The sequence below is a fragment of the Kitasatospora sp. NPDC094016 genome (genome assembly GCF_040304045.1).
Classification (GTDB): domain Bacteria; phylum Actinomycetota; class Actinomycetes; order Streptomycetales; family Streptomycetaceae; genus Kitasatospora.
The window spans coordinates 1-115,343 of the sequence record NZ_JBEOUK010000010.1 but is presented as its reverse complement, the minus strand read 5'-3'; the positions used below and the strand labels follow the sequence as shown (position 1 = coordinate 115,343).

Annotated in this window: 70 protein-coding genes, 2 tRNA genes and 1 rRNA gene (1 of these 73 running past the window's edge); 35 read left to right on the top strand and 38 right to left on the bottom strand. The window is 74.4% G+C overall.

Annotated features, from left to right (window positions below; genetic code table 11):
* Positions 1-518, top strand: the 3' portion of a protein-coding gene (locus tag ABT015_RS12715; protein ID WP_350878872.1) for a flavin reductase family protein. It extends 121 nt beyond the left edge of the window; the window shows 518 of its 639 coding nt (coding positions 122-639); the start codon falls outside the window, past its left edge; it ends in the stop codon at positions 516-518.
* 20 nt (positions 519-538) lie between these two features.
* On the opposite strand, the gene ABT015_RS12710 is transcribed toward ABT015_RS12715, so the two are convergent.
* The 15 genes from ABT015_RS12710 to asnB all read right to left on the bottom strand — a co-directional run bounded on the left by ABT015_RS12710 (position 539) and on the right by asnB (position 42,592).
* The gene (locus ABT015_RS12710) at positions 539-949 is read right to left on the bottom strand and encodes a hypothetical protein (protein WP_350878871.1); all 411 of its coding nucleotides are present in this window, start codon (positions 947-949) and stop codon (positions 539-541) included.
* 441 nt (positions 950-1,390) lie between these two features.
* The gene (locus ABT015_RS12705) at positions 1,391-1,801 is read right to left on the bottom strand and encodes a hypothetical protein (protein WP_350878869.1); all 411 of its coding nucleotides are present in this window, start codon (positions 1,799-1,801) and stop codon (positions 1,391-1,393) included.
* 5 nt (positions 1,802-1,806) lie between these two features.
* Complete coding sequence (locus tag ABT015_RS12700) at positions 1,807-4,344, bottom strand: penicillin acylase family protein (RefSeq protein ID WP_350878868.1); 2,538 nt, start codon at positions 4,342-4,344, stop codon at positions 1,807-1,809.
* 108 nt (positions 4,345-4,452) lie between these two features.
* Positions 4,453-5,748, bottom strand: a complete 1,296-nt coding sequence (locus tag ABT015_RS12695; RefSeq protein WP_350878867.1) for an ATP-grasp domain-containing protein — start codon at positions 5,746-5,748, stop codon at positions 4,453-4,455.
* Position 5,749: 1 nt separating this feature from the next.
* The gene (locus tag ABT015_RS12690) at positions 5,750-6,952 is read right to left on the bottom strand and encodes an argininosuccinate synthase-related protein (protein ID WP_350878865.1); all 1,203 of its coding nucleotides are present in this window, start codon (positions 6,950-6,952) and stop codon (positions 5,750-5,752) included.
* On the bottom strand, positions 6,949-8,769 hold the full coding sequence (locus ABT015_RS12685; protein ID WP_350878864.1) for a non-ribosomal peptide synthetase: 1,821 nt from the start codon (positions 8,767-8,769) through the stop codon (positions 6,949-6,951). Before ABT015_RS12685 ends, ABT015_RS12690 begins: the two co-directional genes overlap by 4 nt.
* Positions 8,770-8,843: 74 nt before the next feature.
* Positions 8,844-11,987 carry a non-ribosomal peptide synthetase gene (locus ABT015_RS12680; RefSeq protein ID WP_350878862.1) on the bottom strand — a complete coding sequence of 1,048 codons (3,144 nt, stop codon included), beginning with the start codon at positions 11,985-11,987 and terminating at the stop codon, positions 8,844-8,846.
* On the bottom strand, positions 11,984-17,578 hold the full coding sequence (locus tag ABT015_RS12675) for an SDR family NAD(P)-dependent oxidoreductase (protein ID WP_350878861.1): 5,595 nt from the start codon (positions 17,576-17,578) through the stop codon (positions 11,984-11,986). The genes ABT015_RS12680 and ABT015_RS12675 overlap by 4 nt, the downstream gene beginning before the upstream one ends.
* 101 nt (positions 17,579-17,679) lie before the next feature.
* Positions 17,680-26,367 carry a non-ribosomal peptide synthetase gene (locus ABT015_RS12670; RefSeq protein ID WP_350878860.1) on the bottom strand — a complete coding sequence of 2,896 codons (8,688 nt, stop codon included), beginning with the start codon at positions 26,365-26,367 and terminating at the stop codon, positions 17,680-17,682.
* The gene (locus tag ABT015_RS12665; RefSeq protein ID WP_350878859.1) at positions 26,364-30,836 is read right to left on the bottom strand and encodes a type I polyketide synthase; all 4,473 of its coding nucleotides are present in this window, start codon (positions 30,834-30,836) and stop codon (positions 26,364-26,366) included. The genes ABT015_RS12670 and ABT015_RS12665 overlap by 4 nt, the downstream gene beginning before the upstream one ends.
* Before the next feature lie 121 nt (positions 30,837-30,957).
* Positions 30,958-31,695 (bottom strand): aspartyl/asparaginyl beta-hydroxylase domain-containing protein, encoded by a 738-nt coding sequence (locus ABT015_RS12660; protein WP_350878856.1) that lies wholly within the window; start codon positions 31,693-31,695, stop codon positions 30,958-30,960.
* Position 31,696: 1 nt separating this feature from the next.
* Positions 31,697-38,188, bottom strand: a complete 6,492-nt coding sequence (locus ABT015_RS12655) for a non-ribosomal peptide synthetase (protein WP_350878855.1) — start codon at positions 38,186-38,188, stop codon at positions 31,697-31,699.
* Positions 38,185-39,972, bottom strand: coding sequence for a non-ribosomal peptide synthetase (locus tag ABT015_RS12650; RefSeq protein WP_350878854.1), 1,788 nt, complete (start codon positions 39,970-39,972; stop codon positions 38,185-38,187). The genes ABT015_RS12655 and ABT015_RS12650 overlap by 4 nt, the downstream gene beginning before the upstream one ends.
* Positions 39,969-40,712, bottom strand: coding sequence for an aspartate/glutamate racemase family protein (locus tag ABT015_RS12645; RefSeq protein WP_350878853.1), 744 nt, complete (start codon positions 40,710-40,712; stop codon positions 39,969-39,971). The genes ABT015_RS12650 and ABT015_RS12645 overlap by 4 nt, the downstream gene beginning before the upstream one ends.
* Complete coding sequence (gene asnB / locus ABT015_RS12640) at positions 40,709-42,592, bottom strand: asparagine synthase (glutamine-hydrolyzing) (protein WP_350878851.1); 1,884 nt, start codon at positions 42,590-42,592, stop codon at positions 40,709-40,711. The genes ABT015_RS12645 and asnB overlap by 4 nt, the downstream gene beginning before the upstream one ends.
* Before the next feature lie 311 nt (positions 42,593-42,903).
* On the opposite strand from asnB, the gene ABT015_RS12635 reads away from it, so the two are divergent.
* Positions 42,904-43,737, top strand: coding sequence for a thioesterase II family protein (locus tag ABT015_RS12635; RefSeq protein ID WP_350878849.1), 834 nt, complete (start codon positions 42,904-42,906; stop codon positions 43,735-43,737).
* Between the two features lie 74 nt (positions 43,738-43,811).
* Here the strand turns inward: ABT015_RS12635 and ABT015_RS12630 are convergent, their stop codons facing one another.
* Both ABT015_RS12630 and ABT015_RS12625 read right to left on the bottom strand, forming a co-directional pair.
* The gene (locus ABT015_RS12630; RefSeq protein WP_350878848.1) at positions 43,812-51,104 is read right to left on the bottom strand and encodes a non-ribosomal peptide synthetase; all 7,293 of its coding nucleotides are present in this window, start codon (positions 51,102-51,104) and stop codon (positions 43,812-43,814) included.
* Positions 51,105-51,468: 364 nt separating this feature from the next.
* Positions 51,469-51,945 (bottom strand): GNAT family N-acetyltransferase, encoded by a 477-nt coding sequence (locus ABT015_RS12625; protein ID WP_350878847.1) that lies wholly within the window; start codon positions 51,943-51,945, stop codon positions 51,469-51,471.
* 460 nt (positions 51,946-52,405) lie between these two features.
* Between ABT015_RS12625 and ABT015_RS12620 the strand changes: the two genes are divergently transcribed.
* From ABT015_RS12620 to ABT015_RS12600, 5 genes are all read left to right on the top strand, one after another.
* Positions 52,406-53,317 carry an ATP-binding cassette domain-containing protein gene (locus ABT015_RS12620; RefSeq protein ID WP_350878846.1) on the top strand — a complete coding sequence of 304 codons (912 nt, stop codon included), beginning with the start codon at positions 52,406-52,408 and terminating at the stop codon, positions 53,315-53,317.
* 86 nt (positions 53,318-53,403) lie between these two features.
* Positions 53,404-54,228 carry an ABC transporter permease gene (locus ABT015_RS12615; protein WP_350878844.1) on the top strand — a complete coding sequence of 275 codons (825 nt, stop codon included), beginning with the start codon at positions 53,404-53,406 and terminating at the stop codon, positions 54,226-54,228.
* Positions 54,225-55,103, top strand: a complete 879-nt coding sequence (gene ddaH / locus ABT015_RS12610) for a dimethylargininase (protein ID WP_350879006.1) — start codon at positions 54,225-54,227, stop codon at positions 55,101-55,103. Before ABT015_RS12615 ends, ddaH begins: the two co-directional genes overlap by 4 nt.
* Positions 55,104-55,152: 49 nt before the next feature.
* A complete protein-coding gene (locus ABT015_RS12605) occupies positions 55,153-55,353 on the top strand; it encodes an MbtH family protein (protein ID WP_350878843.1) in 201 nt (66 codons plus the stop codon).
* A 204-nt stretch (positions 55,354-55,557) separates the two neighbouring features.
* Positions 55,558-56,268 carry a hypothetical protein gene (locus ABT015_RS12600; RefSeq protein ID WP_350878842.1) on the top strand — a complete coding sequence of 237 codons (711 nt, stop codon included), beginning with the start codon at positions 55,558-55,560 and terminating at the stop codon, positions 56,266-56,268.
* A gap of 85 nt (positions 56,269-56,353) precedes the next feature.
* On the opposite strand, the gene ABT015_RS12595 is transcribed toward ABT015_RS12600, so the two are convergent.
* Positions 56,354-57,319, bottom strand: a complete 966-nt coding sequence (locus ABT015_RS12595; protein ID WP_350878841.1) for an alpha/beta hydrolase family protein — start codon at positions 57,317-57,319, stop codon at positions 56,354-56,356.
* Between the two features lie 316 nt (positions 57,320-57,635).
* Between ABT015_RS12595 and ABT015_RS12590 the strand changes: the two genes are divergently transcribed.
* Positions 57,636-58,157 carry a TetR/AcrR family transcriptional regulator gene (locus ABT015_RS12590; protein ID WP_350879005.1) on the top strand — a complete coding sequence of 174 codons (522 nt, stop codon included), beginning with the start codon at positions 57,636-57,638 and terminating at the stop codon, positions 58,155-58,157.
* A 302-nt stretch (positions 58,158-58,459) separates the two neighbouring features.
* Here ABT015_RS12590 and ABT015_RS12585 read toward each other — a convergent pair whose 3' ends face one another.
* Positions 58,460-59,611 carry a serine hydrolase domain-containing protein gene (locus tag ABT015_RS12585; RefSeq protein ID WP_350878840.1) on the bottom strand — a complete coding sequence of 384 codons (1,152 nt, stop codon included), beginning with the start codon at positions 59,609-59,611 and terminating at the stop codon, positions 58,460-58,462.
* 197 nt (positions 59,612-59,808) lie between these two features.
* Between ABT015_RS12585 and ABT015_RS12580 the strand changes: the two genes are divergently transcribed.
* The 8 genes from ABT015_RS12580 to ABT015_RS12545 all read left to right on the top strand — a co-directional run bounded on the left by ABT015_RS12580 (position 59,809) and on the right by ABT015_RS12545 (position 69,039).
* On the top strand, positions 59,809-60,150 hold the full coding sequence (locus ABT015_RS12580) for a PadR family transcriptional regulator (RefSeq protein ID WP_402457301.1): 342 nt from the start codon (positions 59,809-59,811) through the stop codon (positions 60,148-60,150).
* Positions 60,147-61,049, top strand: a complete 903-nt coding sequence (locus tag ABT015_RS12575) for a hypothetical protein (protein WP_350878839.1) — start codon at positions 60,147-60,149, stop codon at positions 61,047-61,049. The genes ABT015_RS12580 and ABT015_RS12575 overlap by 4 nt, the downstream gene beginning before the upstream one ends.
* A gap of 220 nt (positions 61,050-61,269) precedes the next feature.
* On the top strand, positions 61,270-61,527 hold the full coding sequence (locus ABT015_RS37970) for a zinc-binding dehydrogenase (protein ID WP_502897293.1): 258 nt from the start codon (positions 61,270-61,272) through the stop codon (positions 61,525-61,527).
* 281 nt (positions 61,528-61,808) lie between these two features.
* Positions 61,809-62,750 (top strand): DUF4184 family protein, encoded by a 942-nt coding sequence (locus ABT015_RS12565; protein ID WP_350878838.1) that lies wholly within the window; start codon positions 61,809-61,811, stop codon positions 62,748-62,750.
* A 9-nt stretch (positions 62,751-62,759) separates the two neighbouring features.
* Entirely contained in the window at positions 62,760-65,870 is a 3,111-nt protein-coding gene (locus tag ABT015_RS12560; protein WP_350878837.1) for an AfsR/SARP family transcriptional regulator, read from the top strand.
* 395 nt (positions 65,871-66,265) lie between these two features.
* Positions 66,266-67,429 (top strand): alpha-hydroxy-acid oxidizing protein, encoded by a 1,164-nt coding sequence (locus tag ABT015_RS12555; RefSeq protein WP_350878836.1) that lies wholly within the window; start codon positions 66,266-66,268, stop codon positions 67,427-67,429.
* A 363-nt stretch (positions 67,430-67,792) separates the two neighbouring features.
* Positions 67,793-68,695 carry a 2OG-Fe dioxygenase family protein gene (locus tag ABT015_RS12550; RefSeq protein WP_350878834.1) on the top strand — a complete coding sequence of 301 codons (903 nt, stop codon included), beginning with the start codon at positions 67,793-67,795 and terminating at the stop codon, positions 68,693-68,695.
* On the top strand, positions 68,695-69,039 hold the full coding sequence (locus ABT015_RS12545) for a tRNA-binding protein (RefSeq protein ID WP_063352396.1): 345 nt from the start codon (positions 68,695-68,697) through the stop codon (positions 69,037-69,039). Before ABT015_RS12550 ends, ABT015_RS12545 begins: the two co-directional genes overlap by 1 nt.
* A 211-nt stretch (positions 69,040-69,250) precedes the next feature.
* Here the strand turns inward: ABT015_RS12545 and ABT015_RS12540 are convergent, their stop codons facing one another.
* The gene (locus ABT015_RS12540) at positions 69,251-70,429 is read right to left on the bottom strand and encodes an agmatine deiminase family protein (RefSeq protein ID WP_350878833.1); all 1,179 of its coding nucleotides are present in this window, start codon (positions 70,427-70,429) and stop codon (positions 69,251-69,253) included.
* A gap of 144 nt (positions 70,430-70,573) precedes the next feature.
* On the opposite strand from ABT015_RS12540, the gene ABT015_RS12535 reads away from it, so the two are divergent.
* Positions 70,574-71,218 (top strand): TetR/AcrR family transcriptional regulator, encoded by a 645-nt coding sequence (locus ABT015_RS12535; RefSeq protein WP_350878831.1) that lies wholly within the window; start codon positions 70,574-70,576, stop codon positions 71,216-71,218.
* Between the two features lie 129 nt (positions 71,219-71,347).
* Here ABT015_RS12535 and ABT015_RS12530 read toward each other — a convergent pair whose 3' ends face one another.
* The 6 genes from ABT015_RS12530 to ABT015_RS12505 all read right to left on the bottom strand — a co-directional run bounded on the left by ABT015_RS12530 (position 71,348) and on the right by ABT015_RS12505 (position 77,830).
* A complete protein-coding gene (locus tag ABT015_RS12530; protein ID WP_350878830.1) occupies positions 71,348-72,145 on the bottom strand; it encodes an ABC transporter ATP-binding protein in 798 nt (265 codons plus the stop codon).
* A 34-nt stretch (positions 72,146-72,179) separates the two neighbouring features.
* On the bottom strand, positions 72,180-73,169 hold the full coding sequence (locus ABT015_RS12525) for an ABC transporter ATP-binding protein (protein WP_350878829.1): 990 nt from the start codon (positions 73,167-73,169) through the stop codon (positions 72,180-72,182).
* Positions 73,166-74,020, bottom strand: a complete 855-nt coding sequence (locus ABT015_RS12520; protein ID WP_063352389.1) for an ABC transporter permease — start codon at positions 74,018-74,020, stop codon at positions 73,166-73,168. The genes ABT015_RS12525 and ABT015_RS12520 overlap by 4 nt, the downstream gene beginning before the upstream one ends.
* Positions 74,017-74,976, bottom strand: a complete 960-nt coding sequence (locus tag ABT015_RS12515) for an ABC transporter permease (RefSeq protein WP_350878827.1) — start codon at positions 74,974-74,976, stop codon at positions 74,017-74,019. The genes ABT015_RS12520 and ABT015_RS12515 overlap by 4 nt, the downstream gene beginning before the upstream one ends.
* Positions 74,977-75,049: 73 nt before the next feature.
* Positions 75,050-76,708: an ABC transporter substrate-binding protein gene (locus tag ABT015_RS12510; protein ID WP_350878826.1), complete on the bottom strand. Its 1,659-nt coding sequence runs from the start codon at positions 76,706-76,708 to the stop codon at positions 75,050-75,052.
* Positions 76,709-76,831: 123 nt separating this feature from the next.
* Complete coding sequence (locus ABT015_RS12505) at positions 76,832-77,830, bottom strand: agmatine deiminase family protein (protein WP_350878824.1); 999 nt, start codon at positions 77,828-77,830, stop codon at positions 76,832-76,834.
* A gap of 443 nt (positions 77,831-78,273) precedes the next feature.
* Here ABT015_RS12505 and ABT015_RS12500 point away from each other — a divergent pair, with 443 nt between their 5' ends.
* The gene (locus ABT015_RS12500) at positions 78,274-78,870 is read left to right on the top strand and encodes a TetR/AcrR family transcriptional regulator (protein ID WP_063352386.1); all 597 of its coding nucleotides are present in this window, start codon (positions 78,274-78,276) and stop codon (positions 78,868-78,870) included.
* A gap of 251 nt (positions 78,871-79,121) precedes the next feature.
* A complete protein-coding gene (locus tag ABT015_RS12495) occupies positions 79,122-79,856 on the top strand; it encodes a dienelactone hydrolase family protein (RefSeq protein WP_350878823.1) in 735 nt (244 codons plus the stop codon).
* Between the two features lie 212 nt (positions 79,857-80,068).
* Here ABT015_RS12495 and ABT015_RS12490 read toward each other — a convergent pair whose 3' ends face one another.
* Both ABT015_RS12490 and ABT015_RS12485 read right to left on the bottom strand, forming a co-directional pair.
* Complete coding sequence (locus tag ABT015_RS12490) at positions 80,069-81,229, bottom strand: agmatine deiminase family protein (protein WP_350878822.1); 1,161 nt, start codon at positions 81,227-81,229, stop codon at positions 80,069-80,071.
* A 131-nt stretch (positions 81,230-81,360) separates the two neighbouring features.
* Positions 81,361-81,585 carry a hypothetical protein gene (locus ABT015_RS12485; protein WP_350878821.1) on the bottom strand — a complete coding sequence of 75 codons (225 nt, stop codon included), beginning with the start codon at positions 81,583-81,585 and terminating at the stop codon, positions 81,361-81,363.
* Between the two features lie 306 nt (positions 81,586-81,891).
* Between ABT015_RS12485 and ABT015_RS12480 the strand changes: the two genes are divergently transcribed.
* Positions 81,892-82,815 (top strand): DUF4436 family protein, encoded by a 924-nt coding sequence (locus ABT015_RS12480; RefSeq protein ID WP_350878820.1) that lies wholly within the window; start codon positions 81,892-81,894, stop codon positions 82,813-82,815.
* Positions 82,816-83,034: 219 nt separating this feature from the next.
* Positions 83,035-83,667: a cyclase gene (locus ABT015_RS12475; RefSeq protein WP_350878819.1), complete on the top strand. Its 633-nt coding sequence runs from the start codon at positions 83,035-83,037 to the stop codon at positions 83,665-83,667.
* Positions 83,668-83,749: 82 nt separating this feature from the next.
* On the opposite strand, the gene ABT015_RS12470 is transcribed toward ABT015_RS12475, so the two are convergent.
* Positions 83,750-83,823: transfer RNA gene (locus tag ABT015_RS12470), tRNA-Met, on the bottom strand.
* A 114-nt stretch (positions 83,824-83,937) separates the two neighbouring features.
* Positions 83,938-86,286 carry an MMPL family transporter gene (locus ABT015_RS12465; protein WP_350878817.1) on the bottom strand — a complete coding sequence of 783 codons (2,349 nt, stop codon included), beginning with the start codon at positions 86,284-86,286 and terminating at the stop codon, positions 83,938-83,940.
* Positions 86,287-86,607: 321 nt separating this feature from the next.
* Between ABT015_RS12465 and ABT015_RS12460 the strand changes: the two genes are divergently transcribed.
* Positions 86,608-87,876, top strand: coding sequence for a sensor histidine kinase (locus ABT015_RS12460; protein WP_350878815.1), 1,269 nt, complete (start codon positions 86,608-86,610; stop codon positions 87,874-87,876).
* Entirely contained in the window at positions 87,873-88,574 is a 702-nt protein-coding gene (locus ABT015_RS12455) for a response regulator transcription factor (protein WP_350878814.1), read from the top strand. The genes ABT015_RS12460 and ABT015_RS12455 overlap by 4 nt, the downstream gene beginning before the upstream one ends.
* Before the next feature lie 147 nt (positions 88,575-88,721).
* Here the strand turns inward: ABT015_RS12455 and ABT015_RS12450 are convergent, their stop codons facing one another.
* Together ABT015_RS12450 and ABT015_RS12445 are read right to left on the bottom strand one after the other, a co-directional pair.
* The gene (locus tag ABT015_RS12450; RefSeq protein ID WP_502897292.1) at positions 88,722-89,888 is read right to left on the bottom strand and encodes a serine hydrolase domain-containing protein; all 1,167 of its coding nucleotides are present in this window, start codon (positions 89,886-89,888) and stop codon (positions 88,722-88,724) included.
* 134 nt (positions 89,889-90,022) lie between these two features.
* Positions 90,023-91,126, bottom strand: a complete 1,104-nt coding sequence (locus ABT015_RS12445; RefSeq protein ID WP_350879000.1) for a serine hydrolase domain-containing protein — start codon at positions 91,124-91,126, stop codon at positions 90,023-90,025.
* 326 nt (positions 91,127-91,452) lie between these two features.
* Here ABT015_RS12445 and ABT015_RS12440 point away from each other — a divergent pair, with 326 nt between their 5' ends.
* Positions 91,453-92,544 (top strand): polyprenyl synthetase family protein, encoded by a 1,092-nt coding sequence (locus ABT015_RS12440; protein ID WP_350878813.1) that lies wholly within the window; start codon positions 91,453-91,455, stop codon positions 92,542-92,544.
* Between the two features lie 79 nt (positions 92,545-92,623).
* On the opposite strand, the gene ABT015_RS12435 is transcribed toward ABT015_RS12440, so the two are convergent.
* Positions 92,624-93,607 carry an NADP-dependent oxidoreductase gene (locus ABT015_RS12435; protein ID WP_350878812.1) on the bottom strand — a complete coding sequence of 328 codons (984 nt, stop codon included), beginning with the start codon at positions 93,605-93,607 and terminating at the stop codon, positions 92,624-92,626.
* A 140-nt stretch (positions 93,608-93,747) separates the two neighbouring features.
* Between ABT015_RS12435 and ABT015_RS12430 the strand changes: the two genes are divergently transcribed.
* Positions 93,748-94,125, top strand: a complete 378-nt coding sequence (locus ABT015_RS12430; RefSeq protein ID WP_350878810.1) for a winged helix-turn-helix transcriptional regulator — start codon at positions 93,748-93,750, stop codon at positions 94,123-94,125.
* Between the two features lie 86 nt (positions 94,126-94,211).
* On the opposite strand, the gene ABT015_RS12425 is transcribed toward ABT015_RS12430, so the two are convergent.
* On the bottom strand, positions 94,212-94,355 hold the full coding sequence (locus ABT015_RS12425) for a hypothetical protein (protein WP_350878809.1): 144 nt from the start codon (positions 94,353-94,355) through the stop codon (positions 94,212-94,214).
* Between ABT015_RS12425 and ABT015_RS12420 the strand changes: the two genes are divergently transcribed.
* The 3 genes from ABT015_RS12420 to ABT015_RS12410 all read left to right on the top strand — a co-directional run bounded on the left by ABT015_RS12420 (position 94,344) and on the right by ABT015_RS12410 (position 103,783).
* On the top strand, positions 94,344-94,544 hold the full coding sequence (locus ABT015_RS12420) for a hypothetical protein (protein WP_350878807.1): 201 nt from the start codon (positions 94,344-94,346) through the stop codon (positions 94,542-94,544). The two genes, ABT015_RS12425 and ABT015_RS12420, sit on opposite strands and share 12 nt — an antisense overlap.
* 197 nt (positions 94,545-94,741) lie before the next feature.
* Positions 94,742-103,216: a type I polyketide synthase gene (locus ABT015_RS12415; protein ID WP_502897299.1), complete on the top strand. Its 8,475-nt coding sequence runs from the start codon at positions 94,742-94,744 to the stop codon at positions 103,214-103,216.
* A gap of 246 nt (positions 103,217-103,462) precedes the next feature.
* Positions 103,463-103,783: a hypothetical protein gene (locus tag ABT015_RS12410; RefSeq protein ID WP_350878804.1), complete on the top strand. Its 321-nt coding sequence runs from the start codon at positions 103,463-103,465 to the stop codon at positions 103,781-103,783.
* Positions 103,784-104,074: 291 nt separating this feature from the next.
* Here the strand turns inward: ABT015_RS12410 and ABT015_RS12405 are convergent, their stop codons facing one another.
* Entirely contained in the window at positions 104,075-104,950 is an 876-nt protein-coding gene (locus tag ABT015_RS12405) for an NmrA family NAD(P)-binding protein (RefSeq protein WP_350878803.1), read from the bottom strand.
* Between the two features lie 123 nt (positions 104,951-105,073).
* Here ABT015_RS12405 and ABT015_RS12400 point away from each other — a divergent pair, with 123 nt between their 5' ends.
* From ABT015_RS12400 to ABT015_RS12375, 6 genes are all read left to right on the top strand, one after another.
* Positions 105,074-105,967 carry a LysR family transcriptional regulator gene (locus ABT015_RS12400; protein ID WP_350878802.1) on the top strand — a complete coding sequence of 298 codons (894 nt, stop codon included), beginning with the start codon at positions 105,074-105,076 and terminating at the stop codon, positions 105,965-105,967.
* A 434-nt stretch (positions 105,968-106,401) separates the two neighbouring features.
* Positions 106,402-107,610, top strand: coding sequence for an RICIN domain-containing protein (locus tag ABT015_RS12395; protein ID WP_350878801.1), 1,209 nt, complete (start codon positions 106,402-106,404; stop codon positions 107,608-107,610).
* Positions 107,611-107,960: 350 nt separating this feature from the next.
* Positions 107,961-109,112, top strand: coding sequence for a methyltransferase domain-containing protein (locus ABT015_RS12390; RefSeq protein WP_350878800.1), 1,152 nt, complete (start codon positions 107,961-107,963; stop codon positions 109,110-109,112).
* 203 nt (positions 109,113-109,315) lie between these two features.
* A tRNA-Met gene (locus ABT015_RS12385) sits at positions 109,316-109,392 on the top strand.
* A 347-nt stretch (positions 109,393-109,739) separates the two neighbouring features.
* Positions 109,740-110,351, top strand: coding sequence for an SMI1/KNR4 family protein (locus tag ABT015_RS12380; protein WP_350878799.1), 612 nt, complete (start codon positions 109,740-109,742; stop codon positions 110,349-110,351).
* Between the two features lie 49 nt (positions 110,352-110,400).
* Positions 110,401-110,751, top strand: a complete 351-nt coding sequence (locus ABT015_RS12375; RefSeq protein WP_350878796.1) for a hypothetical protein — start codon at positions 110,401-110,403, stop codon at positions 110,749-110,751.
* A gap of 159 nt (positions 110,752-110,910) precedes the next feature.
* Here the strand turns inward: ABT015_RS12375 and ABT015_RS12370 are convergent, their stop codons facing one another.
* The 3 genes from ABT015_RS12370 to ABT015_RS12360 are packed head-to-tail and all read right to left on the bottom strand — an operon-like array spanning position 110,911 to position 114,544.
* Positions 110,911-113,040, bottom strand: coding sequence for a xanthine dehydrogenase family protein molybdopterin-binding subunit (locus tag ABT015_RS12370; RefSeq protein WP_350878795.1), 2,130 nt, complete (start codon positions 113,038-113,040; stop codon positions 110,911-110,913).
* Positions 113,037-114,035 (bottom strand): FAD binding domain-containing protein, encoded by a 999-nt coding sequence (locus ABT015_RS12365; protein ID WP_350878794.1) that lies wholly within the window; start codon positions 114,033-114,035, stop codon positions 113,037-113,039. Before ABT015_RS12365 ends, ABT015_RS12370 begins: the two co-directional genes overlap by 4 nt.
* Positions 114,032-114,544 carry a (2Fe-2S)-binding protein gene (locus ABT015_RS12360; RefSeq protein WP_350878793.1) on the bottom strand — a complete coding sequence of 171 codons (513 nt, stop codon included), beginning with the start codon at positions 114,542-114,544 and terminating at the stop codon, positions 114,032-114,034. Before ABT015_RS12360 ends, ABT015_RS12365 begins: the two co-directional genes overlap by 4 nt.
* Positions 114,545-115,258: 714 nt before the next feature.
* On the opposite strand from ABT015_RS12360, the gene ABT015_RS12355 reads away from it, so the two are divergent.
* A 16S ribosomal RNA gene (locus ABT015_RS12355) occupies positions 115,259-115,343 on the top strand; the annotation flags it as partial.

Genomic DNA, 115,343 nt, shown 5'->3' with positions numbered 1-115,343 from the left:
AGTCCTGCATGCTCGGTCTCGGCAACAACGGCCAGACCACCGCGAACCTGCTGCGGGAAGGCGAGTGCGTGCTCAACCTGCCCTCGTCGGCGATGGTCGATGCCGTCGACCGGATCGCGCTCACCACCGGGAAGCCGGTCGTGGCGGACTACAAGGTGAAGCAGGGCTACCGGTACGAGCCGGACAAGTTCTCGGTCGCGCAGCTGACCGAGCAGGCGTCGGACCTGGTCCGGCCCCCCAGGGTCGCGGAATGCCCGGTCCAGCTGGAGTGCAAGGTCGTCTCGGCCCACCCCTTCGGCGGTCCCGAGCCGCACGCCACCGCCTTCGAGGTCGAGGTCCTTCGCGCCCATGTCGAGGAGAGCCTCGTCATCCCCGGGACGCACTACGTGGACCCGCTCGGCTGGGACCCGCTGATCATGAAGTTCTGCGAGTTCTTCGGCGGGGGAGGAAACGTTCACCCGTCGAGGCTCGCCGAGGGCTGGAACATGCCGCACCAGCTCCAGTCGACGAGCGTCTGAGCTGCTCTTCTGTTCGTCCCCTACCAGAGGGTGGCCGGCCCCGCGAGGACCCAGCCGGCGTCGGTGGGCTTGACCCAGAAGCTCAACGACACCTCGATGATCTGCGCGCGGTAGGTGATCTCGACGTAGAAACCGGTGCCCTCGTGGCCCCAGTGGAAGTCGGCGAGATCGAGTTCGCGGAGCCAGGACAAGTCCTGTTCCCACGCGTCGGCAGCAGGACTGGCGCTCGCCTCGCTCTCGTCCTCGCCCTTGTCCTCGTCGGCGTTCGCCTCGACCGAGCCGGCCCATAGCGACTTGAGCACGTGCCGGACCGAGGTGTGATCGACGAGTTCCTCGGCCTCGGGGATCCGGCCGGCTCGAAGCAGACTGAAGTAGCGACGGACGACCGCTTCGACGTCCGCTTCGGCAGGGAGCTCCGTCCAGATCCTCACCGTGGGATCTTAGGGGAGCGCCTGCGGATCCCGCCCTCAGCACGGGAAGTCGGCCGGTCCGACTTCCTGTGCTGCGAAAGCCCCGTGCGCGGGCTGCGGTTCTCCGCGCAGCTTCAGCGCGCCGGCCCGATCCCCTCCGGGAGAGCGGCCCAGGCGGGGGTATGTGTGAGTCGGGACTCGGGGGCGGGGTGTGACCAAGGACGAAGGTGTGGGCTGTCGGCCCCCTGGTGGAGGGGGCCGACAGCCTGCGCCGGGTGGCTTGGTCCTACTGGCCGAGGACTCGGGTCGCGGCCGGGGAGGGCTTCGATGCGGCGCAGGTTGGAGCCGATGGAGGCTTCGCCGAGGATGGCGAGGACGAGATCAGAACTGAGATCGCGGAACGGCGATGGCCCGGGCCGCTGAGGGGGCCGGGCCATCGTTTGTGTTGGTTGGTTGGGGGGGTCAGGGGGTGGGGTGGAGGGTGGCGGTGGTGGTGCGGGCCAGCCAGACGCCCAGGAGGGCTTGGAGGAGGCTGATCAGGAGGGTTGCGGTGATCATCAGGGAGGCGAGGGGCGGGAGGCCGGCGAGGGCGGCGAGGGTGCGGGCGGTGCCGGCCACGGCTTCGCCGGTGGCGGTGCGCCAGAGGAGGGGGGCGGCCCAGCCGGCGAGGGCGGCTGTGGTGGCGGTGAGGACGGCGGTGCGGGCTCGTTGGCCGCGCAGGGCGGTGACTGCGCCGAGGGCGAGGCCGCAGAGGAAGGGGAGGTACCAGAGGGACCAGAGGGAGCCGAGGGCTATGACCACGGTGGCGAGGAGGGTGAGGAGGAGAGGGAGGAGTGTGGGCGGGGCGGGGGAGGGGTGTCGGGGTTGCGTCATGGTGGTCAGGCTCCCGGTCGCAGGGTCCACACCTTGGTGGAGGCGGGTTGGTCGGCGGCCATCAGCAGCGGCGGGTTTCGGCCCTCCCACCAGTACGGGATGAAGTTCCGGTACCAGGGTGAGGCCGGGTTCTCGCTCTGGCCGCCGGGGTAGACGGCCTGGGCGGTGGCGGTGTTCGGGCCCTTCCAGTCGACGACCATGCGCCAGCTCGGGCCGAAGGTGGAGTTCATGCCGCCGTCGGCCGCGTTGACGGTCCAGCGGTCGCCCTCGGCGGGTTTGGGGCCGTAGCCGAGGGCTTCGGCGCCGGTGAGGGAGGGGATCTGCCGGGTGTGGACGCGGTCCCAGGTCCAGGTGGCGGGGTCGTTGCCGAGGTCCTGGGACAGTTCGGAGACGGCCTGGGCGAAGGCGGTGCGCATGGCGTCCGTCGCGGTGCGGGTCGGGCCGCCGGGGGAGGTGAAGGCCGGGTTGGCCGGGTCGTGCAGGGTCCAGGCTTCGAGGTTCTCGTCGAGGCTGGGGAGTGCGCTGGAGACCTTGAGGTACAGGCGGTCGCGTTCGACCGGCACCTTGGCGTGGTCCCACCAGGGCTGGAAGGTGGTCTCCAGGTAGTCGTTCCAGAAGGTCCACCAGATCGGTCCGCCGGCGACGCCGGGTTTCATGGTGTGGTCCCAGCGGTTCAGGACGTCGAGGGCGGCCTGTTGGCGGGGGTCGAGCTTCTGGTCGGCCAGGGCGGTCTTCAGGTGGGGCAGGATGACGGTGGCGAGGTAGTCCGTGACGTCGTTCTGCAGGGTGGTGAAGTCCGCGCTGGTCATCGCCTGGTGGCTCTCCAGGTACTGGTAGATCCGGTTGGCCCGGTAGCCGTTGTCGAAGGCGTTGAGGGTGGTGCCGATGTAGTACGGGTAGTCGGCGGAGACGGGGCGCTGGTTTGCCGTCGCGACCACGTGGTTCGGCGGGTTGTAGACCTGCGGGGTGGCGTCGAAGGGGATGGCGCCGACCACGTCGTACTCGCCGGTGCCGGGCAGCGGGAACCAGGGGTTGCCGCCCTTGGTGAGGGGGAAGTACCCGGCGGCGACCACGCCGATGTTGCCGCCGCCGTCGGCGTAGGCGAAGTTGAGCGTGGGGGCGTGCCAGTCGGCGAGCGCGGTGCGGAACTCCTGGTAGTCGCGGGCCTTGTTGACGGAGAGCAGGACGGCCAGGTCGGGGGAGGGGATGTTGCCCATCCAGCTGACCGAGGTGGTCTGCCCGGCCCGGGTCAGGACCGGTCCGTGCACGGTGAGGTCCACGGCGAGGTGTTCGGTGTCGCCGCCCCGGACCGGGATGGTGTACTCCACCCGCTGCATCGGGTGCCACGCGTTGTTCCAGAAGTACTGGCCGGGGTGGTCGGGGCTGGTCTGCTCGCTGTAGAAGACCGTCGACTGGTTCTGCCCGTCCGTCAGGGACCAGGAGATGTCGGCGTTGCGGCCGATCAGCACGCCGGGCATGCCGGCCATGCTGGCGCCGGTGACGTCGGTCTCCGGCGAGGACAGCGCGATCTGGTACCAGTACGAGGGCAGGGTCATCGGCAGGTGCGGGTCGCCGGCGAGCATCGCGTTGCCGCCCGCCACGGCCGGGCCGTTCGCCGCCCAGGCGTTGCTGTCGGGGAAGGTGTGGACCTGGGTGGCCGGGAGTGCGCGGATGGTGTCCAGCAGGGCGTGGGCCGCGGTCGCCTCCCCGGCGGTGTCGGGCTTCCCGGTGGGGGCGACGGGCGCGGGGCGCGGCTGCGACCGGTTGGCGGCGGCGGGGGTGTCGGGCCCGGCGGTGTTGACGTTCGCGGGCAGCGGCGCGATGCCGAGGTCGCGGTAGGGCCCGACGTCGTACGGCCGCTGGTCGTTGGGCGCGTGGACCGGGAACCAGTCCATGGTGCGCTCCTCGCCGAGGGACTCCCGGAAGATCGCGTAGTCCAGTGGGGTGCTGGTGAAGTCCATGCTCTGGGTGAGGAGTTCCTGGATGACCAGGCTGTCGACCGGCGTCCAGTCGGCCGGGTAGACCCCGGTGAGGGAGAAGACGGCCGGCCACTGCCCGTTGTGGCGCAGCTCGGAGATCCAGGCGTTGACCCCCCGGCTGTAGCTGGTGAGGGCGCGGCCCGCCGGGCTGTCGGGCGCGGTGGCGGCCCAGGTGGCCTCGGCGGTGCGCAGGAGTCCCATCTGGAGTTCGAAGCGGTCGGACTCGACGCTGCCGGGCCCGTTGAGTTCGGCCAGGCGTCCGCGCCCGGCGCGCCGCTCCAGGTCGAGCTGGGCGAGCCGGAAGCGGGCGTGCAGGTAGCCCTGGGCCTGGAACAGGTCGGTGTCGGAGGCGGCCTTGACGGTGGGGACGCCGTTGTCGTCGAAGGCGACCGTCACCGGCGCGTTCAGGCCCGCCAGGGTGAGGGTCTCGGTGTGCGGGAGTTCGGCGCCGGCGGCGGAGTCCCACGCACCGGCCCCGGGGACGAGGGCGGTTCCGAGGGCGGGGACGGGCCCGATGCCCAGCGCGAGCAGCGCGAGGACGAGGCCGGAGACTACGGCTGCCACCGCCGCGTGGGTGGCTGTGCGTATGCGCCGCGGCAAGTTGACTCCAGGGGTGCGAGGTTGGGCGGGGCGAAGGGGACCGGGGGTGAGGCAGGGAGGCTCAGGGAGCCGTCAGGACCAGAAGTCGGCCATCGTGCGGTGGATGCCCTCGACGGTGGCCCGGAGCTCGGGGTGTCCGGGGGCCGAGCCGTAGACCGTGCCGATCAGCCACTCGGTGCCGGCCCGCCAGTCGGCCCGCCAGGACGGGTCGATCCGGGCGTCCACCAGGTCCACCCCGGGGAGGTGCTGGAGGCCGTCGAGCACCTCGGCGGGGCCGGGGGCGAGGCCGTCGGCGGGCGGGGAGAGGAAGTACTGGAACGCCACCTTCGGGCAGTCCGCGCCCAGGGCGAGCACCGGCTCCGGCGGGTCGAACGCGCCGAGTGCCAGCCGGAGGGCGAGGGCGAGCAGGTCCGTCCCGGCGGAGCGCTTGAGGACGTCCGAGACGTGCCCGCCCAGGCGGCCGTTGACCTCGATCAGCCGCGGCCCGTCGGGGGTGAACTTGATCTCGGTGTGGGTGACGCCCTCGCGGATGCCGAGCGCCCGCAGCGCGCGCTGCTCCAGGGCCACGACCTCGTCGGCCAGGCCGGCGGGGAGCAGGGCCGGGGTGAAGTAGCCGGTCTCCCGGAACGGGGGAGCCAGTGGCAGCTTGCCGGTGACGGCGACGGTGCGGATCTCGCCGTCGCGGATCGCGGACTCGACCGAGACGTAGTCGCCCCAGAACTCCCCCACCACGGTGGGGTCGCTCACCAGGTACTCCTCCAGCACGAACACCGCCGGACTTGCCGCGCCTTCGGTGAACTCGGCGTACCGGTCGGCCAGTTCGGCGGCGCTGCGGACCAGGCAGGTGTCCACGCTGCCGGCGCCCGAGCGGGGCTTGAGGACGGCGGGCAGGCCGGTGGCGGCGAGGGCCGGGCCGAGGTCGGCGGCGGAGTGGACCGTCCGGCAGGCGGTGGCCTGTACGCCCGCCGCCGCCAGGGCCTCGCGCTGGCGGAACTTGTCGACCAGGACCTCCACGGTGGCCCGGTCGTGGAACGGCACGCCGCACCGCGCGGCCACGGCGGCCGCCGTCCGGAGCAGGTGGTCGCTGAAGGTGATCACTCCGGCGGCGCCGAACTCGGCGGCCCGGTCGCACAGTTGCTCCTCGGTCAGGCCGGCCGTGTCCACCACGGTGGCCGACCTCGGCAGCTGGGCCAGGTCGGCGGCCACCTTCGGGTCGCCGAGGTCGCCGAAGAAGACCGCCGTGCACAGCCGCCGCCCGGCGGTCAGGATCCCGCGCGCGGTGGCCGAGCCGCGGCCGTAGACGACCAGCAGCACCGGGGGCGCCGGGGGCGCCGTAAGGACCGGGGGCGTCGGGTTCGAGCCGCCCATGTCAGCGCTCCTGCGGTTGGCTCGGGCCGAACGCCGCGCGCTCGGCGGCGACGGACCGGTGCTCCCAGGCCTCCCGGTCGCGCAGGTAGAGCGGCCGGTCGGCGACGACGGCCCGGGTCTCGGCCGAGCCCGCCGAGAGCCGCCACCGCACCGAGCCGGTGACGTGCGCCGAGCAGACCTCGATGAACGCCTGGCTGGCCCGGCGCAGTTCGCCGAACCAGCGGCCCTCCAGCGCCTCGCGGACCCACAGCTGCTCCTGGTTCAGCTTCTCCCGCAGCAGCTCGGCGGAGAGGGTGGCCGTCTCCAGGTGGCGGCGCGAGCGCAGCAGCAGCCAGGCGGCGGGCATCTCGCGGATCTCCAGCACCTTCGGCCCGTGGCCCAGGTGTTCGAGCCCGCTGTACCGGCCGAGGCCGTGCGCGCCGACCAGGTGGTTGAGGGTGTCGATCAGCTCGGTCAGCGGCAGCCGGCGGCCGTCCACCGCGACCGGGCGGCCGGCCTCGAACGCGACCTCGACGGCCTCCGGGGCCTCGGCGGGGCGCAGCGCGCTCCACTGGTAGAGCCGCTCGGGCACGGCGTGGTCCTCGGGGTCGTCGAGGATCCCGGACTCGAACTCCCGGCACCACAGGTTGGAGTCGCCGCTGACCAGCCGCTCGCTCAGCTGCTCCAGGCCCGCTTCCTTGAGCTCGCGCATCTTCTGGTCCCGGTCCACCGGGTCCAGGTCGTACGGGCTGCCGTAGCGCCCGGCGAAGCCGAGCAGTTCGAGGGCGCCGTTGAGCCGGCGCAGGGTGTTCTGGGAGCGGTTGGCGGTGTGCAGCACGGTGGTGGCGCCGAGTTCGCGGGCGGTGTCGACGGCGACCTTGGCGATCAGCGGGCGGCTGAGGGAGGAGCTGACCGGGTGGGTGTCGAGGTAGACGGCGTGCGCGGCGATGGCCGGGCGGACGTAGTCCTCGGCGAATTCCTGCCGGCCGTCGACCAGGTGCAGCCGGATGCCGAGCCGGTCGGCGATCCGCTGCTTGTGCTCGCTGCTCTCGTCCTCGCCGAGGTCGACGCTGACCGCGTGGACGTTGCGGGCGCCGGCCCGGGCCAGGCGGTGCAGCAGGTAGCTGCTGTCCAGTCCGCCGCTGAACAGGGTGACGACGGGGGCCGACGGATCGCGGGCGATCGCGTCGAGCTCGCCGAAGGAACGGACGACCTGGGGAGTCACCGCGATCCCTCCGTTCCCTGCTCGGCCAGGGCGGCGGTGAAGGCCGTCACCGTGGGCTCGTCGTACATCAGGTGCATCGGGACCTCGACGCCGAGCAGCGCCTCCAGCTTGCGGGTGGCGCGGACCACCTTGAAGGAGTCCCCGCCGATCTCGAAGAAATCGTCGTCCGGGCCGATGGCGGGCAGTCCGAGGACCTCGCACCAGACCGTGGTGACGGTGGCGGCCACGCCGTCGCCGGGCGGTGCTTGCGGTTCGTCGGTGACGGTGGGCAGGACGGCTCCGGCCCGTTCGGTCAGCAGGGCGCGGTCCAGCTTGCCGTTGGCGGTCAGCGGCATCGAGTCGACGGTGGCCAGCGACGCCGGGACCATGTACGAGGGCAGGGCGCCGCGCAGCGTCTCGCGCACGGCGGCGGTGACGCTCGCGGGCTCGGCGCCGGGTGCGAGCACCAGGAAGCCGACCAGCCGGGCGTCGCTGCCGCGGCCGTGGGCGACCACGGCCGCCTGCCGGACCTCGGGCACCCGCAGGGCGGCGGACTCGATCTCGCCCAGTTCGATCCGGTAGCCGCGGATCTTCACCTGGAGGTCGACCCGGCCCAGGAACTCCAGGCCGCCCACCGGGTGGGTGCGGACGAGGTCGCCCGAGCGGTAGAGCGGGCCGGGGCCGTCGCCGAGGTGGTCCGGGACGAAGCGCTCCGCGGTGAGCTCGGGCCGGTTGAGGTAGCCGAGGGCGAGGCCCTCGCCGCCGATGTAGAGCTCGCCGGGCTCGCCGTCCGGTACGGGCTTGCCGTCCTCGTCGAGGATCCACAGGGTGGTGTCCTCGATGGCCGGGCCGATGTAGACGGTGTCCAGGCCGGGGTCGCGCGGGGGCACCCAGGCGGTGCAGTAGATGGTGCACTCGCTCGGCCCGTAGAGGTTGGTCAGCGGCGCGGTGGACTGGGCGTGGAAGCGGCGGACCAGCTCGGGCGCGAGCGGCTCGCCGCCGGTGAGGACGCGCCGCAGGCCGTCGAAGCGCTCCTCGGGCCCGCGGGCCAGCAGGAACAGCTCCAGCAGCGAGACCACGCAGTAGAAGACGGTGATGTCGGCCGCGCGGATGGTCTCGGCGAGGTAGTCGGCGTCGCGCTGGCGGCCGGGGGCGGCGATGACGATGGTGGTGCCGGTGATCAGCGGCCAGTACACCTCGATCAGGAACATGTCGAAGCTGCACGCGGTGTGGTGCAGCATCCGGTCGTCCGGGCCGAGTCCGTGGCCGCGCTGGAGCGCCCGCAGGCGGGTGGTCACCGCGCGGTGCGGGATCAGCGAGGCCTTGGGCCTGCCGGTGGAGCCGGAGGTGTAGATGACGACCGCGGGCTGCTCGGCGAGGTCGGCCGCCGGCTCGAACGGGTCGGCCGGGCGGGCCGCCGCGCACTCGTCGACGGTGACGACCTCGGTGCCCGGCGACTCGGGGAAGCGGGAGCGCAGTTCGGGGGTGGTGATCAGCAGTCGGGGCGTGCAGTCGGCCAGCATGTCGAGGGTGCGGGCGACCGGGTCGTTGACGTCGAAGGCGACCTGGGCGGCGCCGGCCAGGACCACCCCGGCCACGGCGACCACGAAGTCGGCCGAGCGCTCCAGGTAGACCGCGACCCGCTCGCCCGGGCGCGCCCCCCGCTCGCGCAGCAGCGAGGCGACCCGCACGGTGCGGTCCCTGAGCTCGCCCGCGAGCAGGACCCGGTCGCCGTCGACCACGGCGGGGTGCGCCGGGTCGGCCTCCCAGCGGGAGAGGAGCAGGGTGTCGAGCCGTCGTTCGCCGTCGTCGAGAATCGTGGCCGTAGGGCTAGCCATGGAGGTTGTGTCCAATCGGTGTGGTCGGTGCAGGGGCGTCCCGGCGGCCGGGGCCGGCCGGGACGCCGGTTGGTTCACTGGTCGGCGTCGGAGCCCGGGGCGTCGGCGTCGGCGTCGGCCAGGGCGGGGCCGATGGCCGCGGTGAGGTCGCGGACCGTGGAGGAGTCGAAGAGCAGCTCGATGTCGAGCGAGCAGCCGAGTTCCGCCTCCAGCCGGGAGACCAGTCGCAGGGCGCGCAGCGAGTCGCCGCCCAGCTCGAAGAAGTCGTCGTCCGAGCCGACCTCCGGCAGTGCCAGGACCTCGCGGAACAGCCGGGCCACCAGCGCCTCGTGGTCCGCGGTGCCGCTCGGCCCGCCGGCCGGCGCGGCCTCGTCGGCGAACCCGGCCGGGGTGGGCAGGGCGAGCAGGTCGGTCTTGCCGGCCGGGGTGAGCGGCAGTTCGGCGAGGACGGTGACCGCCTCGGGGACCATGTACGAGGGCAGCGAGCGCCGCAGCCCGGCCTGGACGCCGGGGGCGTCGAGCGGGGCGCCCCGGTCGGTGGGCACCACCCAGGCGACCAGGCGGCCCTCCCGGACGGCGACCGCGGCGGCCGCGACCTCGGGCAGGGCCAGCAGGACCTGCTCGATCTCGCCGGGCTCGATCCGGTAGCCGCGCAGCTTGAGCTGGCGGTCCATCCGGCCGAGCAGTTCGATCCGCCCGTCGGGCAGGCGGCGGGCGTGGTCGCCGGTGCGGTACATCCGGCCGCCCGTGAACGGGTCGGTGACGAACCGCTCGGCCGTCAGCTCGGGCCGCTGCCAGTAGCCCTGGGCCACGCCGTCGCCGCCGATGCACAGCTCGCCGACGCAGCCGACCGGCAGCAGTTCGCCGTCCACGGTGTCCAGCACGTGCAGCACCGTGTTGGCGATCGGGCGGCCGACGGTGACCCGGGTGGTGTCGGCGGTGATCCGCTCGACGCTGGAGTACACGGTGGTCTCGGTCGGTCCGTACATGTTCCACACCGACTCGCCGCGCTCGGCCAGCGGCGCCGCCAGGTCCGCGGGGAAGGCCTCGCCGCAGCTGTAGAGCCGGGGCCGGCCGGCGCCCTGCCAGTCGGAGTCGAGCAGCGCCCGGTAGCGGGACGGGGTGGCCTGGAGCGCGGTGATGCCGTGCTCGACGCTGTAGCGGTCGAGTTCACGGCCGCTCAGCCCGAGCGCCTGGCCGCCCACGTGCACCGTCGCGCCGACGGCGAGCGGCACCAGCAGCTCGGCCAGCGAGGTGTCGAAGCTGAGCGTGGTGAGGGCGAGGAAGCGGGTGTCGCCGTCGAGGCCGGGGTGACGGCGGGCCAGGCTGTCCACCAGGTTCGCCAGCGCGCGGTGGCCGACGGCGACGCCCTTGGGGCGGCCGGTGGAGCCGGAGGTGAACATCAGGTAGGCGAGGCCGTCCGGGGCGGCGCCCGGCAGCTCGGCGGAGGCCTCCGGGAGCGTGAGGTCCAGGGAGGCCAGGTCGACGGCGGTGCCGTCCCAGCCGGCCAGCGCGGGCGCGCCGGCCGCGTCGGTGAGCACCACGGCCGGGGCCGCGTCCGCCAGGACGAGGCCGATCCGCTCCACCGGGTGGGCCGGGTCGAGCGGGACGAACGCGGCCCCGGCCCGGGCGACGGCCAGCATCGCGGTCACCAGGTCGGCGCTGCGGCCCAGGCAGACGCCGACCCGGTCGCCGGGGCGTACGCCGCGCGCGGCCAGCTGGCGGGCCAGGGCGTCGGCCCGCCGGTCGAGTTCGCGGTAGCTGTACCGGGTCTGCTGGTCGACCACCGCCGGGTGGTCCGGGCGGCTGCGGACCGCGTCGTCGATCAGCCCGGACAGCAGGGCCGACGGCTCGCCGCGGTCGATCTCGCTGCCGTTCCAGGTGTCGAGCTGGCGGGCGCGGGCCGCCTCGGGGACGGCGAGCAGCTCGCGGACCGGGCGGCCGGGCCGCGCGGCGATGCGGGTCAGCACCGCGACGACGTGGTCGAGCAGCGCGCCGGTCTCCTCCGGGGTGATCCGCCCGGCGTCCACCACCATCTGGAGCTGCATCTCGGCGGCGGCCCGCACGACCAGGGTGACCGGGTAGTTGGTCCGGGTCTCGTAGCGGACGTCGCCGACCGTGACCGCGCCGTGGGAGAGCACCGCCTCGGTGCGGTCCGGGTAGTTCTCGACGACCACGACGGTGTCGAACAGCGGCACGCCGGGCGCGGTCTCGGCCCAGCGCTGGATGTCGGTCAGCGGGGTGTGCTGGTGGTCCAGCAGCGGGTGGCGGGTCGCGGCGTGGCGGGCCAGCCACTCGTCGCCGGGCAGCTCCCGGTCGATCCGCACCCGGACCGGGACGGTGTTGATGAACATCCCGAGCATCTGGTCCGCCCGGTCCAGGTCGACGGGGCGGCCCGAGACGGTCACGCCGACCACCACGTCGTCGCGGCCGCTGTGGCGCGCGACCGTCCCCGCCCAGGCGGCCTCGACCAGGCTGCTGAGCGTGGTTGCCCTGCCGGCGGCCAGCCGCCGCAGCGCGGTGACGGTCCCGGCGGGCAGCTCGGCCCGCACCGTGCGGAAGTCGCCGGACGGCTTGGCGCCCGGGCGCACGCCCGGCAGGCTCAGCGTCGCCGGCTCGCGGTAGCCCGCCAGGTGGCCGGTCCAGAACGCGCGGTCGCGTTCGGTCTCCTGACGGCCCAGCCAGGCGATGTACTCGCGGAAGGCGGGCGGCGCGGGCGCCTCGGCGGCGTCACCGGACAGTCCGGCGGTGACCTCGGCCAGCAGCAGAGCGGCGGACCAGCCGTCCAGCAGCAGGTGGTGGTACGTCCACACCACCAGGTGCTCGTCGGGCAGGCGCAGCACCAGCAGCCGCATCAGCGGCGGCCGGGCCAGGTCGAAGCGCTCGCGGGCGCGCTGCTCCAGCTCCTCGGCGACGGCGCGCTCCCGGGCCGGCTCGTCCAGCCCGGACAGGTCGCGGAACTCGATCGGCAGGTCCGCCTTGGGCAGCACCACCTGGTGCGGGGTGCGGATCCGCTCGCGGACGAAGGCCGTGCGCAGCACCGGGTGCCGGGCGATGGCCCGCTGCCAGGCGGCTCCCAGCTCCGTCAGGTCCAGTTCGCCGCGCACCCGGAAGGTGGTCAGCTCGACGTACAGGCCGTGCTCGGGGGAGGTGGTGCTGTGGAAGAGCATCCCCTCCTGGGTCGGCGAGAGCGGGTAGATGTCCTCGATGTCGTTCACTTGGTGTCCTCTCCTGACCGGAACAGGGCGAATACCCGGGCCAGGTCGTCTTCGCTGAGGTCCGCGTCCGAGAACGCCTCGCCCGACCCCTTCGCGGGGGCCGGATCGGGCTCGGCGGGAGCGGTGGGCGGGGCGGGGGTGTCGGACGCCGGGGCGGCGGCGGGCGCGCGGTCCGCGCGCAGCCGGGCGGCGAGCTGTCCGACGGTGGGGTGGGCGAAGAGGTCGCCGGGGGAGACGGCCAGGCCCTGCCGCTGGAGTTCGGCGGTGATCTGGACGATCAGCAGGGAGTCGCCGCCGAGTTCGAAGATGCTGTCCTCGGGGCCGATCCGGGGGACGCCCAGCAGCCGGGACCAGACCGCGGCGATCTGCTCCTCCAGCCCCTCGGGGCCGGTCGCCGACGCGGCCTGCGGTGCGGACGGTGCGGCCTGCGACGCGGCCGGGACGGGCGCGGCCGGCCCGGTCGCGCGGGGGCTGACCAGCACGTGCGGGAGGTGACGGTTGGCCAGGATCCGGTCGAAGGCCAGCAGGCCCTGCCGGGTCGGGATGCCGCTCTCCGCGTCCGGGCCGGGAGCGTCCGGGCCGGGGGCGTCCGGGCCGGGGGTGGCCGGGGCCGGGCGCAGCACGAAGCCCTCGACGAGCACGGCCGCAGTGCCGTCCGGCCCGGCGACGACCACGTCGACGACCAGCGTGTCGCCCGCCCCGGCGTCACCGGAGCGGCGGTCCACCCGCACCACGGCCTCGGGGCCGAGCGGGCCGAGCACCACCAGACGGCGGTAGGCGACCGGCAGGTGGCTGCCGGTGCGGGCGGTGACGGCGCCGGTGGCGGTGTCCAGCAGCGCGGGGTGCAGCGGGTGCGCGGCCAGGTCGCCGTGGAACGCCTCGGGCAGGCGCAGCCGCAGCATCGCCCCGCCGCTCCCGTCCTCGCGGACCTCGGTGACGCTCTCCCAGCGCGGCCCGGTGCGCAGGCCGCTGGCGCCGCCGGGCCGCTCCCCGGCGGCGGAGGGCACCGCGACCTGCGGCACCGGGGCGCAGCGGGCCGCGAGGCCGTCGAGGTCCAGGCGCTCGGGGGCATCGCCCCCGTACGGCGCGATCCGGCCCTGGGCGTGCGGCCTGGACGGCACGGCGGTGGAGCGCACCTCCCACAGGTGCCCGCCGTCGGGCGCCGGACGCAGCCGCAGGGTGACCTCGGGCGGGGCGTCGGCGGGCATCCGCAGCGGGTGGGTGAAGACGGCGTCCAGCTCGACCGGCCCGTCCCCGACCGCCAAGTGGTGCCCGGCGACGGCGAGTTCGAGCAGCGCGGTGCCGGGCAGGACCGGGACGTCGCCGATCCGGTGCTCCTCGGCCGGCCAGGTACTCTGCCCGGTGCGGCGCAGCCGCAGCTCCACCGTCCCGTCCGGCTCCGCCCGGCGGGCGTCGAACAGGGCGTGGTCGAGCACCTCGCCGCCGTCGAGCCAGTCGCGCCGGCCGGACCGCAGCGCCATGCCGGTCTGCGACCAGCGGTCCCAGCCGATCGACACGGCGGCCCGGGAGCCGGCGGCGAAGCTGTCCAGGAAGGCGTTGGCGCCGGTGTAGTCGGCCTGGCCGACCGCGCCGGTGACCGCCAGCACCGAGGAGCAGAGCACCAGCACCGGCTGGTCCACGGCCGTCAGCCGCTCCAGCAGGACGGTGCCGAGCACCTTGGGGGCGAGCACCCGCGCCATCTCCCCGGCGCTGCGCAGGGCGGTGACACCGCCGCCGGGCACCCCGGCGGCGTGCACCACCCCGGCGATCGGGCCGTACGCGGCCCGGACCCGGTCGAGCGCGACGCCGAGCGCGGCCTCGTCGGTGACGTCCGCCTGGACGAGGCAGAGCCGGGCGCCGTGCGCCGTCAGCCCGGCGAGGGCCTCGGCCAGCTCCGGGGGGCAGCTCGCGGCGGGCGCCGCGGCCTCGGGGCGCAGGCTCCGCCAGCCGGCGCCGTCGGGGACGGCGCGGCGGGTGAGCAGGACGAGCGTCCGGTCGGCGTCCTCGGCGAGGTGGCCGGCCACGGCCAGACCGATCCCGCCCAGGCCGCCGGTGACCAGCCACACGCCGGACGGCGCGGCGGGCTGCGGCCCGGCCGGGTCGGTGAGGACGGGCCGCTCCGGGGCCGGCACCAGGTGCGCCCGGCCGCGGACGGCGGTCAGCGGCGCCGCGGCGTGCCCGGCGCGCAGCTGCGCCACCACGGTCTGCGCCGCCAGGGCCAGTTCCGCGGGCTCCCGGGTCGGGCAGTCCAGGTCGAGGGCGTGCACGGTGACGCCGGGCAGCTCCTGCGGCAGCACCCGCACCGCGCCCAGCCCGGCGGCGGCCTGCGGGGTGCGGGCGGGCTGCCCGGGCAGCCCGTGGGCGGCGTCGGTGACGAGCAGCATCCGCAGCGGCCGGCCGGGGAACGCCTCGCCCAGGGCCCGGGCGAGTTGGACCGGGACGGTGAGGGCGCGCAGCGCGCCGTCGGCCGCCTCGCCCGGGGTGGCCGAGTGCAGCGGCGGGGTGTCCAGGGCCCAGCAGGAGAGGACGGCGTCCGGCGCGGTGCCGCGCGCGGCCAGGGCGGCGGCGAGCGCGGGGAAGGCGGCGGGGTCGTCGGCGTCGAGCGTGAAGGGGGTGTCGAGCGTGAAGGGGGTGTCGAGCGTGAACGGGGTGTCGAGCGTGAACGGCGTGTCCTGCGCGGTGGACGCCCCGGCGCGGGCGCGGACCAGGCTGACCTGGGCGCCGGCGACGGTGAGCTCTCCGGCGACGGCCTCGGCGAGGCCGGACTCGTCGGCGAGCAGGAGCACCGACGGCGGGAGCGGTCCGGTGCCGGACGGCGGCAGCGCCTGCGTCCAGGAAACGACGTGCAGCCAGTCGTCCACGCCGCTCGCACCGTCGGAGACCCGCGCGGGCCCGGCGGGACCCTGGGCGGTGACGGCGGCGGTGGGCTCGGCGGCGGTGGGCTCGAACCAGTGCCGGGTGGGCTCGAACGGGTAGCCCGGCAGCGAGACGTGCCGGCGCCCGGCCCGCTCGCCGAGGGCGGACCAGTCGACCTCGGCGCCCCGCTCCCACAGCCGGGCCAGCGCGGTGAGCCGGGCCGGCGGCTGGTCCGTGGCGGGCGCGGCGCCGCCGAGGGTGGGCAGCGCGGGGCGCCCGGTGCCCAGGGTCCGCACGGCGAAGCCGCTCAGCCCCCGGCCGGGGCCGAGCTCCAGCAGCGGGCCGTCGCCCGGCAGCGCGGCGAGCGCGTCGGCGAAGCGGACGGTGTGCCGCAGCTGGCGTGCCCAGTACTCCGGCGACGCGGCCTCCTCGGCGGTGAGCTCATGCCCGGTCAGGCCGGAGACGAGCGGCACGGCGGGCGCCTGGACCGGGACGGTGGCGACCAGCCGGGCGAACTCCTCCAGCAGCGGTTCGGCGTCCCGGGAGTGGAAGGCGTGCCGCACGGCCAGCTGCCGGGCGGCCACGCCGCGCGCGGCCAGCCGCTCGGCGAGCCGCGCGACCGCCTCGGGGGCGCCGGCCACCACGCAGCGGTCGGGCGCGTTGACGGCGGCCGGCTCCGGCCCGGCCGGGTCGTCCAGCAGGGCGCGCAGCTCCGGCTCGGGCAGCGGGACGCTCAGCATCGCGCCGGGCGCCATGGTGCCCATCAGCCGGCCGCGTTCGGCCACCAGCCGGGCGGCGCCGGGCAGGTCGAAGACCCCGGCGGCGCAGGCGGCCGCGAACTCGCCGACGCTGTGCCCGGCGAGTGCGACCGGCCGGATGCCGAGCCCCGTCCACCACGCGGTGAGCGCGTACTCCACCGCGAACAGGGCCGGCTGGGCGATCTCGGTCCGGTCGAACAGGTCCGGGTGGGCCGGGTCGAGCAGCAGCTCGCGCAGCGGCGCCGCGGTCCACGGCCGCAGGGCGTCCAGGCAGCGGTCGAGCGCGGCGCGGAAGAGCGGCTCGGCGCGGTACGGCTCGGCCGCCATGCCGGGGTGGCCGGCCCCCTGCCCGGGGTAGAGGAAGGCGACCTTCTGACCGGTCCCGACGGCCTGGACGGCCTGGACGGTCTGGGCGGCGGGGGACGCCTCGCTCGAACGCCCGGTCAGGACGGCGCGCCGCCAGGGGTGGTGGCGCCGCCTGGTCTGGAGGGTGAACGCGGCGTCGCCCGCGTCGGGCGCACCGGGGCCGGCCAGCGCCGCGCCGATCCGCTCGGCGGCCCGGTCGAGCGCCCGCTCGCTCCTGGCGGACAGCGGCAGCAGCTCCCACCGCGCGGGCTCGGCGGCGGGCGCGGCGGGCTCGGCGGGCAGCGTCGGCGCGTCCTGGAGGATCAGGTGGGCGTTGGTGCCGCCGATTCCGAAGGAGCTGACGCCCGCGATCCGGGCGCCGTCGCGGCCGGTCCACGGTTCGGCCTCGGTCAGCACCCGGAACAGGCCGGGGGACAGTTCGGGACTGGGGTTCTCGAAGTGCACGGTCGGCAGCAGCGTGCGGTGCTGGAGCGCGAGCACCGTCTTGATCAGCCCGGCCATCCCGGCGCAGGTGTCCAGGTGGCCGACGTTCGACTTGACCGCGCCGAGCACCCGGCGGGAGTCCGGGGCGTCCGCGAACACCCGCCCCAGCGCGGCGAGTTCGATCCGGTCGCCGAGCGCGGTGCCGGTGCCGTGCGCCTCGATGCAGGAGACCTCGCCGGGCGTGACCCCGGCCACGGACTGGGCCGCCGAGACGACCCGGACCTGTCCGTCCAGGCTCGGCGCCGTAAAGCCGACCTTGCGGTTCCCGTCGTTGTTGACCGCCGAGCCGAGCAGCACGGCCCGCACGGTGTCGCCGTCGGCGACCGCGTCGGCCAGCCGCTTCAGCACCACCACGCCGACGCCGCTGCCGAAGACCGTGCCGGTCGCGTCGGCGTCGAAGGGGCGGCAGTGCCCGTCGGCGGAGAGGATGCCGCCCTCGGCGTGCAGGTAGCCGAGCCCCTGGCCGATCCCGGCGGAGACGGCGCCGGCCAGCGCCACGTCGCACTCGCCGCTGAGCAGCGCCTCGGCGGCCAGGTGGACCGCGAGCAGGGCGGAGGAGCAGGCGCTCTGCACGCTCAGGCTCGGGCCGGTCAGGCCCAGCCGGTAGGAGGTCTGGGTGGCGAGGTAGTCCTTGTCCCCGGCGGCCAGCCACTGGACGTCGGCCCGGTCGGCCAGGTGGGCCGCGTTGGGCAGCAGGTGGTGCGTCAGGTAGGAGTTGAAGCCGGCCGAGGCGTAGACGCCCACGCCGCCCTCGACGCCGTCGGTCAGCTGCCCGGCGTCCTCCAGCGCGGTGACCGCGCACTGCAGGAACAGCCGGTGCTGGGGGTCCATCAGCTCGGCGTCGCGGGGCAGGATGCCGAAGTACTCGGCGTCGAACTCCGCGAGGCCCTCCAGCACGCCGCCCGCCCCGACGAACCGGGGGTCGGCCAGCCGTTCGGCGGGGACGCCCAGGGCCGCCAGCTCCTCGGGGCTGCGGAAGGTGACGCTCTCGCGGCCCGCGACCAGGTTGGCCCAGAAGGCCCCGGCGTCGGGAGCTCCGGGGAACCGGCAGGCGAGGCCGGTCACGGCGATCGCGTCCGGCAGGTCCGGCGGTGCGGCGGCCGGGCCCCCGGGGGCGTGGGTGGTCATCGGGCTTTCTCCTCATGGGGTGGTGATGCGACGCGGCTCGCGGGGGTCCGGCGGCCGACGCCCGGCACGGGGTGCGGGGTGTCGGCCGCCGGCCGTCCAGGTCAGCCGGTCGGGCCGGCGGCGGAGCCGCCTCGGCGGGCGGCGCGGCGCCGTTCGTGGTGCTGCCGGCGGTCGCCGCCGGCGGGCTGCGCGGTGTCTGCTGCGGCGGTGTCCGGGGCGGGCTCGGGTGCCGGTGCGGCCGGTGCCGCCTGCGGCGCCGGGGCGGCGGCCGGGCGGTCCAGCAGCTCGGCCAGGTGTCGGATGGTCGGCCGGTCGAACATCTCGACCACCGAGAGCTCCTGCCCGAAGTCCTCGGCGATCCGCCGCTGGACCCGGACCAGGTGGATGGAGTTGGCGCCGGCCTCGAAGAAGTTGGTGTCGACGCCGACCTCCGCCCCGTCCATCACCTCCCGCCACAGCTCGGTGAGCCGCTCCATCGCGCCGGGCGCGCCCGGCCGGTGCGCCGCCGTTCGCGCCGCCGGTGCCGCCGTGAGGGCGGGGGCGACGGGGCCGGCGGAGACGACGGCGGGGGCGGGCACCGCGGCGCCGAGCCGGGCGAGCGCCGCCCGGTCGACCTTGCCGTTGGCGGACAGCGGCAGCGCCTCCACCGCCCGCACCTGCTGCGGAACCATGTAGCCGGGCAGCCGCTCGGCGAGCGCGTCGCGCAGCGCGGCCGTCCAGTCCGCGCCGGAGCCGGGCTCCTCGGCGGCCGCGTTCAGCGGCCGACCGCCGACGAGCGTGTGCAGCACGCGCTGGCCGTCCTCCAGCCGCAGCGCCTCGTGCAGCGGCTCCGGGAAGACGTCGCCGATCGGGCAGAGCGCCACCGCGCAGTCGGCGGCGCGGTGACGCAGCAGCTGCGCCATCGCCCCGGCCTCCAGCAGGCAGAAGCGGTCGGCGAGGTCGCCGTACACCGGGGCGATCGCGGCGGTCCGGGAGACCAGGAAGACGGCGAAGCCGGCCTGGTCGAGCAGCGGCCCGTTGGCCTCGCTGTAGAGCGCCCGGTCCAGGGCCCGGGCCGAGCCCGGTGCACCGTCGAGGGCGACCAGCGCCGGCCCGGCCGGGTCGACGTAGTAGGTGCCGGCCGGCAGGCCCGCCACCTTGCCGGGGGCGACGGCCAGGTAGGTCTGCACCGGGTACAGGCCGCCGGCCGAGCCGTAGGCGTACCGGGGCACGCCGTCCTCGTCCTGGCGGGCGAGCACGGTCAGCAGCGCGTGCAGGTCGGCCAGCCGCACGGGGGCGTCGGCGAAACCGGTGGCGGCGCCGCGCAGGGAGGCGGCCCGGCGCAGGTCCAGGGTGTCGGTCGGCAGGGCGAACGGCAGGACCTCACGGCCCGCCAGATCGGCGCGGCGGCCGGGCTGGCGCAGGCGCGCCTCCAGCCGGCGGACCCGCTCGGCGTCCAGGGCCGGAGCCGGCGCGGGAGCGGGAGCGGGGGCGGCGGGCTGCGGCCGGGCGGCCTCGCGGACCACGAAGGCCGCGAGCCGGGCGCCGAGCCCGTTGCCCTCGACCAGCGCCGCCGCCTCCCGGACGCCGTCCATCCGGACCAGCGCTGACTCGATCTCCCCCAGCTCGATGCGCATGCCGCGCACCTTGACCTGGCAGTCCTCCCGGCCGAGGAACTCCAGCTCGCCGTCGGGCAGCAGCCGGGCGAGGTCGCCGGTGCGGTACAGGCGCTCCCCGGTGACCGGGTGGGTCGGGAACGCCCGGGCGGTGAGCTCGGGGGCGTTGCGGTACCCGACGGCCAGGCCCACACCGGTGATGAACAGGGCGCCGGCGACGCCGACCGGGCGCGGCCGGAAGGCCTCGTCCAGGACGACCATGCCCTGGTTCCGCATCGGCCGCCCGTACGGGATGCTCGGGCGGCCCGGCTCGACCGCGCCGATCGGGTGCAGCACGGACCAGATCGACGCCTCGGTGGCGCCGCCCAGGCTGATCACCTCGGCCTTGGGCGACAGCGCGCGGACGTGGTCGGGCATGCCGACGGGGATCCAGTCGCCGCTGAGCATGACCAGGCGCAGGGACTCCAGGTCGGCGGCCGGGTTGCCGCCGGCGTACGCGAGCAGCATCTCCATCAGCGCGGGGACGGAGTTCCAGACGGTGACGCCGTGCTCGGCGACCAGCCGGGACCAGCGCGCGGGGTCGCGTTCCTCCCCGGGCCCGACCAGCACCAGCGCGGCGCCGGCGGCGAGGGTGCCGAACAGGTCGTAGACCGAGAGGTCGAAGCCGAGCGAGGAGAGGCCGAGGACGCGGTCGGCGGGGCCGACCCGGAACCGGTCGTTGACGTCCACCACGGTGTTGAGCGCGCCGCGGTGGTCGATCATCACGCCCTTGGGGTCACCGGTGGAGCCCGAGGTGTAGATGACGTACGCGAGGTCCGCCGGGGTGGTGGGCACCGGGGCCGGCTCGGTGTCGGCCGGGGCGGCCAGCGCCTGCTCGAAGCCCAGCAGGGTGACGCCGGCCGGCACCGCGTCGGCCGCGTCCCAGGACTCCCGGGCGAGCAGCGCGGTGGCGCCGGCGTGTTCGAGCGAGCGGGCGACGCGGGCGGCCGGCAGTCCGGCGTCCAGCGGCAGGTAGGCGCCGCCGGCCCGGATCACGCCGATCGCGGCCGCGACCTGCTCCCAGCCCCGGTCGGCGCGCACGCCGACCAGCTCGCCGGGGCCGACGCCGGCGCCGCGCAGCGCGTGGGCCACGGCGGCGGAGGCGCGCTCCAGCTCGCCGTAGGTCACGGTGCCGGTGGCGGAGACGACGGCGGTCCGCCCGGGGGCGGTGCGCGCCTGGGCGAGGAACGGCTCGTGCAGCAGCCCTTCGGGCCGCGGGCCGTCCGTGGCGTTGAGCGCGCGGTAGGCCTCGGCGTGGGCGGCGGGCAGGGCGGCCAGGTGCGGGTCCGTCCAGGCGTCGGGCCGCTCGGCGAGGGCGGTGAGCAGGCCGGTGTAGGCCTCGAACATCGCGTCGAGCAGGCCCTCGGGGAAGAGCTCCTCGACGGCGTCCCAGGTCAGCCGCAGCCGGCCCTCGTCCTCGGAGATCTGGTGGTCCAGCCAGACCTGGGGGGTCTGGGTGATGGTGTGGGCGACCTTGGCGCCGAGTTCCCGCAGGACCCGGCCGCCGCCGACCTCGCCGGCGCCGAGCTCGCTGGTGAAGACGACCGGCATGGCGGCGTCGGCCACCCCGCGCCGGCGGGCCAGGTCGCCGCCGACCCGCACGCCGCTGACCAGCTGGTGGTCCAGGTCCTCCCAGAGCCGGTCCTGGAGTCGGCGGGCCCGGTCGGCGAAGGAGCCGGCGGTTGCGCCGTCCACCTCGAAGAGGCTGAGCGCGGTGAAGTCGCCGACCATGGCGGCCAGGTCGGGGTGCTCGCCGACGCGGTTGAACAGGGTGAGGTTGAGGGTGAAGCGGTCGGCCGCCGCCCAGGTGCCGAGCACGGTGGCGTAGGCGGCCAGGGCGAGCGCCGAGGGCGTGACCCGGCCGGCGGCGGCCCGGGCCTTCAGCCGCTCCCACAGCTCGGCGGGCAGGTGCGCCTCGCGGCGGTGGAACCTGGTCTGCGTCAGCTCCTCGGGGCGCCGGGCCAGCGGCAGCGCGGGGGCGGGCGGCAGGGTCTCCAGGCGGCCGTGCCAGTAGTCGAGGTCGCGCTGCAGGGCGGGGCCCTCGCGGCGGGTCTGCTCGGCCAGCACGTAGTCGCGGAACGAGAGCTCCATCGGGCGCGGGTCGAGCGAGCCCTGGTAGATCGCCAGCAGCTCGCGCAGCAGGATCTGCACGCTGCCGCCGTCGGCGATCAGGGTGTCGATGCTCAGGTGCAGCCGGGCGTCGGTGCCCTCGGTCCGGCTGGCGTGCAGCTCGAACAGCGGCCAGGTGTCGGCGGGCAGCACCTGGTGCGACATCCGGGCCCGGGTCCCGGCGAGGGCGTCGGCCCGCTCGGGCTCCGGCAGCCCGCGCAGGTCCTCGACGGCCAGCTGGTACGCGGGCACCTCGGGCAGGATGCGCTGGGTGCCGTCCTCGGCGAAGACCAGGCGCAGCGCGTCGTGCCGCCGCACCAGGGCCTGCCAGGCGTCCTGGAGGCGCAGCGGGTCGACGTCGGCGACGTCCACCTCAAGGTAGAGGTGGCAGGCGACGTCGCCGCCGACGGCGCCGCTGCGGCCGATCCAGTACGCGCGCTGCACGTCCGTCAGCGGGAAGGGCTCGTGGCGGCGGGCCGGGTCGGGCAGCAGCTCGACCGGTTCGGCGGGCGCCGCGGTGGCCCCGCCGGCGCCCAGCGCGTCCACGGCCCGGGCGAGGGCGGCGACGGTCGGCGAGTCGAACAGGGTGCGCAGCGGCAGCTGGACGTCCAGGTCGCGGCGGATCCCGGCGACCATCCGGGCGGCCAGCAGGGAGTGGCCGCCGAGCTCGAAGAAGTCCTCCTCGGTGCCGACCTCGTCGAGCGTCAGGGCCTCGCGCCAGATCGCGGCGATCCGCTCCTCGGTCGGCGTGGCGGGCGCGGTGCGGTCGCGGCCGGCGGCGGGGACGGTCTCGGGGGCGGGCAGCGCCGCGCGGTCGACCTTGCCGTTGCTCGTGAGCGGCAGCGCGTCGAGCGGGATGAACCGGGACGGGATCAGGAAGCCCGGCAGCTGACCGGCCAGGGCGGCCCGCAGCTCGGCCGGGGCGGGCGGGGCGGCCGGGTCCTCGGGCACCAGGTAGGCGGCCAGCGCGGCCCGGGCGGTGCCCAGGCCGTAGGCGGTGACCACGCACTGGCGGATGCCGGGCAGCGCGGTGAGCGCGGCCTCCACCTCGCCGGTCTCGATCCGGAAGCCGCGGATCTTGACCTGGTGGTCGTTGCGCGAGAGGTACTGGAGGCGGCCGTCGGGCAGGGTGCGGACGAGGTCGCCGGTGCGGTACAGCCGGGCGGTCGACTCACGGCCTGCCGTCTCGGGGGCGGCCGACTCGGGGCCCGCTGACTCGGGGTCGGACATCTCGGGGTCGGACGTCTCGGGGTCGGCGACGAAGCGTTCGTCGGTGAGCCGGGGCAGCCCGAGGTAGCCGGCCGTCACCCCGGCGCCGCCGATCAGGAGTTCGCCCGGCACGCCGACGGGCACCCGGCGCCCGTACGGGTCGAGGACGCGCACGGTGGTGCCGGCGATCGGGCCGCCGATGGTGACCAGGCCCTCGGCCGGGTCGACCTCGGCGGTGGTGGACCAGACGGTCGTCTCGGTCGGCCCGTACATGTTGCGGATCGGGCCGCCGAGGTGTCCGGCCAGCCGGCGCACCAGCTCGGCGTCGAGGGCCTCGCCGCCGAGCAGCAGCTGCCGCAGGCCGCGCAGGGCCTGCGGGTCGGCCTCGTCGAGCAGGGTGCGGGCCCGCGAGGGGGTGCACTGCAGGTGGGTGACGCCGTGGGCGCGCACCAGCGCCGTCAGCTCGGTGTCGGCCGCGACCGCGAGGGCGGCCGGGGCGGGGGCCGGTGCGGCGGCCGCGGTGCGGCGCAGCTCGGCCAGCCGGGGCAGGGCGGCCAGCGCGACGTCGGTGTCGACGCCGAAGTCGACCAGGCAGCCGATCTCGTCCACGCCGGCCGCGGCCAGCCGGTGCACCAGCGGCAGGCACTCCTCGGCGGTGCCGATCAGCGAGCCGTGGCCCAGGTAGCGGGCGCAGGCGTGGTCGAGCAGGGCCTCCTGGTCCTCCGCGGTGAAGTCGCTGCTGCGCACGTCCATGCCGAGGCCACGGGCCAGGTTCTCGATCAGGCCGACCGAACTGCGCAGGTAGTCGCGGAACGGCTGCCAGGCGTGCGCCCGGACGTCGGCGGCGTCGGCGCCGACGTAGCTGTGCAGCATCAGGGTCACGTGCGGCTCGCCCGGGTGGCCGGCCTCGTGCCAGGCCTCCCGGTAGAGGGCGATCTTCTCGGCGAGTTCCTCGACGCTCTGGCCCAGCAGGTGGGTCAGCAGCCGGGCGCCGACCCGGCCGGCCGTGCGGCAGGTCTCGGGGTTGCCCGAGGAGGTGAGCCAGTACGGCAGCTCGGCCTGGACGGGTCGGGGCAGCACCTGGACGTCGACGGTGCGGCCGCCGGGCCCCTCGAAGGGGAGCCGCTCGCCGCGCCACAGCCGGCGCACCTGCTCGATCCCGCTGACGGTGAGCGCCTGGCGGTCCTGGTAGGCGTCCTTGGCGAGGACGAAGTCGTCGGCGTGCCAGCCCGAGGCGAAGGAGAGCCCGACCCGCCCGCCGGACAGGTTGTCGACGACCGACCACTCCTCGGCGACCCGGACGGGGTGGTGCAGCGGTAGCACCACGCTGCCGGCCCGGATCCCGATCCGCTCGGTGGCCTGGGCGATCGCGGCGGCCAGCACCGAGGGGGCCGGGAACGGCCCGCCGAAGGCGTGGAAGTGCCGCTCGGGCAGCCAGACGGCGGAGAAGCCGTTGGTGTCGGCGAAGCGGGCGCCGTCCAGCAGCAGCCGGTACTGGTCGGGGCCGGGCTCGGCGCCGGCGGTGTCGCTGGCGAAGTAGAAGAGGCTGAACCCGGGGACGGCCGGGGCGGCCGGGGCGTCCGACGAGGCCGGTGCGGTCGGTGCGGTCGGGGCGGGGGCCGCCGTGCCGGGGTCGGGGTTGACCACGACGCGGTGGCCCCGGCTGAGCGTCCAGAGCAGTTCCAGGACGGAGATGTCGAAGGAGACGCTGGTGACGGCCAGCCAGGTGGCGGGCTCCCCGTCGTCCGCCAGCACGCGGTCCATCGCCGCCAGGAAGGCGGTGAGGTTGCGGCGCAGCACGACGACGCCCTTGGGGCGGCCGGTCGAGCCGGAGGTGTGGATGACGTACGCGGGGGCGTCCGGGTCCACGGATACGGATACGGGTGCGGGTGCGGGTCCGGCGGATCCGGCGGACTCGGCCGGGGCGTCGAGGTCGAGCAGCGGCGCGCCGGCGGGCGCGGCGTCCCGGGTCGCGGCGTGCACCACGACCACGGCGGGCTCGGCGTCCTCGACCACGTGGCGCAGCCGGGCCGCCGGGTAGTCCGGGTCGAGCGGCAGGTAGGCGGCGCCGGCCCGGAGCACGGCGAGCATGGCGGCGGGCAGGTCGGTGCCGCGGCGCAGGCACAGACCGACCCGGTCGCCGGGGCGCACCCCGGCGGCCTGGAGTCGGGCGAGCAACTCGTCGACCCGGGCGTCCAGTCGGGCGAAGGTGAGGGCCAGGTCCGGGCGGCCGCCGGGCAGCACGGCCTCGGCGTCCGGGCGGGTGCGCACGGCCTCGGCGAAGGCCGTCACGACGTCCGGTGCGTCCTCGGGCAGCGCCGGGCCGTCGCCGGCCGAGGCCAGCAGGGCCTGCTCGACGGGGGTGAGCGCGAGCAGGTCGGAGAGCCGCAGGCCGGGGTCGGCGGCGCCGCGGGCCAGCACCCGCTGGAGGGCTTCGGTCAGCGTGCGCACGGTGTCGTCGTCGAACAGGTCGCCGCTGAACTCGCAGACGCCTGCCGTGAGTTCGCCGTCGCGGGCGAGTTCCAGGCTCAGGTCGGTGCGACACAGGCCGTTGTCCAGCTCGACCAGCTCGACCGTGACGCCGGGCAGGGCGATGTCGGGGGCGGGCACGTTGCGGTAGCCGAACTGCACCTGGTAGAGCGGGGCGTGGCTGAGGTCGCGGTCCGGGCGCAGCTCGCGGACCAGGCGCTCGAAGGGCACCTGGGTGTGGGCCAGCGCGCCGAGCGAGGTCTCCCGGACCCGGCCGAGCAGTTCGCCGAAGGTCGGGTCGCCGGAGAGGTCCGAGCGCAGCACCAGGCTGTTGACGAACATGCCGACGAGCCCGGCGAGTTCGGGCCGGTCGCGGCCCGCGGTGGGCACGCCGACCACGACGTCCTGCTGGCCGGAGTGGCGCATCAGGACGGCCTGCCAGGCAGCCAGCGTGACCATGAACGGGGTGGCCCGGGCCGCCCGGGCGGCGCCCTCCACGGCCTCGGTGGTGGCGGCGTCCAGGGTGAAGTGCACCCGGCCGCCCCGGTGGCTGGGCACGGCCGGCCGGGGCCGGTCGGTGGTCAGCTCCAGGACGTGCGGGGCGCCCTCCAGGCGCTCGCGCCAGTAGCCGAGCGGTTCGGCCAGCGCGGTGTCGGTGAGCTCGCGGCGCTGCCACTGCGCCCAGTCGGCGTACTGCACGGCGAGCGGCTCGGGGGCCGGGCCGCCCTCGCGGAAGGCCCGGTAGCGGGCGCAGAGCTCCTCCACCAGCACCGCGCGGGACCAGGCGTCGCCGACCAGGTGGTGGTTGACCACGACCAGCAGGGCGCGCTCGGGCGCGGAGCGGATCAGCAGGGCGCGCAGCAGCGGGCCGTGCTCCAGGTCGAACGGCAGGGCCGCCTCCCGCTCGGCCAGCGCGCGCTCCTCGGCCTCGCTCCAGCCGGCCTCGCCGCCGGCCGGCTCGACCACCCGCAGCACCGGTGCGGTGCGCTCCAGCACCCGCTGCACCGGGCCGTCCTGGCCGGCGGCGATGACGGTGCGCAGCGCCTCGTGCCGCTCCACCAGGCCGTCCAGCGCGGCCTCTAGCGCGGCGACGTCCAGCGGGCCGCTCAGGCGCAGGCCCACGTACTCGTTGAACACCCCGAGCCCGGGGGTGAGCTGCTCCAGGAACCAGAGCCGCTCCTGGCCGAAGGACAGCGGCGCCGGCAGCGCCGGGTCGCGCGGCGGCACGGCCGGGGCCGGGGCGGCGGGGCCGGCCGGGGTGGCCGGGGTGGTGCCTGCGCGGCCCCGGGCGCGCGCCTCGAAGGCGGCGCGCTGCTCGGGGGTGAGCCGGGCGAGGCGGTCCTCGCGGCGGCCTGCGGGGTTGGTCACTGGTTCTCCAGGTCGGCGAGGATGCGGTCTTCGATCTCGGTGGCGAGGTCGGCGACGCGGCCGCCCTCGAAGAAGACCCGGGCGGGGACGTCGACCTCGAACTCGGCCCGCAGCCGGGCCGCGATCTGGGCGGCCAGCAGCGAGTGGCCGCCGAGCTCCAGGAAGTCGTCGTCCACCCCGACCCGGTCGAGGCCGAGCAGTTCGGCGTAGATCTCGGCCAGGCGCTCCTCGGTCGGGGTGGCCGGGGCGGTGTACGGCGTGGCGAGCTCGGGGCGGGGCAGGGCCGCCGTCCGGGGCGCCTCGGCGGCCGGGGCGGCGGAGGTGCGCAGCGTGCCGTCCGCGATCGCGGCGCCGGCCCGGGCCACCACGGCCCGGCCGGGCGGGCCCTCCAGCAGGGCGGCGAAGGCGCGGGCGCCCTGCTCGGGGGTGAGCGCGCCGGCCAGCATGTCGGCCTGGAAGGCCCGTAGGGCCTCGGGGACCTCGGCCCGGCTGGCCATGCCGACGCCGGCCCACATGTCCCAGTCGACGGCCACCGCGTGGCGCTCGCCGCGCGCGGCCTCGGCCTCCGCGACGGCGGCGAGGTAGGCGTTGGCGGCCGCGTAGTCGGCCTGGCCGTAGGTCGGGATCAGGGTGGCGAGCGAGGAGCAGAGCACCAGCACCTCGGCCTCCCCGGGCCGCAGCGCGGCGAGCAGGTGGCGCAGGCCGGCGGTCTTGGGGGCGAGGACGGTGCGCATGCTGTCGTCGGAGCGCAGCTCGACGGAGCCGCCGCCGGGCACGCCGGCCGCGTGGACGACGCCGTCGATCCGGCCGAAGGCCGAACGGGCCTGTTCCAGCGCCCGGTCCAGCGATGCGGCGTCGGTGACGTCGGCCTGGACGGCCAGCACCTCGGCGCCGCTCTCGCGCACCGCGGCGAGCGCGGCCTCGTCGGCGGCGCCGCGGCCGAGCAGGACGAGCCGGGCGGCGCCGGCCCGGGCCAGGGCCGGGGCGAGGGTCAGGCCGATCCCGCCGAGGCCGCCGGTGAGCAGCCAGGTGCTGTCGGCCCGCACCCGGGCCGGGGCGGTCGGGACGGGGCGCTCGGCGGGCTCGACGGTGCGGGTGAGCAGGGCGCCCCCGCGCAGGGCGAGCAGCCGGGCCGGGCCGGTGAGCACGGCGCGCACCACCGCGTCGGCGGCGGCCTCGTCGAGCGCGGTGCCGACGGCGAGGTCGACCTGGGTGCAGCGCAGGTTGCGGTACTCCTCGCCGAGCACCTGGACCGGGCCGCTGAGCAGGGCGGCGGCGGGCCGGGGCTGCTCGCCGGGGGCGGCCGGGAAGGCCCCGGCGGTCACGACGCCGAGCCGGACCTCGTTCAGCACGCTCTCGGCGGACATCGCCCGGGCGAGGTGGACCAGGCCGAAGTAGCCGGCGGTCTCGTCCGGCGTCTCGTCCAGGCCCCAGGCGTACAGGACGGCGGTGGGCGTGCGGACCAGGCCGCGCAGGTCGGCCAGCAGCTTCGCGTACTGGGCCGGGTCGGCGGGGTCGAGCTCGTAGACGCCGCGGCGCACCCGGCGGTAGGCCGGGCCGGGCTGGACGGTGGTGACGATCTGGCCGCGCGCCGTCAGCAGCTCCACCAGGGGCTGGGCGGCGCCGGCCCGGTCCAGCAGGACCAGCCAGGTCTGGCGGCGGCCGGCCAGCGGGTCGTCCCCGGCGCTCTCGGCGAGCGGGCGCCAGGTGACGGTCCCGTGGACGGCGTCGAGGTCCGCGGCGGGCAGCGCGGTGGCGGGCGCCCGGCCGGGGACGGCGGGCTCGATCCAGTGCGGGAGCCGCTCGAACGGGTAGCCGGGCAGGTCGGCGGGGCGGGCGTCGGCGTCGACGGGCTCCCAGTCGACGGCGGCGCCGTGCGCCCACAGGCTGCCGAGCGCGAGGACGGCGCTGCCGGGCTCGTCCTCGGCGCCGCGGCGCCCGCGGGTGGGCAGCGGCGGCAGGGCGAGCCGCGGCCCGGCGGTGCCCTCGGCGGCCGCGCGGGCCAGGTCGGTCAGCACGCTGCCGGGGCCGGTCTCCACCAGCACCATCCGCTCGTCGAGCGCCGCCAGGCGGGTCAGCCCGTCGTGGAAGCGCACCGGGGCGAGCATCTGGCGCACCCAGTAGCCGGGGTCGGTGGCCTGCTCGGGGGTGATCCAGTCGCCGGTGAGGTTGGACAGGAACGGCACGGTGGGCTCGTGCAGCGTGACCTTGGCGAGCTCGGCCGCGAACTGCTCGGCGGCGGGCGCGCACAGGGCGCTGTGGAAGGCCCGCTCCACCGGCAGGCGCAGGGCGCGCAGGCCCCGCTCGCCCAGCTCGGCGGCGGCCCGCTCGACGGCCTCGGCGGTGCCGGACAGCACCGAGGCGCCCGGTCCGTTGACGGCGGCGAGGTCCAGGCCGTGCGCGGCGGCGAGGTCGGCCGCGGCCGCCTCGTCCAGCGGGACGGCCAGCATCGCGCCGGGCGCGGTCTGCTCCATCAGCCGGCCGCGGGCGGCGACCAGGGCGAGCGCCTCGGGCAGGTCGAGGACGCCGGAGAGCAGCGCCGCGGTGTACTCGCCGAGGCTGTGGCCCAGCAGCGCCGCCGGGCGCACGCCCCAGTGCCGCCACAGCGCGGCCGTGGCGTGGCCGACCGCCAGGACGGCGGGCTGGGTGACGGAGCTGCGGCGCAGCAGGTCGGCGTCGCCGCCGCGCAGCAGCTCGACCAGGTCGAGGCCCAGGTGCGGGCGCAGCAGGTCGGCGGCCTCGTCCAAGGCGGCCCGGAACACCGGGTGCGCCCGGTGCAGGCCCAGGGCCATGCCCGGGTACTGCGCGCCCTGGCCGGGCAGCAGGAAGGCGACGGGGGCGGCGCCCTGCCCGGCGCGGGCCCGGACCGACTCCCGGCGGCCGCCGCCGCGCAGCGCGGCCACGGCGGCGGCGGTGTCGTCGGCGACCACGACGCGGCGCTGGACCAGCTGGCGGCGGCCGGTGCGCAGGGTGCGGGCGACGTCGGCCAGCGGGCGGTCCGGGTGGGCGGCGAGGTCGTCGGCGAGCCGTTCGGCGGCGGCGTCCAGCGCGGCGGCGGTGCGGGCCGACAGCGGCAGGGCGACGGGGACGGCGCCCGGCGCGGCGGCCTCGCGCGGGGCCGGCTCGGGGGCCTGCTCCAGGATCACGTGCGCGTTGGTGCCGCCGATGCCGAAGGCGCTGACGGCGGCCCGGCGCGGGCCGTCGGCGACCGGCCAGTCGGTGAGGCCGGCCGGGACGAAGAACGGGCTGTCGGCGAGGCCGAGTCCGGGGTTGACGGCCTCGGCGTGCAGGCTCGCCGGGATGCGGCCGCCGCGCACCGTCAGGATGGCCTTGATCAGGCCGGTGACGCCGGCGGCGGTGTCCAGGTGGCCGAGGTTGGACTTGACCGAGCCCAGGCCGCACCAGCCGGTGGCGGACCTGTCGTCGGCGTCCTGCTCGGCGCGGAAGGCGGCGGTGAGCGCCTCGACCTCGATCGGGTCGCCGATCGGGGTGCCGGTGCCGTGCGCCTCGACGTAGCCGATGCTGTCCGGGGCGACGCCCGCGACGGACAGCGCCTCGCGGATCACGGCGGTCTGGCCGGCGACCCCGGGGGCGGTGTAACCCGCCTTGTTCGCACCGTCGTTGTTGACGGCTGAGCCGAGGATGACGGCGTGCACCCGGTCGCCGTCGGCGAGCGCGTCGGCGAGGCGCTTGAGCACCACGACGCCCGCGCCGTTGCCGAAGACCGTGCCGGCCGCCTCGGCGCCGAAGGGCCGGCAGTGCCCGTCCGGCGACTCGATGCCGCCGGGCACCGGCAGGTAGCCGGAGCGGTGCGGCACGGTGACGGTGACGCCGCCGGCGAGCGCGAGGTCGCACTCCTCGGACAGCAGGCTCTGCACCGCGAGGTGCACCGCGACCAGCGAGGTCGAGCAGGCAGTCTGCACGCTGACCGCCGGGCCGCGCAGGTTGAGCTTGTACGCGGCGCGGGGGGCCAGCTGGTCGGGCTGGTTGCCCTGGAAGAGCATCGGCACGCCGAGGGAGTCCCGCAGGTCGGTGCGCGGCAGCAGGTTGTGGATCAGGTAGGTGCTCAGCAGCGACCCGGCGTAGACCGCGATCGGCCCGCGCGCCCGGTCGGGGTCGCAGCCGGCGTCCTCCAGCGCCTCCCAGGCGCATTCGAGGAAGATCCGCTGCTGCGGGTCGATGACCGAGGCCTCCAGCGCGTTGTAGCCGAACAGCTGGGAGTCGAAGCCGGCGACGTCCGCCAGCACGCCCTTGGCGGCCACGTACCCGGGCTTGCCGGCCTCGCCGTCCGGCACCCCGGCGGCCCGCAGCTCCTCGGGGCCGAACCGGCTGATCGCCTCGGTGCCGGAGGCCAGCAGCTCCCACAGAGCGTCGACGGAATCGGCTCCGGGGAAGCGGCCCGCGAGGCCGACGACGGCGACCCGGCCGTCGGTCTCGGCCTCGTCGGGAATGACCGGCTGTGCGTTCAAGGTGTTCTCCGTGGGTGAGGTGGGCTCCGCGCGCGGCGGGGCGGGCAGGACCGGGTACGCGGCCGGGGCTCAGACCGCCATGGGGTTCAGAGCGCCATGGGGTTCAGGGCCGGCGGGCGGCTCAGACCGCCATGAGGTAGCGCTGGAAACGGGGCATCAGGAACTCCAGGGCCCGGACCTCGACGGGCGTCAGCTCCGGGTGCCAGACGTCCCAGAGCAGGACGGCGCGCTGCTGGGTGCCCTTGTTCCAGGCCTCGTGGATGAAGCTGTCGTCGAAGAGGATCACCTTGCCCTCCTCCCAGCCCCGCTCGTCGTCGCCGACCTTGATGGCGCAGCCGGGCGGCACGATCAGCGGCAGGTGCGCGGTCAGCAGCAGGTTCACGCCGCCGGTGTGCGGGGTGATGTGCACGCCGGGGTTGAGGATGGTGAACATGCCGTCGCGCGGCCCGTGCGGGCTCGCCGAGACGGCGGCGTGGGTCTCGGGGCAGCGCTCCAGGACCTCGTCGCGCCAGCTGCCGTTGCGGTACAGCTGGTAGGTGTCCCAGCCCTGCCAGCCGAGCTCCTTGGTGTACAGGTCCTCGTACGGGGCGAAGCGGGCCTGCTCGGCGCGCAGCTCCAGGAACTCGGCCTTGATCCGGTCGTACGCCGCCTCCATCCGGGCCACCCAGGGCAGTTCGGCGGTGTCGTGCCAGGGCAGGGCGCTGATCCCGGGGAAGAACAGCCGGGTCGGCTCCTGGTCGTCGTGCAGGTACTCCGGGGCCTGCTCGCCGGTGAGGATGCGCAGGCACTCCTCGACCCGCTCCAGCCCCTCGGTGCCGAGGATGCCGTGCAGCTCCGTCATCACGCCCTGAACGTCCATGTCAGTCCCTCCCTGTCGGTGCGGTCCGGGTCGTCGGCCCGGCCGGTGTGTGCTGGTCGGCGGCCGGGCCCTCGGCCCGGTCCCGGGCTTCGCGGCGGGCCCTGGCGCGGGCCCGGACGGCGCTCTGGCGGCGTTCGCCGCGCGGCTCGGCGCTCTCGGCGCCGGCCCGGCCGTCCGGGGCGGCGCCCTCGGTGAGGCCGGCCGCGAACTCGGCGATGGTGGGCCGCCCGAAGATGTCCACCAGCCGGACCGGCCGCTCCAGGCGGCGGGCCAGCTCCAGCTGGAGCCGGGCGGCCAGCAGCGAGTCGCCGCCGGCCTCGAAGAAGTTGGTGTGCCGGCCGACCGGTCCGCCGCCCAGCAGCCGGCGCCAGGCGTCGGCGACGAGCTGCTCGACCCCGGCCAGCGGGGCGGCGTCGGCGGGCCGGGCGGTGGCCCCGGGCAGCGGCAGCCGGGCCCGGTCGCGCTTGTTGGTGCGCGTTCGGGGCAGCGCGTCCAGCAGCATCACGGTGTCCGGTACGACCGCCGCCGGGAGCCGTTCGGCCAGGTGCGCGCGCAGTTCGGCGCCGGTGACCCCGGGCGCCGCGACCGCGTAGCCGACCAGCCGGCGGGCCCCGCCCTGGCCGTGCGCGGCGGCGGCCGCCTCGCGGACCCCCGGGTGCAGCTCCAGCAGCGCCTCGATCTCCTCCAGCTCGATCCGGTTGCCGCGGATCTTCAGCTGGCTGCCGATCCGGCCGACGAACGCCAGCTCGCCGTCCGGGAGGCGGCGGCCCAGGTCCCCGGTGCGGTACAGCCGGCCCCCGGCCTGCCAGGGGTCGGCGACGTACGCCCGGGCGCTCTCCTCGGGCCTGCGGTGGTACGAGCCGGCCAGGAAGTCGCTGCGGAGGTGGATCTCGCCGACCACCCCGACCGGGCAGGGCCGGCCCCGGCGGTCCAGGACCACCGCCTCGCGGCCCGGGATCGGGGTGCCGATCGGCACCCCGGCCGGGAACTCCTCGCCCGGCGCCAGCTCGCGGTGCGTCGCCAGCACGCACTCGGTGGGCCCGTAGAGGTTGTGCAGCCGCGGCCGGTCGGGGCGGTGCGCCCAGGCGGCGGCCAGCGCCACCGGGAGCACCTCGCCGGCCATCAGCACGTGGGCGAGGTCCGGCAGGTGCGAGCCGGTGGCGTCCAGCGCCTCGGTGACCAGCTGGAAGAAGGCCGGGACGGTCTGGATCTGGGTGATCCGCTCGGCCCGCAGCCACCCGGCCACCGCGAGCGGGTCGCGGCGCAGCCCCTGCGGCGGCAGGCAGAGCACCGCGCCCGAGCAGAGCGCGGCGAACACCTCGGTGTACGCGGCGTCGTAGGTGAACGGGGCCCACTGGGCGATCCGGCTGTCCGGGCGGATGCCGAAGTGCTCGCGCTGCCAGTGGGCGAACTGGGCGAGCGCCGCGTGCGGCAGGGCGATGCCCTTGGGCGTGCCGGTGGAGCCGGAGGTGTAGACGAGGCAGAGCGGGTCGCCGGGGCCGGCGGGGGAGGCGGCCGGGGCGGGGCCCGCGGGCTCGTCGGCGGCCGGCACCCGCGGGTCGACGGCCTCGACCGGGATGCCGGCGAAGTGCCCGTCGTCCGAACATAGTTCGGGGTGCAGGGCGAGCGTGCTCCCGGCGGCCAGCAGGCACACCGGTCCGGCGTCGGCCAGCAGTGCGGTCAGACGGGCGTCCGGGTCGGCCGGGTCGAGCACCGCGAAGGCGGCCCCGGTCTTGGCGACGCCGAGGATCGCGGCGCTCTGCACCGGGCCGGCGGGCAGCAGCACCGAGACGAACCGGCCGGGGGCCGCGCCGCGCTCCAGCAGCCGGGACGCGATCCGGTCGCTCCAGACGTCGAGCTGCCGGTAGCCGACCGTCACGTCCTCGGCCCGGATCGCGGGGGCGTCCGGACGGGCGGCGGCCCGGGCCCGGAACAGCTCGGACACCGGGACGGCGTGCTCGGCGCGCGCCTCGCCCGCGGGGCGGGCCGGGCGCGGGGCGGGCAGCGCGGGGTCGGTGAGCTCGACGGCGTCGAGGGGGGCCTGCGGCGAGGCCAGGGCGGCGCGCAGCAGGACGTGGAAGTGCCGGGCGAAGCGGTCCGCGAACTGCGGGCCGAAGCGGTCCGCGGCGTACTCCAGGGCGCCGCCGATCCGGTCGGCGCGCTCGTCCAGGGCCAGGGTCAGGTCGTACTTGGCCGCCCCGGTGGGGACCTGGCGCAGCACGCCGGCGGCCGCGCCCAGCCGGACGTCGGCCGGCGGCGCGTCCTGGAACACCAGCGAGGCCTGGACCAGGGTCGGCCGGCCCGGCTCGCGGGGCAGGCCGAGGCCGGCCACCAGCCGGTCGAAGGCGACCAGCGGACGGCCGAGGTCGCCCGCCAGCGCCCGCCCGGTGCGGGCGGCGAGCTCGGCGAAGGACGGCGCCCCGGCCAGGTCCACGCGCACCGGCAGGGTGTTGGCCAACGAGCCGACCAGCGACTCCAGTTCGGGCCGGTCGCGGTTGGCGACGGGCACGCCCACCAGCACGTCGTCGCTGCCCGCGTAGCGGCCCAGCAGCGCCGCGTACACGGCGAGCAGCAGGGTGAACGGCGTGGTGCGCAGCCGGGCGGCGCCCTCGCGCAGCGCGGCCGTCAGCTCCGGGGCGAGCGCCACCGGCAGCGTCGCGCCGGCTCCCGTCGGCCGCGTCCGGGTCGGTGCGTCGGCGGGCAGGTCGAGCACCCCGGGGTGCCCGTCGAGCCGCTTCACCCAGTACTCCAGGTGCTCCTGACGCAGCGTCAGGCCCGCCTCGTCGGCGCAGCCGGCCGCGTAGCCGGCGAAGTCCAGGTCGAGCGCGGGCGGCGGCTCGGCCAGTCCGAGGCGGGCGGCGTACAGCGCGGCCAGCTCGCGCACGGCCACGCCGATCGACCAGCCGTCGACGGCGAGGTGGTGCGCGGTGCACAGCAGCACCGAGCGCTCGGGGCCGGTGCGCACCAGGGTGAGCCGCAGCGGCGGCTCACCGGCCAGGTCGAAGGGGCGCACCGCCTCCGCCCGGGCCAGCTCGGGCATCTCTGCGGGCGCCGCGTCCAGAACGGCCAGGGCCGGTGCGGCGGGCGGCGCGAGGACCAGCACCGGGCCGTCCTCGCGCAGCTCGCAGCGGGCGGCGAGCACCGGGTGCCGGGCGGTCAGGTCGGCGAGCGCCCCGGTCAGGGCCGCCTCGTCCACCGGGCCGGTCAGGTCCAGCGCGGCCGGCAGGTGGTAGGCGGGCGAGTCGGGGGCCAGGCGGTGCAGCAGCCACAGCTGGCGCTGCTGGTCGGTCATCGGGACGGCGTCCGCGGGCGGCCCGGCCGTACGGGCGGCGGGCGCCGGGGCGGCGGGCCGCACCCGTGCCAGGGCGGCGGGGGTGGGGTCGGTGTAGAACTCGGCGAGCGAGGGCGCGGCGCCGAAGCGGGCCCGGACCCGGCCGAGCAGCCGGGTCGCGGCGATGGAGTTGCCCCCGGCGGCGAAGAAGTCGTCGGTGGTGCCGACCCGCTCGGACGGCAGGCCCAGGACCTCCGCCCAGAGCGCGACGGCGGCCCGCTCGGCCTCGGTGGCCGGTGCGCTGCGCCGGGCGGCGGTGAGCTCCCCGGCGCGCAGCAGCAGCGCCGGCCGGTCCACCTTGCCGCTGGTGTTGAGCGGCAGCGCGGGCAGCGGGGCGATCACCCCGGGGACGGCGGCGGCGGGCAGCCGCTCGCGCAGGTGGCGGCGCAGGCGGTCGGGCAGTTCGTCGTCCCCGGTGCGGGCGGTGACGAAGGCGACCAGCCGGGGCCCGGCGGGCTGCCCCCGGTCCACGACCACCGCCGCCTGGCGGACCTCGGGGTGGGCGGCGAGCAGGGACTCCACCTCGCCGACCTCGATGCGGTGGCCGAGGATCTTCACCTGCTGGTCGGCCCGGCCGAGCACGACGATCCGGCCGTCCGGCAGGTGGCGGGCCAGGTCGCCGGTGCGGTAGACGGTGCCGCCGGCCGGGTCGACCGGGTCGGCGACGAAGGCGGCGGCGGTCAGCTCCGGGCGGTTGCGGTACCCGGCGCTGACGCCGGCCCCGCCGATCACCAGCTCGCCGACGGCCCCGCGCGGCACCGGCCGCAGCCGCCGGTCCAGGACGTAGCAGACGGTGCCGGCCACCGGGCGCCCCACCGTGACGCCCTCGCCGGGCAGCACCCGTCCGACGGTGGACCAGATGGTCGTCTCGGTCGGCCCGTACAGGTTCCACAGCTCGGCGCAGCGCGCCAGCAGCCGATCCGCGAGGTCGGCGTCCAGGGCCTCGCCGCCGCACAGTGCCCGCAGCCCGGGCCGGCCCGCCCAGCCGCCGTCCAGCAGCCCGCGCCAGAGCGAGGGGGTGGCCTGCATGACGGTGGCGCCGCTGCGCTCCAGCAGCGCGCCCAGCGCCTCGGCGTCGCGGACGCTCTCGCGCGGGGCGACCACGACCCGGCCGCCGGCCAGCAGCGGGGCGAACAGCTCCAGGACGGAGATGTCGAAGGTGATCGAGGTGACGGCGAGCAGGGTGTCGTCGGCCCGCAGGCCCGGTTCGGCGCGGACCACGCTGTGCAGCAGGTTGGCGACGCAGCCGTGCGGCACCGCCACGCCCTTGGGCAGCCCGGTGGAGCCCGAGGTGTACATCAGGTAGGCGAGGTCCTCGGGGCCGGCGCCGGGCAGCGGCTGCCCGGTCCCGGCGTCCGGGCCCTCGTCGAGCAGCGCGGCCGGGTCGGCGGCGGGCAGCCCCCCGGCGGGGTCGCCGATCAGCAGGCGGGCGCCGCTGTCGGCGAGCACGTGCTCGGCCCGCGCGGCGGGCATGGCCTCGTCCAGCGGGACGAGGACGGCTCCGGCCCGCCAGATGCCGACGATCAGCGGCACCAGTTGCGCGCCGCGCTCGACGCGCAGGGCCACCCGGTCGCCGGGCGCCACGCCGTGCCGGGCCACCAGCCGGCGGGCGACCAGGTCGGCGGCCGCGTCGGCCGCGGCCCGGTCGAACGCGTGGCCGGGTGACTCGACGGCCGGTGCGGCGCCGTCCTGCCGGGCGAGTTCGCGCAGCGCCTCGGGGACGGTGGCCCAGGCGCGCTCGGCGTCGGGCGCCCGGTTGAAGTCGACCAGGACGCGCCGGCGCCGGTCTTCGGAGAGCACCGGAAGCTCGGCCAGCGGCCGGTCCGGGTCGGCCGCGGCGGCCTCCAGCAGGCACAGCAGCGAGTCCGCGAAGTCGGCGGCCGTCTCGGGGGCGAGCAGCGCCGTGCGGTACTCCAGCGTCGCGTCCAGCGCGCCCGAGGGGCGCGGGCGCAGGAAGAAGGTCAGGTCGTACTTGGCCGTGCCGCTGTGCGAGGGCGCCGGGGAGGTGGTGACGCCGGGCAGCTCCAGGGTGGTGGTGGGGCCGCTGTGGAAGGAGTACATCAGCTGGAACAGCGGCGTGCGCCCGCCCGCGGCCCGGCCGAGCCGTTCCAGGACCAGGTCGAAGGGGGTGTCGCGGTGGCGCAGGTCGGCCTTCAGGTGCCGGCGGGTGCGGGCCAGGGCCTGCCGGAAGGTCGGGTCGCCGCCGAGGTCGCTGCGGTGGGCGACGAGGTTGAGCAGCGGTCCGACGACGCCGGCCAGCGCGGTGCGGCCGCGGGTCGCCACCGGCATGCCGACCACCAGGTCGTCCTGGCCCGTCCAGCGGGCGGCGGTGGCGCAGAAGGCGGTGAGCAGCACGGTGGACAGGCTGGCCAGTTCGCCCCGGCCGAAGGCGCTGAGCCGGGCCGCCAGTTCGGCGGGGACGGTGAAGTGGTGCAGCGCGCCGGCCGCCGGGTCGCCGCCGGGGCCGACGTCGGACGGCAGGTCGGCGGTGGGCAGTTCGCCGCCCAGCCGGGTCTGCCAGTGGTCGATTCCGCCGGCGTGGCTGGTGTCGCTGTCGTCACCGCGCTGCCAGGCGGCGAAGTCGCCGAAGTCGGGTCCGTCGGCCGGGGCCTGGGCCTGGGTCGGGTCCGGGGCCTCGCCGCCGAGTTCGGCGGCGTAGCAGGCGGCCAGCGACTCCAGGAAGACGCCGAAGCCCCAGGCGTCGACCACGATGTGGTGGGCGGTGAACAGCAGCAGCGAGCGGCCCCCGCCCAGCAGGAACAGCTGGGTGCGCATCAGCGGGGGCCGGGCCAGGTCGAAGGGCACGGCCACGGCGCGGGCGGTGAGCTCGGCGAGCCGGTCCGCGCGCTCGCCCTCGGGGACGCCGGTCAGGTCGACGGTCTCGACGGCGGGGCGGACCCGGTCGGCGAACAGCTGCCACGGCTCGCCCGCCCCGTCGGCGGCGACGGCGCAGCGCACCACCTCGTGCCGCCGGGCGACGGCGGCCAGCGCCCGTTCCAGGGCGGCCACGTCCAGCGGGCCGCTGACGTGGAAGGCGGCGCTCTCGTTGTGCAGGGCGGTGCCGGGCAGCACCTGCTCGGCCCGCCAGATGGAGCGCTGGGCGTAGGACAGCGGCGCGCGGGCGCGGTCGCCGCGCAGCGGCAGCGAGGTGTCGCGGCTCATCGGCGGCCGCCCTCCGGCGAGGCGTCCGCGCGGCCGGCGGCGACGGCCGCGGCCAGCCCGGCGACGGTCGGGTCGCCGACGTACACCCGCAGCGGCACCTCGACGCCGAAGCGGGTGCGCAGCCCGTCCAGCAGGCGGGCGATGCCCAGCGAGTCCCCGCCGAGCAGGGCGAAGTCGTCGTGCCGGCCGACGGCGGGCACGTGCAGCAGCTCGCGCCACAGCTCGGCGATGCCGGCCTCCAGGCCGTCCAGCGGCTGTTCGCCGGTGTGCCCGGCCAGGGCGGCGGCCGGACTGGGCAGCGCCCGCCGGTCGGCCTTGCCGCTGAGGGTGCGCGGGATCGCGGCGAGCCGCAGGTACAGGGCGGGGCGGGCGGCGGCGGGCAGGCCCTCGGCGGCGTGCGCGCGCAGTTCCTCGTCGGTGGCGCCGTCGGCGACCAGGTAGGCGCAGAGCACCGGTTCGCCGTCGGCCTCCTCGACCAGGGCGGCGCAGACGTCCGCCACCGCGGGGTGGCGGCGCAGCAGGTCCTCGATCTCGCCGAGTTCGACCCGGGCGCCGTTCACCTTGACCTGCTGGTCGCGGCGGCCCAGGACCTCCAGGGTGCCGTCGGCGCCGAGGCGGCCGAGGTCGCCGGTGCGGTACCGGTCCGGTGCGACGAAGCCGCCGGCCGCGTCGCCCAGGTAGCCGCGCAGCGGGAACGGGGTGCGGATCTCGATCTCGCCGATCGCGTCCACCACCGGGCGTCCGCCGAACAGCACCCCGATCTCGACCCCGGGCATCGGCCGGCCGGCGGGGACGGTCTCGGCCTCGGCGTCCTCGGCGGTGAGCCGGCGGAAGACCTTGGTCATGGTGGTCTCGGACGGCCCGTAGAGGTTGACCAGCTCCTTGCCGTCCCCGAACAGGGCCCGCCACCAGGCGATGTCGGCGGGGCGGACGGGCTCCCCGGCCATCAGGACGCTGCGCAGCCGCGGCAGGGAGCCGGCGGCCAGCCCGGCGGCGCGCAGGGTGCGGAACACGGTGGGCACGCAGTGCAGCAGGTCGACCTGCTGCTCGGTCAGCCAGCGGGCCAGGGCCGCGCCGACGGGGATGGCGCCGGGCGCCGGGAGCACGGCGGTGCCGCCGGCGCACAGCGGGACGAGGGCGTCGCGCAGGAAGGCGTCGAAGCCGGGGGAGGTGAGCATGGAGATCCGGGTGCCCGGGGCGATGCCGAACTCGGCGATCTCCCAGTCCAGGAAGTGCGCGACCGCCTCGAAGCTGCCCCGGATGCCCTTGGGTCGGCCGGTGGTGCCCGAGGTGAAGTAGACGTAGCCGGCGTCGGGGCCGCTGATGCCGGTCCAGTCGTCGGCCGCCCAGGGCAGCGGGGTGATCGACTCGGCGGCGAGCAGCGGCAGTTCGCCCTGTCCGGCGACGGTCAGGTGCTGCCCGGCGACGGTCGGGCCCGGCCCGGCGGCGGCCAGCGCGGAGCGGCCGGCGGCGTCGGCGAGCACGGTGCCCGGCCGGAGGTCCTCCAGCAGGGCCGTCCAGCGGGCGGCGGGCTGGCGGGTGTCCACCGGGGCGAACGGGCGGCCGGTGGCGGCGCAGGCGAGGATCGCCGCGACCACCGGGACGGGGTCCGCGCAGGCGACCAGGACCGGGCCGGTGCCGGTGGCGAGGCGGTCGCGCAGGCCGGCGGCCAGCCCGGCCAGCTCCTGGTGGCTCCAGACCCGCTCGGCGGTGGCGAGGGCGGGGGCGGCGGCTCGGCGCTCGACCTGGTCGGCCCAGCGGTCGAGGATGCTCGTGTGGCTCACAACTCTCCGTTCATGATCCGGTGGGCCACGACCGTCAGCGGGTCGAGGGAGGGCAGGGCCTCGCTCAGACCGGCGTCCTCGATCGCCCTGGTGACCAGGTGCAGCTCGGTGCAGGCGGCGACGAAGGCCCGCACGCCGTAGCGGGGCAGGGTCTCGCGCAGGAAGTCGATGGTGCGGGCCGGGTCCTCGCCGCGCTTGAGGCGGTGGATCTCCCGGTGCAGCGCCTCCTGGTCCGGCGGGCGCAGCGCCACCAGCTGCCGGGCGGCCCGGGCCCCGGCGGCGCCCGAGGTGAGGATGCCGGCCCGGGCGGTGCCGGAGGAGCAGAGCAGCAGGTGCGGTTCGTCGGCCGCGGCCAGTTCCTCGTGCACGACGTCGACCAGCGAGACGCAGCGCGCCGCGAGGTCGGCCGGCAGGTCGCCGAGCACGTGGTGGGCGGTGATGCAGGCGATCACCACGCGTTCCGCGCCGGCGGCCAGCAGGCCGCGCAGCGAGGACTCCACGGCGCGGCGCAGCTCGTCGAGTTCGCCGCTGCCGATGGCCTCGGTGCGGTCCACCACGGCGGGGTCGGACCAGAGCAGCACCCGGGGGGTGTCCTGCTCGGGGTGGAGCCGGCAGGCCCGGTAGACGGTGCGCAGCAGTTCGACGGAGGCCAGCGGGCCCATGCCGCCGACCACCCCGACCAGCGGGTGGCGCGGGCGGGTGCCGGGGCCGGCGATCGGCCCGGCGGCTGTGGCGGTCATCCCAGGCACGGCAGATCGAACTCCTCGACGAAGAGGGCGAAGGTCGCGACGAGCATCAGGTAGTCGGTGTCCAGGTGGGCGTGCACCTGCTGGCCGTCGCCGCGCTGACGCCGCGTCAGGGCGGCCACGGTGTCCGGGTTGAAGTAGCCCTGGCGGCGGACGGTCGCGGGGGAGACCAGCTCCTCGAACCAGTCGGCGCCGGTGCCCAGCAGGTGGCTGCTGGTCTGGCCGCGGAAGCCGTACTTCTGCCGGCTGAGCACCTCGCCGGGCACCAGGCCCTCGGCCGCCCGGCGCAGCACGGCCTTCTCCCGGCCGTGGGCGAGCATCAACTCCGGTGGCAGCGTGGTGGCGTGGTCGACCACCGCGTTCGCCAGGAAGGGGAAGCGCAGCTCGACGCCGTTGGCCAGGGCCATCCGGTCGCCGTGGTCGCCGAGCAGGTGGTCGGCGAGCCGCAGGTGGTAGTCGAGGTAGGAGCGCTGGTGCAGCGGGTGGCGCCCGGCCAGCCGCCCGGGGTCGACCAGGCGCTGGTTGGTGACGGAGAACTCGTCCAGCCCGTAGGCCAGGTCCTCGGCGTACAGCTCGCGGCGGAACTCCTGGGCGGGCAGCTGGTCCTGCTCGTAGCCGAGGTCGACGCCCCACATCCGTTCGCGGATCTCCCGCTCCAGCCGGGCGTCCAGGCCGGTGAGCCGGCTGCCGCCGAGCCCGGTGGCGTCGAAGCGGTAGCCGGGGTAGCCGCCGAACAGCTCGTCGGCGCCCTCGCCGCTGAGCGCGCCGACCGTCCCGGCGGCGCGGACGGCCTCGGACAGCGCCAGCGAGCAGACGTTGTACGACTCGCGCACGGGTGCCTCGGCGTGGCGCACCATCGCGGTGATCCGCTCGGCCACCTCGTGCTCGCCGACCGGGACTTCGTGGTGCTCGGTGCCCAGCTTGGCGGCGACCAGCCGCTGGTGCGGGCCCTCGTCGAAGTCGCGGCCGGGGAAGGTGACGGAGAAACTGGGCCAGGCGTGGCCGGGGCGGGCCCGGGCCATCAGCGCGCCGATCAGGCTGGAGTCGAGGCCGCCGCTGAGGTACATGCCGATCGGCACGTCCGCGAGCAGCCGGCTGCGCACGGCCCCGTCGAGCAGTTCGGCGGTGCGGTGGGCGTACCGCTCCAGCTCCCGGTCCAGGGCCTCGGGGGCCACCGGGGCGAGGTCGGCGGCGAGCGGGAAGTCGAGGTCCCAGTACCGTTCGGTGCGCACGCCGGAGCGGTCGGCGATCAGCCGCTCGCCGGGGCGCAGGGCGCTGATCCCCTCGAACATGGTGCGCGGGCTGACCAGTCCGGGCAGCGTCAGCACCTGGTCGAGGCCGCGCAGGTCGACCCGGGCGCTGACGGCGGGGTGGCGCAGGATCGCCTTGATCTCGGAGGCGAAGATCAGCTGGCCGTCGGCGACGGTGTAGAAGAGCGGGACGATGCCGGCCCGGTCGCGGGCGAGCAGCAGCCGCTGCGCGCCGGCGTCGTGCAGCGCGAAGCCGAACTGGCCGTCCAGGTGGGCCGTCAGGTCCTCGCCGTACTCGCGGTACAGGTGGACCAGCACCTCGGTGTCGTTCTCGGTGCGGAACCGGTGGCCGCGGCGGCTCAGCGCGGTGCGCAGCTCGCGGTGGTTGTAGATCTCGCCGTTGCAGACCGAGACCAGGGTGCCGTCCTCGGTGCGGTGCGGCTGGTTGCCGCCGGCGAGGTCGTTCAGGGCCAGTCGGCGAAAGCCCAGGCACAGGCCGTCCGTGGCGTAGTGGCCGTCGTCGTCGGGGCCGCGGTGCACCAGGCACGCCGTCATCTCCCGGACCACGGCGGCATCGGCCGGGCGACCGCCGCCCAGGACGAATACGCCGGTTATTCCGCACATTCTGTCCGCCCTCTCCCGTCGTGCGTTCGGAACTCGTCGTCGGAACTCGCCGATCGAAATACTCTGGAAATATCCGAAAGAAACCCGGACGAGGAGCACCGTAACAGAGCTCGGTGTTCCGGGAAAGACTCAAGATCCTTATGCGCCAACCGACTATTTCAGGGCACAACTGAGCTGCGGCATCGCCCGGTTGGCTCTTCTCGGGGCATGCCGGAATGCGGGCTGGACCAACCCGTGAATTACCGCATAAAGTCGTGCGGGAGGCCTGTTCAGGCTTCGCGTAATTGACTGGGGAAGAAAAAGGAGCAGCGATGACCGGTTCGTCCGCCGTACAGCACGACGAGGTGGCCCGATGGACGCCGTGGCACCGGGACGCCGCGCCGAACGGGCGGTCCGGGCCCGTACGCGTCTACTGCCTGCCGCACGCCGGCGGCTCCGCGAGCGCCTACCTGCCGTGGGCCCGGTCCGGCGAGCAGCCGGGCCTGACGGTCGTTCCGGTGGAACTGGCGGGCCGGGGCACCCGCCTCGCCGAGCAGCCGTCGGCCGTCATGGACGAGGTGGTCGACGGCCTGCTCGCCCTGCTGGCGAGCCGCCCGGCGGACGAACCGTTCATCCTCTTCGGCCACAGCATGGGCGCCCGGATCGCCTACGAGACGACCCGCCGGCTCGCCGCCGAGGAGCGGCCGCTGCCGCTGTCCCTCGTGGTCTCCGGCGGCCGGGCCCCCGGCACGCCGGACGTCACCCGGCTGCACGGACTCACCGACGACGAGCTCCTGGAGCGCATCGTCGGCCTCGGCGGGACCCCGGCCGAGGTGCTGGAGTTCGCCGACCTGATGCAGATGATCCTGCCGGTGCTCCGGGCGGACGTCACCCTGCTGGGCGAGTACAACGACCGGATCCGGCCGACCGTGCTGCCCTGCCCGGTGCTGGCGCTCGGCGGCGCCGACGACCTGATGGCCGGACCGGAGTGGATCACCGGCTGGCGGGCCACCACGGCGGCCGGCTTCCGCCACCGCATCCTGCCGGGCGACCACTTCTTCCTGCACCAGCAGCGGGCCGAGGTGCTCGCGGAGCTCGCGGCGCAGGCCCGGGCGTGCCTGGACACCGCGGACGGCCCCCAGGAGGGCCGGGCGCCGGGCGCCTGACCCCGGCCGCCCGGTTCCGTACGACGGGGCCGGGCGGCGGGTGGCGGTCCGTCCGGAACGCTCCGGACGGACCGTCATCGCCGGCCCTCGTCGGCCCGTCGCAGGACGGCGGCGACGACCCGGGCGATCTCGTCGATCGGCCCGGCGTCGGCGAGGTCCAGGTGCCGGGCGGCAAGCGGGTGGTCGGCCACCGGCCCGGTGGCGTGGGCCGACCAGACGGCCACCGTCTGCTGCGGCCGGTGGTCGCCGGTCGCGGTGAAGGTGGTCAGCGGCGCGTCCAGCACCCCCGGCGTCCACGCCGCCATCAGCCCGGCGTGGTAGCGGCAGGAGTCGAGGAACACCGCCAGCTCGTCCTCGTCGCGCGGTGCGGCCTCGTGCAGCGCCACGGCCAGCCGGTCGAGCAGCTCCGAGGGCTTGGGCCGCCACTGCCGCGCCAGGACGGCCGCCACCTCGGCGGCGGGCGCGCCCGTCGCCGTCAGCACCTCGGCCAGCACGGCGGTGTCGGTGACCTCCCCGGCGTCCGGCGGCGCCGGATGGCTGTCCAGCAGCGCGACCAGGTCGACCTGCTCGCCCCGCTCGCGCAGCAGCACGCCGATCTGGTGCGCGACCAGCCCGCCGAAGGACCAGCCGAGCACCCGGTAGGGGCCGTGCGGCTGGACGGCGCGCATCCGCGCCAGGTACTCCCGCGCCAGGCCGTCCAGGTCGGCCGGCCGCTCCCCGCCGCCGACCGGGCCGACGCCCTGGAAGGCGTAGACCGGCTGGTCCGGGTCGAGCCCGCGCAGCAGGCCGATGAAGCCGAGGCCGTCGCCCGTCACCGGGTGGACGCAGAACAGCGGTGCCCGGCCGCCCGCGGCCCGCAGCGCCAGCAGCGGTTCGAAGGGGGCGTCGGCACGCCCGGGCGGCTGCCCGGTCAGCCGCTGCGCCAGCGCGGCCGGGGTCGGCGCCTCGAACAGCGCCTTCACGGGCAGGTCGACGCCGAACTCCGCGTGGATGCGCTCGACCAGCCGGATCAGCAGCAGTGAGTGGCCGCCGAGCAGGAAGAAGTCGTCCTCCGGGCCGACCGCGGGCACGCCCAGCAGCTCGGCGAAGACCGCGACCAGCGTGCGTTCGGCCGGCGTGCGCGGCTCCCGGGCCCGGCTCTCGACGTGGGTCTGCGGCTCGGGCAGCGCCCGGCGGTCCAGCTTGCCGTTGGCCGTCACCGGCAGCGCGCCGAGCAGCACGTAGGCGGTGGGCACCATGAACTCGGGCAGGCGGCCGCGGAGCCGGGCGCGCAGCGCGGCGGCCGTGGGAGGCTGCGCGGCGCCGTCCGGCACCACGTAGGCGACCAGCCGGGCGGTGCCGGACCGGTCCTCGCGCACGGTGACGGCGCAGGCCGTGACCGCAGGGTGCTCGCCGAGCCGGGTCTCGATCTCGCCGAGCTCGATCCGGTGGCCGCGCAGCTTCACCTGGCTGTCCACCCGGCCCAGGTACTCCACCACGCCGTCGGGGCGGTGGCGGGCCAGGTCGCCCGTGCGGTACATCCGGGTGCCCGGCGCGCCGTGCGGGTCCGCGACGAAGCGCTCGGCGGTGAGCGCCGAGCGGCCGAGGTAGCCGTACGCGAGCTGCTCGCCGGTCAGGTAGAGCTCGCCCGGCACGCCCGGCGGGACGGGGTTGAGGGCGGTGTCCAGGACGTAGCCGCCGGAGTTCCAGACCGGCCGCCCGATCGGCACCGGGTGCGCCTGCTCGTCCGCCGGGCCGCACTCCCAGGCCGTCACCTCCACGGCGGCCTCGGTGGGCCCGTAGAGGTTGTCCAGCCGGGTGCCCGGGAGCACCTGCCGGAACCGGCGCACGGTGGCCGCGGGCAGCGCCTCGCCGCTGGCCACCACCAGGCGCAGCCCGGTGCACTCGGCGGCCCGCGGGTGCTGGAGGAAGACGTCCAGCATGGACGGCACGAACTGGGCGACGCTCACGCCCTCGCGCTGGATCAGCTCCGCCAGGTAGGCCGGGTCGCGGTGCCCGTCGGGCTTCGCCAGCACCAGGGTGGCGCCGGTGATCAGCGGCCAGAAGAACTCCCACAGCGAGATGTCGAAGCTGGCCGAGGTCTTCTGCAGCACGCCGTCCCGGGCGCCGAGCCGGTACTCCTCCTGGCCCCAGCGCAGCCGGTTGGCGATGGCGTGGTGCGGGACGAGCACGCCCTTCGGCCGCCCGGTCGAGCCCGAGGTGTAGATCACGTAGGCCGGGTCGCCGGGGCCGGGGGCGGTCGGCGTGACGCCCTCGGGTGCCGGCAGGTCCTCCGGCGACAGGCACGGCACGCCCTCGGCGGGGCGCAGCGCGGCGGCCTGCTCCGGGGCGGCGATCACCGCGGCCGGGCGGGCGTCCGCCAGCATGTACGCGAGCCGGTCGGCCGGGTAGTCCGGGTCCAGCGGCAGGTAGGCACCGCCGGCGCGGTGGACGGCGCACAGCGCCACCACGAGCTCCACCGAGCGGGGCACGGCCACCGCGACCCGGCTGCCCGGGCGGACGCCGACCGCGGCGAGCCGGCGGGCCAGCGCGTCGATCCGGCGGTCCAGCTCGGCCGGGCCGAGTTCCCGGCCCTCGAACACCAGGGCGGGGGTGTCGGACGGCGCGGCGAGCCCTGCCGACACCAGGGCGGCCAGCGTGGTCGGCGCCAGCTCCCGCCGCTCGCCGGCGGAGCGCTCCAGCAGCCGCGGCCGCTCGCCCTCGGCGGACAGTTCGAGCCGGGAGATCGGCCGCTCGGGATCGGCCGCGGCCGCGCCGAGCAGCCGCGTCAGGCAGCCGGCGATCGCCTCGACCGTGGCCCGGTCGAACAGGTCGGCGCGGTACTCGACGGCGCCGGTCAGCTCGTCGTCCGGGCCGGCGGGCGTGCCCAGGGTGACGGTGAGGTCGAACTTGGCCGGCGCCGGGCCGGCGGTGAGCAGCTCGCTGTCGAGGCCGGGGATCTCCACGGCGGCGCCCGCCTGCTCCATCACCAGGGCGACCTGGAAGAGCGGGTGGCGGCCGGGGGAGCGCTCCGGGTTGACCAGCTCGACGATCCGCTCGAACGGCAGGTCCTGGTGGGCGTAGGCGGCGAGGTCGGCGTCCTTGACGCGGCGCAGCAGCTCCCGGAAGCCCGGGTCCCCGCCGGTGTCGGTGCGCAGCACCAGCGTGTTGACGAAGAAGCCGACCAGGTCGTCCAGGGCCTCGTCGGTGCGCCCGGCGATCGGGGTGCCGATCGGCAGGTCGGTGCCCGCGCCGAGGCGGGTGAGCAGCGCGGCCAGACCAGCCTGGACGGCCATGAAGAGGCTGGCGCCGTCGGCCCGGGCGAGCTCCGCCAGGGCGCGGTGGTCCGCGCCGCTCAGCCGCAGCGGCACCCGGCCGGCCTCCTGGCCGGTCCCGGCGGTGCGCCGCCGGTCCACCGGCAGCGCGATCTCCTCGGGCAGGCCGGCCAGCGCCCCGCTCCAGTACTGCCACTGCCGGGCGGCGGTGCTGCCCGGGTCCTCGTCGTCCCCGAGCAGCGCGAGCTGCCACTGGGTGTAGTCGGCGTACTGGACGGGCAGGGCGCTCCACTCGGGGGCCCGGCCGGCCGTGCGGGCCTGGTAGGCGGCGCCCAGGTCGCGGGCGAGCGGGCCCATCGACCAGCCGTCACAGGCGATGTGGTGGACCGTCAGCAGCAGGACGTGCCGCTCGGGGGCGAGGGTGAGGAGGTGGGCGCGCAGCGGCGGCTCCGACGCGAGGTCGAAGGGCTGGGCGGCGGCGGTGCGCAGGGCCTCGGCCAGGCCCTCCTCGGTCACCGTGGCGGTGCCGGAGTGCCGCAGCAGCGGCGGGAGTTGCTCCGGGGCGAGGATCCGCTGGCGGGGGGCCGCGTGCTCGCCGCGGGGGAGCGGGAAGACGGTGCGCAGGGCCTCGTGGCGTACGGCGCAGTCGTGCAGCGCGGCGGCGAGGGCGTCCCGGTCCAGGGCACCGGTCAGGCGCAGGGCCAGCGGGATGTGGTACGCGTCGCTGTGCGGGTCCAGCTGCTGGAGGAACCAGAGCCGGCGCTGGGCGTGCGAGAGCGGGATCCGCTCGGGGCGGGCGGCGGCGGTCAGCGCCGGGCGACATCGCCCGGCGTCCACCGCGCGGGCGAGCCCGGCGGCCGTCGGGCTCTCGAAGACCGCCCGGATGGGCAGTTCGGCCCCCAGGGCGGTGCGCACCCGGCTGACCAGCCGGGTGGCGAGCAGGGAGTGGCCGCCGAGCGCGAAGAAGTCGTCGTCGGGGCCGACCTCGGCCACGCCGAGGACCTCGGCGAGCAGCGCGCACAGCGCGGCCTCGCGGGCGTCCCGGGGGGCCCGGGAGCGGCCGGTGGCGGCCCGCAGCTCGGGCTCGGGCAGAGCGGAACCGTCCAGCTTCCCGCTGGAGTTGAGCGGAAGCCGGGCCAGGACGGCGTAGGCCGCCGGGATCATGTAGTCGGGCAGCTGCCCGGCCAGCAGCTCGCGCACCTCGGCGAGGTCGGGGGCGTTCCCGTCCTCGGTCACCAGGTAGGCGGCGAGGTGGCGCTCCTCGGCGCCGGCGCCCCGGGCCAGAACGGCGGCCTGCACGATCGCGGGGTGGCGCAGCAGCACCGCCTCGATCTCGCCGGGCTCGATCCGGAAGCCGCGGATCTTGATCTGCCCGTCGGCCCGGCCGAGGTACTCCACCTGGCCGTCGCGGCGCATCCGGGCGAGGTCCCCGGTGCGGTACATCCGGGCGCCGGGCGGGCCGTACGGGTCGGCGACGAAGCGCTCGGCGGTCAGCGCGGGGCGGCGCAGGTAGCCGCGGGCCAGGTGCGGCCCGGACAGGTAGAGCTCGCCGGGCACGCCGAGCGGGACGGGGCGCAGCAGGTCGTCCAGCAGGTACGCCCGGGTGTTGTCGAGCGGGCGGCCGATGACGGGGGTGCGGCTGTCCGCCAGGGAGCAGGCGAGCGCGTCGACGGTGCACTCGGTCGGGCCGTAGTAGTTGAACACCGCGACGTCCGGCAGGGCGGAGAGTTCGGTCCACAGCGCCGGCCCGACGGCCTCGCCGCCCAGCATCAGCACGGCCGGGCGGTGGTGGCCCTCGGCGAACAGGCCGGCGGCGGTGAGCGCCGGGACGTACGTCGGGGTGAGGTCCAGGAAGTCGAGGCGCTCCCGGCGGACGTAGCCGACCAGGGCCTGCGGGTCGAGCCGGACCTCGTCGCTCAGCAGGTGCAGCGGGTGGCCCTCCAGCAGCCAGAACAGCGGCTCCCAGGCGGTGTCGAAGGTGATCGAGGCGACCAGGCCGAGCTGGAGGCGCCGGCCCTGCGGGCCGCCGGACGGGCGGACCATGCGGGTGCGGTGGTGGTGCATCAGGCTGCTGAGGCCGCCGTGCGGGATCACCACGCCCTTGGGCACCCCGGTCGAGCCGGAGGTGTGGATGACGTAGGCCGGGTCGTCCGGGCCGGTGGGGCCGGTGCGGTCGGCGTCCGTCAGGTTCCCGCCGGGGTGGGCGGCGACGGCGGCCCGCGCCCCGGGCTCGTCCAGCACCAGGACGGGCGCGCCGTCCGGCAGCCGGCCGGCGTCGGCGGCCGTGGCGAGCACGCAGACCGGGGCGGCGTCGGCGAGGACGCCGGCCAGCCGCTCGCGCGGCATGGCGGGGCTGACCGGTACGTAGGCGGCGCCCGACTTGAGGACGGCGAGCAGCGCGATCAGCAGGTCGGTGGTGCGCGGCAGCGCCAGGACGACGTAGCGCTCGGGGCCGGCGCCGCGCCGCACGAGCTCCCGGGCGAGCCGGTTGGCGCGCTCGTTGACCTCGGCGAAGGTGAACCGGCCGTCCTCGGCGACGAGGGCCGTGACCTCGCCCTCCAGGGCGGCGCGCTCCTCGAAGGCGCCGTGGTACGTCACCGCGGGGGCGCCGTGGCGGGTCGCGGTGAGGGCGCCGTCGTGCGTCGTCGTGGCGGCTCCGTCGTGCGGCACCGCGGGTGCGTCGTGGTGCGGCACCGCGGGGAAGGGCAGGGCGGGCCCGTGGGCGCGCTCGAACAGGTCGAGCCGCTCCTCGGCGCCGAGCAGGTCGTACCCGCCGATCCGCTGGTCCGGGTCGGCGGCGGCCGCGGCGAGCAGCCGGCCGAGCCGGGCGGTCAGGGCCTCGGCGCCCGCGCGGGTGAACAGGTCGGTGCTGTACTCGACGAAGCAGCTGAGCCCGGCCGGGGCGCCGTCGGCGTCGTGCACCTCGCGCATGTTGAAGGACAGGTCGAACTTGGCTCCGCCCGGGCCCGCCTCGGTGATCTCGGTCTCGATGCCGGGCAGCGCGAGGGAGGCCTCGGGGGTGTTCTGGAAGGCCAGCATCACCTGGAACAGCGGGTGCCAGCCCAGCGAGCGGTGCGGGTTGAGCGCGGTGATCAGCCGCTCGAACGGGAACTCCTGGTGGGCGAAGCCCTGGAGGTCGGTGCGGCGCACCCGCTTGAGCAGCTCGCGGAAGGTCGGGTCACCGGAGGTGTCCAGGCGCAGGACCAGCGGGTTGACGAAGTAGCCGACCACGTCGTCGTAGCGCTCGTCGGTGCGGCCCGCGATCGGGCTGGCGATCGGGATGTCCGTACCGGCCCCCGACCGGGTCAGCACCGTCGCCAGCGCCGCCTGGAGCACCATGAACATGCTGACCCGGCAGGAGCGGGACAGCGCCAGCAGCTCGCGGTGCAGCTCGGCCGGGAGGTCCCACGGGAAGTACTCGCCCCGGTGCGACATCGCGGCGGGGCGGGGGTGGTCGGTGGGCAGCTCCAGGAAGTCCGGCAGGCCCGCCAACGCCTGTCGCCAGTAGGCGAGCTGGCGCCCGCCCTGGCCCTGCGGGTCGTCCAGGTCACCGAGGTTCGCGTGCTGGCGCACGGCGTACTCGGCGTACGTGCCGGGCAGCGGGGACCAGACGGGCGCCCGGCCCTGGCTGCGGGCCAGGTAGGCGGTGCTCAGGTCGCGGGCCAGCGGGGCCAGCGACCAGCCGTCGCCGGCGATGTGGTGCAGCACCATGAGCACCACGTGCTGCCGCGGGCCGAGCACGAACAGGTGCACCCGCAGCGGGGCCTCGGCCTCCAGGTCGAAGACGTGCCCGGCCCCGGCCTCGATCAGGGCGGGCAGCTCCTCCTCGGTGACGGGCACCACGGTGAGGACCGGCGGCAACTCGGCCATCGCCAGCACGTGCTGGCGCGGCACGCCGTCGCGCTCGGGGAAGACGGTGCGCAGGGCCGCGTGCCGCTCCACCACGTCGGCGAGGGCGGAGCGCAGCGCCTCGTGGTCGACCGGCCCGGTCAGCCGCAGTGCCACCGGGACGTTGTACGAGGCGTCGCCGCCTTGGAGGCGGTCGTTGAACCAGAGCGCCAACTGCGCGTACGACAGCGGTGTCTCCGCGGGCAGGCTGTGTTCGCCCAGCACGGGGCATCCCTCCAGGTGGAACCGCCCCGCCGGCCGGGTGGGTCGGGCGGGCCGGACGGTGGTTTCCGGTGGCTCTTGGCCGTTGTGGGCCCCGGCCGTGGTGAGTTGCGGGCACGGTGAGTCGCGGGGCGGCGTGGGCCCCGGGGCCGTCGGGGGCCGCGGCCGTGGTGAGTTCAGGCCGCGGTGCGCCCCGCCGTTGTGATGAGCGGGCCGTGGTGATGTGCGGGCCGCGGTGATGAGCGGGCCGTGGTGATGTGCGGGCCGCCGGGGGCCCCGGGGGTCCTTGTGGGCTCCGGGGCCCCCGGCGGCCCGCCGACGTCCCTCAGCGGGGGGACTACCGGCTACCGCGTTGTGCGGGCGGGAGTCACGCGGTCCAGCGGTAGGTCATGTCCGGCTCGTTCTCCTCGTTGCGGCTGCCGTCGTTGGTGTCCACCACGACGAAGCCGTGCCGCTCGTAGAAGGCGCGCGCCTCGGTGTTCTTCTGGAAGACGTGCAGCGAGAGCTCCTGCGGGCTGGCCGACTTGACGGCCTCCAGCAGTACGGTCCCGATGCCGCGGCGACGCGCCTCGGGGCGCAGGTAGAGGTGGTCGAGCAGGTTGCCGTCGAGCGAGGCGAAGCCCAGCACGGCCCCGGTCCCGGCGTCCTCGGCGAGCCACACCCGGGTGTCGGGGAGTACGACGTGGGTGATCCAGCTCAGGGTGGCCTCGTCACTGTGCAGACGGGGCAGGTACGCCATGGTCGCGGTGCGGGAGGCCAGGAAGACCTCGGTGACGACACCGGCGTCCTCGGCTACCGCGGCCCGCAGGCGGACGTTCGCGGTGAGCGGTCCGTCGGACTGCATCCACATCTCCTCGGTCAGGTGTGTGAAGGGGCGGTGGTGCCGCGGGTGACGACCGAAGGAGGAATACGTGATCTACACCCGTCGTGCGCGGACGCTACGGTCGCGAACTACGGGTGACGGAGCCGAATTTCCCCCCGGATGGGCCGACATAGTGCGTCCCGGCGGCATTGATCTTCGAGCAACCTAACACCTGGTCATGGACAGGGGAACCCCCGAAAGCAGGTTCCTGACAAGTCGATTCTGCGGTTAGATGATCGCGCGGGCCCGGCTCCCGGGGAGCGAGGATTTCGGCGCACCGGGCGGTGACATTCCCCGACTTCCCTTGTACCTTCCCCGACGCCGAACTTCCCCTGGCTGCGCCCGACTTCCTCCGCCTTCCCCCGCACATCCCCTGCTCTTCCCCGGCGCTTCTCCCGCCTTCCCCTCCTGCCTTCCCCGACTCCCCGAAAGGAGCGCCCGCGTGGACACTCCTGCCGTCCGAATCAGCGGCGCGGTCAAGACGTTCGGTGCCACCACCGCGGTGGGCGGCCTGGACCTGGAAGTGCCGCCCGGCATGTTCCTGGGCCTGCTCGGGCCCAACGGCGCGGGCAAGTCCACCACCATGCGGATGCTCACCGGGCAGACCCGCGCGGACGCGGGCACCGTGGAGGTGTTCGGGCACCGGATGCCGGAGGACTCCCGCCGCGCCCGCTCCCTGGTCGGCGTCGTCCCGCAGCACGACAACATCGACCCCGAACTGACGGTGCGCCAGAATCTCGACGTGTTCGTCCGGTTCACGGCCCTGCCGCGCGAGCGCTACCGTGAGGCGGTCGACCAGGCGCTGGCCGCCGTCCGGCTGACCGACCGCGCGGACACCCGCGCCGACGCGCTCTCCGGCGGCATGCGCCGGCGGGTCCTGCTGGCCAGGGGCATCGTCAACAACCCGCGGCTGCTGCTCATGGACGAGCCCACCGTCGGCCTGGACCCGCAGATCCGGCAGGACCTGTGGGACGTCATCGACGGGATGCGCGAGAGCGGCACCACGGTGGTCATGTCGACCCACTACATCGAAGAGGCGGAACGGCTCGCCGACGAGGTGGCCGTGGTGACCGGCGGCCGGGTGATCGCCCGGGGCACCCCCGCCGAACTGCTGCGCGCCCACGCGGGCGCGCAGGCCGCCGAGTACCGGGGCGACGCCGCCCGGCGCGAACTCGTCGAGGCCGAGGCCGCCCGGGCCGGACTGCCCAGCCGGCGGACCGGGCCGGCGGTCTCCGTGCTGCGCGCCGAGACGATCTCCGCGCAACTGCGCGAGCGCCTCGGCCCGCCGGACGTGCTGCGCCCGACCTCCCTGGAGGACGTGTTCGTCGCGCTGACCGGAGAGCTGTTCGGCTGAGCCCGGGCCGGCCGCTCCCTCGCTCCCTCGCCCCTCGTCCCCCTCGCCTACCGCCCGCCTGCCCGCCCCCACAGAGAGGACACCCGATGACCACGGCGACGCCCATGCCCCGCACCGAGGCCCAGACCGGTCCCGCCCCAGGCCTCCCGCCCGCCCTGTGGCCGACCATGCGGGCGGTGTGGCTGCGCGAACTGCTGCTCTTCCGCCGCTACTGGCCCGCCATCACCTTCGGCTCGCTGATCGAGCCGCTGGTCTACATGACCGGGTTCGGCATCGGCTTCAGCCGGCTGATCGACTCGGTCCAGGGGCACCCGTACCCGCAGTTCGTCGGCGTCGGCATGGTGGTCACCTCGGTGCTCTTCGCCTCGGCCTTCGCCGGGATGTTCGAGAGCTTCAACCGCCGCAAGTACCAGAAGATCTACGACGCCGTCCTGTGCCAGCCCGTCGACGTCTGGGAACTGGTCACGGCCGAGGCGTCCTGGATCGCCGTCAAGTCCTCCGTCTACGGCACCGCGCCGCTGCTGGTCTGCCTCGCCATCGGCCTGCCGCCGGGGCCGGAGCTGCTGCTGGTGCCGCTGGTGGCACTGGTCTCCGGCTTCGCCTTCGCCCTGCTCGGCATGTGGGTGTCCTGCCTGGTGCCGGCGATCGACTGGCTGCGGCTCGTGGTGTCCGGCGTGCTCACACCGCTGGTGATGGCCGCGGGCGTGTTCTTCCCGCTGGACGGGCTGCCCGACTGGGTCCAGGGGGTGGCGGCCGTCAACCCGATCTACCACTGCACGCAGCTGGTGCGCCACGCCGCCTTCGGGACGCTCGGGGCGGGCGACGCCCTGCACGGGGCCGTCCTGGCCGCATTCGCCGTCCTCGCCTGGTTCCTGGCCGTCCGCGGGATGCGCCGCCGGCTCATCGACTGAACCGGCCCCGGACCGGACACGAACACCATGCAGCACGCAGACCGAGGAGAACCACCCCGATGACAGCCCGCGTCGCAAGCCAGCGCCGTTTCCTGATGTGCCGGCCCAGCCACTTCGGCGTCAGCTACTCCATCAACCCCTGGATGCACCCGGAGAAGCCGGTCGACGGCGCACTCGCGCTCGCCCAGTGGACCAGGCTGCGCGACCTCTACCGCGAACTCGGCCACACCGTCGAGGAGATCGACCCGCTGCCCGGACTGCCCGACATGGTCTTCGCGGCCAACGGCGCGACCGTGGTCGACGGGAAGGTCCTGGGCGCGCGCTTCCGCCACGCCGAGCGCACGGCCGAGGGCCCGGCCTACCTGTCCTGGTTCCGCGAGCAGGGCTGGTCCGAACTGCTGTGGCCCGAGCACATCAACGAGGGTGAGGGCGACTACCTGCTGGCCGGCCGTCGGCTGCTGGCCGGCACCGGCTTCCGCACCGACCCGAGGTCGCACGCCGAGGCCCAGGAGTTCTTCGGTGTCCCGGTGACCAGCCTGACCCTGGTCGACCCGGAGTTCTACCACCTGGACACGGCGCTCGCCGTCCTCTCCGACGACGAGATCATGTACTACCCGCAGGCCTTCACCCCCGGCAGCCGGGCGGTACTGCGTGAACTGTTCCCGGACGCCGTCCAGGCGACCGCCGAGGACGCCGCCGTCTTCGGCCTCAACGCGCTCTCCGACGGCCGCCACGTCCTGCTCCCCGAGTCGGCCACCCACCTGATCGGCGAACTGCGCCGACGCGGCTTCGAGCCGATCGGCGTGGACCTCACCGAACTCCTCAAGGCGGGCGGCAGCGTCAAGTGCTGCACCCTGGAACTGCGCGGCCGCTGACCGCACCGGCAAACCCACCGGTTTTCACCAAGCACGAGAGGACGACGTGGTGACGAACCCCTTCGACGACCCCGACGCCGACTACCTGGTCCTGGTCAACGCAGAGGGCCAGCACTCACTGTGGCCCGCCTTCGCCGCCGTGCCCGAGGGCTGGAACACGGTGTTCGGCGCGGCGCGACGCCAGGCCTGCCTCGACCACATCGAGCAGACCTGGCCCGACATCCGCCCCCGAACCCTGGCCCACGACTGACCGCCGCCCCGCCCCGCCCCGCTGCCCCACGGGATGGCAGAGTTCCCGCCGAGGCCGCTGCGCGACGAGTTCGACGAATCGGCCGATCAGGAAGCGTGCTGGGACCTGCCGGAGAGGCCCCGGGAGTGACTGGCTCGCCCGGTTGAGAACCTTTGGGGTGGGACGTTGTCCACGGAGAGGCCGGTCAGGGAATCGGCACGGGTGATGTGGGAGCACAAGGCGCTGCTGCTCCTGCCCGGGATCGCCGGTGTGGTGCTCGCCGGGTTGGTCGGGGCGCTCGCCTCGGGGGTGGCGGGGCTGTGGTCGGGGGCCGTCCTGGGGAACGTGGCATCGGTGGTGGTCGCGATCCTCGCCGTGGCGGTCTGCGCCACGTTCTTCAACGCGGTGTTGATTTTCGCGGCGGATGACGCGTTGCGGGGGCGGCCGGTCGGGATCGCGGCCGGCTACGGGCGGGCGCTGCGGCGGCTGCCGGCGATCGTGCTGTGGGCACTGGTCGGTGTGGTGGTGATCTTCTTGGGGTCGCTGCTGCTGGTCGGGATCTGGTGGGCGATGGCCTCCTACCTGGTACTGCCGGCGATGATGATCGACGGCGTCGGGGTCCGTGAGGCGATGCGGACGTCCCGGCGGGCGTTCCGGGCCCATGGCGGGGACAGCACGCGCAGTTCGACCTGGATCGCCCTGCCCGTCACGCTGTCCGTCTTTCCGTCGGTGGCGGTCTTCGGCGTGGGCCTCACGGCGGTCGACCGGGTCTCCGGGGTGCTCGCCACGGCGGGCGCCGCCCTGTGGCTGGCGCTCGCCGTGACGGTGACGGCGAGCCTGTCCGGGGTGTCCCGGGTGCGCCGATACCGCGAGTTGACGGGGCGACCGTCCACGGCGCCGACGCTTCCCGTGCTGCACGTCTCGCCGGTGGAGTAGCGCGGGTGGTCGGCGGCCGTCGACCACCCGCGCCCTCGCGCTCACCGAGGGGACGGCGCCGGATGAACCACGCGCTCGGCTGCTCCTACTTGGAGTCGACCCGGCCGAGCGGGTCGGCGTCGGCCGCCAGCGTGTCGCATGCCGTCTGCCAGGCGGGGTCGCCGGGGTGGAGCGCGGTGCGCAGGTAGGCCCAGGTGAGCCGTTGGAGCAGCGCGACCCGTGCGGGGTTCTCGTCGGTGGTCTCGGCGACGTCGTATCCGGAGATCCCGCCGAGCCCGTGCTCCGCGTCGAACAGGGTGAGCAGCGACTTGGGGCCGGGGGAGAGGGTGTACGGATCGGTGTGCCAGTCCGGGCCCCGGACCGTCAGGTGGGCGGAGGCGTCCTTGTCCCCGGCGACCACGAGCGCGGGCGTCGTCATCCGGGAGAAGTCCGGGGTCGAGAGGAAGGGGTAGTTCTCGGCCACCAGCGGGGTGAGGGCGTCACCTCCCCTGCCGGGTGCGGCCAGGAGGACGCCCGCCGTGATCCGGGGCTCGGCCAGGTCCACCGTCGTCCCGTCGTCGGGGTCGGTGAGCCGGGCGCCGAGCAGCAGGCTCGCGGTGTGCCCGCCCATCGAGTGCCCGGCGACGGCGACCCTGCCGTGGTCCAGGCGTCCGAGGAGTTGAGGGGCGGCGGCCTCGATCGCGTCGAGCCGGTCGAGGACGCGCGTCATGTCCTCGGCCCGGGACCGCCAGTACATGGGTGCCCCGGGGGTGTCGGGGGCGAGGTCCAGCGTGGTCGAGCTGAGATGGGTGGGCTGGATCACGGCGAAGCCGTGCGCGGCCCAGAAGTTGACGAGGGGGGCGTAGCCGTTCAGCGAGGAGAGGTTGTTCGAGTGGCCCTGGCCGTGGGAGAGGAGGACGACCGGCAGGTCGCTCCCGGTCACCGGCGCGGAGACCCGCACCTCCAGGTCCACGGCCCGGCCGGGCACCGGCAGGACGACCGGGCTGACGGAGAGGACGGGGACGGGGGCGGGCGGGCCGAAGGTGTCGGCCGGGTGCGTCGATTCGCTCATGGTGCGCATGTCCCTTCAGGGGCCTCTCCTCGTCGGGCCTGAGCGGCCGGCGGCGGGCGAGGCGGTCGGGAGCGTCCGGTTTCGGCTAAGCTGAAACCGGAACCTTGTTCCACTTACTATACGGAACAGCGTTCCGCTTAGTCAACGGTCGACGGTCGACGGCTGTCGGAAGGAGAACGTCGTGTCCACTGCGGGCCAGTCCGGAGAGACCCAGCCAGGAGAGACCCCGCCAGGAGAGACCCCGCCAGGAGAGACCCCGCCCGGGGAGCAGCCGGCCAGGGGAAGGCGGGCCGACGCGCAGCGCAACCGGCAGACGCTGCTGGCCGCCGCCGCCGAGGTGTTCGTCTCCTCCGGCGTCGACGCGCCGATCCGCGAGATCGCGGCCAGGGCGGGCGTCGGAACGGGGACGATCTACCGCCACTTCCCGACCCGCGCGGATCTCGTCGTCGCCGTCTACCGCCACCAGGTCGAGGCCTGCGCCGAAGCCGGCCCGGCCCTGCTGGCCGAGGCCGACTCCCCGTTCGCGGCACTTCGCCAATGGGTCGACCTCTTCGTCGACTTCCTGGTCACCAAACACGGACTCGCCAACGCGCTGCAATCGGACGGCAGCGGCTTCGACGCGCTGCACGCCTACTTCCTCGACCGCCTGGTGCCCGTCTGCGCCCAACTGCTCGCCGCCGCGGCCGAGGCCGGCGAGATCAGGCCCGGAACCCAGGCCTACGAACTGATGCGCGGCATCGGCAACCTCTGCGCCGGCCGCGACGGCGACCCCCGCTACGACCCCCGCCGCCTGGTCGACCTGCTCCTCCAGGGCCTCCAGCGACCCCCGTCATCCTGACGCGCCGAGGGCCCTCCGAAACCTCGACAGCCTGCTCTACACCGACCGCATGCACCCCGACGTCCGCCCGATCCCGGTCGAGAAGTACCGAGGTACCGGCTCGACTTGGTCCTGCTGACATTCGGGGGCATGCCACTTCGCACAATGTGGCCGGCCTGGGATTCGGCCCGGGCCAGCCACATCCGACTGGGCATCAAACCGGTGTTTCACGAGTCAATGCGGCTGAATTCAGAGGCACTTGCGTGGGTGGCCGACAATCAGGCCGCGCCCGGCGGGAGGGCCCGGTATCGCGGCAGTGCATGTCACCGGGTGGCGACGGCCTCGTAGAGGGTGCGGATCAGGCGGTCGTTCTCCGGGCCGGCGGCGGCGGGGAAGGGGGTGCGGCGGCGGGTGTAGCCGTAGGCGATGCCGTTGCGCGGGTCGGCGAAGGCCTGCTGGCCGCCCGCGCCGCTGTGGCCGAACGAGCCCTGGCCGAGCTGCGGGTAGTACTCGGAGGTGGCGTGGAAGCCGATGGTGAAGGCCTTCTGCTCGCCGAGGACCACGTCGTGGCCGATGGACTGGATCTGCCCGGCCAGCGCGAGCGTCTCCGGCTTGAGCAGGGGGGCCGTGCCGTCGACCGGTCCGATCGCGACGGCGTACATCCGGGCCAGGCCGCGCGCCGAGGCCGTCCCGCCGAACGAGGCCGTCCCCGAGGTGCGGACGGCCGGGAAGTTGGGCAGCTCCCACACCTCCGGGTTCTGCGGGTGATGGCGGTTGAAGGCGATGCCGGACAGGCTGTTCGGGGCGCTCGCGGACGCGGTCAGCGCGGCCAGCCGCTCGGGAGTGACCACCATCGGCCGGGCACTGAGGAACCGCGGTTCGTGCTCCTGCGGCAGCCCGAGGTGGAAGTCGACCCCGTACGCGTCGCGCACCCGCTCGGCGAACAGCTCCTGGACGCTGCGCCCGGTGGCACGGCGCACCACCTCGCCGCTGAGCGCCCCCATGACCAGCGCGTGGTAGCCGAACGCGGTGCCCGGCCGCCAGTAGGGGCGCTGCGCACCGAGGCGCTCGGCGACGATCCGGTCGTCGGCGAGTTCCTCGATCGTGAACCCCGTGTCCGCGCCGACCAGGCCGGCCCGGTGCGCCAGCAGCTCGCGCAGCGTCACGTCCCCCTTGCCCTCCAGCGCGAACTGCGGCCAGTAGTGGCCGACTTTCTGCTCCAGGTCCAGCACGCCTTCCTGGACGAGGGACGCGACGACCAGGTGCGTGGCGCCCTTGGACGCGGAGTACGCGCCGAACAGTGAGTCCGCGGTGGTTTCCGGGCCCGTCCACAGGTCGACGACCCGTTCCCCGTGCCGGTAGGCGACGAGCTGCGCGGCGTGGTCGCCGCCCTCCCCGGCCGCGACCGCGGCGAACTCCGCACGGACCGACTCGAATCCTTCGGCCACCGTGCCCCGCACCACGTTCTCCTCCATCAGCGCTTCCTCCCGGCTCGATCACGACAGGGACGTCGACGGGCGGCCACGACCGCAACCCACGTGGCCGCCCGTCGACTGCATCCTTCCCACCGAGGCGCCCGCGTGACCACGACGGGCGGTCCTGTCGTGCGCACCTCGCCTCGGGCCCGGCCGGCCGCGTTGAGATGGTCCGGCGGAGTGACTATCTTCGTGAGGTGAGTGAACGTGTGATGCAAGAGCCCACCCTGATGGTGCTGACCGCCCTCGCGGACGCGCCCCGGCACGGATACGCCATCGCGCAGGAGGTCAAGGCGATGACCGGCGGCCGGGTCGCGCTGCGTACGGGCGCGCTGTACGGGGCCCTGGACCGGCTGCTGGCCGACGGCCTGATCGACATCGACCGCGAGGAGATCGTCGACGGCCGGGCCCGGCGGATCTTCACCCTGTCCCCGGCGGGGCGGGAGCGGCTCGCGGTGGAGGCCGAGCGCCTGGCCGCGGCGGCGAAGGAGGCCACCCGCCGCCTGTCCGTCGCCAAGCCGCCGGCGGCCTCCGCATGATCGAGCGCGTCCTGCGGCTCTATCCCGCCGCCTACCGCCGGGCCCACGGCGCGGAGATCGTCGCGACCTTCCGCGAGATGACCGCGGGTGAGCCGCTGGGCTCGCGGCTGCGGGAGGGCGCGGGTCTGGCGGCGCACGCGATGAGGATGCGGATGGGGCTGGGCACGGCCGCTCCCGTCGCGAAGGTCCTCGCGCTGGCGTACCCCTTCGCGCTGGCCGCCGCGGCCGCCGCCTGCGGCCTGCACCTGCTGAGCTGGTACGCCGACGTCGTCTCCTCGCCCGCCCCGTTGGGGGTGCGACTCGGAACCGACCTGTCGGGGGCGTGGGGCGCGCTGCTCGTCTCGTCGCTGGTCGTGGTCGCGGGGTCGGTGGCGGCGCTGGCCGGCCGGTGGCGCCTCGGGGTGCCCTGCGCGGTGGCCGGGCTGCTCTCCTTCGCGGCGGCCGCGGTGGTCAGCGGGCGGGCGTTCGGCGACCCGGTGGTCACCCCGGCCGCGATGGTCCTGGCGGCGGCCGTGCTGCTCGCCTGCCCGCAGGACCGGCGGGCGGAGGGCGTCGCGGCGGGGCGGGCGGGCGCGGCCGGTGCCGTGGTCGCGCTCGTGGTGGTGCCGCGGGCGGTCATCGCCTCGCACGGGGTGCCGTGGGTCAGTACCGACTACGGGTGCTGGCCGCTGGTCGTCCTCGCCGCGACCGGTGTCGCGCTGACCTGGTCCAGCGGATCGCGGGGCGGCCGCGAGCTGGCGGCGATGGCCCTGGCCTCCCCGCCGTTGCTCGCCCAGGCCTACACGGTGGCGTGGGGGGAGGCGGCTGTCGTGGCGTGCCTGGCGGCCGCGCTGCCGGCCACCGCGGTGGCCGCCTGGCTCGCCGGCCGCCTGAAGCGAAGCGGTCGCGTCCTGCGCTGAACGGCCTGACGACCCGACTGAACGGCCTGACGACCCGACTGAATCGGCGGCGGTCGGATCAACGGAACCGTGGGTCATCGGTGAGAACGGTCATGACTCCGTCGGCGCCAGTGCGCTGACCCGGTTCTCGTACTCACGACCTCACGACGGGCCTTGCGCCGGGCCGGGTTCACCGTGATCCCCCGGGGCCGGACCGCCGATCGGGGGTGACCTGTTCCGGATGGTGGACGCACTCGGGCGGGGGATTGCGGGTGTTGGCGATCACCGTGTCGAGGCGGTCGCGTGCCGCGGTGAGGTCGCTGATGCGTTCGCTGATGCGGGCGCGTTCGGCGTGCTCCTCGCCGAAGCCGCCCGATTCGGCGCGCAGGGCCGTTACACGCCACGCGTCGAACGGACCTACGCCCTGGAGGAGATCGCACAGGCCCACGCCCACTCCGAGCGCGGACACGCCCGGGGAAAGATCGTCACTCTCATCTAGCGCCGCGCAGGCGCGCCGCCGCGCAGGCGTGGTCGTGCGCGGTCTGCCCGCGCTCGACGTACGCCAGGGGCCTCCCGGAAGCTATGTGCGGTTCGCCGCCTGCTTTCCGAACCCGGCCGAGCGGCATGCTCCGGCGGACGCGGTGTGGCGGAGGCGGTCGGGGGCGATGTGTCGACGCCGGCCGTGATGCAGGCCCGGGCGCGAGGTGGTCCGGCCCATTAGTCCGTTTGACGTAGCATTCCGTTCGACGGACTATTGAGGGTCTGCGCGAGAGGATGCCCATGCCGTTCACCCTGGCCCACCCGGCGGCCGTACTGCCGTTGCTGCGGAGGCCCTTCAGCCGGGCCGCGTTGGTCGCCGGAGCCGTCGCACCGGACCTGCCCTACTTCGTCGGCACCACGGGACTGCCCGTCAGTGCGCAGTCCTGGTACGAACCCTTCGTCAACGCGACGACCTCGCACAGCGCTCAGGGCGCTGTCACCGTCGCCCTGCCGTACGCCCTCGCCCTGTGGGGACTGCTCCGCGCCGGTCATCGCCCCCTGGCGTCGCTGCTGTCGGTGCCTGTGCCCGTCACCTCGTCGCGGCGGCTGCGCACTGTCGGCGAGTTGGCGCGGCGAGCCGGGTGGATCGTGCTGTCCGCCCTGATCGGTGTCGCCACACACCTGGTCTGGGACGCCTTCACCCACGTCGACGGCTTCGTGGTCACCCGTACGCCCTGGCTCGACTCCACGCTGGTGGGCGGCCTCACCTGGGCACGGGCTTTGCAACACGCGAGCACGGTCGGCGGCCTGGCCGCCGTCGCGGTGTACGTGTGGCCGAGGCGGGCCCGATTCCTCGCCGGTGAGGGCCGGGTGAAGTCCGGCAGCGCAATCCGGCGCCCTGTCCTCCTCGCCATGGCCCTGGTCGCGCTCGTCGGAGCCGTCGCCCACGCCTGGCGGTGGCACGCCGGCCCGGAGGCGGTGACGGACGGGCTGCCGCTGGGCGCCGTGGTCGAAGGGGTGCTGTCCGACGCGGCGAAGGGCGCGGGCGCCGGCCTGATCGGCAGCCTGACCCTGTACGTCCTCGTGTGGTGGAGTCGGCGCGCCCTCGCGGCAACCCGCTTCCACCGGGGCAGAGTTGACACAGTACGCCCGGGCCTGCGGGGAGAACGCGGGGCCGTTCACCGACAATCGGAACACCAGGCAGAGGCCGATGGCCGGAGCGGTACCCGGCCGACCGGATGAGGGGAACACGTGCGTCCAGATCATGATCAGGATTCGCCGAGCTTCGCGCTACTCGGCACGCTGCGGGTCCGGCGCGCCGGCACGGACCTGCGCCTCGGCGGCCCGCGGCAGCGGTCGGTACTGGCCGCCCTGCTGCTGCGCCCGAACGCGGTCGTGACGGTCGACGAGCTGATCGCCGACCTGTGGGGCGACCACCCGCCCGGTGCGCCCGACACCACCTTGCGCACCTACATGTGGCAGCTGCGGAATCTGCTGGAGCCCGTGCGCACGGTGCCCAGGGTGCTGATCTCCCGAACGGGCGGCTACCGCCTGGCCGTCGAGCCGGACCGCGTGGACCTGTGGCGGGTCAAGCGCTTGCAGGAGCTGGCCGGCAGGTGTGCCACCGAGCGGCCGCAGGAGGCCCGGAACGCGCTGGGAGAGGCCCTGGCCCAGTGGCACGGGGAGCCGCTCGCCGGCCTGCCGGGGCCGCTCATGTGCCGCGAGCGGGAACGGCTTTCGAGGCTGCGCCTCACCCTCCTGGAGGAGCGCCTCGCCCTCGACGTAGCCCTCGACGTAGCCCTCGACGCGGCACTCGACGTGGCCCTCGACGCTCCCTCCGGCTACCTGCCGGAGCTGGAACAGCTGGCCGGTGACCACCCGTTCCACGAGCGCCTCCAGGAACTGCTCATCCGCGCACTGCGTGGGCAAGGGCGCACGTCCGAGGCGCGTGCGGTCTACGACGCGCTTCGATTGCGGCTGGCGGAGCAGCTGGGGATCGAACCGGCTCCCGTACTCACGGAGTTGTGTCACGATCTCGGTGTGGATGCCACCATACGATCGAGGGCCGCCGCACCCGGTCCGGACTTACGCCCTGACGTAGCGTTATCGCCCACCCCGGCAGACCGCAGGGCCGACCGAGGCGCCGACCGCGCGGCCGGTGGTGGGACCCTGGACCAACTCCCCCCGGTGCTGTCGCAGTTCATCGGGCGGCAAGACCACATTGTCGGAATCGGACAAGCACTGACCGGACGGACCAGCCCCGCACTGCGACTGGTGACCGTGACCGGGATGGCCGGGGTGGGGAAGACGACCCTCGCGGTGCGAGCCGCCCACATCGTGCGCCCGGACTTCCCGGACGGCCGGCTGTACGCGGACCTGCGCGGCGCCGACCTGGTGCCCGCGAACGCGTCCGACATCCTGGCGGACTTCCTGACAACGCTGGGTGTCCGGGCGGCAGTTGTCCCCAAGGACCTCGAAAGCAGGTCGGCGCTGTTCCGGACCGCCAGCGCGGGACGACGGCTGCTCATCCTCCTGGACAACGCACGCGACGAGGCCCAGATCCAGCCGCTGCTGCCCGGCTCGTCGGACTGCGCGGTCATCGTCACCAGCCGCACGGTGCTCACCAGTGTGCCGTCGGTCCTGCACGTCGCGCTGGACGTGTTCAGCGAGCCCGAGGCGATCGGCCTGCTCGACTCGGTCATCGGCGCGGCGCGCCGGTCCGAACAGGGCCCCCAGGCCAGGATGCTGGTCGATGCCTGCGGCCGGCTCCCCCTGGCCGTACGGATCGCCGCGGCCCGGCTCGCCGCCACCCCGGACCAGCCGATCGCCGAGCTCGTCCGGAGCCTGGCCGACGACCGCGAGGGCATCGACGCCCTGCGCACGGGCGACCTGGCGATCGAGCAGGTCTTCGAGCTCAGCTACCGGCTGCTCCCACCACCCCTGGCCACGGCGTTCCGGATGCTCTCCTGGGCGGAGCCCGACCTCGGCCTGGCGTCGGCAGCCGCAGTCCTGGGCCTGGCGGAGTACCAGGCGGAGCGGCTCGCGGAGTCGCTGGTGGACCAGGCGCTGCTGGAGTCGACGGGCTCCGGGCGCTACCGCTACCACGACCTGGTGCGCGCCTTCGCCCGCCGGGCGTCGCTGCGGACCGGCGACCACGAACGGGCCGGCGCCCAGCAGCGGCTGCTGACCCACCTGCTCGGCTGCGCCCGCACGGCCTTCACCCTCGCCGTACCCGGCGACCCGGTCGCCGACGTCTTCGGCGAGCCGCTCCAGCAGCCGGCCGCCCGTCCGGGCCGATCTCCGGTCCCCCTGGCCGCCCCGGTCTTCGCGGATCTGGCCGACGCCCGCCGCTGGGCCCGGACCGAGACACCCGGCGCCGTGGCGCTCTCGGCCGCCGTCGCGACGGACACCCTGCGCGCCCTCGCCGACGGCCGGCCCTCGGCGGTGACCGACCTGCGGGCGGCCGTCGACCTGCTGATCGCCCTCAGCCCGCTCGGCCTCGGCGCCGTGGGCGGCCGGGCGGAAGACGCCACCAGGACACTGATCGCCGCCGCCGTCGCGGCCGGCGACCGCTGCGCGGAGGGCCGGTCGCGGTTCCTCCTCGGCACGGTCCTGCTGGCCCGGGCCCGGCTCGGCGAGGCCGGCGCACAGGCCGGGCAGGCGGCCGAAGCGTGCCGGGAGGCGGAAGACCCGGCCGTTCTCCGGCAAGCCCTCAACGACCTGGGCCTCATCGCCCAGGCCGAGGGCCGGCACGAGGAGGCGATCACCGCCTTCGACGAGGCGGTGGCGCTCGCCCGGCGGCTCGGCCACCGGTCCGGCGAGGTGGCGAGCACCGCGAACGCGGCCCTGTCCCGCATCCGCACCGGCCACGCGGCCACGGCGGTGCAGACCTGTCAGCGGATCCTCGCGGCACCCGGGGGGACCGCCGACGTCGCGATGACCGCGTACGTGCACTACGTCCTCGGCCTCGCCTACCAGGAGCTGGGCCGACTCGACGACGCCGCGGCGCAGCTGCGGTCCTGCATCTGCTGTGCGGGCGTCACCGGCGATCTCGACCGCGAGTCGGCCGCCCGAAGCCGCCTGGCCGACGTCCTGCGCCTGCTCGGACGGCTCGACGAGGCCGTGCAGCAGGCGGAGCGGGCACTGGACCTCGCAGAAGAAGGTGGGCGACAGCGCGAACGCGCTCTCGCCCACCTGGTGTTGGCCCATGCGATGACGGCCCGCAGTGACCACCACGCCGCCCGGCATCAGGAAGCGAAGGCGCGTCTACTGCTCAGCCGCCTCAGCGCCCCGGAGGCCGCCGCCGTGACGTCGATGCTGGCCGCCCTGGCGACCGCCGACCGGATCCCTCACCCCCGGTAGCGAATGACGAGACCGGTGCCGTTCCACGCGATGTGCCCCGAGAGGCAGTGCGCGCCGGCCGACCCGCCGCAGGCCTGTGCCGACGGCTCGGTCGGCGAGCCCTGCCGCGCGGGGGCCCCCGCGCCCACGGCAACAGCGCCCACGGCAACAGCGCCCACCACCGGCACCAGCACGGCCGCACCGGCAACAGCCGTACGGACAACAATCGTTCGAAACACGGATGACGCTCCCTACGTACCTACGGCAAGACGTCCGAACGCTCGCAGGGGCCGGTAGACATCAGATCAACACAACCGTCACTCCCGTCACTCCCGCACACGGACACACACACGCACACGCACACAGACACGCACACGGACACGCACACCACACCGCACCACCAGGAGGTTGGAACCATGGCCCAGCAGTTCGGTGACTACCAGAACGAGATCTACCTCGACGGCCTGCGCGGGGTGCAGCCCGCCCTGCCGATGACGTACGCCGGGCTGGAGGCCGGGGCGCAGGCCGCCCTCCCGTCGTCGATCTGGTCCTACGTGGCCGGCGGCGCGGGGGACGAGCACACCCAGCGCGCCAACGTCCGGGCCTTCGAGCGGTGGGGCCTCTACCCCCGGATGATGGTCGGCGCCGCCCGCCGCGACCTGACCGTCGACCTGTTCGGCCACACCCTGCCCTCGCCGCTGTTCATGGCGCCGGTCGGTGTGATCGGCCTCTGCGCCCAGGACGGCCACGGGGACCTCGCCGCCGCCAGGGCCGCCGCCCGCACCGGTGTGCCGATGGTGGCCTCCACCCTCACCGTCGACCCGCTGGAGCAGGTCGCGGCCGAGTTCGGCGACACGCCCGGCTTCTTCCAGCTCTACACCCCGACCGACCGCGACCTCGCCGCCAGCCTGGTGCACCGGGCGGAGGCGGTCGGCTTCCGGGGCATCGTGGTCACCCTGGACACCTGGATCACCGGCTGGCGCCCGCGCGACCTCGCCACCTCCAATTTCCCCCAGCTGCGCGGCCACTGCCTGGCGAACTACTTCACCGACCCGGTCTTCCGGGCCCGCCTGGCCAAGGCCCCCGAGGAGGATCCGGGCGCGGCGATCCTGGAGTGGGCCGGTGTCTTCGGCAACCCGCTGACCTGGGACGACCTGCCGTGGCTGCGCTCGCTCACCGACCTGCCGATCATCCTCAAGGGCGTCTGTCACCCCGAGGACGTCCGCCGGGCCCGGGACGGCGGCGTCGACGGCCTCTACTGCTCCAACCACGGCGGCCGCCAGGCCAACGGCGGCCTGCCCGCCCTGGACGCGCTGCCCGCCGTGGTCGAGGCGGCGGGCGGTCTGCCGGTGCTCTTCGACTCCGGGGTGCGCAGCGGCGCCGACGTCGTCAAGGCGCTCGCCCTCGGTGCCACCGCGGTCGGCGTCGGCCGCCCGTACGCGTACGGGCTGGCGCTCGGCGGCGAGGACGGCGTGGTGCACGTGCTGCGCTCGCTGCTGGCGGAGGCCGACCTGCTCATGGCGGTCGACGGCTACCCGACCCTGGCCGACCTGACCCGCGAGGCGCTGGTGCGCCTCTGAGGCGGCCGACGACCGAATTCACGACACGTATTCGGCGGCAACGTGGTCCGTGCTTCCCCGAACTACTCGAACCCGGTCGTGGTGAAAGCGGTCTTGGCCGGATCCCTGCGGTTGGCCTTGATCATCAGGAACTCATGTGTCTGACTGGTCGTCACCTGACTGTGATCTGCGGGCTCGTGGAACCGTCAAGGCCTTGAACCAGCCATGTCGCGCACGTAGATCTATCGTTGACTGATCATTGATCAGCGGGTCATACGTTTTTCTCGTCGGAGGCGATCGATTCCACCCCGGGCGGACGTCGCCAATGACACGAGAGATCTCGCGGGGGAGTCGTCCCCAGAACCGGAACGGAGTATCCATCTTATGAACACCAACGACCTCGACCAGGTTATATCCGAGTTGACCCAGATCAAGAAGGAGTACGTCGAGCAGCGTTCGGCGTTCGTCCCCGGAGAACGCATGGCCGGCTTACTGAAGGGGCTCGGCGCCACCGATGCCGACCTGGCCCAGCTCCAGCGGGTGAGCGACGACCTGCCGGACGATCCCACCCTCCCCTTCCGCCAGTCGAAGAACGGCCGCTTCCACTTCGACGTCAAGAACGGGACGATCGACCGGGGTGAGTTCCAGCCGTTCGCGCTGTCGGCCGACGAGGACTTCGTCCGTCATGACTCCGGACAGAAGCGCGAGTTCGCGGAGGTCGGCGACGACCTCCAGCTGAACCGGGCCTTCCAGGGGCTGCTCCTGTTCAAGGCGTTCATGGTCCAGGACGTGGAGATCGCCCACCGTCCGAAGCTGGACTACGACTACCCCGGCTGGGTGTGCACCCTGTTCAACCTGCGGACCGTCACCACGCCCGAACTCGTCGGCGAGCCCGCCCTCGAAGGGGTGCACAGCGACGGCGTGGACCACACCATGACCACCCTGCTCGGCAGCGAGAACATGACCGCCGACAGCGCGATCACCTTCCTCCACGACATGCGGCAGATCAACGCGGTCCGCTGGGACGAGGTCGAACCGGAGCTCGTCGTGGGCCAGTACCAGCACCGCCACTTCCTCGACACCATGCTGGTCGTCGACCACGAGCGGAAGCACAGCCTCTCCCCGGTGGTCGCCGCCGACCCGCAGCAGACATCCACCAGGGATATGCTCATCTTCTTCACGCGGAAGCCCGCCCTGGAGGGTCACATCTCCCACACGCACGACTCCCTCGCCCGCCATCGCGCCCTGCCGATGTCGGTCGGACTGCTTCCCTCGGTGGCGGTCTGATGGCGGCGGACGAGATCACGATCACCGACTTCCTGAACGTCGACATCCGCGCGGGCCGGATCGTCCGCGCCGAGGCGTTCCCGCGCGCCCGCCGACCCGCGTACAAGCTGTGGATCGACTTCGGCGACCTGGGCGTCCGGAAGTCCAGCGCCCAGATCACCGACCTGTACGCGCTCGACGACCTCGAAGGCCGCCTGGTGATGGCCGTGGTCAACCTCCCGCCCCGGCAGGTCGCGGACTTCATGTCCGAGGTCCTCGTCCTCGGGGTGCCGGGCGAGGGCGGCGGCGACGTGGTCCTGATCGCCCCGGACCGGGAGGTCAAACCGGGAGCACGGCTGCTCTGACCCGAACCGGCAGGCGACCGGCCTCGTCCGGCCCGTAGGCGGCCCGGAGCGGCGGGGAGACCTCGCCGGGGCCGGGCCGCTCGCCGCCGTCGTCCTGACAGCCGCTCATCGTGCGGTAGGGGTTGTAGCCGGGCGATTGCGGGGGGTTCGGCGCGCACGCCCGCGCGTGGCCGGTGGGCCGTGCCGGTGTGCGCGCCGCTCCGCCCGGGTGTCAGACGGCGGGCTGTTGCTGGGTGACGCAGTGGATGCCGCCGCCGCCGGCGCCGAGGGAGTCGATGTTGAGCTGCTCGACGGTGCGTCCGGGGAAGAGCCGGGCCAGGGTCGCCCGGGCGGCGGCGTCGGCCGTGCTGTCACCGAACTGGGCGGAGATCACGGCGCCGTTGCACGCGTAGTAGTTGGCGTAGGAGGCGACGAAGTTCTGGTTGGTGGAGCGGATCTTGTCGTAGTCCGGGCCCTGGAGCTTGGTCACCGCGGTCGGACCGCCTGCGGCCGTCGTGGCGGCGGACAGGATCCGGTACTGCTCGCGCGCGTCGTTGGCCCACGCGTCGGTGTCGGTCGCCAGCGGCATCTGGACCAGCCCGGCGCCGGGGGCGAGGAAGCGCGAGGTGGCGTCGACGTGGTCGTCGGTGATGTCCTGGTTCCTGATGCCGGTGAACCAGATGACCTTGGACGCGCCGTAGGCCTGGCACATCGCGGTCTCGATCTGCGCCTGGCTCATCCCGGGGTTGCGGTTGTCGTTGACGATGCTGCTGCGGGTGGCCATCAGGGTGCCGGCGCCGTCCTGTTCGATGGCGCCGCCTTCGGCGATCAGGCCGGCGGCGGTGAACGGCACCCCGACGTAGGCGGCGATGCGCCGGGCGACCAGCGCGTCGTTGGCGTGGGTCTGCCGGTTCCCCCAGCCGTTGAAGTTGAGGCCGACGGCGTCGAGTGCTCCCGGCCCGTTGGTGCGGAAGACCGGGCCGGTGTCGCGCATCCAGCAGTCGTCGACGGGGATCGTGGTGATCACGGTGACCGACGAGCCGCACAGGGAGCGGGCCTTGGCGGCGCTCGCGGGGTTGGCGCACATGATGACCGGCTCGTACTTGGCGATGGTCCTGGCGATCAGCGCGATGTTCGACTGGACGCCGCTGAGCTGGCTGCGCCAGATCGCGGTGCTGTCGGGCCAGGCCATCCAGGTCCGGGTGTGCCGCGTGCCGTCGATCGGGACGGCGAACCCACCCGCCAGCGCGGTGCCCTCGGTGCGGCTGCCGCGGAGGCCGGCCGCCGCGGCTGAGCCTGCCGCCGACGTCAGGGCCAGGCCGGCGGCGGTGAGGCCGGCCGCGGTGAGGAACTGTCGTCTGCCCAGGCCGGGTCTGTCCAGGCCGGGTCTGCTCGGGACGTGATCGTTCATCGGGTCCTCCGGTCAACTGCCCGTCTGGGCAACGGGATTGACTCGAAAGGTAGAACTAACCGAGCGCTCGGTCAATTATCTGCGCAGGATCGGACGGAGATTCCTGGAGCCGGGGCGTGGCCGGACAGGGCCTAGAGTTGCGCCATGGCGACAGGCGAGCAGGAACAGGTTCGGGCGGCCCCCGTGGTTCCGCAGGGGCGCACGCGGTCGTCGGCCAAGGGCGAGCAGACCCGGTCACGGCTCGTCTCCGCCGCCAGGACCCTGCTGGCCGGCGAGAGCGCCGGGCGCTTCACCACGCGCAACGTCGCCGCGCTGTGCGGCGTTTCGCACGGGATGTGCCACTACCACTTCCGCGACCGCACCGATCTGATCGTCGCGGTGATCGAGGACATCCGGCCGGAGTGGATCTCCCCGCTGGAGGAAGCGGTGGACGGCCCCGGCGACTTCGCCGAGCGGGCCGAGCGCGTGATCGGCCTGCTGACCCGGGGCGAGAGCCCGGACCTGTCGCACCTGCACGCGGCCCTGCACTGGCACGCCCTCAACGACGAACGCGTCCGGGGGAGTCTGGAGCAGGAGTACCTGCGCTGGCGGTCGTGCTTCGTCCGGCTCTTCCAGGTGCTCGCCGACGAGCGGGGCGGCGGCATCGACCCGCGGCCCCTGGGCGAGGCGGTCGCGGCGGCGGTGGACGGCCTCGCGGCCATCCAGTCCCTCGACTCGAACGTGGACGCGGCGACGGTGCTGGGGACGCTGGTGCGCGCGCTCGCCGGAGCACCGGCCGGGACGGCGTAGCACGCCCTGCGCCCCGGCGTCGTCCGCCCGTCGGCTGCCCGTCGGCCGAACGACACCGGGGCCCCGTGGAGTCCGCCGACCCCGCGGGACCCCGGCAGCCCGGAAGGTCCGGCAGCCCGGAGGGCCCGGCTACAGGGCCCGGCGGGCGGCCGCGATGGACCGCGGGTCCCAGCCCGGCCTGGGCACGGAGTCGAGCAGCAGCCGGGTGTAGGCGTGCCGGGGGCGGGCCAGGACCTCGGCGGTGGGGCCGGCTTCGACGATCCGGCCGTGCCGCATCACGACCACCTCGTCCGTGACGCACCGGACGACGCCCAGGTCGTGGGTGATGAACAGGTAGCCGATGCCGGTCTGTTCGCGGATGTCGGCGAGCAGGTTGAGGATCTGCGCCTGCACCGAGACGTCGAGGGCGGCCACCGCCTCGTCGAGGACGAGGACGGCGGGCTCGACGGCCAGCGCGCGGGCGATGGCGACGCGCTGGCGCTGGCCGCCGGAGAGCTGGCGGGGCAGGGCCTCGGCCTCGCGCTCGCCGAGGCCGACCTGGTCGAGGAGTTCGGCGATCCGGCGGGGGTGGTCCGCGTCGGGGAAGTGCAGCCTGAGCGTCTCGCGCAGCGCCGCGCCGACGCTGGTGCGGGGGTCGAGGGACAGGTACGGGTCCTGGAAGACCATCTGGACCTCGCGGGCGCGGGCCAGCCGGTGGGCCCGGCCGCGCCGGTGCTCGGTGCGGTCCCGGCCGTGCACCAGGACGCGTCCGGAGTCAGCCCGTTCGAGCCCGACGACGATCCGGGCGGTGGTGGTCTTGCCCGACCCCGACTCGCCGACGATGCCCAGCGATCCGCCTTCGGCCAGGGTGAACGAGACGTTGTCGGCCGCCTGGACGCTCCCGTAGGCGCGGTGCAGACCGACGGCCTTCAGGACGGTCTTCGGCATCGCTGGTTCTCCTCCGGGGCTGGTCGTGGTGCGGCTACCGGCAGTGCTGCTGGGCATCGGCGGTCACCTCCGCGACGCGGTCGCCGTGGTGGCAGGCGGCCCGGCGGGCCGGCTCGTCGGCGAGCGGCAGCAGGGCCGGCGCCCGCTCGGCGCACACCTCGGTCGCGAGCGGGCAGCGGGCGGCGAAGGGGCAGCCCGTCAGGTCCTCGCGCAGGCTCGGCGGCCTGCCGCCGATGGCGGCCAGCCGGCCCCGGGGGGAGTCCAGACGGGGAGTGGAGGCGAGCAGCGCGGCCGTGTAGGGGTGGCGCGGCCGCTCGAACAGGGCCTCGGCCGGCCCGGTTTCGGCGATCCGCCCCGCGTACATGACGTAGACGCGGTCGCTGATGGCGGCGGCGAGTCCGAGGTCGTGGGTGACGAAGACCAGTGCGGTGCCGAAGCGTTCGCGCAGGTCGCCGAGCAGGGCGACGACCTCGGCCTGGGTGGTGACGTCCAGCGCGGTGGTGGCCTCGTCGGCGAGGATCAGCGCGGGATCGCCCATCAGCGCCCCCGCGATCATGACGCGTTGCAGCATGCCGCCGGACAGCTGCCCCGGGTACGTGCCGAGCGTGCTCTCCGGGAGCCCGACGGCGGCCAGCATCTCGGCGGCCCGTCCGGCGGCGGCGTCGGCCCCGCCGGGGCCCCGGCGGCTGGTCTCGGTGAGGAAGTCGCCGATGCGCCGGAGCGGGTTGATGGAGGCGCGCGGATCCTGGAAGACCATGGCCGCGGTGTCGGTGCGCAGGTGGCGCAGCTGCTCCGGGCTCATGGTGAGGACGTCGTCGCCGTTGACGCGTACGACGCCCTCGGTGGTGGCGCCGCGCGGCAGCAGCCCGAGGACGCTGCGGGAGGTGAGGCTCTTGCCGGAGCCGGATTCGCCGACGAGGGCGACGGTCTCGCGGGCGTCGACGGTGAGGTCGACGCCGTCGAGGACGGGCCGGGCGGTGCCGGGCAGGCGCAGCCGCAGGCCCTGGATGTCGAGGACGTTCATCGGTCCCTCCTGGCGACCTGGTCGGCCCAGCGTTCGCCGACGACGTTGAAGGCGACGACGGTCAGCACGATGGCGACGCACGGCAGGATCGCCGACAGCGGGTAGCCGTGCTGGATGGCGGTCTGGCCGTCGAAGACCATGCGGCCCCAGTCGGGGGTGAGCGCCGGGACGCCGAGTCCGAGGAAGGAGAGGCCGGCGAGGTCGATCAGGGCGTAGCCGAAGTTGATGGTGGACTGGGCGAGGACGACGGGGGCGATGCCGGGGATGATGTGGCGCAGGCAGATCTGGAGCCCGGAATGGCCTTGGACGCGGTAGGCCTCGACGTAGGGGCGGGAGCGTTCGGCGAGGACGAGTGAGCGGCTGAGGCGGCTGACGTAGGGCAGGTAGGCGATGGCGAGGGCGATCACCGGGGCGATCAGCCCCTCGCCGTAGACCGCGACGATCAGGATCGCCAGCAGCATGCCGGGGAAGGCGAAGACCAGTTCGGTGGAGCGGGACAGGACGGAGTCGAGCCAGCCGCCCCGCCAGGCCGCGGTGACGCCGATGGCGACGCCGGCCAGGGTGGAGAAGGCGACCACCCCGAGCGGGCCGAGCAGTGAGGTGCGGGCGCCGAGCATCAGCCGGGACAGGGTGTCCCGGCCGGCGGCGTCGACGCCGAGCAGGTGGTCGCCGGAGGGGCCGGCGAGGGCGTTGCCCAGGTCGACGGCGTTCGGGTCGTACGGGGCGAGCCAGGAGGCGAGCACGGCGACCAGGACGACCACGGCGACGAGGCCGAGGCAGAGGTGGTACAGGGGTGCTCGGGCGGTGCGCAGGCGGGCGAGGCCGGGGCGGCGCAGGACGGTGGTGCTCATGCGGCGGACCTCTTCGGCGCGAGGGTGACCCTGGGGTCGACCAGCGGGTGCAGCAGGTCGACGACGAGGTTCACCGCCATGAACAGCCCCACCATGAGCAGCGAGATCGCCTGCACGGTGGGGAAGTCCTTGGTGGTGGTGGACAGTTCGAGGAGCTGGCCGATGCCGCCGACGCTGAACGCGGACTCGACCAGGACGGTGCACACCAACAGGGTGGAGACGATCAGGCCTCCCGTGGTCAGGACGGTGCCCAGGGCGTTGCGGAACACGTGCCGGCGGATCACCTCGTGCTCGGCGACGCCCCGGCTGCGGGCCACGGTGACGTGCTCCTGGCCGAGGACCTCCTGCATCGCGGCGCGGGTGACCCGGGCGAGCATGCCGATCAGGTAGAGCGCCAGCGCGACGGCGGGCAGGGCCAGGTGCCACAGCATCGGGCCGAGTCCGTCGCCGGTGCCGCCGGTCGGGAACCAGCCCAGCTTCACCGCGAACAGGCCCTGCAGCAGGACGGCCGCGACGAAGGACGGGGTGCCGACGGCCACGGTGGTGGCGACCAGGATGGTCGAGTCCACGGCGCCGCCGCGGACGGCCCCGATCCAGCCGAGGAGCACGCCGATGGCGACGACCAGGAGCAGGGCCATGGTGACGAGCAGGAGGGTGGCGGGCAGCCGGTCGGCCAGCAGCCGCGACACGTCGGTGCGGTAGGTGATGGAGCGGCCGAAGTCGCCGTGGACGATCTGGCCGAGCCAGCGCAGGTACTGCAGCAGGAACGGTTCGTCCAGGTGGTACTGGTCGTTGATCGCCCTGAGTGCCTCGGGGGAGGCGGAGCGGCCCGAGAGCAGGAAGCTGGCCGGGTTGCCCGGCGCCAGGTACATCGCGCCGAAGATCACGAAGGAGGCGCCGAGGAGGGTGGCCGCCATCTCGGCCAGCCGTCGTGCGGTGAAGCGCAGGAAACTCACGTGGAAGCCCTCACGTCCGGGGGCGGGGCGGCGGCCGGGAGGACCGGCCGCCGCACGGTGGATCCGGGAGACGTCACTGGGCCGAACCCACGTCGGCCGCCCACGGGTAGTACATGTAGGAGATGGTGGTCGGGGCGCCGGTGATCCTCTTGTTGAGGAACACGGCGGTGGGCCACTCGGCGACCGGGATCCACAGCAGCTGGTCGGACGCGGTCTTCTGGAGCTGCGCTTCGAGGGTGAAGCGCTCCGCCGGGTCGGCGGCGGCGGTCGCCTTGTCGACCAGGTCGTCGTAGGCCTGGTCGCTGTAGCCGGCGAAGTTCTGGTAGGCGCCGGTCTTGAAGTTGGCCAGCAGGTCCAGCGGGTCGGTGATGGAGTCGTAGTACGTCTCCGGGAACAGGTCGATGCCCTCGCGCGCCTTCGCGTCCGTGAACAGCGCGGTGAAGGCGTTGGGCGCGATCGTCTTGAGCTGGACGTCGAGACCGATCCTGGCGCCGGCCGACTGGACGGCGGTGGCCAGCAGCGAGACGTCCTGGCCGATGGAGCTGGTCGCGACCGTGACGGTCTTTCCGGTGGCGCCGGCCTCCTTGACCAGGGCCTTGGCCCGGTCGATGTCCGGGGCGGTCGGGGTGAGTCCCTCGAACGCCTCCTTCCTGACGTCCGGCGGCGCCGCGGCCCAGGCCGCGCGGGAGGTGAGGGAGCCGGTGGCGCTGCCGGCGCCGGCGAGCCCGGTGCGCACGAAGCCGGAGCGGTCGAGGGCCAGCGACAGCGCCTTGCGGACGCGGACGTCGCCGAGCACGCCCTTCATGTTGGTGACGTTGACGTTGACCGTGCTGAGGCCCTCGCCGAAGTAGAGGGTGCCCACGCCGCTCTTGCTCAGGCGGTCGTAGCTCTCGGTCGGGATCAGGTAGCCGCCGTCCGCCTCGCCGCTGATCATGGCGTTGACGCGCGCCGAGGGGTCGGTCAGGAAGCGGAAGTCGACCTTCGCGGACTTGGCCTTGGTGCCCCAGTAGCCGTCGAAGCGCCGCAGCTGGATGGACTGGCCCTTGTTCCAGGAGCCGAGCTGGTAGGGGCCGGTGCAGTCCAGGCTGCCGGAGGTGCCGTAGTCCTTGCCGGCCGCCTCGATGCCCGCCTTGGACGCGACGACGCCCGCGGCCGTGGCCATGTACTGGTTGAACTGCGAGTCGGGCTGCTTGAGCTTGACGGTGACCTGGAGCGGGCCGCTCTCGGTGATGGTGCTGACGTTCTGGAACTGCTGGGCCCAGGCCGCCGCGTTGTCGGGGTTCATCTGCCGGCCGAGGCTGTACACCACGTCCTCGGCGGTCATCACGCCGCCGTCGTGGAAGTGCACGTCGGGCCGCAGGTCGTAGACCCAGGTGGTCGGGTCGGGGCTGGTGGTCCTCGCCGCGAGCCCGGGAGCCAGGGTCAGTTGCGGGGTCCACCGCATCAGGCTCTCGCACACGTTGGACAGGATGGTGTTCTGCGGGTAGTCGAACGCCGAGATGTAGTCGAGGGTCGGCGGCTCGGCGTACACGGCCCAACTGAACGAGTCGAGCGGGCCCTTGGCGGCCGGGGTGTCGGCGGACAGCTTGTACGCCTGGTCGCCGCTGCCTCCGTCACCGCTCTTCGGCGGCCCGGCGCAGGCGGCGACCAGGGCGAAGGCTGCCAGGGCGGCGGCCGGCAGGGCGTAGCGGCGGTGCGGGGATCTGTGCTCCGGGCGCTGGCTTCGTGGCATCGAGGGTTCTTTCTTCCAGGCTCAACGGGGGTCCGGCGGGCGGGGGTCCGGCGGGCGGCCCCGGCAGCGGGGGTTCGCTGCCCGGGCCGCGGCGACGGGCAGGTGGTTGTGCGTGCGGGCTGCTCAGGCGGTGGGCACCTGCTGGGTGATGCAGTGGACACCGCCGCCGCCGTAGGCGATCACCCGGGAGCGGACCCCGACGACCTTGCGGCCGGGCAGGGCGGCCGCGATGGCGGCGAGGGCCCCCTCGTCCTCCGGGACGTCGGCGACCGGGACGACGACGCCGCCGTTGGCGATGTAGAAGTTGAGGTAGCCGACCTCGACGTCGGTGCCGTTGACCTGGACGAAGGCGCTCTGCGGGACTTCGAGGATCTCCAGCTTGCGGCCCCGGGCGTCGGTGGCGGCCGCGAGGACGGCGTGGTTGGCGCGCATGCGCTCGTAGTCGGGGTGGTCGGGGTCGGCGGGCAACTGGACGATCACCTTGCCGGGGGCGACGAACGCGCAGACGCCGTCCACGTGGCCGTCGGTCTCGGTGTCCAGCAGACCGCCGTACGGGAGCCAGATGATCGTGCTGACGCCGAGCTTCGCGATCAGTTCGGCCTCGATCTCCTCCTTGCTCATGCCCGGGTTGCGGTTCGGGTTCAGCAGGCACTGCTCGGTGGTGATCAGCGTGCCCTCGCCGTCGACCGTGATCGCCCCGCCTTCGAGGATCATCCGGGAGTCGATGCGCTCGACGCCCAGGCGCTCCAGCAGCCGCCCGGCGATCAGGTCGTCGGTGTCGTACGGGTGGTGCTTGCCGCCCCAGGCGTTGAAGCGGAAGTCCACACCGGCCCGCCGGCCGTCCTCGCCGAGGACGAAGATCGGCCCGGAGTCGCGGAACCACGAGTCGTCGATGGGGAGTTCCACGACCTCGACGCCCTGCCCGCACAGCTCCTGCGCCTCGGCGCCCCGGCCCGGCAGCGCGACCATCGTGACCGGCTCGAACTCGGCGATCGCCCGGGCGACCTGGGAGTACTCCCGCTTGGCCTCCTCGAAGGTCTCCCCCCAGAGGTCCGACCTGGTCGGCCAGGCCATCAGGCACCCGTCGTGGGGGGTCCACTCGGCCGGCATCTGGAACGTCATGACGGATCCTTCTCTCTTGTTCTAATTTTCAGTCAGGATGAGGCCGAGAGTGGCCGACGGAGGTGGTCGGCGGGGGCTCGGCCGCGCTCAGCCGGCGGGCGGCACGGCGGGCTGCGACTGGGTGGAGCAGTGGATGCCGCCGCCGCCGAATCCGAGCAGGCTGCGGCGGGTGGGAACGGGCGTGTCCAAGAGGACTCCCTTGGGGGCGGGAGGTGTGGGGTGACGCACATCTTGGCTGCAACTAAAAATTCAGTCAATACCCGATACGTACGGTATCGCGGTTTCCTTGCCGTACCGGCCTGCTGTGCGCCTGCAGCGGGCCCGCCGCGAGCCTGCCGTGAGCCCGGACCGGGGCCATCCGCCCGGCCGTAGGGGAGTTGGGGCCTGAAACTTCGATCAGGAATTCCTCCATGGGAGACCCCGGCCCGGTAGGGTGATCGCTTGTGTCGGATCGTCGAACAGAGATACTCATCGCCGCCACCCGCGTCATCGCGCGGCGTGGTGTGCGCGGGCTGCGCGTGGGCGAACTGGCCGCCGAGGCGGGGGTGTCCACCTCGCTGCTGTACTACCACTTCACCGACCGGGCCGGGCTGCTCCGCAAGACCCTGGAGTTCATCAGCGACCGGGCGGACCGCTACACCGCCGAGGGGGACTCGGCGGGGTACTCGGACGATCCCCGGCGTGATCTCGAACAGGTCCTGCTCCTGGAACTCCAGGACACCCCGGACGTGCGGGAGAACAGCACGGCCTGGGGCGAGTTGAGGGCCAGCGCGGTCTTCGAGCCCGATCTGCGGGAGGAGCTGGCACGGGCCACCCACGCCTGGGTGCACGACGTCGCGGACCTGCTCGGCCGCGCCCGCCCCGAGGCCACGGCGCCGGCCCACACGGCATCCGCCGAACGCCTCACCGTCCTGATCGAGGGCCTCAGCGCCCGCTGGCTGACCGGTTCGATGCCGCTGGAGCACGCGCGACGCTTACTCCGGGAGGCGATCGAGGTGGAGTTGGAGGCGCTGCCGGCCGTCGTGCGGTGCCGCTGCTGACCGATCCTCCGCCTGCCCGGGGTTCGGGGCGGGCCGCCGCCGGCGCCGGTGCGCCCCGCCGTCGCAGGGGCTCCGCGAAAACCCGTTTGGCGGACGAGGCGACCGCTGCTATGTTTCCGGAGGCCGTGCGAGAGAACGAGGAGGTGGTACCCGTGAACGCAGTATTCACGTGGGTGCTCTCCTCCGGGGTCACGGTCGGGCGATAGGTCGTCCGGGAGCGCCGTATCCGAGCCCTCCCGAAAGGCACGACCATGCACTTCACTTCTGAACAGCGCTTCGACGACGGTGTCCTCGAACGCGAGTTCACCCTCGGCGAGATCCCCGGCATCCTGTGGACGCCCGGATCCGTATCCGCACCGGCGCCCCTGATCCTGCTCGGCCACCCTCCCCTCGGACTGCGCAGGATGTACCCCCGACTGGTGGCCCGGGCCCGGCACGCCGCGGCGGACGGCTTCGCCACGGCGACCATCGAGCTCCCCGGAAGCGGCGACAGGCCTCGTTGGCCCGCCCTGGAGCAGGCGCGCGCCGACCTGCGTCGGGCGCTGGAGGCCGGCGAGCCGGTCAGCGACGAGATCGTCGACGCCCTCATCCTCCCGCTGGTCGACAAGGCGGTCCCGGAATGGCGGTCCGCCCTGGACGCCCTCCTCGCGCTGCCCGAGGTCTGCGGCCCGGTCGCGTACTCGGGGGGAGTGATCTCCATCGGGGTCCGGCTGGCGGTGGTCGAGCCGCGCATCTCGGCCGCCGTTCTGTTCGCCGGCAGTTTCGTGCCTCGCTCCATGTTCGAGGAGGCCCGGCAGGTCACCGTTCCGCTGCACGTCCTGCTGCAGTGGGACGACGAGGGCAACGACCGGCAGGCGGCCCTGGACCTGTTCGACGCCTTCGGCTCGAAGGAGAAGTCCCTGCACGCCAACATGGGCGGGCACACCGGCGTCCCGCAGTTCGCCGGGGACGCCGCGGCCCAGTTCCTCACCCGACACCTGAAGTGAGGACGGGCCGTCGGACCGGCGGCGGACGATAGCTGATGCCGACGGCCTGCCACTCGTCGAGGGCAGGCCGTCGGCCGTCGACAGCTCTCCGCACCGTGGGCCCCTGCCGAACTCGGCGGTTTCTAGGGGCCCGTGCCGCCTGAAGTCGTCAACTGTTCTGCGGAGCTTCGGGGAGACCGCGCATCTCGGCCGGTGTCAGGTGAACCGCGCGTTCACCCGACGGCCGGGATGTCGTGGGTGGCGCAGTGGATGCCGCCGCCTCCGGCGGCGATGTTGTCGATCTTGACGGGGACGATCTCGCGGTCGGGGAAGTGCTGCTTGAGGATCTGCTGGGCGCGGACGTCGGCACGGTCGTCGCCGAACTTCGGGAGGTAGACGCCCTTGGAGCCGATGTAGAAGTTCATGTAGGAGGAGACGAAGGCGTCACCGCGGCCGGTGATCTTGTCGGGGTCGGGCTGCTGGAGCTCGATGACGTCGAGCTTCCTGCCGCGGGCGTCGACGGCGTCCTTGAAGACGCCGCGGGCCTGGTCGGCGGAGCGGGACCAGACGTCGGCGGGTGAACCGGGGAAGGCCTGGTCGAGCAGGACGACGCCGGGGGCGGCGAAGCGGGTGAGGCAGTCGACGTGGGCGTCGGTGATGTCCTTGCCCCTGACGCCGGCCAGCCAGATCACGGTGGTGACGCCGAGGGCCTTCTTGAGCTCGGCCTCGACCTGGTCGCGGGACATGCCGGGGTTGCGGTTGCCGTTGACGACGGAGCTCTCGGTGACCAGCAGGGTGCCCTGGCCGTCGCTCTCGAAGGAGCCGCCCTCGGCGACCAGCTTCGTCTCGATGCGCTCCACGCCGTACTTGGCCAGGACGGTGCGGGCGATCTTGCCGTCGTTGGCGTGCTGCTGCTTGTTGCCCCAGCCGTTGAAGTTGAAGTCGACGCCCTTGACCTTGCCGCCCTCCTCGACGAACACCGGCAGGGTGTCGCGGGCCCACAGGTCGTCGACGGCGATGGGGACGACCTCGACCGCCGAGCCGCACGCGCTCTGGGCGGCGTCCTTCTGCTCGGGGCGGGCCATCAGGACGACCGGTTCGCGGGCGGCGATGGCCCGTGCCAGGCCGGCGATGTCCTTCCGGACGTCGGGGAGCTGGTCGCCCCAGACGTTCTCCGAGGCGGGCCAGGACATCACGGTGCGGACGTGCTTCTCCCATTCGGCGCCGAAGCGGCGCGCACCGGGCGCCGCCGGGCCCCCGGACGGCTGCGGGGCCTGTGTGGCGTCCTCGACGGGTTCGTCGAGGTCCGAACAGGCGGTCAGGCCGAGGGCGAGGACGCCCGCGCCGCCGAGGGAGCGCAGCACGGTGCGCCGGGACAGGTCACGGTAGGGCACGGGGATTCTCCGGTCAGGGTAGCGCCGACTTCGAGCTTGCCGTCAACACTTTCATTGACTGAAAAGTCAGTCAAATGCGAGGATCGGCCCGCCCACTGATGACGGGCGCCTTCGACCGTCAGCCGTAGCTGTCAGCTGTCGGCACGGAACGCCCCGTGGACCCGCAGGTCGCCGTTGATCGACACCTGCCCGTCGTCCGTGTGCACGCTGGTGCGGACCGACAGGTGCCCGTCGGCGTTCGCCTTGCCGTGGAACCGCGATTCCCCCAGGACGCGCAGGACGCCCTCGAACCCCGATTCGATGGGACCGGCGCGAACCGGACCTGCACTGGCCGAAACGGAATCATGGAGTCCCATTGGTCTCCCGTGCGCCCTCTGCTCGCACCCGTAGTACCCCTTCACCGCGGCCTCACCAGGGCTTGTCCGGTGGTGCGGCGCCCGGCCTCGACACCGTACGCGTCGTGGATCGCCGCTCCCTGAATTTGACTGAATTTTCAGTCTAATAAAAGATGCGATGGCACCCGGTTCCAGGACCGGCCCGCCGCAGCGCGGGCTCCGTGCCCCCTGGCGGCCCGTCCACCCCCCCACGGAGGCGGGCCGCCAGGGCCTTCGCCGCGCACGCGTCGGCCGCCGCCCGACCCCACAGCTCCAGGAAGGACGACCGTGCAGGTCACCACCGATGACATCAGCGCAACCAGCCCGGTTGCGCACCGTGCTCCCCGCCACCGCTGGCGGTTCGCCGTCGTCCTGGCGATGGTCGTCGCCCTGTGCGGGGGCGGGATCGGGCTGTACCTCAACGAGCGCAACACCCGGGAGCAGACCCGCGAACTGGCGATCCCCACCGCCCAGGACTGGATCGAACTGGACGTCACCGCCCAGGACGTGGACCCGGCGGCCCAGCAACTGACGCTCTACATCACGCCCGTACCGCACGGCAGGCTCGCCGCCGGCGCCGACGGCCAGGCCTTCAGCCGCCCCGTCGAGATCACCGTCACCGGCACACCCAGGACGACCATCCGGGCCGCCGAGGGCGAGAGCGCGGCGCCCCAGCTCGTCCACGTCGGCATGTACGACGGCACCATCACCGACTACCCCTTCGACCGCTACCGCATGGAGGCCGGCTTCACGGCCACCAGCGGCGCCACCCCCGTGCCGGTCGGCCTGGTCGTCACCGACACCGACCCGTTCTTCGTCCTGCGCCCGCAGGCCACGGCCGGGGCCACCGGCACCGTCGCCCTGGACGCGAAGATCACCCGCTCCCGCAGCACCTTCATCCTCGCCTGGTTCATGATCGCGGCGATGTGGGCCATCGCCCTCGCCGTCCTCGGCGCCGCCGAGGTGCTCTACCGCAAGCGCGAGGGCCTGGTGTGGCCCTCCCTGGGCTGGATGGCGGCCAGCCTGTTCGCCCTGATCGGCATGCGCAACGCCGCCCCCGGCTCACCGCCGATCGGATCGCTGATCGACTACCTCGCGTTCTTCTGGGCCGAGGGAATCATCGCCGCCAGCCTGGCCTGCACCGCCTGGTGCGGCATCCGCACCGAGCACCGCCAGCGCCGCGAACGCGAGGCCGCCGCCGACCAGCCGTGAGGACCGGGCGCGGCGCGGAGCGGGCGGAGAATGGCCGGAAAGTGCCGCAACTGCCGTGCGCAGCAGGATTGTTGGGGGAACCTGACGCGCCCATGCTGAATTCGCCCGGCCTGCGCCGGGCCGCCGGGTGGGCGGGCGGCTCAGGTACCCCACGCCCCGACGCTCGCGCGCCCCACCCTCACCCCCCACCTCAGGCTTCGCGGGAGAACCCTCATGGGAATGACCTCTGCTCTGCGACGTGCCTCGGTCGTACTCGCCGGCGGCGTGGCCGCGGTCGGGCTGTTCGCGCCGACCGCCGCGGCCGCGGACACCCCGGTCGTCCTGGCCTGCCAGGCGACCCCGCCGATCGGGTCGGCACAGACCTTCAACCTCAACGCCGGTGTCAACGCCGCCGCGCCCGCCACCGTCACGGCCGGCAGCCAGTTCACCGTCACCCTGGCCCCCGACGCGCTCACCGTGCCCACCACGGTGGGCGGTTACAGCATCCAGTCGATCAGCAACATCGTGCTCACCGTGCCGGTCCCCGCGAACGCCACGCTGACCGGCGAGTCGCTGACCGGCGGCTCCGGCTACTCGGGCAGCGCGAGCGTCGCGGTGAACAACGGCAACGTCGTGCTCACGGTGAACGGGTCGGTCGACGGCGGCGGCACCTTCACGCTCCCCGCGCTGACCCTGAACCTGGCCGCCGGGGCCTCCGGCAGCGTCATCCGCACCTCGGTGGCCGGTACGAGCTACACGGACCCGGGGCTGACCTTCACGGCGACCGTGCCCGTCTCGTTCTTCACCGTCGACGTGCCCACCGCCTGCTACCCGGCCACCGCGCAGGCACTCAGCACCACGACGGTGAGCTGACCGGGGGCTCGCCCCGGAGGCGACCGAGGCGAGAACAGCACCGGGGCCGGCGCACGATGTGCGCCGGCCCCGGTGTCGGAAGTAGCGGGGACAGGATTTGAACCTGCGACCTCTGGGTTATGAGCCCAGCGAGCTACCGAGCTGCTCCACCCCGCGTCGGTGGTACCGACCGTACGGCACCGACTGGCGATCACCTAATCGGACAGGGCGGCCAAGCGCAGGGGCACCGGCCGCTGCACCCGGCCGCCCGGTGTCCGAGCCTGCCGCTTCCTACGGGTGATGGCTGCTTCCGGTCCAGGAGGGGGCTGCGCCCTGTTCCTCCTGCGGCGCGTACGGCTGGGGGTACGGGTAGGTGTGGTGATCCGGCTGCGGCTGCGGCTGCGGCGGCGTGGGCGACTGCGACCAGGGCTGGGACAGCGGCGACTGCGGCGACTGCGGCGCCTCCGCGCGGTGGTGCCCGGGGGCGGTGCGGGCGGTCGAACGGCCCGGACGCAGGGGCCACCACAGGCCGCGGCCGAGGAGCGCGGCCAGGGCGGGCACCAGGACGACGGACAGCAGGAACGCGGAGAGCAGGATGCCGAGCGCGGTCGCGAAGCCGATCTGCTGGGTCGAGGGCTGCGGGGTCACGGCGAGGCTGGCGAAGGAGCCGGCCAGGACCAGGCCCGCCGTCGCGATGGCCGGGGCGGTGTGCCGGAGGGCGCGCGCGACCGCTGCCCGGGGCGGCCCGGGGTGTTCCATCTCCTCCCGGATCCGGTCGCTGATCAGGATGTTGTAGTCGGTGCCGAGCGCGACCACGAACAGGAACAGGACCAGCGGCAGCATGAAGTTGACGCCCGGCTTGCCCATCCCGTGCTGGAACAGCAGGGCGGCCGCGCCGAGGGTGGCCGCGAAGCCGAGGCCGACGGAGAGCATCAGGACGACCGGCGCGAGCAGGCTGCGCAGCAGCAGGAGGAGGATGACCCCGATCAGTGCCGCCGCGACCGGGAAGACCAGCCGCAGGTCGCGGTCGACGGCGGTGGAGACGTCGGCGAAGACGGCGGGGGTGCCGCCGACGTGTGCGCTCAGGCCGGCCGGTGTGCTCTGGGCGACGGCGGAGCGGATCGGTCCGGAGACCAGGCCACGGGCCTGTTGGGACTGCGAGTCCGCGGTGAGGAACAGATCGATTCTGGCGGCCTGCCGGTCCTCGCTCAGGACCGGCTTGGCGACCTGGCCGACGCCGGTGACCCGGGTGAGGCCCTGGGCGAGGCCGTCCAACGCGCCGGGGGAGAGCGGGCCGGCGCCCTTGGTCTCGACGTAGACGCTGGTCGGGTCCGCCACACCGGCGGGCAGGGCGCGGGAGATCTCGGCGGCGGTGGTCTGGGACGCGGTGCGCGGGCCGCCGCCCAGGCCGTAGTCCATCTTGATCCCGGCGAGCCCGCCGGCCAGGGCGCCCAGGAGGGCGAGCGAGGCGAGGACCATGACCACGGGCCGGCGGGCCACCAGGTCGGCGAAGCGGGCGGTGGCGCCGTCGCGGGGTTCGGCCTTGAGGGCGCGTGAGGGCCAGAACAGCTTGCGTCCGCAGGCCGCGAGCACGGCGGGCATCAGGGTGAGGCTGGCCAGCAGCATGACCAGGACCGAGATCGCGACGGCCGGGCCGAGCACCCGGAACTGCCCGAAGCTGGCGACCCCGAGGGTGGCGAACGCGGCAACGATGGTCAGCGCGGCCGAGGTGACCGCGGTGCCGACCTTGTGGCTGACCTCGGCGGCGGTGGCACGGTGGTGGCGCTCGGGGTGGGCCCGCAGCTGCTCGCGGAAGCGGAACATCAGGAACAGGAAGTAGTCGATGCCGATGCCCAGCAGCACCACGCCGATCAGGCCCGGCACGGACGGGTCGAGCTTGATGCCGGTGAGCAGCGCGGTGCCCACGACCGCGCCGCCGGCCACGCCGCTGATGAGGGCCACCGAGATCAGCGGCAGCAGGGCGGCCAGGACGCTGCGGAACACGAGGACGTGGAGCAGCACGATCAGGGCGGCGGAGCAGGCGCCCACGACGGTCGCGAGGGTCTTCCCGTCGTCGGCGGAGTCGACCTGGTCGGCGAGTGCGCCGGTGAAGCCGGTTCTCAGGCCCTGGGCGGCGAACTCCGCCCGGGTGTTGTCCCGGAACGCCCGGTAGGTGTTCTCCAGGCCCGGGTCGGCGGGGTTTCCGGTGAGGTTGGCGGAGAGCAGTTCGAAGGTCCCGTCCGGCGCCGCCATGGCCGGGCTGACCTGGGGGATCTGCGAGTAGTCCCGCTGAAGGGGCGCCGCGTCCTTGGGCTTGGGCATGGTGACCTTGAGGCGGCTCAGCCGCTTCGCCCCGTCGCCGATCTGCTGCCGGTCCGCGGCGGTCAGCGCCCCGCCGTCGGCCCGCGCGACCAGGACGGTCACCGGGTTGGCGTCGGGCTTCGTCCCGAAGCGGTCCTGGGCGATCTTCATGGCGGCGGCCGAGTCGTAGCTCTTCGGCAGGAAGTCGGCCGTCTGCGTCTGGGTCACCCGGTAGATCAATGTCTGGCTCAGGACGGTCAGGAGTATTCCCAGGACCGCCCATACGGCGATCACCTTCCACGGATTTCTGGTGGAGAATCCGGTCAGGGCGCGGATCACGATGTCCTCCGGCGGTGGTGCTGTCGCCGGGGATTTCCGGCACGTCTCCAGACCATCACGGCGTACCGGGCGTTCTCGTCCGAGCGCGGGAGGAGAACGCCGTCAGGACCTGAGCCCGCCACCAGGCCAGGACCAGGACCAGGGGCCTGGTCCGGGATCGGCCCCGGGTGCCGGGCCCGGGGCCGGGGGCCACAGGGAGAATGGACCGCGGACGCCCCCCCCGGGGGGCTCCGCGGGAACGCCACACGGCTCACGGACGACGGCACACCGACCGGTCACGGAACGGCACACCGACCGGTCACGGAAAGGACCACCACCAGCATGTCGACGCACCACCGGCCCCTGCCGCAGCAGCAGCCGCCGCAGCAGCAGCAGCCGCCGCAGCAGCAGCCGTCGTCGCCGCCGAGAGCCGACGGCCTGCCCTGGACGGCCAGTGACGCGCTGGTGGCCGTCGGGGCGGCCGCCCTGGACCTCCTCGGCTACTCGTTCGGCGGCCCGGACGAAAGCCAGCCGATCGCCCTGACGGCGCTGGCCCTGCTCGTACTGGCGGCCATGCCGCTGCTCACCAGGCGCCGCTACCCACTGGCGTCACTGGCGGGTGTGCTGGTCCTCGGCCTGGCACTGAACCTGAGCGGGCCGGTGCCGCAGCACTTCAACTGCACGCTCTGCGTCGCGCTGTTCGCCGTGGCCAGCTCCCGGGGCATCGCGGTGGCGGCGCCGGCCGCCCTCGTGGCGGCCGTCGTACCGCTGCTGGGCCGGGAGCAACCGCTGCCGCCTCCGCTCTCGCGAGTGGTGGCCAACGTGCTCGCCGCGGCGCTGGTCATCGCCGCGGCCGAGGCGCTGAAGCGCTGGCAGCACGCGGTGGAGGTCAGGCGCAGGCTGCTGGCCGACCGCGCCGTCGCGCAGGAACGGCGCCGCATCGCACGGGAGTTGCACGACATCGTCGCCCACCACATCACCACCATGCAGCTGATGGCCGGCGGTGCCAGAGCGAACCTCGGGCGTGACACCGAGGTGGTGCGCGACGCCCTGGTCACGCTGGAGGGCTCCGGGCGGATGGCGCTGCGCGAGATGCGCCAACTGCTCGACGTGCTCCGGGCCGGCGACGAGCCGGAGGAGTCGCCGGCCGAGCCCCAGCCCGGAGTCGGGCACCTCGGACGGCTCGTCGAGGAGTCCCGCAAGGCCGGCCTTCCCACCGAGTTCACCGTCCTGGGGGAGGAGCGCCCGCTGCCGCCGAGCACCGGCCTGGCGGTGTTCCGGATCGTCCAGGAGTCCCTCACCAACACCCGCAAGCACGCCGGCCGGGCCCAGGCGCGGGTCCGGCTGACGTACCACCCGGACCGGATCACCGTCGAGGTGTCCGACAACGGCACCGCCGCGCCGGCCGACACCCTGGTGGGCGCCCTGGCGGGAGCGGGCGGTACGGCCGGACCGAGGGCGGGCCGCACCGGGTACGGTCTGATCGGCATGCGCGAACGCGTCGCGCTGCAGGGCGGCAGCATGGTGGCCGGCGCCGTGGACAGTGGTGGCTTCCGGGTGGAGGCCAGCCTGCCGGTGGCGCCGGCCGACGGAGAGGAACGGCTCGGATGACGGGAACCCCGGAGCGGATCAGGGTGCTGATCGCCGACGACCAGCCGCTGGTACGACGCGGCCTGGCCCTGATCCTGGCACCCGACCCGGCGTTCGAGGTGGTGGCCGAGGCGGACGACGGCCAGCAGGCGGTCGACCTCGCGCACCGGCACCGGCCCCACGTCGTGGTGATGGACATCCGGATGCCGGTTCTCGACGGCGTCCAGGCGACCGAGCGGCTCACGCGGGAACTGCCGGCCTGCCGGGTCCTGGCGCTGAGCACCTTCGACATGGACGAGTACGTGGTCGCCGCCCTGCGCGCCGGCGCCTCCGGCTTCCTGCCCAAGGACGTCTCCCCGGAGGAGCTCTCGGCGGCCGTGCGCACCGTGCACACCGGGGAGGCGGCGGTGGCGCCGCGCCTGCTCACCCGGCTGATCTCCACGTACGTCACCGCGCCCCGCCTGCCGCCGGCACCGGCACCGGTGCCGGTGTCCAGCCTGGGTGAGCTGACGCCCCGCGAGATCGAGGTGTGGCACCTGCTGGCCACCGGCCTGGACAACGCCGAGATCGGGTCGGCGATGGGCATCAGCGTCTCCACGGTCAAGAACTACATCACCAGCATCTTCGCCAAGCTGAGTGTCCGCGACCGTGCCCAGGCGGTGATCGCGGCCTACGAGTCCGGCCTGGTCGAGGCCCGGTCCGCGAACGCGCCGGGCTGAGGCGGACCGAGCCTGTCCGAGGCGGACTGATCCCGGCAGCGATACTCCACAGACGGCCTCGCGGCCCCCGCCCACGGGAGCCGCGAGGCCGTCTGTCCGGTGTCCGGCCCCCCGCGCAGGCAGGGGGCGCCCCGAGGGGTGGGGCGGTCAGCGGCAGAGGGCCGCGTCCAGGGCGTCCGCCATGTGCTGCGCGCCGGCCTCGCCCGGGATGGCGGTGACGGTGATGGCGGCGGCGCGGCCGTCGTCGGTGACCCCGTTGCGGGAGCGATAGCCCGCGGTGGTCCCGCCGTGGCCCCAGGAGAGGCCGCCGCAGGAGAGCGGCTTGCTCTGCAGGCCCAGCCCGTAGCGGACCCCCGGGCCCAGGAGCTCGGCGGGGACGGTGGTGCGCATCTCGGCGAGCTGCGCCGCGGGCAGGAGTCGGCCGCCGAGGAGCGCGGCGTAGAAGGAGTTGAGGTCGGTGTTGGTGGAGACGATCGCCCCCGCCGCCCAGGCCGCCGAGGAGTCCATCTCGGTGTAGTCGATCGTCCGCGCGTCCGGCGAGCTGCGGTAGTAGCCGTGAGGGTGGGCCTCGTGGATGCCGGTGTCCCCGGGGGTGGGGAAGTAGGTGTGGCGCAGGCCGATGCGGTCGATGACGCGCTTGGTGATCTCCTCGCCGACGGGCCGTCCGGTGACCTTCTGGACGATGAGTCCGGCGACGACGTAGTTGGTGTTGCTGTACTCCCAGCTGGTACCCGCGGGGAAGCGGGCCTGTTGGGCGAGGGCCGCGTCGAGGAGGTCGCGGGGCTCGAAGTAGCGGTACTGGATCGTGGTGAAGTCCGGGAGTGCGGGGGTTTCCATGTAGTCGGGCAGGCCGCTGGTGTGCTGGAGCAGCTGGCGGACGGTGATGTTGCGCCCGTCGATGCCGTCGCCGCGCAGCAGGCCGGGGAGGTAGGTGTCGACGGGCGAGTCGAGGCCGACCTTTCCTTCGGCGACGAGCTGGAGGACGACGACGGCGGTGAAGGCCTTGGTGTTGCTGCCGGCGCGTATCTGCCCGTCGACGGGGACCTTGGCTCCGGTGGCGAGGTCGCCGACGCCGGCGGTGTAGGTGCGGGTGCGGCCGTCGCGGCCCTTGACCGAGGCCAGTGCGGCGGGCAGGCCGTCGTCCTTGACCAGCGCGTTCAGGCTCGACTGGACGTTGTCCGGCTTGCCGCCCGCGAACGCCGCGGTCGGTGCCAGCACTCCGGCCGCCACGACGCCGGCGGCCACGGCTGCCGCCACCATGTGCCGACCACGGCGGATCCGGCGGGACGGGTTGTGCGGGACGTGCTCGTTCACGGAAGAACTCCTCTACGGGAAAGGGGAATTGGCGGGGTGCGCGGGCGCGCGGGTTCTGCGCGCCTCGGCGCGCAGAACCCGCAGGTCGTCCTAGGCCCTGTCCGGTACGGACGCTCAGGCCGGATCGCGGAGGGTCAGCGGCACAGGGCCGCGTCCACCGCGGTCTCAATGTGCTCTCCGGCCTCATCACTTGGGATCATGGTCACCGCGATGCTGGTGGCGCGGCCGTCATCGGTGGCGCCCCCGGCGGTCCGGTAGCCCGGAATGGTCCCGCCGTGGCCCCAGGACAGGCCACCGCACGACAGCGGCCGGCTCATCAGGCCCAGCCCGTATCGGACGCCCGGACCCACCCCGTCGGCGGGGACGGTGGTGCGCATCTCGGCGAGCTGGGCCGCCGGGAGGAGGCGGCCGCCGAGGAGCGCGGTGAAGAACGAGTTGAGATCGGTGGTGGTGGAGACGACGGCGCCCGCCGCCCAGCCCCAGGACGGGTCCAGTTCGGTGTAGTCGCGGAACGAGCCGTCGGCGTTCTGGTTGTAACCCTTGGGGTGGGCCTCGCGGATGCTCATGTCCCCCGGGGTGGGGAAGTAGGTGTGGCGCAGGCCGATGCGGTCGACGATGCGCCGGTTGATCTCCTCGCCGAGCGGCCGCCCGGTGACCTTCTGGATGATCAGGCCCGCCGTCAGGTAGTTGGTGTTGTTGTACTCCCAGCGTGTGCCCGGGGCGAAGTGAGCCTTCTGGGCGAGGGCCGAGTCGAGCAGTTCACGCGGTTCGTAGTACCGCTTCGGACTGGTGAGGATCGAGTCCTTGTTCACGTACTCGGGCAGGCCGCTGGTGTGCTGGAGCAGCTGGCGGACGGTGATGTTGCGCCCGTCGATACCGTCGCCGCGCAGCAGGCCGGGCAGGTAGGTCTCGACGGGGGAGTCCAGGCCCACCTTTCCTTCGGCGACGAGCTGGAGGACGACGACGGCGGTGAAGGGCTTGGTGTTGCTGCCGATCCGTATCTGCCCGTCGACGGGGACCTTGGCTCCGGTGGCGAGGTCGCCGACGCCGGCGGTGTAGGTGCGGGTGCGGCCGTCGCGGCCCTTGACCGAGGCCAGTGCGGCGGGCAGGCCGTCGTCCTTGACCAGCGCGTTCAGGCTCGACTGGACACTGTCCGGCTTGCCGCCCGCGAACGCCGCGGTCGGTGCCAGCGCTCCGACCGTCATCACGCCGGCGGCCACGGCGGTCACGACCGCCATCGCCCGGTGCCGGCCGCCCCGGCGGGAGCGCGGGAGGAGGCTGTGCGGTGCATGCTCGTTCACGGAGGAACCCCTCTGAGGAATGGCGCCGGTGATTCCCGGCCTTGACCAAGAGGACCATTCAGGGGCAGGGGAGTTCGTCCGTACCCAGGACGAGACCGCACCCGGGAGCTGGCTCCGGGAGCCGCCCCCGGCCAGGACCGTGCTCCCCGGCAGCTCGGACCGGGAGGCCGATGGGGCAGCATGGGTGACGGACCACCACCGGGATCCGTGGCACCACCGCGCCTGCGCGGGCACGCGTCCCCGCCCGAACGGAAGACATCTTCGTGACCGATACCGCCGCCGCCCCCACCGAGCAGATCCGGGCCCGTCTCGCCGGGTACGAGCGCAGGTTCGGCACGCTGGCCGAGCAGTACTTCCAGGACCTGGCCGCCACCTTCGACGCTCCGTCGTCCAGCCGGTTCACCCCGGACTGCCTGGCCCTGCTGCGGGACCTGTCGCTGCGCGGCGGCAAGCGGATGCGGGTGGCCCTGCTCTTCGAGGCCGCCCGTCTGGTGACCGCCGAACCCGTGGCGGGGCTGGACGACGCCGCGCTGAGCATCGAACTGCTCCAGACCCACGGGCTGGTCCACGACGACATCATCGACGACAGCCCCACCCGCCGGGGCGGGCCCTCCACCTACTACGCCTACCGGGGGCGGTTCCCCGACCGGCCGCAGGCCGCGCTCGGGCTCGCCCTCCTCGCCGGCGACCTCGCACTCGCGCTGTCCCTCCAGGTGCTCCTCGACTCCCGGGCCCCGCTCCCGGTCCGACAGGCCATGGTCGAGGTGCAGACGCGAGCGGCGACGGCCACGTTCGTCGGCCAGATCATCGACCTGGAACGGGACTTCACCGCGGACCCGGACGAGGAGGTGCTGCACGACGTGGCCGACTACAAGACCGCCCGCTACTCGGTCCTCGCCCCGCTCCAGCTGGGACTGCTCGCCGCAGGCGTCCAGCCCGCCGCCCACGACGGGGAACTTCGCCGCTACGCCCGGCTGGTGGGGATCTGCGGGCAACTGCGCGACGACTACCTGGACCTCTTCGGCGACGCGGGGACCATGGGCAAGCCCACCGGAACGGACATCCGGGAGGGGCGGCGCAACTACACCGTCCGCGCCGTCCTGGCGGCGGCCACCGACGCCGAGCGGGACGTGGTGGAGTCCGCACTCGGCGACGGAGCCTGCACCGAGGAGACCATCGCCGCCATCCGCGACCTCGCCCACCGCCACGGCGTCCCGGAGCGGATGCGGGCGGAGATGCGGCGCTTCGCGCACGCGGCCGCCGCGGAAGCCGCAGCCTGGCGCCCCAGGTGGCGGGAGGAGGCGGTCGCGTTCTTCGAGTACCTGCCGAGGTGGAGCGTCGAGCGAGCCCGGTGAGGTGAGGTGAGCCCGCGACCGGGAGGGCGGAGGACGGGCGAGGGGCGGGCGGGGAATCCCGTCCGATCCTGAGCGGCGGTCAGTTGGCTCCGGGCCCGATCTCGGTGGTGAGGACGAGCTTGCCGCGGGTGCGGCCCGCCTCGCCGCGGGCATGAGCGGCCCCGGCCTGCTCCAGCGGGAAGGTCCGCTCCACCTCGACGGCGACCTCGCCGGCGTCGATCAGCGCGGCGATCGTGGTCAGCGCGGCGCCGTCCGGTTCGACCAGGAACGGGGTGACCCGCGCATCGGCCGCCTCGGCGGCCGCGGCCAGCTCGGGGGAGACGCCGGCCGGGATGGCGACCAGCAGGCCGCCGGGGCGCAGGACCTTCAGGGAACGGGTGCTGGTCAGGTCGTGGTCGTCGCCCACCAGGTCGATGACGACGTCGATGTCGGCGGTGGCGTCCTCGAAGCGGGTGCTGGTGTAGTCGATCACCTCGTCGGCGCCGAGCTCCTTGAGCCAGGGGTGCCGGGCGGCGCTGGCGGTGGCGATCACGTGGGCGCCCAGGTGGCGGGCGAACTGGACCGCGAAGTGGCCCACCCCGCCGGCGGCGGCGGTGACCAGCACCCGCTGGCCGGCCCGCACCCGGGCGGTGTCGACGACGGCCTGCCAGGCGGTCAGTGCCGCCAGCGGCACGGCGGCGGCGTGCACGTGGTCGAGCGTGGCCGGCTTGCGGGCGAACTGCCGGGCCGGGGCGGTCACGTACTCGGCGTAGGCGTTCGCGGCGCGCGGGAACCACGGCATGCCGTACACCTCGTCACCGGCCTTCAGCGTGGTCACGCCGAAGCCGACCTCCTCGACCACGCCGGACACGTCCCAGCCGAGCGTGAACGGCGGCTCGCCCAGCAGGCCGGCCATGCCGGAGCCGCCGCGGGTCTTCCAGTCCACCGGGTTGATCCCGGCCGCGTGCACCCGCACCAGCACCTCCGTCGGCAGCGGCACCGGGCGCGCCACCTCGGCGACCCGCAGTGCCTCCGGCCCGCTGAACGTGTCCTGGACCACCGCGCGCATCGTGTCTGCGGACATGCGTCATCTCCCGAAGCATCAGAGTGTGGATGGCCGTTCAGCGGCCGTTCCTCGATGTCGGCGACGCTATCCCCGCAGGTATGGTTACCTTCAAGGGCTAGTACTTCCCATCGGGAAGTGTCCTGGTGAGGAGAGTGAGCATGACGACCACCTGCCCCAGCGGCGAGCACTCGCAGCACGACGTCTACGCCGCCCAGTGCCCCTGTCGCATCCTGCTCGACCTGCTCGCCAACAAGTGGGCCGCCCTCGCCATCGGCGCGCTCGACGACGGTCCCCAGCGGTTCGGCGAACTCCAGCGCCGCCTCCAGGGCGTCAGCCCCAAGGTGCTGACCCAGACCCTGCGGCGCCTGGAGGACTTCGGCATCCTCGACCGCACCGTGTACCCCGTCGTCCCCCTGCACGTCGAGTACTCCCTCACCCCCCTCGGCCAGAGCGCCGCAGTGCCGTTGAACGCGCTTCGCTCCTGGGTCGAGGAGAACATCGACCAGGCCTTCCGTCCGGAGCCGGTCGCGGGGTAGCCGGGCACTGGCCGCGACCGGCTCTCGCAGCCGAGGGTTCAGCACGCAGCCGAGGGTTCGGCACGCCGCTGACGGTCGGCACGCGGTCACCCGGTTCGCCCGTGAACCCGGGGCCGGCTCAGGCGGCGGCCGCGCTGGGCCTCCATCGTGCCGCAGGCGACGGAGCGGGCGTGGTCCTCGGCCTCCGGGTCGATGCCGAGCAGCCGGTTGTGGTGCAGGTGCACGCCCATCGAGCCGCCATACGGGTTCAGACCACCAATGTCCTGCTCACCCTCGACGGCCGATGGATCGACCGCTTCGACTACACCCCCACGCCGCAGCAGCCGGTCGCGGCCAACGCGTACTTCGACTTCGCGGACCGGTACCTCCGCGAACTGCCGGAGGACGCCGTCATCGTCCGCGTCCGATTCCATTCGTGACGTCCGGCGGCCACCGCCGATCCTCCCGTCCGGGGCGCTGCTTCGAAGAAGCGCCGCAGTTCCTCAGCGGACGTAAGCGCAGCTGCGGCGAGTCCGCAGGCCCGGGTCTGTGCCCGTGTGTTACTGGGTACGGAGGAGATCGGCGGGGGAGCGGGTCGCGAGTGGCGAGAGGTCGGAGCCGGGGCGTGAGTGGTGAACTGCGGTATGACGATCTGGTGCGGCCGCTGCCGGAGTTGCTGAAGAGGCACGCCGAGCGGTCGGCGGACCGGGTCGCGTTCCACGACTTCTCGCGCGGCGTCAGCTATGCCGAGTTGGAGCGGCGGACCGGGCGGCTGGCCGGGTCGCTCGTGCGGGCGGGGGTGCGGCGCGGCGATCGGGTGGCACTCTGCCTGGGCAACTGCGTGGAGCTGGTGGAGGGTTGCCTCGCCGTGCTGCGGGCGGGGGCGGTCGGTGTCCTGCTCAATCCCCGCTCCTCCGACGACGAACTCGACTACTACCTGCGGGACAGCGGCGCCTCGGCCGTCATCACCGACCCCGCGCACCTCGCGCAGCTCCACCGCCTCGGCGCCGCGTACCGGGGCCTGCACACCGTGCTCACCGGGGCGGGCCCGATCCCCTCGAACGCCCCCGACGGCACCGTCCTCTTCGAAGTCGAGGCCGAGGCCGCGACCGGGAGCGGGACCGGGGCCGGGAGCGACGGGCCCGCGGCCCCCGACGACCTGGGGCTCGACGACCCGGCCTGGCTGCTCTACACGTCCGGGACCACCCACCGCCCCAAGGGCGTGCTCTCCACGCAGCGCGGCGCACTGTGGTCGGTGGCGGCCTGCTACGCGCCGGTCTTCGGGCTCTCCCCCGAGGACCGGCTGCTGTGGCCGCTGCCGCTGTTCCACAGCTTCGGGCACTCCCTCGCGATCCTGGGCACCACGGCCGTCGGCGCGAGCACCGCGATCGCCGGCGAACTGCCGACGTCCGGCGAGGGCCTGACGCCCGGCGACCTGTGGCGCACGCTGCGCACCCCGAGTGCCGCCCTCGGCGGGCCGTTCACCCTCCTGGCGGGCGTCCCCACGACCTACCACCGGTTGATGGCCTCGGCGAAGGACACCCCGCTCCCCGCGCCGCGGCCCGGGCTGCGGCTCTGCGTCACGGCGGGCGCGCCGTGTCCGCCCGAGCTGCGCGGGGCGGTGGAGGAGACGCTCGGCGCGCCGCTGCTCGACGTCTACGGCAGTACCGAGACCTGCGGCGCGATCGCGGTGGCCCGCCCGAACGGCCCCCGGGTCGACGGGTCCTGCGGACTGCCGGTGCCCGGCGTCGAGGTCCGCGTGGTCGATCCGGACAGCGGCGTCGACGTCCTCGCGGGCGGCGAGGGCGAGATCTGGGTCAGCGGTCCGAATCTCATGACGGGCTACCACGAGCAGCCGGAGGCGACGGCCGCCGCGCTGCGCGAGGGCTGGTACCGGACCGGGGACCTCGGCCGGCGCGCCGAACACGGCCACCTCGTCCTCACCGGCCGGGTCAGCGAACTGATCATCCGGGGCGGCGAGAACATCCACCCCACGGAGGTCGAGCACGTCCTGCGGGGCTGTCCCGGGGTGCGGGACGCCGTGGTCCTCGGCCTGCCGCACGCCGTCCTCGGGGAGGTCCCGGTCGCCTTCGTGGTGCCCGGCCCGGAGGGCCTGGACCCGCGGCTGGTGCTCGACGTCTGCCGCTCGCGGCTCGCGGACCACAAGGTCCCCGTCGAGGTCCGCGAGATCGCGGCCGTCCCGCGCACGCCGTCGGGCAAGATCGTCCGCCATGCGGTGCTCAGCGACCCGGCTGCGGCGCCGGCCCCGGCCCCGGGCGGCGGCTCCCTGGACCGCGGGCTGCTGTCGCTGCCCCGGGAGGAGCAGGAACGCGCGCTGTGCGAGAGGGTGTGCGCCGAGACGGCCCGGGTCCGCAGCCGCGCGCCGGAGACGGGGCTCGACGCGGACACGCCCTTCGCGGACCTCGGGCTGACCTCGCTCGGCGCCATCGAGCTGATCGACCGGCTCGCGGCGTCGACCGGGCTGAGCCTGCCGACGACGCTGGTCTTCGACCACCCCACCCCGGCCGCCGTCGCCCGCCACCTGCACACCGAACTGTTCACCGCCGAGCCCGCCGCACCCGCTGAGCCCGCCGTACACACGACCACCGCACCGCGCACCACCGCACCGCGGACCGCCGAGCCGGAGGAGCCGTACGACCGGGACCCGGTGGTGATCGTCGCCATGGCCTGCCGCTACCCCGGCGACGTGGAATCCCCCGAAGGGCTCTGGGAGTTGGTGTCTCAGGGCAGGGACGCGATCTCGGACCTGCCGACCGACCGGGGCTGGGACCTCGCCGCCCTCTACCACCCCGACCCGGACCGGATCGGCACCTGCTACACGCGCAGCGGCGGATTCCTGCACAGCGCCGCCGAGTTCGACGCGGGCCTGTTCGGCATCTCGCCGCGCGAGGCGCTCGCCATGGACCCGCAGCAGCGGCTGCTGCTGGAGGTCACCTGGGAGGCGTGGGAACGGGCCGGGATCGACCCGGCGTCCGTCCGGGACAGCGACACGGGCGTCTTCCTCGGCGTGATGTACGGCGACTACGCCTCCCGCTTCACCGAGCACGAACTCGAGGCCCACCTCGCCCTGGGCTCGGCCGGAAGCGTGGCCTCCGGCCGGCTCTCCTACGTGTTCGGCCTGCGCGGGCCCGCGATCACCGTCGACACGGCGTGCTCGTCCTCGCTGGTCGCCGTGCACCAAGCGGCCCAGGCGCTGCGCTCGGGCGCGTGCTCGCTGGCGCTGGCCGGCGGCGTCACGGTCATGGCGACGCCCAACCCGCTGGTCGCGTTCAGCCGCCAGCGCGCCCTCGCGCCCGACGGCCGGTGCAAGTCGTTCTCGGCGACGGCGGACGGCACCGCCTGGGCCGAGGGCGCCGGGGTGCTGGTGCTGGAGAGGCTGTCCGACGCGCGCCGCAACGGTCACCCGGTGCTGGCAGTGGTGCGCGGCAGCGCCGTCAACTCCGACGGCGCGTCCAACGGCCTGACCGCGCCCAACGGCCGCGCCCAGCAGCGCCTGATCCAGCTGGCGCTGGCGGACGCCGGGCTGCGCGCGCACGAGGTGGACGCCGTGGAGGCGCACGGGACGGGCACCGCGCTCGGCGACCCCGTCGAGGCGCGGGCGCTGCTCGCGGGCTACGGCCGGGGCCGGGGGCCGGAGGACCCCCCGCTGTGGCTGGGCAGCGTCAAGTCCAACCTGGGGCACACCCAGGCCGCCGCCGGAGTCGCCGGGATCATCAAGATGGCCCAGGCCATGCGGCACGGCGAGTTGCCCAGGACCCTGCACGTGGCAGCCCCCACCCCGCACGTCGACTGGTCCGCGGGCCGGGTCGAGCTGCTGACCGCCGCCCGGCCGTGGCCCGCGCCCGCCGGCCGACCGCGCCGGGCCGGCGTGTCGGCCTTCGGGATCGGCGGCACCAACGCGCACGTGATCATCGAGGAGCCGACCGCCGCCGACCGCGCCCCGAGCCGGCAACCCGCGCCGCCGCCGGGGCCGGTGTCGCCAGCGGCAGTGCCGTGGCTGGTCGGCGGGGCCGACGAGGCGGCCCTGCGGGCCCAGGCGCGACGGCTCGCCGACCACGTCGCGGCCCGGCCGGGCCTCTCGCCGGCGGACGTGGGCTTCTCGCTGGCGGTGTCGCGGTCGGCGCTCACGCACCGGGCGATGGTGCCGGCCGCGGACCGTGCGCGCATGCTGGCCGGACTCCGGGCGATCGCCGACGGCCCGCCCGCCGACGGCCCGCCCGCCGACGGCCCGCCCGGCGACGGCACGTCCGGTGCCGGCACGTCCGGTGCCGGGGCGTTGACGCGCCTGGCCGACCCACGCACCCGTACCGCCTTCCTGTTCACCGGGCAGGGCGCGCAGCGCACGCGGATGGGCGAGGAGCTGCGGGAGGCGTTCCCCGTGTTCGCCGAGGCCTTCGACGAGGTCTGCCACGCGCTGGACGGCGAACTCGAACGGCCGCTGCGTACGGTGATCCGCGCCGAGCCGGGCTCGCCGGACGCCCTGCTCGACCGCACGGACTTCACCCAGGCCGCCCTGTTCGCCTACGAGGTGGCGCTCTTCCGGCTGGTGGAGTCCTGGGGCGTGCGGGCCGACTTCCTGGCGGGGCACTCCGTGGGCGAGTTGGCGGCCGCGCACGTCGCCGGAGTGCTGGACCTCGCCGACGCCGTACGCCTGGTCGCGGCGCGCGGGCGGCTGATGCGGGCGCTGCCCGAGGGTGGGGCGATGGTGGCCCTCGACGCGGCGGAGCACGAGGTCCTGCCCGAACTCGCGGACGTGGCAGACCGCGTGGCGATCGCCGCGGTCAACGGACCGCGCGCGGTGGTGGTCTCCGGCGCGCGGGACGCGGTCCTCGCCGTCGCGGCGCGGTTCGAGGCCCGCGGCCGCCGCAGCACGCGGCTCAAGGTCGGCCACGGCTTCCACTCGCCGCTCGTGGAGCCGGTGCTCGACGAGTTCCGCCGCGTCGCCGAGACGCTGGAGTTCCGGCTGCCGCGGATTCCGGTGGTCTCCACCGTGACGGGATCTCGGGCGGCGCCCGAGGAACTGGGCTCCGCGGACTACTGGGTGCGGCACGCGCGGCTTCCCGTGCGGTTCGCCGAAGCCGTGGAGTGGCTGGGCGCCGACGGCGTCGGGGGCTTCCTGGAACTCGGCCCGCAGCCCGTGCTCACCGCGTACGCGCAGGAGTGCCCGGCCGTCCAGGACGGCGGCCCGGTGTTCGCCTTCGCGGCCCGCGACGGCGAGCGGGAGCCGGACACGCTGCTGGCGGCCGTGGCCCGGCTCCACGTGCGCGGCGCCGGCGTCGACTGGCCCGCGGTGTTCGCGGAGCGCGGGCTGCGGCGCGGGCTGCGGCGCGTGGAGCTGCCGACCTACGCCTTCCAGCGCCGGAGGTACTGGCTGGACCCGCAGCGCCCGGCCGGGGCGGGGGCCCGCCCGGGCCCCGGCGAGCATCCGCTGCTCGGCCCGCCGTTCGAGGTGCCGGGCACCGGGCACACGGTGCTCTCCGGCCTGCTGTCGGCGAGTGCCCAGCCGTGGCTCGCCGACCACGTCGTCGGCGGGGCGCCGCTCGTGCCGGGGGCGGCGTTCGTCGAGATGGCCGTGCGCGCGGGCGACGCGGTCGGCTGCGGCACGCTGGAGGAGCTCGTGATCCTGCGGCCGCTGGCCCTGCCCGCCTCGGGGGTGCGGGTCCAGGTCGTGGTGGGGGCGGTGGACGACTCGGGCCGACGGACCGTCGAGATCCACGCGCGACCGTTGGAGCCCACCGAGCCCGTCGAGCCCGCCGAGCCCGCCGAGCCCGCCTGGACGCCGCACGCCACCGGCCTGCTCGCCCGCACACCCGAGCCGGGGACGGCACCGGAGGGGCACGGCCTGACGCAGTGGCCGCCGCCCGGCGCCGTGGAGATCGAACCCGCCGGCGCCTACGAGGCCGCGGTGGAGCGCGGGCTGGCCTACGGGCCCGCGTTCCGCGGTGTGCGCGCGCTGTGGCGGCGGGGCGCGGAGGTGTTCGCGGAGGTCCGGTTGCCCGAGCCGTGGACGGCCGAGGCAGGCCGGTACGGCATCCACCCCGCGCTCCTGGACGCCGCCGCGCACGCCTCGATGCTCGCCGCGTCCGCTCAGGGAAGCGGCCCGGATGCGGACGCGGGCACGGACGCGGGCACGGACGCGGGCACGGACGTTGGCACGGAGGTTGGCACGGAGGTTGGCGGCGCCCGGGTGCCGTTCCAGTGGAGCGGCGTGTGCCTGCACGCCGCCGAGGCGTCGACGGTCCGGGTGCGGATCGCCCCGGTCGGCGAGGCAGGCCCCGCCTCGGAGGACGGCGCGTTCTCGATCACGCTCACCGACCCGGCGGGCCGCCTGGTGGCTCGCGTGAACTCCCTCTCCACCAGGGAACTTCCGGCCGGGCACCGCGATCCCGGGCAGGACATCGCCCAGCGCGCCCTGCTGCGCCCCGACTGGGTCCCCGTCGCACTGCCCAGCGGGGCACCGCAGTCGGCAGGCTGGACGGTTCTCGGGCCGGACCAGCTGAACCTCGGCGCCTTCGTCCCCCTCGCCGACCCCTCCTCACCCACGGACGGCGCGGCCCCGCCCCGCCACCTGGCGGTCACCGCCGTCGGCTCGGAATCGGAATCGGACCGCGACCCGCTCGCCGACGTCCACCTGCTGACCACGCGGGTGCTCAAGCTCCTCCAGGACCGGCAGGACGATCCGGCCACCGCGGGCTCGCGACTCGTGGTGGTGACGCGGAACGCCACCGCACCCACGCCGGACCTGGCGGGAGCAGCGGTCTGGGGGCTGGTGCGCACCGCGCAGTCGGAGCTGCCGGGGTGCGCGGTCCTGATCGACGTGGACGAGGACCCCGCCTCCCTGCGCCTGCTGCCCGCGGCGGCCGCCGGCGGCGAGCCCCAACTCTCCCTGCGCGCCGGTCGGGCGACGGTGCCACGGCTGGTCGGCGCCCCGGCGGCGGCCCACCTGCCCGAGCCCTGGCCGGCCGAGAGTGCCCCGCCCCGCCGCTCCGGCACCTTCGACCCGGACGGCACGGTGCTGATCACCGGCGGCACCGGAGCGCTGGGCGCGGACCTGGCCGGGCACCTGGTCGACGCGTACGGGGTCCGCCACCTGCTGCTGACCGGGCGGCGCGGCCCGCGCGCACCGGGCGCCGACGCCCTGCGCGCGAGTCTGTCGGAGCGGGGCGCGCAGGTCAGGATCGTCGCGTGCGACGTGGCCGACCGGGCCCGGCTCGCCGAGCTGATCGAGCAGTGCGACCCCCCGCTGACCGCCGTCGTGCACGCCGCCGGGGTCCTCGACGACGGAGCACTGGCCGCGATGTCCCCCGAGCGGCTGGCGGCGGTCCTGCGGCCGAAGGCGGACGCGGCCTGGCACCTGCACGAGTTGACCCGTGACCGGGGCCTGTCGGCCTTCGTCCTGTTCTCCTCGGTCTCGGGCGTGCTGGGCCGGGCGGGCCAGGGCAACTACGCCGCGGCGAACTCGTTCCTGGACGCGCTCGCCCGGCACCGGGCCGCCGCCGGTCTGCCCGCCGTCTCGCTGGCGTGGGGCTTGTGGGGTCACGACGCGGGCATGGCAGCCCGGTTGACCGAGGGAGTGGGGCACCCGAGGCCCGACGACGTGGTCCGGGCGTTCACCCCCGCCCAAGGACTGGCCCTGTTCGACGCGGCACTGCGGACGGGAGCCCCCGTACTCGCGCCGGTCCTGCTGGACCGGGCCGCGCTGCGCGCCGCCGCAGGGCGACTACCGCCGCCGCTGCGCGACCTGGCGCGCCACGGCCGGCCCGCCGCCGAGGCGCGGAGCGGCGCGACCGAACCGTCCCCGGGCCCCCGGGACCGGGAGGGCTCGGAGCCCGGAGCGTGGCGCACGCTGCTGGCCGGGCTGCCCGCCGCGGAGCGCGGGGCCGCGCTCACGGAACTGCTGCGCGGCGACGTGGCCGCGGTGCTCGGCTACCCCGGCGCGCAGGACCTGCCCGCCGGCAGGACCCTGGCCGAGCTCGGCTTCGACTCCCTGACGGCCGTCCAGTTCCGCAGCCGGCTGAGCACGGCCCTGCGCCTGCGGCTGCCCGCGGCCGTCGTGTTCGAGCACCCGGCGATCGAGGACCTCGCCCGTCACGTACTCGACCTGCTCGACGACCTGCCCGACGACCTGCCCGATGGCCTGCTCAAGGACCGGCCCGACGGCACACCGCGTGAGCGGCCCGGCATCCGGCCCGCACCGCCCACCGGCCGTCCCGCGCAGACGCTCGCGGCGCTGTACCGCGCGCTCTGCGAGCAGGGCCGGCCGGCGGCCGCGATGCACCTGGTGGTCGCGGCGTCCTCGGCCGCCGCGACGTTCGGCGCCGACGACGCCGCGGAGCACACCGTGCCGCCGCTGCGCCGGGCCCGGGGCCGCGCCGGCTCCCCGGTCGTGGCCTTCTTCCCCGACCACCGCCCGTTCCCCGCCCTCCCGGGCGGCGGGTTCGCGGCCCTGCACGCCTGCTTCGAGGGCGAGTTGGAGGTCCTGGAGTTCCCGCACCCGGGCATCGGCACGGGGTACGCCGTTCCGGCCGACCGGGAGACACTCGCCCGCCTCCACGCCGAGACGGTGCTGCGGCACGCCGGCGACCGGCCCGTCGTCCTGGTCGGTGCTTCCGCCGGGGGCGCCGTCGCGCACGCCGTGACCCGACGCCTCGAACTCGGTGGATCCGCCCCCCTGGGACAGGTGCTGATCGACACGTATCTCGTCCACCAGGGCAACCACTCCACGGACTGGCTGACCGCCCTGGCCGCCCCGCCGGCCCCGCACCTCGGTGTGGACGTGTGTGCGGGCGTGTGCGCGGACGGGTCCACCGGCGACGAGGACGCCGCCGTCGCGGCCATGGGCGCCTACACCGGGCTCTTCCTGGACTGGCGCCCGGAGTCCGTGCACACCCCGACCCTCCTCGTCGGGGCCGCGCGGCCGACCCCGCTGATGGCGGCGCGCGCGGACGGCGACTCCTGGCGCACGTCGTGGCCGCTGCCGCACGAGCGCGTCGAGGTGCCCGGCGACCACCTCTCCCTGGCACGGGAGGACGCCGCCACGACGGCGGCCGCGATCCGCACCTGGATCGACTCCCTCGGCCGCACCGGATAAGTCCTGCCTTTCGGATCAGTGCGTGCAGCCAGGGGCGTGGGAAGTCGGCCCGGCCGACTTCCCACGCCCCCGGAACCGGTCGCCGGGTGCGCGAGCGAACCCCCGTTCGAGTGAAGCGTGGTACGGCCCCGTGGAGGTGGTGCCGGGGTGGGGTAACGGGTGATCGGGAGTCATGGGGCGCCGCGCGACGCGGGTCCCCGGGCTCCCGTCGATGCCCCCTGACGAACCCAGCACGGGAGTCCCCTCATGCACCTGCGCTTCAGCCCGCGCGCGGCGGTCGTGGCCACCGCCGGCGTCCTTGCTCTGTCCCTGGTCAGCCCCTCCACGGCCTCGGCGGCCCCCGGCGTCGTGATCATGGATCGCGGGGACGAACGGGAGGAGGTCACGGACCCGGTGCCCGGCGAGTGCCACCGCGGCCTCGGCCCCGACACCACGATCGTGAACTTCACCAGTGGCCCCATCCGGCTGTACACCGACCGCAACTGCCGGTCGAGGGTCTCTTCCCTGCTGGACCCGGACGGGGCCCGGGAAGACGTGAACGTCGGCAGTTTCGCGGCCATCACCTGACCCTCGCCCCACCCGTTCACCCACCGCCGGACCGACTGCGAGGCCGTCCGGCGGCCGTACCCGAGTTCCCCGCGCCGGCCGCCCCCACGATGCCGTGCAGATGCGACAACGGGGCCTCCTGGATGGCTCTGTTCACGAGATACGACAGCAATTGTTCACCGCTTCGGACAGCACCGGGTTTTGCTGATGTTCGACTCGGGCGACTGTGAGTTCGACGGTCAACGGGCGGGCGGTCCGGAGCGTTGTATGCGGCGGGAACGTCGCTCGCGGAGTGGGCGGTTCGGCGCGATGTCAGGACTGGACGGCCGGCTTGAGGGTGTCCTGGCACCACTGGCGGAAGCCGGTGGCGGTGCCTGGGCCGTGGGCTTCGGCGTCGTAGACTCCGTTGTTTTGTGCCTCGACCATGACCGCGAAATCCTGCGCCATTGCCTGGCTCGCACCGCGCTGCACTATCGCGGCCTGGTAGTCCGCGAGCGGGGTCTGGCGGTAGCGGACCGTGCGGCCCAAGGCGTCGGAGATGGCCTCGGCCATGGCGTCGGGGGTCAGGTTGTCGGGGCTGACCAGAGCGACGCGCGCGTGGCCGCTCCAGGAGGTGTCGAGGAGGAGTGCCGCTGCTGTGGCGGCGACGTCCCGGGTGGCAACGGTCGGCAGCGGCCGGTCTGCGGCGTTGGCCATGGAGAACGTTCCCTGCTCCGTTATCGCCGGGGCCTGGCGGAGCAGGTTCTCCATGAAGAACGGCAGGGCCAGCGCCCGGTAGTGCACGCCGGAGCCCTCGAAGAGCTCGTCCATTGCCAGCGCGGCCGACAGGAGCCCGGCCTCACCCTGGTAGCCGTGGCCCAGGGACGTCACGCCCACGACCCGCACGCCCCGGCTCGCGGCCGTCCGGCAGGCGGCCCGGGTGAACTCCACGTAGTAGCGCCTGGCGCCGTCGGTGCGGGTGAATGCGGCCGGGGGCACGAGCCAGAACATGCGGTCGGCGCCTTCAAGCGCCTTCGTGATCGTGTCCGCATCGCCGTGGGAGCCCTCCAGCACCTCGGCCTGGGCATGCACGCGCGCCGACAGCCGGGAGGGGTCGCGGGCGATCACGCGGACCGCCTCACCGCTGTCCAGGACGTGGTCCAGAACCTGTCGGCCGATATCGCCGGTGGGCGTGGTGATGACGATCATGAGTACCTCCGTGAGAGACAGTGGACGGCGGAGCGCCGAGGGCGTTGCCGGACGGTTCCGAGTCAACCTGGCGCGACAGCGCGGGTGAAGGACCAGTTCGGTCGCCATTGATACCCTGGTGATATGAATGACCTTGAGGTCCGGCAACTCCGGTACTTCGTCGCAGTCGCGGAAGAACTGCACTTCGGGCGCGCAGCCGCCCGGCTGGGCATGGCGCAGCCCCCGTTGTCCCGCACGATCCGGAATCTCGAACGGCAGCTCGGCGTGGCGCTGTTCGAGCGCACCACCCGGCAGGTGAAGCTCACCGCAGCCGGGGAAGTCCTGCTGCGCGACGCCCGGACCGCCCTGGAGGCGGTCACCGCCGCAGCCTGCCGGGCCCGACAGGCAGGCAGCGCGTCACCGCGGCTGCGGATCGCACTCAAGGCCGACGTCGACGGCGGCCTGCTGTCGCAGATCCTGGACGCCTACCGTGCCGATGACGCGGCCCCGCCACCGGAGCTGGTCCTCGGAGGGTTCGGCGAGCAGCCGCAGGCACTGCGCGACGGCCTCGCCGACGTGGGACTCGTGCTGTGCCCCTTCGACACCCGCGGCCTGGACAGCGAGCCGCTGCTGACCGAGCCGGTCCTGGTCGCCGTGGCCGCCGCCGACCCGCTGACTGCCCGGACCCGACTGTGCCTGGCCGACCTGGCCGGCCGCAAGCTCCCCGGCGGCGCCTCTGCCGGCCTCGGCCGACCCGTCGAGCCCCGGCCCGAGGCGGCTCGACCGGCCTCGAACCTGTCGGAGATCCTCAGCCTCGTCGAGACGGGCAGCGTCGTGTTTTTCACTCCGGCCTCGGTGGCCCGGCGCTATCCGCGATCCGAGATCGCCTACCTGCCGGTCAACGATCTGCCGGACTCCACGCTGGCCGTCGCCTGGCCCCAGGACGCACGCTCACCGGCCGTCGCCGCCTTCGTGCGCGCCGCCTGCACCGTCGCAGCCGCACGAACACAGTCCCTCATGCCGAGCACGACTACCTGACCCGTATCCGTCGCAGCCCGGCGCCACAGATCCTGCCAGAGCACCAGCCCCCTACGGACACTCCTCATCACCGCCATCGACTGTCGGTGCCAGCCTCGTTCGATTCCCTTCGTCGTCCAGGTGTTGTCCGAAGTGGTGGACAATTGCTGTCGTACCTCGTGAACAGAGCCACCTGGACAGCGTGTTGGCGTAGATGCCCTGCGCGAGCTACCAGGAGGCCCTGTTTTCATGTGCGGCTGCCGCCACAGCCACCCGATCGAGACTCCGGTTCGACGCTGCCGCCCGTCGGCCAACAGGTCATCAGTGATCCATCAGTGATCCATCAGGGAACTGTCAGGAACCCGGGGCGCGGCGTTCGGGCCGACCTAGCATCCGAGCATCGCCGCTTCCCCACAGGCGAACTTCACCACTCCCAGTGATCGAGGTACTTCGGCATGCGCGGTCTCTCCCGCCGGTCCCACACGCCCGCCCAACGCGCCGTCGCGGGCGTCCTGCTGTCGGGCCTGGCCGTTGCCGGTCTGATGGTCTCGCCGCAGCGGGCCGCCGCAGCCGACTGCGACGGCCAGAGCAGCGTGGGCGGCGGCAACTGCACCACGGCTCTGATCAACTCCATCGGTGCCATGATCGGCGGCTTCCGCAGCGCGGCCCTCCAGGCGCAGGCCGACAACGCCGCGTTCACCCAGGGCATGGCCGGCCAACTGAGTGCCGCGGCTCCCGGCTACAACGTCATGGTGTTCAAGTACGACGGCACCGACCTCTACGACACCATCTGGTTCCGCAACGTGTACGAGGCGAACATGACCGGAGTGCTGGTCGACACCACCGTCAAGCTGCAGCACCACGACTCGCAGGGCGGCCCGGCAGGCTACGACGACTTCCGCATCTGGGTCTTCGCGGGTGACTCGACCTTCACCAACAAGGGTGACGGTGGGTACGGGAACTGGGCCTTCGTCGGCTCCGACTCCGACCGGACCGTGAGCACCACCAGGTCGTGTGTGCTGATCCGCTGCGTCGACAGCAAGCGGATCATCCACTTCCCCGCCCGCGACATCACGGTCCCGGGCGTCCCCAAGAGCGGTGGCACCCCGATCACCGACACCCCGGGCACCCCCGGCATCCCCGCGCACGACGACGGCGACGACGGTGATGACGGCAACGACGACGGCAACGACGACGGCGACGGCGGCGACACCAGCACCACCCCGGCCATCCCCGCGCACCAGGGCGGCGGCAAGGGCGGGGGCGGCAAGGGCGGCAGCGGTGGTGGTGCCGGCATCGCCGGGCTGCACCACCCCAAGGTGAAGAACGGTCGGGGGCCGGTGGTCACGGGGTCCTCGATCCTGGCCGCCGCCGGCGGCGCCAAGAACTCCGCCTGGCAGTTCACCGCCCTGGGCAACGGCCGGTACAAGATCACCAGTGCCGTCTCCGGGCTCGCGCTGACCGAGAACACCAAGACCTTCTTCGCCGAGGCCAAGCCGTGGACCGGCGCCGACGCGCAGAAGTGGCAGCTCGTCAGCGCGGGCGGCGGCCAGTACCAGATCCGGATCACCGACCAGGACTGCCTGACCTACGACGAGGACGCCAAGGCGCTCGGCGTCTGGACCTGCAACAACGCCTGGAACCAGCAGTGGAGGCTCCAGTAGCGGTCACCCGCGCACGCTGACCCGACGCACCCCGCCCCGGCACCCGCCTGGGTCGGGGTGAGGCCGTCTCCGAACTCCTGTCCCGGGCTGTTGGTTGAGGTCCATTCCGCCCGGGGCGGGGTATGCCCCCTGCCGTACGGTAGGTACCCGCTGCGCCCTCGGGCGCAGCGGGAACAGCACCGCCCCTGCGAGCCGAACCGAGAAGGGACGCTGACCATGGGAGACGAGAACAAGGGTGGGCCGAACGACGGTAGGGGCGGCGGGCACGCCAAGCCCGGCTCGCCGGCCATCGGCCCGAGCCCCTCGAAGGACGGCCAGCAGCCGACTCCGGCACCGAAGCACAAGAAGAGTTGACCCCCGAACAGCAGCGGACCGCATTGGTGGCGGCGCTCACCGACGCCGGTTCCCTGCCCACCGAATGGGCTCCGGCCGTGGCGGCCGTGCCGCGACACGCGTTCCTCCCCGACACCATCTGGGCGGACGAGGACGGCGGCGACACCGAGTGCAGCCGGGCCAAGGAACCCGAGCGGTGGATGCGGCTCGCCTACAGCGACCTGCCGATCGTCACGCAGTGGGACGACGGTGCCGGGGACGGCGACCACCGTACTCCCACGTCGTCGGCATCCATGCCCACCATGGTGGCCGAGATGCTGTCCGACCTGGACGCGGTCCCCGGGCATCGGGTGCTCGAAATCGGGACGGGCACCGGCTACAACGCGGCCTTGCTGGCGCATCGCCTGGGCGCCGAGATGGTGTCCACCGTCGAGGTGGACGCGCAGGTCACCGCGCAAGCCCGCACCGCACTTCGCCGGACCGGCTACACCCCCGAAGTCGTGTGCGGGGATGGCTCGCTCGGGTGGGGCGCACGCGCCCCGTACGACCGGATCATCTCCACCGTGTCACTGCGGGACATCCCGCCCGCCTGGGTAGCACAAACCCGGCCGGGCGGGGTGATCGTCAGCCCCCTCTCACCGCTGCTGGGCGGCGGGGCGGTTGCGCGGCTCACGGTGGACGGCGACGGGACGGCGAGCGGTCCGTTCACCCGGTCAGCGGCGTTCATGATGCTGCGGCAGCAGCGCTACCAGGGCACTCCGGTGGACGACTACCTGCCCGGTGAATGGCCGGGCGACTCCGGGCAGTCCTGGACGAGCCTAGACCCCGAAGCCATCGGGGGCGACTGGCTTGCACAGTTCGCCTGCGCCCTCGCTCTGCCGGACGTGTACTACCGGCGCAACGAGTTCGGTGACGGCGGCTGGACGTGGTGGCTGTTCGACACGGCCGTCACGTCCTGGGCAACGGTCGACTCCGTGCCCGGGGAATCCCGGTTCGAGGTCCGCCAGTCCGGGCCCCGGAAGCTGTGGGAGGAGGCGGAGGCCGCCTACACCCGGTGGACGGCCGCCGGACGCCCTGGCTACGAGCGGTACGGGCTCACGGTGACACCTGCCGGACAGGCGGCCTGGCTGGACAAGCCCGGCAATCCCCTCCCGGGGCACCGCGAGTAGAGCGACAGTCGCGCCCCCGCCGCATCACCTGTCGGCGATGTCAGCCGCCGGCCCTCGGCCCCCGGCGCTCGCTCCTGGCGCGGGCGTATCGCCGGGCGGCGGCAAGGCGGGCGGCCTGAGTGATTTCCGCCGGGCCCCGCGAAGGACTGCCGGGAGACCGATTAGGTGATCGCCGACTGGTGCCGTACGGTCGGTACTACCGACGCGGGGTGGAGCAGCTCGGTAGCTCGCTGGGCTCATAACCCAGAGGTCGCAGGTTCAAATCCTGTCCCCGCTACCACGAACGCCGATGGGGCGGACGCGCACTGCGCGTCCGCCCCATCGGCATCCTTCGCCTCGTCGAATCGGCCGCCCGCCGACAACGCCGATCTCCTGGATTCCCACTCGTTCTCGTTCGTGCTGTCGGGTCCTCTTTCATGGTGATCCGTCGTGGCTGGAGCGTGATCATGTGATCCTCTTGGACTTCGCTGTGCTGGGAGGGGATCCCTTCGGCGACCCGTACCGTCTGTCCGACGCATGAATCGAGCTGGCGACCTCCTCCGAAGCTGCTTACGGGCAGCCGATCACACTGGTGACACCCTTGCCGGTGAGCAGGTAGTTTGCGGGAGGACAGAGAGAAGAGTTCGCATGGACTCCCGGATCGCCCGCATCCGACGCAAACTCGCCAAGGTGCCCTATGCCGCACTGCGAAGCCACTCCTTCGGTGAAGAGAAGCACGGGTTCCGCCTCGAACCCCCGTTGCCGGACGCGAAGGTCGCCGAGTTCGAGGCCGACCACCACGTCGAACTGCCTGATCCCTACCGCAGCTTCCTGACCACACTGGGCGGAGGCGGAGCCTCGCCTTTCTACGGCCTGCTGCCGTTGCCGCCATGTCGGCTGTTCACGATGGACCCCCGAGGCGAGCCCGGCCGCCCTCGGGGGTTCACGTTCGCCGGCGGCCCGTCTCACCGAAGTGACCTTTTCCTGCACATCATCGAGGCAGGGTGCACCGACCTGGTGCTTCTCGGTATCACAGGGCCCCTGGCCGGCTGCGTCGTCACCGGGAACGCCGACGGCTTCTGGGGCCCCAACGTCTCGTCGGCCACCGACTTCCTGGCCTGGTACGAACGCTGGCTCGACCACATGCTCGACGGTCGCGACAACCGCGACCTGGAACTGACCTCACCCGCCCTGCGAGCTCCGGTCGACCGCATCCTGAGGCAGCACGGGAATCGCGGCGGAAGGGGCCATGCCGCATAGGACGCCAGCATCATTTCGATCGCGCCAACGATCATGGAGTAGTCCATGGGTGCGCTACCGCGATGTCCCGCGCGTGTCAGGACCCGCAAACGCTGCCATCCGCTGCCTGGAGCGCGATCGACTGATTCCCGGCATCGTCGCCACGGCCGTGAGCGTGTGGTCCGCCCGAGCCCACGGGACCAAGCGACGTTGGCGGCCGTGGGAGGCCGAATTCACCTGCCTCTGCTGCGGCGAAGGCTGGGCCCGCGACAAGCTCGAAGAGGTTGTCTTCATGCTTCCTCCTCGAGCCGCAGGCGAACTACGAGCACAGGTCGACGATCTGGACGCGGTGTTGCTGCGGCGGACCCACCACGAACCGCGGGCAGCTTCCGAACTGGCCTGGTGGCACTGCAGGTTCTGATCACGGGAGCTTGCGCTTGTCGTTCCTGGAAAATGCCGTCTTCAATGAGATCCTCGCCGCTGACGCTCCGGCAGCAGCACTACGGAGCACGGCGGCCTCCGACAGGCGTCCCCGCAGGCGAAGTCGGGCCGGGGGCGGTGGTGTCCGGGCGGCGTCGGGTCAGTGGCCGATCAGGGACTCGGGGCGGATGGGTAGTTCGCGGACCCGGACGCCGGTGGCGTGGTGTACGGCGTTGCCGATCGCCGCCGCCGTCCCCACGATGCCGAGTTCGCCGATCCCCTTGGAGCCCATCGGGTTGAGGTGGGGGTCGGGGTCGTCGATCCAGTGCGCGTCGACGGCGGTGACGTCGGCGTGCGCGGCGACGTGGTAGGCGGCCAGGTCGCGTTCGACGTGCCCGCCGAAGGACGGGTCGGTGGTGCTGTGCTCCAGCAGGGCCATCGACAGCCCCATGATCATCGCGCCGGTCAGCTGGCTCCGCGCGGCCAGCGGGTTGACGATGCGTCCGGCCGCGAACACCCCGAGCAGGCGGCGCACCCGCACCTCGGCGGTGTCCTGATCGACCTGGACTTCGGCGAACTGCGCGCCGAAGGCGTGCCGCGCGTACTCCTGGCCGGTGCTTCCCACCTCCTCGGTGGTGTCGGCGTGTCGGGTCAGCCCGTCGGCGGGCGGCCGCCCGCCGTGCTCGGCCAGTGCCGTGCGCAGTTCCTCGCTGGCCCGGTGCACGGCCCATCCCCAGGAGGCGGTGCCGGAGGAGCCGCCCGCCAGCGGCGCCTTCGGCAGGTCGCTGCGGCCGATCCGCAGCTCGACGTGTGAGGGGGCGACCCGTAGGGCGTCGGCGGCGATCCGCACCAGCGCGGTGCGCGCCCCGGTGCCGATGTCGGTGGCGTTGACCCGCAGCAGGAAGCTTCCGTCGGGGCGGGCGTGCGCCTCCGCGGCCGCGGGACCTACCAGCACGGGGTAGGTCGAGGCCGCCACTCCCGTGCCGAGCAGCAGCCGGCCGTCCCGGCGGACCCCGGGGCGGGGATCGCGGTCGGCCCAGCCGAAGCGCCGGGCGCCCTCGCGCAGGCACTCGACCAGGCGGCGGCTGCTGAACGGCTTCCCGCTGTCCGGATCGAACGCGGGTTCGTTGCGGATCCGCAGCTCGACGGGGTCGAGGCCGCAGGCCAGGGCCAGTTCGTCCATGGCGGACTCGAGCGCGAACATGCCGGGGCACTCGCCGGGTGCCCGCATCCAGGAGGGGGTGGGCACGTCGAGCCGGGCGACCCGGTGGACGGTGCGGCTGTGCGGTGCGGCGTACATCATCCGGGCGGGGACGGCGGCCTGCTCGACGAATTCGCGCAGGGTGGAGGTGCGGGTGGCCACCTCGTGGGCGAGCGCCGAGATCCGGCCGGTGCTGTCGGCGCCGATCCGGACCCGTTGGACGGTGGGGGAGCGGTGCCCGACCAGGTCGGCGAGCTGGGCGCGGGCGAGGCAGAGCTGGACCGGCCGCCCGACCGCGCGGGCGGCCAGCGCGGCCAGCACCGTGGGCGCCCGGGTGGTGCCCTTGGACCCGAAGCCGCCGCCGACGTGCTCGCTGACCACCAGGACGTCCTCGGCGCGCAGGCCGAAGAGCTTCGACAGGTTCTCCTGGCTGTTGCCGGAGCCCTGGCTGGCGTCGTAAACGGTGAGCCGGCTGCCGTCCCAGGTGGCCGTCGCGGCGTGCGGTTCCATGGGGTGGTTGTGCAGCGGCGGCAGGCGGTAGGTGGCGTCCACCTGGTGCGGCGCGGTCCGGTAGGCGTTGTCGAAGTCGCCTCTGGCACGCTCCGCGGGGTAGCCGCCGTTCGCCTCCTCGGGGGTGTAGAGGCCCGGGTGGTCGGCGGTCAGCAGGACGTCGTGCGGCTCCCGGGTGCAGCTGATCCGCAGCGCGCGGGCGCCGGCCCGGGCGGCCTCCGGGGTCTCGGCGACCACCAGCGCGACCGGCTGCCCGTGATGGGCGATCCGCGCGGACTGGAGCACGGCCAGCGTCGGGTCGTCGGTCGGGGCCAGCCGTTCGGCGTTGCGGTGGGTGATCACCGCGAGGACGGCCGGGTCGGCGAGGGCGTCGGCGTCCTCGACGGCGTCCACTACGCCGCGCGCGAGTGCGGCGGTGACGAGCCAGGCGTAGGCGGTGCCGGCCGGGTGGTGGTCGGCCGCGTACCGGGCGCGGCCGGTGACCTTGTCGGGCCCCTCCACCCGGGTGAGCGAGGTGTCCCCGTGCTCCTGCTGCTCCTGGCGGCCCTGGTGTTCCTGGCGGTCCCGGTGAGCCGTCATTCGGAGTCCTCCTGCTGCGGTGTGAGGTCGGCGAGGACCCGTACGGCCGCCTCGCGTGCCAGCGGCACCTTGAACGCGTTGTCCCGCAGCGGCCGGGCGGCCGCCAGCTCGGCGTCCAGCGCGGCCCTGAAGACCTCCTCGGTGGCGGGCTGCCCGAGCATCGCCCGCTCGGCGGCCGTCGCCCGCCAGGGCTTCGCCGCCACTGCGCCGAGTGCCAGTGCGACCCGTGCCACCCTCCCCTCGCGCACCACCAGTACAGCCGCGACCGAGACGGTGGCGAAGGCGAACGAGGCCCGCTCGCGCACCTTGCGGTAGGCCGAGCGGGTGCCCGACCACGGCGGTGGCAGGTCGACCGCGGTGATCAGCTCGCCGGGGCGCAGCCCGGTCTCTAGGGCGGGGGTGTCCCCGGGCAGCCGGTAGAACTCGGTGAGCGGGCAGCAACGGGAACCGGTCGGACCGGTCAGCCGCACCTCGGCGTCCAGCGCCGCCAGTGCCACCGCGAGGTCGGACGGGTGGGTGGCCACGCAGGCCGCGGAGGCCCCCAGTACGGCCAGATCCCGGTGCACGCCCTCGCGCGCGGGGCAGCCGGAGCCGGCGACGCGCTTGTTGCACGGCTTGGTGACGTCCTGGAAGTACGGGCAGCGGGTGCGTTGGAGCAGGTTGCCGGCGGTGGTGGCGAGGTTGCGCAGTTGCCCGGACGCTCCCGACAGCAGGGCCTGGGACAGCGCGGGATAGTGCAGCCGGACCAGCGGGTGCGCGGCCAGCTCGCTGTTGGGCACCGTCGCGCCGATCCGCAGGCCGCCGTCGGGGAGTGGTTCCACCAGGCCGAGCGGCAGCCGGCTCACGTCCACCAGCAGCTCCGGCGCCTCCACGCCGAGCTTGAGCAGGTCGACCAGGTTGGTGCCGCCGGCGAGGAACCTGGCTCCTGGGACCTGCGCGGCCATCGCCACGGCCGAGGCGACGTCGGCGGGCCGGTGGTAGCCGAAGGGCTTCACGGGGCGACCTCCCGGACGGCGCGGACGATGCCGGGGTAGGCGCCGCACCGGCAGAGGTTGCCGCTGAGGCGTTCGCGGATCTCCGCCTCGTCCAGCGGCGACGGCGCCTGCGGGTCGGGGTCCGTCACGGCGCTCGGCCAGCCCTTCGCCGCCTCTGCGAGCATCCCGACCGCCGAGCAGAGCTGCCCGGGCGTGCAGAAGCCGCACTGGAACGCGTCGTACTCGATGAACGCCCGCTGGAGGGGGTGCGGCCGGTCGTCGGCGGCCAGGCCCTCGACCGTGGTGACCGCGGCTCCGTCCTGGGCGACCGCGAGCACCAGGCAGCTGTTCACCCGCCGCCCGTCCAGCAGCACCGTGCACGCCCCGCACTGTCCGTGGTCGCATCCCTTCTTCGCCCCGGTCAGCGCCAACCGCTCGCGCAGCAGGTCGAGCAGCGTGCGGCGGTGGTCCACCTCAAGGGTGTGCTGGTCACCGTTGACGGAGAGCGTGACGGTACTGGCCACATCCATGGCTTCCTCGGGGGTCGGTCGGCTGCCGACCGCGCCGGCCGGCACGGTGATGCCTTCCACCGCCGGGACGGAGCCCGCATCCGGGGGACCCGGAACCACCGGTTCGGTCCCGTGTGGTGGCCGCGCGGTCCTTACTTGTCTTGGGCGCCGACCAGGGGTAGTGTTCCCTAGTCGCTCGGCAGGGAGCACCGGACACGCATCGGCGCGGACGGTCCCGGGGCGGCCAATCCTCTTGAAATGCCATGCCCTGGTTCGGGCCGGGTCGCGTCTTGTCGCGGCTGGTTCCTATTCGGCGTGTTCGTTTTATTGGATTGCGGCTGATTCGCTTTTCGGAGTGGGGATCGGCTAGAGTTTGAAACGTCGGACGGGGCGTCAAGCCGCAGAAGACACCAGCGAGTTGGATGAACGAAGCGCCGGAAACGGAGCGGAAAACATCTGGTAAGCTGGGAACACGAAAGAACGAAGCGCCCGGAGGGCCCGCTGGAAGGCGGTCCGAAGGAAGTGTCCGTTCCTTGAGAACTCAACAGCGTGCCAAAAGTCAACGCCAGATATGTTGACATCCCCGGCCTCGATCGTCTGATCGGGGTTGGAGATTCCTTTTGAAGTAAAACACTAGCGAGGACGCAGTGCGCGGGACCGCCCTATTCCGGTGGTTGCCGTGCCGCTCAACGCGGGTGCCGCCCGACGCTTTTAATTAAGCACTGCGGGTAGACATTCACGGAGAGTTTGATCCTGGCTCAGGACGAACGCTGGCGGCGTGCTTAACACATGCAAGTCGAACGGTGAAGCCCTTCGGGGT

Bases quoted from the DNA above. Each gene is read 5' to 3' on its own strand.
- ABT015_RS12705 (WP_350878869.1), bottom strand. From the start codon at position 1,801: ATGACGCAACCCCGACACCCCTCCCCCGCCCCGCCCACACTCCTCCCT.
- ABT015_RS12695 (WP_350878867.1), bottom strand. From the start codon at position 5,748: ATGGGCGGCTCGAACCCGACGCCCCCGGTCCTTACGGCGCCCCCGGCG.
- ABT015_RS12685 (WP_350878864.1), bottom strand. From the start codon at position 8,769: ATGGCTAGCCCTACGGCCACGATTCTCGACGACGGCGAACGACGGCTC.
- ABT015_RS12675 (WP_350878861.1), bottom strand. From the start codon at position 17,578: ATGACCACCCACGCCCCCGGGGGCCCGGCCGCCGCACCGCCGGACCTG.
- ABT015_RS12660 (WP_350878856.1), bottom strand. From the start codon at position 31,695: ATGGACGTTCAGGGCGTGATGACGGAGCTGCACGGCATCCTCGGCACC.
- ABT015_RS12655 (WP_350878855.1), bottom strand. From the start codon at position 38,188: ATGAGCCGCGACACCTCGCTGCCGCTGCGCGGCGACCGCGCCCGCGCG.
- ABT015_RS12645 (WP_350878853.1), bottom strand. From the start codon at position 40,712: ATGACCGCCACAGCCGCCGGGCCGATCGCCGGCCCCGGCACCCGCCCG.
- asnB (WP_350878851.1), bottom strand. From the start codon at position 42,592: ATGTGCGGAATAACCGGCGTATTCGTCCTGGGCGGCGGTCGCCCGGCC.
- ABT015_RS12635 (WP_350878849.1), top strand. From the start codon at position 42,904: ATGACCGGTTCGTCCGCCGTACAGCACGACGAGGTGGCCCGATGGACG.
- ABT015_RS12625 (WP_350878847.1), bottom strand. From the start codon at position 51,945: ATGCAGTCCGACGGACCGCTCACCGCGAACGTCCGCCTGCGGGCCGCG.
- ABT015_RS12615 (WP_350878844.1), top strand. From the start codon at position 53,404: ATGACCACGGCGACGCCCATGCCCCGCACCGAGGCCCAGACCGGTCCC.
- ABT015_RS12600 (WP_350878842.1), top strand. From the start codon at position 55,558: ATGTGGGAGCACAAGGCGCTGCTGCTCCTGCCCGGGATCGCCGGTGTG.
- ABT015_RS12595 (WP_350878841.1), bottom strand. From the start codon at position 57,319: ATGAGCGAATCGACGCACCCGGCCGACACCTTCGGCCCGCCCGCCCCC.
- ABT015_RS12585 (WP_350878840.1), bottom strand. From the start codon at position 59,611: ATGGAGGAGAACGTGGTGCGGGGCACGGTGGCCGAAGGATTCGAGTCG.
- ABT015_RS12575 (WP_350878839.1), top strand. From the start codon at position 60,147: ATGATCGAGCGCGTCCTGCGGCTCTATCCCGCCGCCTACCGCCGGGCC.
- ABT015_RS37970 (WP_502897293.1), top strand. From the start codon at position 61,270: ATGGTGGACGCACTCGGGCGGGGGATTGCGGGTGTTGGCGATCACCGT.
- ABT015_RS12565 (WP_350878838.1), top strand. From the start codon at position 61,809: ATGCCGTTCACCCTGGCCCACCCGGCGGCCGTACTGCCGTTGCTGCGG.
- ABT015_RS12555 (WP_350878836.1), top strand. From the start codon at position 66,266: ATGGCCCAGCAGTTCGGTGACTACCAGAACGAGATCTACCTCGACGGC.
- ABT015_RS12550 (WP_350878834.1), top strand. From the start codon at position 67,793: ATGAACACCAACGACCTCGACCAGGTTATATCCGAGTTGACCCAGATC.
- ABT015_RS12545 (WP_063352396.1), top strand. From the start codon at position 68,695: ATGGCGGCGGACGAGATCACGATCACCGACTTCCTGAACGTCGACATC.
- ABT015_RS12540 (WP_350878833.1), bottom strand. From the start codon at position 70,429: ATGAACGATCACGTCCCGAGCAGACCCGGCCTGGACAGACCCGGCCTG.
- ABT015_RS12535 (WP_350878831.1), top strand. From the start codon at position 70,574: ATGGCGACAGGCGAGCAGGAACAGGTTCGGGCGGCCCCCGTGGTTCCG.
- ABT015_RS12530 (WP_350878830.1), bottom strand. From the start codon at position 72,145: ATGCCGAAGACCGTCCTGAAGGCCGTCGGTCTGCACCGCGCCTACGGG.
- ABT015_RS12525 (WP_350878829.1), bottom strand. From the start codon at position 73,169: ATGAACGTCCTCGACATCCAGGGCCTGCGGCTGCGCCTGCCCGGCACC.
- ABT015_RS12520 (WP_063352389.1), bottom strand. From the start codon at position 74,020: ATGAGCACCACCGTCCTGCGCCGCCCCGGCCTCGCCCGCCTGCGCACC.
- ABT015_RS12510 (WP_350878826.1), bottom strand. From the start codon at position 76,708: ATGCCACGAAGCCAGCGCCCGGAGCACAGATCCCCGCACCGCCGCTAC.
- ABT015_RS12505 (WP_350878824.1), bottom strand. From the start codon at position 77,830: ATGACGTTCCAGATGCCGGCCGAGTGGACCCCCCACGACGGGTGCCTG.
- ABT015_RS12495 (WP_350878823.1), top strand. From the start codon at position 79,122: ATGCACTTCACTTCTGAACAGCGCTTCGACGACGGTGTCCTCGAACGC.
- ABT015_RS12485 (WP_350878821.1), bottom strand. From the start codon at position 81,585: ATGGGACTCCATGATTCCGTTTCGGCCAGTGCAGGTCCGGTTCGCGCC.
- ABT015_RS12475 (WP_350878819.1), top strand. From the start codon at position 83,035: ATGACCTCTGCTCTGCGACGTGCCTCGGTCGTACTCGCCGGCGGCGTG.
- ABT015_RS12460 (WP_350878815.1), top strand. From the start codon at position 86,608: ATGTCGACGCACCACCGGCCCCTGCCGCAGCAGCAGCCGCCGCAGCAG.
- ABT015_RS12455 (WP_350878814.1), top strand. From the start codon at position 87,873: ATGACGGGAACCCCGGAGCGGATCAGGGTGCTGATCGCCGACGACCAG.
- ABT015_RS12445 (WP_350879000.1), bottom strand. From the start codon at position 91,126: ATGGCGGTCGTGACCGCCGTGGCCGCCGGCGTGATGACGGTCGGAGCG.
- ABT015_RS12435 (WP_350878812.1), bottom strand. From the start codon at position 93,607: ATGTCCGCAGACACGATGCGCGCGGTGGTCCAGGACACGTTCAGCGGG.
- ABT015_RS12430 (WP_350878810.1), top strand. From the start codon at position 93,748: ATGACGACCACCTGCCCCAGCGGCGAGCACTCGCAGCACGACGTCTAC.
- ABT015_RS12425 (WP_350878809.1), bottom strand. From the start codon at position 94,355: ATGGGCGTGCACCTGCACCACAACCGGCTGCTCGGCATCGACCCGGAG.
- ABT015_RS12410 (WP_350878804.1), top strand. From the start codon at position 103,463: ATGCACCTGCGCTTCAGCCCGCGCGCGGCGGTCGTGGCCACCGCCGGC.
- ABT015_RS12405 (WP_350878803.1), bottom strand. From the start codon at position 104,950: ATGATCGTCATCACCACGCCCACCGGCGATATCGGCCGACAGGTTCTG.
- ABT015_RS12400 (WP_350878802.1), top strand. From the start codon at position 105,074: ATGAATGACCTTGAGGTCCGGCAACTCCGGTACTTCGTCGCAGTCGCG.
- ABT015_RS12395 (WP_350878801.1), top strand. From the start codon at position 106,402: ATGCGCGGTCTCTCCCGCCGGTCCCACACGCCCGCCCAACGCGCCGTC.
- ABT015_RS12380 (WP_350878799.1), top strand. From the start codon at position 109,740: ATGGACTCCCGGATCGCCCGCATCCGACGCAAACTCGCCAAGGTGCCC.
- ABT015_RS12370 (WP_350878795.1), bottom strand. From the start codon at position 113,040: ATGACGGCTCACCGGGACCGCCAGGAACACCAGGGCCGCCAGGAGCAG.
- ABT015_RS12360 (WP_350878793.1), bottom strand. From the start codon at position 114,544: ATGGATGTGGCCAGTACCGTCACGCTCTCCGTCAACGGTGACCAGCAC.